The 92,447-nt window shown below is 35.8% G+C and carries 89 protein-coding genes, 5 tRNA genes, 1 other RNA gene, 1 pseudogene and 2 riboswitches; of the genes and pseudogenes, 71 read left to right on the top strand and 25 right to left on the bottom strand.

Annotated elements, in window-relative coordinates:
• Positions 1–109: 109 nt before the first annotated feature.
• The 7 genes from H9636_RS09805 to H9636_RS09835 all read left to right on the top strand — a co-directional run bounded on the left by H9636_RS09805 (position 110) and on the right by H9636_RS09835 (position 1,684).
• Positions 110–185 (top strand) — tRNA-Phe (locus H9636_RS09805).
• Positions 186–191: 6 nt separating this feature from the next.
• Positions 192–265 (top strand) — tRNA-Gly (locus tag H9636_RS09810).
• 5 nt (positions 266–270) lie between these two features.
• Positions 271–347, top strand: a tRNA-Ile gene (locus H9636_RS09815).
• 9 nt (positions 348–356) lie between these two features.
• Positions 357–431, top strand: a tRNA-Asn gene (locus H9636_RS09820).
• Position 432: 1 nt separating this feature from the next.
• Positions 433–504 (top strand) — tRNA-Glu (locus H9636_RS09825).
• Between the two features lie 126 nt (positions 505–630).
• A complete protein-coding gene (locus tag H9636_RS09830; protein WP_225230167.1) occupies positions 631–1,236 on the top strand; it encodes a class I SAM-dependent methyltransferase in 606 nt (201 codons plus the stop codon).
• Positions 1,237–1,453: 217 nt separating this feature from the next.
• Positions 1,454–1,684 (top strand): hypothetical protein, encoded by a 231-nt coding sequence (locus H9636_RS09835; protein WP_191707438.1) that lies wholly within the window; start codon positions 1,454–1,456, stop codon positions 1,682–1,684.
• An 89-nt stretch (positions 1,685–1,773) separates the two neighbouring features.
• Here H9636_RS09835 and ssrS read toward each other — a convergent pair.
• The 3 genes from ssrS to H9636_RS09850 form a co-directional block, all read right to left on the bottom strand.
• Positions 1,774–1,966, bottom strand: a non-coding RNA gene (gene ssrS, locus H9636_RS09840) — 6S RNA.
• 172 nt (positions 1,967–2,138) lie between these two features.
• Positions 2,139–2,780 carry a YfbR-like 5'-deoxynucleotidase gene (locus H9636_RS09845; RefSeq protein ID WP_191707439.1) on the bottom strand — a complete coding sequence of 214 codons (642 nt, stop codon included), beginning with the start codon at positions 2,778–2,780 and terminating at the stop codon, positions 2,139–2,141.
• A 237-nt stretch (positions 2,781–3,017) separates the two neighbouring features.
• Entirely contained in the window at positions 3,018–3,200 is a 183-nt protein-coding gene (locus tag H9636_RS09850) for a putative motility protein (protein WP_191707440.1), read from the bottom strand.
• 146 nt (positions 3,201–3,346) lie between these two features.
• On the opposite strand from H9636_RS09850, the gene H9636_RS09855 reads away from it, so the two are divergent.
• The 22 genes from H9636_RS09855 (at position 3,347) to H9636_RS09960 (ending at position 23,185) form a co-directional block, all read left to right on the top strand.
• Positions 3,347–3,904, top strand: a complete 558-nt coding sequence (locus H9636_RS09855; protein ID WP_191707441.1) for a superoxide dismutase family protein — start codon at positions 3,347–3,349, stop codon at positions 3,902–3,904.
• A 333-nt stretch (positions 3,905–4,237) separates the two neighbouring features.
• Positions 4,238–5,230: a TAXI family TRAP transporter solute-binding subunit gene (locus tag H9636_RS09860; RefSeq protein WP_225230168.1), complete on the top strand. Its 993-nt coding sequence runs from the start codon at positions 4,238–4,240 to the stop codon at positions 5,228–5,230.
• 68 nt (positions 5,231–5,298) lie between these two features.
• Positions 5,299–5,814, top strand: a complete 516-nt coding sequence (locus H9636_RS09865) for a DUF1850 domain-containing protein (RefSeq protein ID WP_191707442.1) — start codon at positions 5,299–5,301, stop codon at positions 5,812–5,814.
• Complete coding sequence (locus tag H9636_RS09870) at positions 5,804–7,867, top strand: TRAP transporter permease (RefSeq protein ID WP_191707443.1); 2,064 nt, start codon at positions 5,804–5,806, stop codon at positions 7,865–7,867. Before H9636_RS09865 ends, H9636_RS09870 begins: the two co-directional genes overlap by 11 nt.
• 144 nt (positions 7,868–8,011) lie before the next feature.
• The gene (locus tag H9636_RS09875; RefSeq protein ID WP_191707444.1) at positions 8,012–8,548 is read left to right on the top strand and encodes a 5' nucleotidase, NT5C type; all 537 of its coding nucleotides are present in this window, start codon (positions 8,012–8,014) and stop codon (positions 8,546–8,548) included.
• 72 nt (positions 8,549–8,620) lie between these two features.
• Positions 8,621–9,352, top strand: a complete 732-nt coding sequence (locus H9636_RS09880; protein WP_191707445.1) for a GntR family transcriptional regulator — start codon at positions 8,621–8,623, stop codon at positions 9,350–9,352.
• A gap of 98 nt (positions 9,353–9,450) precedes the next feature.
• A complete protein-coding gene (phnG, locus tag H9636_RS09885) occupies positions 9,451–9,873 on the top strand; it encodes a phosphonate C-P lyase system protein PhnG (RefSeq protein WP_191707446.1) in 423 nt (140 codons plus the stop codon).
• A gap of 12 nt (positions 9,874–9,885) precedes the next feature.
• Entirely contained in the window at positions 9,886–10,449 is a 564-nt protein-coding gene (phnH, locus tag H9636_RS09890) for a phosphonate C-P lyase system protein PhnH (RefSeq protein WP_191707447.1), read from the top strand.
• Positions 10,450–10,451: 2 nt separating this feature from the next.
• Positions 10,452–11,543, top strand: a complete 1,092-nt coding sequence (locus tag H9636_RS09895) for a carbon-phosphorus lyase complex subunit PhnI (protein ID WP_191707448.1) — start codon at positions 10,452–10,454, stop codon at positions 11,541–11,543.
• A complete protein-coding gene (locus H9636_RS09900; RefSeq protein WP_225230169.1) occupies positions 11,536–12,387 on the top strand; it encodes an alpha-D-ribose 1-methylphosphonate 5-phosphate C-P-lyase PhnJ in 852 nt (283 codons plus the stop codon). Before H9636_RS09895 ends, H9636_RS09900 begins: the two co-directional genes overlap by 8 nt.
• On the top strand, positions 12,377–13,213 hold the full coding sequence (locus H9636_RS09905; RefSeq protein WP_404817746.1) for an ATP-binding cassette domain-containing protein: 837 nt from the start codon (positions 12,377–12,379) through the stop codon (positions 13,211–13,213). The genes H9636_RS09900 and H9636_RS09905 overlap by 11 nt, the downstream gene beginning before the upstream one ends.
• Before the next feature lie 11 nt (positions 13,214–13,224).
• Positions 13,225–14,400 carry a phosphonate metabolism protein PhnM gene (phnM, locus tag H9636_RS09910; protein ID WP_191707450.1) on the top strand — a complete coding sequence of 392 codons (1,176 nt, stop codon included), beginning with the start codon at positions 13,225–13,227 and terminating at the stop codon, positions 14,398–14,400.
• A gap of 15 nt (positions 14,401–14,415) precedes the next feature.
• Complete coding sequence (gene phnL / locus H9636_RS09915; protein WP_191707451.1) at positions 14,416–15,114, top strand: phosphonate C-P lyase system protein PhnL; 699 nt, start codon at positions 14,416–14,418, stop codon at positions 15,112–15,114.
• Positions 15,104–15,916, top strand: a complete 813-nt coding sequence (locus H9636_RS09920) for a PHP domain-containing protein (RefSeq protein ID WP_191707452.1) — start codon at positions 15,104–15,106, stop codon at positions 15,914–15,916. The genes phnL and H9636_RS09920 overlap by 11 nt, the downstream gene beginning before the upstream one ends.
• A 113-nt stretch (positions 15,917–16,029) precedes the next feature.
• Entirely contained in the window at positions 16,030–17,136 is a 1,107-nt protein-coding gene (locus H9636_RS09925; RefSeq protein ID WP_191707453.1) for a PhnD/SsuA/transferrin family substrate-binding protein, read from the top strand.
• 102 nt (positions 17,137–17,238) lie between these two features.
• Positions 17,239–18,072, top strand: coding sequence for a phosphonate ABC transporter ATP-binding protein (phnC, locus tag H9636_RS09930; RefSeq protein WP_191707454.1), 834 nt, complete (start codon positions 17,239–17,241; stop codon positions 18,070–18,072).
• A gap of 15 nt (positions 18,073–18,087) precedes the next feature.
• Complete coding sequence (locus H9636_RS09935) at positions 18,088–18,879, top strand: PhnE/PtxC family ABC transporter permease (RefSeq protein WP_191707455.1); 792 nt, start codon at positions 18,088–18,090, stop codon at positions 18,877–18,879.
• Positions 18,879–19,730 (top strand): PhnE/PtxC family ABC transporter permease, encoded by an 852-nt coding sequence (locus H9636_RS09940; RefSeq protein WP_225230170.1) that lies wholly within the window; start codon positions 18,879–18,881, stop codon positions 19,728–19,730. Before H9636_RS09935 ends, H9636_RS09940 begins: the two co-directional genes overlap by 1 nt.
• A gap of 193 nt (positions 19,731–19,923) precedes the next feature.
• Entirely contained in the window at positions 19,924–20,067 is a 144-nt protein-coding gene (locus H9636_RS09945) for a hypothetical protein (protein ID WP_191707456.1), read from the top strand.
• Positions 20,068–20,229: 162 nt separating this feature from the next.
• On the top strand, positions 20,230–21,342 hold the full coding sequence (locus H9636_RS09950; protein ID WP_191707457.1) for an amidohydrolase: 1,113 nt from the start codon (positions 20,230–20,232) through the stop codon (positions 21,340–21,342).
• Positions 21,343–21,375: 33 nt separating this feature from the next.
• Positions 21,376–22,494 (top strand): mandelate racemase/muconate lactonizing enzyme family protein, encoded by a 1,119-nt coding sequence (locus H9636_RS09955; RefSeq protein ID WP_191707458.1) that lies wholly within the window; start codon positions 21,376–21,378, stop codon positions 22,492–22,494.
• Between the two features lies 1 nt (position 22,495).
• On the top strand, positions 22,496–23,185 hold the full coding sequence (locus H9636_RS09960; RefSeq protein ID WP_191707459.1) for an N-acetyltransferase: 690 nt from the start codon (positions 22,496–22,498) through the stop codon (positions 23,183–23,185).
• Positions 23,186–23,262: 77 nt separating this feature from the next.
• On the opposite strand, the gene H9636_RS09965 is transcribed toward H9636_RS09960, so the two are convergent.
• The 4 genes from H9636_RS09965 to H9636_RS09980 form a co-directional block, all read right to left on the bottom strand.
• The gene (locus tag H9636_RS09965) at positions 23,263–23,970 is read right to left on the bottom strand and encodes a Fe-S oxidoreductase (protein ID WP_191707460.1); all 708 of its coding nucleotides are present in this window, start codon (positions 23,968–23,970) and stop codon (positions 23,263–23,265) included.
• A gap of 375 nt (positions 23,971–24,345) precedes the next feature.
• Complete coding sequence (locus H9636_RS09970; RefSeq protein WP_191707461.1) at positions 24,346–25,317, bottom strand: DMT family transporter; 972 nt, start codon at positions 25,315–25,317, stop codon at positions 24,346–24,348.
• Between the two features lie 113 nt (positions 25,318–25,430).
• Positions 25,431–26,660, bottom strand: a complete 1,230-nt coding sequence (gene pepT / locus H9636_RS09975; RefSeq protein WP_191707462.1) for a peptidase T — start codon at positions 26,658–26,660, stop codon at positions 25,431–25,433.
• Positions 26,661–26,689: 29 nt separating this feature from the next.
• Entirely contained in the window at positions 26,690–27,352 is a 663-nt protein-coding gene (locus H9636_RS09980; RefSeq protein WP_318241015.1) for a lysoplasmalogenase, read from the bottom strand.
• Positions 27,353–27,426: 74 nt separating this feature from the next.
• Here H9636_RS09980 and H9636_RS09985 point away from each other — a divergent pair, with 74 nt between their 5' ends.
• Positions 27,427–29,112: a hypothetical protein gene (locus H9636_RS09985; RefSeq protein WP_191707463.1), complete on the top strand. Its 1,686-nt coding sequence runs from the start codon at positions 27,427–27,429 to the stop codon at positions 29,110–29,112.
• 106 nt (positions 29,113–29,218) lie between these two features.
• Here the strand turns inward: H9636_RS09985 and nfsA are convergent, their stop codons facing one another.
• Positions 29,219–29,953 carry an oxygen-insensitive NADPH nitroreductase gene (gene nfsA, locus H9636_RS09990; protein ID WP_191707464.1) on the bottom strand — a complete coding sequence of 245 codons (735 nt, stop codon included), beginning with the start codon at positions 29,951–29,953 and terminating at the stop codon, positions 29,219–29,221.
• Between the two features lie 139 nt (positions 29,954–30,092).
• Complete coding sequence (locus H9636_RS09995) at positions 30,093–30,722, bottom strand: glycerol-3-phosphate acyltransferase (RefSeq protein WP_191707465.1); 630 nt, start codon at positions 30,720–30,722, stop codon at positions 30,093–30,095.
• Between the two features lie 144 nt (positions 30,723–30,866).
• Positions 30,867–30,975, top strand: a riboswitch (SAM riboswitch).
• A 112-nt stretch (positions 30,976–31,087) separates the two neighbouring features.
• Here H9636_RS09995 and H9636_RS10000 point away from each other — a divergent pair.
• From H9636_RS10000 to H9636_RS10025, 6 genes are all read left to right on the top strand, one after another.
• Positions 31,088–32,395 (top strand): O-acetylhomoserine aminocarboxypropyltransferase/cysteine synthase family protein, encoded by a 1,308-nt coding sequence (locus H9636_RS10000; protein WP_191707466.1) that lies wholly within the window; start codon positions 31,088–31,090, stop codon positions 32,393–32,395.
• 218 nt (positions 32,396–32,613) lie between these two features.
• On the top strand, positions 32,614–33,003 hold the full coding sequence (locus H9636_RS10005) for a hypothetical protein (RefSeq protein WP_191707467.1): 390 nt from the start codon (positions 32,614–32,616) through the stop codon (positions 33,001–33,003).
• A 345-nt stretch (positions 33,004–33,348) separates the two neighbouring features.
• Positions 33,349–35,175 (top strand): methyl-accepting chemotaxis protein, encoded by a 1,827-nt coding sequence (locus tag H9636_RS10010; RefSeq protein WP_191707468.1) that lies wholly within the window; start codon positions 33,349–33,351, stop codon positions 35,173–35,175.
• 160 nt (positions 35,176–35,335) lie between these two features.
• A complete protein-coding gene (locus tag H9636_RS10015; protein WP_191707469.1) occupies positions 35,336–35,878 on the top strand; it encodes an RNA polymerase sigma factor in 543 nt (180 codons plus the stop codon).
• Positions 35,879–36,661 carry a hypothetical protein gene (locus H9636_RS10020; RefSeq protein WP_191707470.1) on the top strand — a complete coding sequence of 261 codons (783 nt, stop codon included), beginning with the start codon at positions 35,879–35,881 and terminating at the stop codon, positions 36,659–36,661.
• Between the two features lie 399 nt (positions 36,662–37,060).
• Entirely contained in the window at positions 37,061–38,047 is a 987-nt protein-coding gene (locus H9636_RS10025; RefSeq protein WP_191707471.1) for a homoserine dehydrogenase, read from the top strand.
• A gap of 107 nt (positions 38,048–38,154) precedes the next feature.
• Here the strand turns inward: H9636_RS10025 and H9636_RS10030 are convergent, their stop codons facing one another.
• The gene (locus H9636_RS10030; RefSeq protein ID WP_191707472.1) at positions 38,155–38,385 is read right to left on the bottom strand and encodes a DNA-binding protein; all 231 of its coding nucleotides are present in this window, start codon (positions 38,383–38,385) and stop codon (positions 38,155–38,157) included.
• 137 nt (positions 38,386–38,522) lie between these two features.
• Here H9636_RS10030 and H9636_RS10035 point away from each other — a divergent pair, with 137 nt between their 5' ends.
• Positions 38,523–39,425 carry a DMT family transporter gene (locus H9636_RS10035; protein ID WP_191707473.1) on the top strand — a complete coding sequence of 301 codons (903 nt, stop codon included), beginning with the start codon at positions 38,523–38,525 and terminating at the stop codon, positions 39,423–39,425.
• Between the two features lie 114 nt (positions 39,426–39,539).
• Here the strand turns inward: H9636_RS10035 and H9636_RS10040 are convergent, their stop codons facing one another.
• Entirely contained in the window at positions 39,540–40,028 is a 489-nt protein-coding gene (locus tag H9636_RS10040) for a DUF2798 domain-containing protein (protein WP_191707474.1), read from the bottom strand.
• A 404-nt stretch (positions 40,029–40,432) separates the two neighbouring features.
• Between H9636_RS10040 and hutP the strand changes: the two genes are divergently transcribed.
• From hutP to H9636_RS10095, 11 genes are all read left to right on the top strand, one after another.
• On the top strand, positions 40,433–40,876 hold the full coding sequence (gene hutP / locus H9636_RS10045) for a hut operon transcriptional regulator HutP (RefSeq protein ID WP_191707475.1): 444 nt from the start codon (positions 40,433–40,435) through the stop codon (positions 40,874–40,876).
• A 116-nt stretch (positions 40,877–40,992) separates the two neighbouring features.
• The gene (gene hutH, locus H9636_RS10050; protein ID WP_191707476.1) at positions 40,993–42,504 is read left to right on the top strand and encodes a histidine ammonia-lyase; all 1,512 of its coding nucleotides are present in this window, start codon (positions 40,993–40,995) and stop codon (positions 42,502–42,504) included.
• 85 nt (positions 42,505–42,589) lie between these two features.
• Complete coding sequence (gene hutU, locus H9636_RS10055; protein ID WP_191707477.1) at positions 42,590–44,266, top strand: urocanate hydratase; 1,677 nt, start codon at positions 42,590–42,592, stop codon at positions 44,264–44,266.
• Positions 44,266–45,522 carry an imidazolonepropionase gene (gene hutI, locus H9636_RS10060; protein ID WP_191707478.1) on the top strand — a complete coding sequence of 419 codons (1,257 nt, stop codon included), beginning with the start codon at positions 44,266–44,268 and terminating at the stop codon, positions 45,520–45,522. The genes hutU and hutI overlap by 1 nt, the downstream gene beginning before the upstream one ends.
• A 1-nt stretch (position 45,523) precedes the next feature.
• Positions 45,524–46,501 (top strand): agmatinase family protein, encoded by a 978-nt coding sequence (locus H9636_RS10065; protein ID WP_191707479.1) that lies wholly within the window; start codon positions 45,524–45,526, stop codon positions 46,499–46,501.
• A gap of 335 nt (positions 46,502–46,836) precedes the next feature.
• Positions 46,837–47,445: a rhomboid family intramembrane serine protease gene (locus H9636_RS10070; RefSeq protein WP_191707480.1), complete on the top strand. Its 609-nt coding sequence runs from the start codon at positions 46,837–46,839 to the stop codon at positions 47,443–47,445.
• Positions 47,446–48,344: 899 nt separating this feature from the next.
• A complete protein-coding gene (locus H9636_RS10075) occupies positions 48,345–49,043 on the top strand; it encodes a response regulator transcription factor (RefSeq protein WP_191707481.1) in 699 nt (232 codons plus the stop codon).
• Complete coding sequence (locus tag H9636_RS10080) at positions 49,027–49,170, top strand: hypothetical protein (protein WP_191707482.1); 144 nt, start codon at positions 49,027–49,029, stop codon at positions 49,168–49,170. Before H9636_RS10075 ends, H9636_RS10080 begins: the two co-directional genes overlap by 17 nt.
• A 14-nt stretch (positions 49,171–49,184) precedes the next feature.
• Positions 49,185–51,401, top strand: coding sequence for a sensor histidine kinase (locus tag H9636_RS10085; protein WP_191707483.1), 2,217 nt, complete (start codon positions 49,185–49,187; stop codon positions 51,399–51,401).
• Between the two features lie 118 nt (positions 51,402–51,519).
• On the top strand, positions 51,520–52,599 hold the full coding sequence (locus H9636_RS10090; protein WP_191707484.1) for a metallophosphoesterase: 1,080 nt from the start codon (positions 51,520–51,522) through the stop codon (positions 52,597–52,599).
• An 80-nt stretch (positions 52,600–52,679) separates the two neighbouring features.
• Complete coding sequence (locus H9636_RS10095) at positions 52,680–53,507, top strand: undecaprenyl-diphosphate phosphatase (protein WP_191707485.1); 828 nt, start codon at positions 52,680–52,682, stop codon at positions 53,505–53,507.
• A 27-nt stretch (positions 53,508–53,534) separates the two neighbouring features.
• Here the strand turns inward: H9636_RS10095 and H9636_RS10100 are convergent, their stop codons facing one another.
• Entirely contained in the window at positions 53,535–54,680 is a 1,146-nt protein-coding gene (locus H9636_RS10100) for a GerAB/ArcD/ProY family transporter (protein WP_191707486.1), read from the bottom strand.
• 379 nt (positions 54,681–55,059) lie between these two features.
• A complete protein-coding gene (locus H9636_RS10105; protein WP_191707487.1) occupies positions 55,060–55,854 on the bottom strand; it encodes a TIGR00266 family protein in 795 nt (264 codons plus the stop codon).
• Positions 55,855–56,034: 180 nt separating this feature from the next.
• Here H9636_RS10105 and H9636_RS10110 point away from each other — a divergent pair, with 180 nt between their 5' ends.
• From H9636_RS10110 to H9636_RS10130, 5 genes are all read left to right on the top strand, one after another.
• Complete coding sequence (locus tag H9636_RS10110) at positions 56,035–57,516, top strand: aldehyde dehydrogenase family protein (RefSeq protein WP_191707488.1); 1,482 nt, start codon at positions 56,035–56,037, stop codon at positions 57,514–57,516.
• A 23-nt stretch (positions 57,517–57,539) separates the two neighbouring features.
• Positions 57,540–58,709: a saccharopine dehydrogenase family protein gene (locus H9636_RS10115; protein ID WP_191707489.1), complete on the top strand. Its 1,170-nt coding sequence runs from the start codon at positions 57,540–57,542 to the stop codon at positions 58,707–58,709.
• Between the two features lie 147 nt (positions 58,710–58,856).
• A complete protein-coding gene (locus H9636_RS10120) occupies positions 58,857–61,022 on the top strand; it encodes a beta-propeller domain-containing protein (protein ID WP_191707490.1) in 2,166 nt (721 codons plus the stop codon).
• A gap of 274 nt (positions 61,023–61,296) precedes the next feature.
• A complete protein-coding gene (locus tag H9636_RS10125) occupies positions 61,297–62,046 on the top strand; it encodes a threonine/serine exporter family protein (RefSeq protein WP_191707491.1) in 750 nt (249 codons plus the stop codon).
• An 11-nt stretch (positions 62,047–62,057) separates the two neighbouring features.
• The gene (locus H9636_RS10130; RefSeq protein WP_191707492.1) at positions 62,058–62,546 is read left to right on the top strand and encodes a threonine/serine exporter family protein; all 489 of its coding nucleotides are present in this window, start codon (positions 62,058–62,060) and stop codon (positions 62,544–62,546) included.
• A gap of 98 nt (positions 62,547–62,644) precedes the next feature.
• Here the strand turns inward: H9636_RS10130 and H9636_RS10135 are convergent, their stop codons facing one another.
• A complete protein-coding gene (locus tag H9636_RS10135) occupies positions 62,645–64,669 on the bottom strand; it encodes a sensor domain-containing protein (protein WP_191707493.1) in 2,025 nt (674 codons plus the stop codon).
• 602 nt (positions 64,670–65,271) lie between these two features.
• Here H9636_RS10135 and H9636_RS10140 point away from each other — a divergent pair.
• The 6 genes from H9636_RS10140 to H9636_RS10165 all read left to right on the top strand — a co-directional run bounded on the left by H9636_RS10140 (position 65,272) and on the right by H9636_RS10165 (position 72,261).
• On the top strand, positions 65,272–67,002 hold the full coding sequence (locus tag H9636_RS10140) for an ABC transporter ATP-binding protein (RefSeq protein WP_191707494.1): 1,731 nt from the start codon (positions 65,272–65,274) through the stop codon (positions 67,000–67,002).
• Positions 67,002–68,828 (top strand): ABC transporter ATP-binding protein, encoded by a 1,827-nt coding sequence (locus H9636_RS10145; protein WP_191707495.1) that lies wholly within the window; start codon positions 67,002–67,004, stop codon positions 68,826–68,828. The genes H9636_RS10140 and H9636_RS10145 overlap by 1 nt, the downstream gene beginning before the upstream one ends.
• A gap of 97 nt (positions 68,829–68,925) precedes the next feature.
• On the top strand, positions 68,926–69,804 hold the full coding sequence (locus H9636_RS10150; RefSeq protein ID WP_191707496.1) for a GNAT family N-acetyltransferase: 879 nt from the start codon (positions 68,926–68,928) through the stop codon (positions 69,802–69,804).
• Between the two features lie 152 nt (positions 69,805–69,956).
• The gene (locus H9636_RS10155; RefSeq protein ID WP_191707523.1) at positions 69,957–70,868 is read left to right on the top strand and encodes a 1,4-dihydroxy-2-naphthoate polyprenyltransferase; all 912 of its coding nucleotides are present in this window, start codon (positions 69,957–69,959) and stop codon (positions 70,866–70,868) included.
• A gap of 146 nt (positions 70,869–71,014) precedes the next feature.
• Positions 71,015–71,956: a ring-cleaving dioxygenase gene (locus H9636_RS10160; protein ID WP_191707497.1), complete on the top strand. Its 942-nt coding sequence runs from the start codon at positions 71,015–71,017 to the stop codon at positions 71,954–71,956.
• Positions 71,957–72,081: 125 nt separating this feature from the next.
• Positions 72,082–72,261: a hypothetical protein gene (locus H9636_RS10165; protein ID WP_191707498.1), complete on the top strand. Its 180-nt coding sequence runs from the start codon at positions 72,082–72,084 to the stop codon at positions 72,259–72,261.
• Positions 72,262–72,328: 67 nt separating this feature from the next.
• On the opposite strand, the gene H9636_RS10170 is transcribed toward H9636_RS10165, so the two are convergent.
• Positions 72,329–72,697 (bottom strand): VOC family protein, encoded by a 369-nt coding sequence (locus tag H9636_RS10170; protein WP_191707499.1) that lies wholly within the window; start codon positions 72,695–72,697, stop codon positions 72,329–72,331.
• A 981-nt stretch (positions 72,698–73,678) separates the two neighbouring features.
• On the opposite strand from H9636_RS10170, the gene H9636_RS10175 reads away from it, so the two are divergent.
• Positions 73,679–74,677, top strand: coding sequence for an LLM class flavin-dependent oxidoreductase (locus H9636_RS10175; protein WP_191707500.1), 999 nt, complete (start codon positions 73,679–73,681; stop codon positions 74,675–74,677).
• 525 nt (positions 74,678–75,202) lie between these two features.
• On the opposite strand, the gene H9636_RS10180 is transcribed toward H9636_RS10175, so the two are convergent.
• Positions 75,203–76,012 carry a S1C family serine protease gene (locus tag H9636_RS10180; RefSeq protein WP_191707501.1) on the bottom strand — a complete coding sequence of 270 codons (810 nt, stop codon included), beginning with the start codon at positions 76,010–76,012 and terminating at the stop codon, positions 75,203–75,205.
• Positions 76,013–76,167: 155 nt separating this feature from the next.
• Here H9636_RS10180 and H9636_RS10185 point away from each other — a divergent pair, with 155 nt between their 5' ends.
• From H9636_RS10185 to H9636_RS10200, 4 genes are all read left to right on the top strand, one after another.
• Positions 76,168–76,521 (top strand): hypothetical protein, encoded by a 354-nt coding sequence (locus H9636_RS10185; protein WP_191707502.1) that lies wholly within the window; start codon positions 76,168–76,170, stop codon positions 76,519–76,521.
• A gap of 84 nt (positions 76,522–76,605) precedes the next feature.
• On the top strand, positions 76,606–76,788 hold the full coding sequence (locus H9636_RS10190) for a hypothetical protein (RefSeq protein ID WP_191707503.1): 183 nt from the start codon (positions 76,606–76,608) through the stop codon (positions 76,786–76,788).
• A gap of 160 nt (positions 76,789–76,948) precedes the next feature.
• A riboswitch (guanidine-I (ykkC/yxkD leader) is annotated at positions 76,949–77,047 on the top strand.
• A gap of 42 nt (positions 77,048–77,089) precedes the next feature.
• Positions 77,090–77,428 carry a DMT family transporter gene (locus H9636_RS10195; protein WP_225230171.1) on the top strand — a complete coding sequence of 113 codons (339 nt, stop codon included), beginning with the start codon at positions 77,090–77,092 and terminating at the stop codon, positions 77,426–77,428.
• Entirely contained in the window at positions 77,428–77,742 is a 315-nt protein-coding gene (locus H9636_RS10200) for a DMT family transporter (protein ID WP_191707505.1), read from the top strand. Before H9636_RS10195 ends, H9636_RS10200 begins: the two co-directional genes overlap by 1 nt.
• A gap of 119 nt (positions 77,743–77,861) precedes the next feature.
• Here H9636_RS10200 and H9636_RS10205 read toward each other — a convergent pair whose 3' ends face one another.
• Both H9636_RS10205 and H9636_RS10210 read right to left on the bottom strand, forming a co-directional pair.
• The gene (locus tag H9636_RS10205; protein WP_191707506.1) at positions 77,862–78,740 is read right to left on the bottom strand and encodes a GumC domain-containing protein; all 879 of its coding nucleotides are present in this window, start codon (positions 78,738–78,740) and stop codon (positions 77,862–77,864) included.
• A 149-nt stretch (positions 78,741–78,889) separates the two neighbouring features.
• On the bottom strand, positions 78,890–79,102 hold the full coding sequence (locus H9636_RS10210) for a hypothetical protein (RefSeq protein ID WP_191707507.1): 213 nt from the start codon (positions 79,100–79,102) through the stop codon (positions 78,890–78,892).
• 432 nt (positions 79,103–79,534) lie between these two features.
• Here H9636_RS10210 and thpR point away from each other — a divergent pair, with 432 nt between their 5' ends.
• From thpR to H9636_RS10225, 3 genes are all read left to right on the top strand, one after another.
• Positions 79,535–80,086, top strand: a complete 552-nt coding sequence (gene thpR / locus H9636_RS10215) for an RNA 2',3'-cyclic phosphodiesterase (protein WP_191707508.1) — start codon at positions 79,535–79,537, stop codon at positions 80,084–80,086.
• 206 nt (positions 80,087–80,292) lie between these two features.
• Positions 80,293–80,652, top strand: a complete 360-nt coding sequence (locus tag H9636_RS10220) for a rhodanese-like domain-containing protein (RefSeq protein WP_191707509.1) — start codon at positions 80,293–80,295, stop codon at positions 80,650–80,652.
• Between the two features lie 4 nt (positions 80,653–80,656).
• Positions 80,657–80,953, top strand: coding sequence for a rhodanese-like domain-containing protein (locus tag H9636_RS10225; protein ID WP_191707510.1), 297 nt, complete (start codon positions 80,657–80,659; stop codon positions 80,951–80,953).
• A 330-nt stretch (positions 80,954–81,283) separates the two neighbouring features.
• Here the strand turns inward: H9636_RS10225 and helD are convergent, their stop codons facing one another.
• The 3 genes from helD to H9636_RS10240 all read right to left on the bottom strand — a co-directional run bounded on the left by helD (position 81,284) and on the right by H9636_RS10240 (position 85,366).
• Complete coding sequence (gene helD / locus H9636_RS10230) at positions 81,284–83,560, bottom strand: RNA polymerase recycling motor HelD (protein ID WP_225230172.1); 2,277 nt, start codon at positions 83,558–83,560, stop codon at positions 81,284–81,286.
• Positions 83,561–83,719: 159 nt separating this feature from the next.
• Entirely contained in the window at positions 83,720–84,805 is a 1,086-nt protein-coding gene (locus tag H9636_RS10235; RefSeq protein ID WP_191707511.1) for a copper resistance D family protein, read from the bottom strand.
• 3 nt (positions 84,806–84,808) lie between these two features.
• Entirely contained in the window at positions 84,809–85,366 is a 558-nt protein-coding gene (locus H9636_RS10240) for a copper resistance CopC family protein (RefSeq protein WP_191707512.1), read from the bottom strand.
• Between the two features lie 200 nt (positions 85,367–85,566).
• Between H9636_RS10240 and H9636_RS10245 the strand changes: the two genes are divergently transcribed.
• From H9636_RS10245 to yyaC, 3 genes are all read left to right on the top strand, one after another.
• Complete coding sequence (locus tag H9636_RS10245; RefSeq protein WP_191707513.1) at positions 85,567–86,157, top strand: tetratricopeptide repeat protein; 591 nt, start codon at positions 85,567–85,569, stop codon at positions 86,155–86,157.
• A gap of 58 nt (positions 86,158–86,215) precedes the next feature.
• Positions 86,216–86,944 (top strand): glycerophosphodiester phosphodiesterase, encoded by a 729-nt coding sequence (locus H9636_RS10250; RefSeq protein ID WP_191707525.1) that lies wholly within the window; start codon positions 86,216–86,218, stop codon positions 86,942–86,944.
• A gap of 142 nt (positions 86,945–87,086) precedes the next feature.
• Entirely contained in the window at positions 87,087–87,653 is a 567-nt protein-coding gene (yyaC, locus tag H9636_RS10255) for a spore protease YyaC (protein ID WP_191707514.1), read from the top strand.
• Between the two features lie 55 nt (positions 87,654–87,708).
• Here the strand turns inward: yyaC and H9636_RS10260 are convergent, their stop codons facing one another.
• From H9636_RS10260 to H9636_RS10270, 3 genes are all read right to left on the bottom strand, one after another.
• Positions 87,709–88,011 carry a DUF3139 domain-containing protein gene (locus H9636_RS10260; protein WP_191707515.1) on the bottom strand — a complete coding sequence of 101 codons (303 nt, stop codon included), beginning with the start codon at positions 88,009–88,011 and terminating at the stop codon, positions 87,709–87,711.
• A 204-nt stretch (positions 88,012–88,215) separates the two neighbouring features.
• Positions 88,216–89,505: an SLC13 family permease gene (locus H9636_RS10265; protein WP_191707516.1), complete on the bottom strand. Its 1,290-nt coding sequence runs from the start codon at positions 89,503–89,505 to the stop codon at positions 88,216–88,218.
• 30 nt (positions 89,506–89,535) lie between these two features.
• On the bottom strand, positions 89,536–90,744 hold the full coding sequence (locus H9636_RS10270; protein ID WP_191707517.1) for a CaiB/BaiF CoA transferase family protein: 1,209 nt from the start codon (positions 90,742–90,744) through the stop codon (positions 89,536–89,538).
• 456 nt (positions 90,745–91,200) lie between these two features.
• Between H9636_RS10270 and H9636_RS10275 the strand changes: the two genes are divergently transcribed.
• Positions 91,201–91,851, top strand: coding sequence for a GntR family transcriptional regulator (locus H9636_RS10275; RefSeq protein WP_191707518.1), 651 nt, complete (start codon positions 91,201–91,203; stop codon positions 91,849–91,851).
• Positions 91,852–91,925: 74 nt separating this feature from the next.
• Here the strand turns inward: H9636_RS10275 and H9636_RS10280 are convergent.
• Positions 91,926–92,369, bottom strand: a pseudogene (locus H9636_RS10280) (malonate transporter subunit MadM); the annotation flags it as partial.
• Positions 92,370–92,447: the final 78 nt, after the last annotated feature.

Below are 92,447 nucleotides of genomic sequence, written 5' to 3' on the forward strand. Positions count from 1 at the left end.
GTCCCGTGGTGTAGCGGTTAACATGCCTGCCTGTCACGCAGGAGATCGCCGGTTCGATCCCGGTCGGGACCGCCATTATTTTTATTCGATAAGGTGAATATGATTTTATGGGTCGGTAGCTCAGTTGGTAGAGCATTAGATTGAAGCTCTAAGTGTCGGCGGTTCGATTCCGTCCCGACCCACCATATAATGCGGGTGTAGTTTAATGGTAAAACCTCAGCCTTCCAAGCTGATGTCGTGAGTTCGATTCTCATCACCCGCTCCAAATGGGGGCCTATAGCTCAGCTGGTTAGAGCGTACGCCTGATAAGCGTGAGGTCGATGGTTCAAGTCCATTTAGGCCCACCATAAAAATATTCCGAAGTAGCTCAGTGGTAGAGCAATCGGCTGTTAACCGATCGGTCGTAGGTTCGAGTCCTACCTTCGGAGCCACGGCCCGTTGGTCAAGTGGTTAAGACACCGCCCTTTCACGGCGGTAACACGGGTTCGAATCCCGTACGGGTCATAGTATGAGCTAAAAAGATAGGCTCAAATTAAAAATAGATGATAAAAACATTTCGTTTTTATCATCTATTTTTTTGTATATTTAAGAAATAAGGAGTGTTGATTTAACTGGGAAAGGAGTAAGGAAATGATTAATTACGGTAATGACTTATTTAAAGGTACTGCTTGGTACTATTCTCGTTATAGACCTTTATATCCAGCTTCAATGATTAGATATTTAATCGATAAGTTTTCATTTGATGGTAAAGGTCAAATGCTTGATTTAGGGTGTGGTACAGGACAATTAGCATTCAGATTGTCGGATTGGTTTGAAAAAATAATTGGGATTGATAATGAGCCAGAAATGATACAAGAAGCAATTCGTCTTGAAAAGGAATATTTATTAGAGAATTTGGAATGGTTTAATGGAGATCTAGAATCGTTTAGAAAGAAATTTAATAATCATCTTTTTCGATTTGTCACCATTGCTAAGGCGTTTCATTGGATGGATAGAGAAAAGACTCTTGATATGTTATATGAAATGATTGCACATGGTGGTGGTATTGCTATTATTGATAATTATTCTACCAATAAAGAACTTTTACCGTGGCAATTAAAGATACAGCAAGTAGTTGAACAATGGTATGGAAAGAAAAGAAGAGCGGGGAATACAACCTATTCTCACCCGACAGTTAGCTACGAAGAAATTATATTGAATTCTAAATTCAAATTAGAGATGTATAAACCCTTTTGAACACATATGGACATTAGACGCTATAATTGGAAACTTATATTCAACTTCCTACGGTTCAAGACGTTTTTTAGGGGAAAATAGTGCTTTATTTGAAAAGCATTTAAAAGAAGAATTATTGGTGCTTGATAAAAGTGGCATTTTTAAAGAAAAAAATCAACATATCGATAAAATTTGCTATAAAAAACTAATTCATATATTTCCAACTTAAGGAGGGTTTATGAAAATAGAAGTAAGGAATGGAGTAGTCATTGTTAATAACTTTGAAATTGTTGGGTTTGTGGATGAAGAAAATAACTGCATGATTTGCGAAATGAATTTAATTTATTATGAAGATTATGATGCTTATATTTGCCCAAAATGCAACAGATGGACTGAAACAAAATGTAGTGATTCGAATTGTAACTACTGTATTAATCGACCTGAAAAACCTTTACCGAACACTGAATAAGGTAATCCATTCTTTATAAGTCCATAAAAAATCTCTCATCAATTGGTGATGAGAGATTTTTCTAAGCCTTGCTATACATCATTATGTATGGCAAAGCCGCCTTGCCGTAATTATTAATAGAAAGTTTTAAAACCACGACTCCACCAGGTGGGTGCTCGCAGAATAGTTCCTGTATATCGTCATTCACCGGAGTGTGACGCCCGCCATTCCCTATTCGATTAAAACTCCCTTTTACAGTTCAAAGGTTAAAACTTAATATTTGTACGAACAACGCAGCTTTATTGTTATAATATACGATTATAAATTGTTGCGCAAGTAAGTATGAATGATGAAAAATGTCAAATATTTATCATTATAATATTGAAGAAATTTATGGTTTTTATAGTATGTAGGAGAATGGAGTTTATGTTTTTGGCAAATTAAAAAGCTTTCCATCATTGGAAAACTTTTGCTATCATTTTATTTTATTTAATACCTCATTTGTTAGGGTAACAAGATTAATTTGGGTATCTTCTTTCATGACATCCTTTAAGATTTCATTTCGGAAGTAATTTACACTTACTTCTAGTGGTATAGCCAATATTTTTTGTAATGCCTGTTGATACATGATAACAAATTCCTTATCCGTATTACCACGTTTTAATTCCGCAAAGGACTCGTAAAACTGGTCTAGCTTATCTGCAAATTCTAAAAGTCGACCTTCAATTGTTGCATCTTTTCCTTCTTTCATTCGATCAAAGAATACCGCTTGAAAATCTGGGGGTATTTCTTCCCTAATAAATTTTTCCATCATTTTTTCCTCGACATGGGCAAGCATTTGCTTTAGTTCTACGCTAGCATGTTTGACCGGTGTTTTAATGTCGCCGATAAAAACTTCAGCAAAGTCATGATTGATGGTTTTTTCATAAAGGGATTTCCAGTCTATTGTTGCTCCATTCATTTCTTCAAGAGTACCAAAAAACATGGCATATTGAGACACTTTCCAAGAATGGGCTGCAACGTTATGTTCTTCAAACTTAAAACGCCCAGGTGCACGGAAAATACGTTCTAAATCATTTAAACTTGTGAAAAACTTATGAATACCTATAAAAATCACTCCCGATTTAGATTGAGCATAATAGATGCCCTTAATTGCATCTTACATCTATTTATTTCCATAAAGGGTAGAGTTTCAAACATTTTACAAACACTTAAAGGTGCATTTACAAACTTTTAATCGTTTAGTGTTTAATTTATACAATATGCACAATTTTGGTATAAGAGAACAGTTTTTTAACTAATTAAACAAAAATACTTAAAAGACCTTTATGTATTATATAAAGGTCTTCGTTTTTTATAATAAAATGTCAATAACCGTACCCTTGTATGGATGGGTAGCGTTAGTTTGTTCTGTCATTTGTTCAAGCATTTCAACTGTACTTGCTGTCGCTAAGTTTAGAGATTTATCCATAATACTCATTTGGACAGTCTGTTGAAGTTGAGCAACTTGGGCAGACATGATTGAATTGATATCCAAGATTCCACCTCCTTAATCTACATATCGGTTTAATAAATAACGACTTTAATAAACAGTTAAAGAAAAGGAAAAATGACATCTTTCGACAATTACGGAATATTTCAAAACACATATGGCAATACTCCTTTCGAGGAGGGACAACTAAAATGTGGAAAAAATTATTGATTTTTAGTAGTTTAATGTTACTTTTAAGCGGGTGTAACTTGTTTGCTGAACAAGAAAAAATCACAGTTGCAGCCCCTGAAGCGTTAAAAGCAGATGCAAAAATAATAAATACTGAAGGAAAAGAAATTGGACATATGGAAATGACGGAGGGGACAGATGGTGTTCTTATCTCCCTAGGGCTTACAGAAATACCAGAAGGAGAGCATGGAATTCATATACATGAAGTCGGTAAATGTGAAAAACCATCGTTTGAATCTGCTGGAGCTCATTTTAATCCATTAGGCAAACATCACGGTATTAATAATCCAAAGGGGCCACATTTAGGAGATTTACCAAACATTACTGCTGAGCAGGATGGAACAGTACAAGTTGAATTGGTGGCGAAAAATATTACGTTAGAAAAGGGTATGGAAAATTCTTTATTTGATGCTGATGGTAGTGCTATTGTCATCCATGAAAAAGCAGATGATTATGTAACAGATCCTGCAGGTAACTCGGGTGCGAGAATTGCCTGTGGAGTTATTACATCCGAAAACTAAGAATGAAGCTGTGTAATAATTTTATTACACAGCTTTTTGTCTTTTAAATATCCATTAAATGTTTTATATATAACATTTTTCCATTTATAATAATTGGGATTATTAGTTTTGGGATACTAGAGAAGTGTATTTGAGTATTGTGTAGTATAACAATTTAAATAGTAATTTAAATTTTTTTATTATTCTAATATATATTATACCTTCTAAAAGAAAGCGTTTTTATACTTAAAATAAATCTATAAATCTATTAACAGAATATTAAAAGGATTGACACATATTAAGATTAATAGGTAAAATTGAACTGTAATGTAACAATTATTTGGAGGGGTTCAATTGAAAAAAAGTAAATTAATGTTTCTTTCACTATTAAGTGTTTTACTTTTAATGGTTTTAGCTGCTTGTGGTGGTGAAGAAAAAACAACTGACAAAGAAACATCAGGGGGATCTTCTGATGAAAAAGCATCTGATATTAAATTTTTAAGTTTAGCTACAGGTGGTACGCAAGGTACATACTACGCATTAGGTGGTACATTTGCTGATTTAATAACAGAAGAAACTGGTATTAAAACAACTGCTGAAGTTTCACAAGCTTCGACGGCAAACGTAAGCGCATTGAAAGATGGAAATGCTGAAATTGCTTTCATGCAAACGGATATCGCTTACTATGCCAAAAATGGTGAGTTAATGTTTGACGGTCAACCACTTGATGATTTAGTGGCAATTGGCGGTTTATATCCTGAAACAATTCACTTAGTAACAACTGCAAATTCAGGTATTAAATCATTTGAAGATTTAAAAGGTAAAAAAGTTTCAGTAGGTGCACCAGGATCGGGTACTTATGCGAACGCTGAACAATTGCTAGAAGTTCATGGTTTAACGATGGAAGACATCGAACCGCAAAATTTAGACTTTGGTGAATCAACAGACGGTTTAACTACGGGTCAAATCGATGCGGCATTTATCACTGCTGGTTATCCAACGGCTGCAGTTGAAGCATTAGGTGCTACAACAGACGTTGTCATCGTTCCTGTAGAAGCTGATAAAGCAGAAGCATTAATCGAGAAATATCCTTACTATGCAGTAGATACAATTCCTTCAGGTACTTACGGTTTAGAAACGGAAGTTCCTACTGTATCAGTATTAGCAATGTTGGCTGTAAAAGCTGATTTACCAGATGATGTTGCCTACGGAATTGCTAAAGCGATTTATGGAAACACAGATAAGATTAGCCATGCTAAAGGGGAATTTATTAGTCCTGAAACTGCTTTAACTGGTATTGGTATCGATGTTCATCCAGGTGCTCAAAAATTCTTTGATGAACAATAATTAAGAAGAAATGAAGTGAAGGGCTTGAAGGCATACTTCTTCAAGTCCTTTTCAATTGAGGCGATTAAATGAAACGGGCGCATCTATTCTTAATTGTATTAGTGGTAGGGATTATTTTTTTCTTTTCACCGCTTTACCCCGTGTTTTCCTTTGAAGAAACACGGACGAATAATCCAGAAGTGTATTACATAAATGTTTCCAAAGAACAAAAGTTTAATATTCGTTTTACTCATTCTATCCATTTAACGGATGTATTAGAATCTTATGAAATAACGGAGAACAATCAAATAAAACTTCATTCAATGGAATATGAAGATGTTGCCGTTGGGATGCCGGCTCATGCAGAGGAAGATCAAACGTTAAGTTATGAAAATGGTAAATACAAATTAGCATACAAAAATAAAATATTAGATAATTTCACGATTTATATTGGAGACATCGATATGGACTTAAATTTTGTTTACGACGGACAAACGTATAACATGAAAAAATCGCTGCATCGAGGGAGTTCTTATTTATTTGAAGTGAAGACAATATCTTTATTCGACAAGCTGAGAGGAGCTGTGATGGTATATGAAAAGTGATGTAAAACATCAAACAACTAGTGAATCAATCGACCCATTGAAAGATAAACAGCTTGCCACAGAGCATATCGATGTATTATCAGAGGAACAACAACAAGAGTTGATTGAGAAGTATGATACAGAAGCGAATATGCGAAAAATTGCCGGTATTATGAAATGGGTTATTTTTATTGGGCTTCTTGCCTTCTCCCTATTCCAGTTATATACGGCTATTTTCGGGCAATTTACTGCTTATATCCAACGTTCTATCCATTTAGGATTTGGTTTAACATTCGTATTTTTACTATTTCCTTCTCGTAAAAAGGGAAGAAAAGATACGATACCATTTTATGATTATATCTTGGCTATAGTAGCTGCTGTAACAGGAGCTTATTGGACAATTAATTATGACCGTTTAGTAACAAGCCTTGGAACAATTACGCAAATGGACTTTATCGTAGGTTTAATTGTAATTTTATTAGTATTAGAGGCTGCTAGACGTTCAGTTGGATTACCGATAGCGATTATTGCTGTTTTATTTTTGGCCTACGCAATTTATGGACAATATATGCCAGATATTTTTGCCCATCGAGGTCAATCATTAGACCAACTAGTTAATTTAATGTACTACTCAACGGATGGTATTTTAGGTACGCCGATTAGTGTTTCGGCAACATATATTTTTGCATTCTTACTTTTTGGTGCTTTCCTTGTAAAAACAGGGGTAGGGGAGTACTTTAATGATTTAGCGATTGCGGTAGCAGGGAAATTAATTGGTGGACCTGCAAAAGTAGCTATTTTCTCATCTGCCTTGCAAGGGACGATTTCAGGAAGTTCGGTAGCAAACGTTGTTACTTCAGGTGCTTATACGATTCCGCTAATGAAAAAACTAGGATATAAAAAAGATTTTGCTGGTGCCGTAGAAGCAGCTTCTTCTACAGGGGGGCAAATCATGCCTCCAATTATGGGTGCTGCTGCCTTTTTAATGGTTGAATTTATCGGACGCGGTATTACTTATTGGGATATCGCAAAAGCCGCAATTATTCCAGCGATACTTTATTTTGCAGGAATATGGATTATGACTCATTTCGAAGCTAAACGTCTTGGCTTACGTGGTCTTACAGATGATGAAATGCCAGATCGAAAAATGATTTGGAAAAAACTTTATTTATTAATTCCGATTGCATTAATTGTTGTCATTATGATGTTCGGTGTACCAGTAATCCATTCAGCGTTATATGGTATTATTGCGTGTATCATCGTCGGTTTCTTCAACAAAGATGTGAAGTTTGGCATTCGCGAAATTATCGATGCTTTAGTAGATGGAGCTCGCACAGCTTTATCGGTTGCCGCTGCAACAGCTTGTGCTGGTATTATTGTAGGGGTAGTTGTTAAAACAGGTTTAGGTTTAAGCTTAGCAAATAGTTTAGTAGATTTAGCAGGCGGACGTATTTTCTTAACATTGTTCTTTGTTATGATCGCATCCCTTATTTTGGGGATGGGTGCACCAACAACAGCGAACTATGTTATTACATCGACGATTGCAGCACCGGCAATTATTGCGCTTCTAGCACCTGACGTTTCTCAAGCATTAGTGCCGATTACAGTAGTATTAGCTGCTCATTTCTTTGTATTCTACTTTGGTATTATTGCAGACATTACTCCACCAGTTGCACTGGCAGCCTTTGCTGCATCGGGTATATCAGGTGGAGATCCAATTAAAACAGGGGTTCACTCTGCAAAACTAGCGATTGCGGCATTCATTATACCGTATATGATTGTTTACTCACCATCTCTTTTAATGATCGATGTGACGTTCTGGGAAGTTGCTTGGTTAGTCATTACAGCAATGCTTGGAATGATTGCAATAGGAGCGGGAGTTATCGGCTATTGGTACCGTCCTATTAATTTGTTAGAACGATTAATTATTATTGCCGCAGGACTAGCGATGGTTTATCCGGAATCATTGTCTGACATTATCGGATTAGTCGTATTCGGTATTATGTTCTTTATTCAATTAGCAACAAAAAATAAAGGAAATAAACCGGATCGATTAGGAACTGCGACAAATTAAGAAATAGAAGCTTGCACAATAATGTGCAAGCTTTTTTTATAGAATGTAAAAGAAATTAATTTTCTGTAAATAGATGGAGATTGCATTGTTTTTCACCATTGGCTTACTTTACACTAATATTAAAACGAACATTTGGAGGTATTTATGAAGAGTATTGCAGTTGATATGGATCAAGTAATAGCGGATTTTTTAGGTAAAGCAACGAAAGCTTTTCAAGAGCGTTTTAATATTTCGGTTTCTAAAGAAGACTTTGACGTAGCAAAAATTGAAGCCCAATATCCTGAATTGGCGCATCAGTTTTATTTAATGATTAATGAACCTGATTTTTTTAGAGATTTCGAATTGGAAGATCAGGATGCTGTCCCTGTATTAAAAGAATTGAGTGAGCACTATGAAATTTATATTGCGACAGCAGCAATGGATGTGCCGGGTTGCTTCAATGCTAAATATGAATGGTTATTGGAACATTTTCCATTTTTAAACCCCGCCTATTTTATATTCTGCGGAGATAAGAAGGTCGTAAAGGCAGATTATTTAATCGATGATAATGTAAAGCAACTTCAATCCTTTACAGGAGAAGGGATTTTATATTCCCAAAGTTATAATGAGTATTGCACGGAATTTAAACGTGTTCATAATTGGCAAGAAATTCGAACTTTATTTTTACCAGTAAAGCAATAAGTAGGATAACATTGTTCACCAAATTTTAACCCCATTCATTGTAGGTTAGAAGGAAGAGATTGAGGTGAAATTATGGATAACATCGATGTGCGAGACTATTTATTAGAAAAAATTCAAAATTGTCATTGCGAAGAAGGTCTTAAATTACCAAGTGAAAATAAATTAGCTGCAATGTTTTCTATTCCCCGTAAACGAATCCGAGACGTATATTTAGATTTAGAACAAATGGGGATGATTGAATCAAAACAAGGAATTGGTCATTTTGTAAAACCGAAACGTAAATTATTAGATATCGTTCTAACTGGGGATGTTAGTTTTAGTGAAAAAATGAAGCAGCAAACGAAGGATTATAAGTCTGTTTTAACAAGGCTGGAGCAAATCGAAATGTCTAATTTGGAATATCCCCATATAGAATTTGCTCATTGTAAGACCCTTTATATTATTGAAAGATTACGTTTTGTCGATGGTGAACCTGCTGCACTCCATCGTTCCTATGTAAATGCAGATCTTTTTCCTGAAATAAAAAAAGAGCGTAGTCAATTATCCTCCATCTACCAATTTTATAAAACCCACGGTATTGAAAACTTCGAAAGTTCATTTACAAGACTTTCAACTATTTTCCCAGGTAAGTATGAACGGATGATGCTTCACTGTGAAAATTTAGTCCCTATCATTTTAGTTGAATCGGACAACTGGAATAAAGATGATAATGTTCAATTAGAATATACGGAAATATTATATCGAAGCGACCGCTTCTCCTTCCAATTAACGAATACTCAAAAAGAAAAAGGATGTCTCTGTTAAAAGAGGCATCCTTTTTTCCTTTTTACAAAAACTTCACACTAGCTTAATGGTCTTCTACTTGGCGACAAGATACATTTGCATTGAAAGGGGTGCAAAAGATGAAAAGAGCTTTAAGAACAAAACTATTAATTGAAGTAGGAAGAAATGAAGCGATTCAATTTGCAAATGAAATTTCAACAAAGTATCAAGTGGAAGAAATTCAAGCACCAAAATTAGGCTTAACGATGATTAAGATGCGAGAGTCGGCACAGCAATCGTTATTTTATATAGGAGAAGTATTAGTTACAGAAACGAAAGTGAAAATTGTCGAAAGTTTTGGAATTGGCGTAGTGATGGAAGATGATGAAGGATTATCCCGTGCATTAGCGATAGTTGATGCGGCTTATAAAGAAAATTTACCAGAGACGCAAAATTGGCAAGGGGAGTTCGAAAAGCTAGAACAACGCTATCAACAACAATTACAGCAATTAAAATGTTCCATCGAGCGGACAAAAGTTAATTTCGAAACAATGAAAATTTAAGGAGGCGTACAAATGGATGAACATCGTACACAACGTACATTCCGAAAGATATTGGAGGCTATGACCTTTCCCGGGAAGATTGTTCAGTTGGAACAAAGTCCAAACGAACTATCTCCTTTATATTCGCAAACAGTACTTGTTTGCCAAACCCTTTTAGATGGCGAAGTAACGTTTGCGGTAATAGGTGAAAAGAAGGTTAGTCAATCAATTCAAGCATATACAGGAAGTCACGAAGCAAAAGTAGAAGAGGCAGATTTCATTATTATTCCGAATACGGTAGATTCCAATGAGATTGCTGATTTAAAAGTAGCGAAAAAGGGTGACCTTTTGAATCCGCAAAAGTCAGCAACGTTATTTTTTGAAGTCGACAATTTAATGGATGGAATACAGCTGGAATTAATGGGGCCCGGCATTAAAGATAAAACGGTCATTCATGCGGATATTTCTAAGGGTTTTCTAAAAATAAGAGATGAGTTAAATGCTGAATATCCCCTTGGCATTGATGTCCTATTTATCGACCGAAGTGGCTATGGGATGGCACTACCAAGAACGACAAAGGTAACGGAGGTGAAGTAAAGATGGGGTATGTAGCAGTAACAGGTGGACAGGAAGCGATCGAGGCTTCCCTTCAACATTTAACCTATGAACGTATTAAAGAAGGGAAATTCATTGATGTTGAATCGATTAAAGCAACAATGCGAGGTTTCTTAGATCAAGTGATGTCAGAAAGCAGTCTTTATAGTGAGCGTCTTGCCGCATTAGCTATGAAACAAAGTGAAGGTAATGTAGAAGAGGCAGTATTTTTGTTACGAGCCCACCGCTCCACTTTACCGAGACTATATTATTCTACTGTAACGGATGCTAGAGATATGTTCGTCATTCGTCGTATATCAGCGAGTTTTAAAGATATACCAGGAGGTCAAATTCTAGGGGCATCCCACGACTATTTGCATCGCTTACTAGATTTTTCTTTAGTAGAGGAAACAGAACAAGACGTCTTAAGAAAAAAAGCAGAATTCGAGGCAATCGAAGTACCTGAGGAAAGTTCGTTACCTTTAGAAAAACTACCTAAAGTAATGGATTATTTACGAAAAGAAGGTCTCATTAATGAATTTCCTTTAAATGATGAAGAACCCGATGATATTACGAAGGAAAGCTTAACTTTTCCAAGTAGTCGGAGCGAACGTCTTCAAATTTTAACCCGTGGCCAAACTGGGACGGTCACTTCCCTTGGTTATGCTGGTTTGCGCGGTTACGGATCTTCCCATCCGAACGTAGGGGAAGTGCGAGTAGGTTATCAACCAATCCATATTGCTTTAGATGAAGAAGGAGAAGAATATTACATTGGCTCCATTAAATTGACGGAAGTTGAGTCGTTTATTCCGGCTAATGTCAGTGAAGATGGTAAAGAAGTTTTAGAGTTTGATATCGGTTACGGTGCTTGCTTTGGTCAAAATGAAACGAAAGCAATTGCCATGTCGATATTAGATCATGCTTTAGAAAACCCGGAAAAAATACCCATTCATGATGAGGAATTTGTTCTCCTTCACGTAGATACGGTGGAATCAACTGGATTTATCTCTCATTTGAAGTTACCCCATTATGTAACATTCCAATCAAAATTGGAGCAAATTCGGAAAATTAAAAGGGAAGGTGTCACGAATGAGTAAATTTCCTTTCGCATTTTTAGATGAGCAATCGAAAAAAGAAATACGACGAGCGGTTTTAAAGGGAGTGGCTATCCCTGGTTATCAAGTTCCTTTTGCTTCAAGAGAAATGCCCATTGGTCGGGGATGGGGGACGGGAGGACTTCAAATAACCCTTGCCCTAGTTGGACAAAGGGATGTGTTAAAAGTCATTGACCAAGGTTCTGATGAGTCAGTGAATGCCGTTAATATAAAGAAATTAGTGCAAGGCACAACAGGGATTGAAACAACGATTCATACAAAGGAGGCGACTTTAATTCAGTCCCGTCACCGAATACCGGAAGTGCCATTAAGAAGTGATCAAATTATGATTTTGCAAGTTCCTGAGCCAGAGCCTCTTCGTTCAGTGGAGCGAAGTGAGTTCAAGACAAAACAGTTACATGCAGAGAGAGAATATAGCGGAGCATGGTTGTTACTGTTTGAACAGATTATGCGCTATAACCAAACGTCTCAAGGAGCGGATTATCCGGTGTTAGTACATGATCGTTATGTCATGAATCCGAGTCCAATTCCCCGATTCGATAATCCGAAAATTCATAATAGTGACGCCCTAATACTATTTGGAGCTGGACGAGAGAAGAAAATTTATGCAGTACCTCCTTATACAAAGGTAGAATCGTTAGCCTTTGATGATTATCCTTTTGAAATTGAAAAATTTGAAGGGAAGGCATGTAAAGTTACTGGATTAACCGATGTATTCCTAGATGAATTAACCGATGAGCAAACGGGAGAAACGTATTATTTATGTAATGATACGAGCTTTATGCAGGAATATTTAGAGAAGCGGGGGACTGTTCATGTTCGATAAACCAATTTTACAAATAAAAAATTTATCGAAGCAATACGGTGAAGGGTGTTCTTATTGCCAACATGAAAATGCAAAGTTAGAACGAAATTTCTGTCCAGTTTGTAAAACGGTCTATGCATGTAAAAATATTTCCCTCGATCTACACCGGGGTGAAATTTTAGGGATTGTTGGTGAAAGTGGTAGTGGTAAGTCAACATTAATGAAATGTTTATACTTCGATGAAGAAACGACAACAGGGGAAGGCTTTTTAACGGATTATTTTAATGGAAATGAAAATATTTTTACCCAGTCCGGACAGCAAAAAAGATTTATCCGCAACTCATTATTAGGAATGGTTTATCAAAATCCGATGCTAGGCTTAAAGATGGACTTTTCATCTATTAGTAATATTGCAGAAAAACAAATAGCAGCCGGTAATCGTAATGTGAAACAAATGGTAGATCGAAGTAATGCGTTATTAGACAAAGTAAATATTTCCATTAAACGAAGTAAAGAACCACCTAAAAATTTCTCTGGCGGTATGCAACAACGGGTCCAAATTGCAAAAGCATTATCTAGTAATCCACCAATTCTTTTGCTAGATGAAGTGACAACGGGATTGGATTTATCGGTTCAAGCAGCAGTGCTAGACTTGATTAAAACGATACAACGAGTTATGCAAATTTCAATGATAGTTGTGTCTCATGATTTAGCAGTCATTCGTATGCTAGCAGATCGAACAGTCGTTATGCTAAATGGACAAATCATTGAAGAAGGCTTAACAGATCAAATTTTAGAAGACCCACAACATGCTTATACACAGCAACTTGTTTACTCACTACTTTAGGAGGCGTCGTTATGTTCATATTAACAAATGGCACGATCGTTACAGAAAAAGAGATGTTAAAACATCATGCAATCGTTGTAGAAAATGATATCATCTCGAAAATTATTCATGAAAATGAAGTACAGCAATATGCCGATGCAGTTGTCATGGATGCCAACGGTGGATACATTTCTCCAGGCTTTGTGGATATTCATTCTGATTATATTGAAACAATTGTATCACCTCGCCCAAATTCGATGATGGATATGACGTTAGGTTTGCGGGAAAGTGAACGTATTTTAATGACCCATGGGATTACGACGATTTTCCACTCTTTATCCTATTACGGTGATGATAAATACTCTCATAAAGCGATTCGCAATCCGGAAAATGTTCAAAAATGTGTTAATGCCATCAATGACTCCCATCAAAGTCAGCATTTAATTCGCCACCGTTTACATGCCCGTTTTGAAATTGATTGTTTAGACCAATTGCCGGTGTTGATTGAAAACATTAAAGACGACAAAGTACACCTTTTATCTTTTATGGACCATACACCAGGGCAAGGACAATATCGCAATCTTGAAATTTATAAACAAATAATGCGCGGTTATCGAAATATGACAGAGCAAGAGGCGGATACGTTAATTGAAAGCCAAATTGAAAAAGAAAAAATAACCTTAGATCAAATAGAGGAAATTTGTAAGTTAGCGTTAGAAAGAAATATTGCGGTTGCTTCCCATGACGACGATGAAGTTGAAAAATTAAAACTTGTTAAATCCTATGGAACGACGATAAGTGAGTTTCCGATTACGTTAGATGTAGCAAAGGCTGCAAAGGCAATAGGACTTCAAACAATTGCTGGTGCGCCAAATATTTTACTTGGCGGTTCCCATTCAGGAAATCTAAGTGCGGCAGAGGCAATTCAAGCACGGGTAATCGATATTATTTGTAGCGATTACTATCCACCGGCAATGCTCCATGGCATTTTTGAAATGAACAATAAATACGAGGAAGATTTACATTATTTATTCCAATTAGTAACAATCAATCCAGCCCGTGCAGTTAATTTAGGGCATTTAATCGGGTCGATTGAAGAAAATAAAAAGGCAGATTTATTGATTATTGAGCAAATGGATGACGGTTACCCGACCATTACAACGACGATGGTTGATGGAAAAGTGATTATGCAAACAAATTATCGTTAGCAGGGAGGGTTGTTTATGATACAAGTCGAGAAATTACAAAAATATTTCACCATTCATCATTTAAATAAAAGGTTAAAGGCAATTGAGGATATTTCGTTTACTGTAAAGAAAGGCCATTTTCTTGGAATCGTTGGAAAAAGTGGAAGTGGAAAATCTACTATTCTGAAAAGTATATATGGGACGTATCAGCCTCAGGCAGGTGCGATTTATTATGAGTCGGAAGAATTCGGAAACATCAATATTTTGTCGGCTACCCCTCGGGAAATGATTCATTTACGAAAATATGAAATTGGCTACGTTTCACAATTTTTATCTGTCATGCCGAGAACAACGGCATTTGAACTGGTCGAGCAATCTGCGTTGGAAGCAGGGATGAACAGCGAACAGGCGGTAAAAGAGGCTAAGGAAACATTAAAACATTTCGATTTAGATGAGTCGTTATGGCATAATTATCCGAATTATTTTTCAGGTGGGGAAAAATTACGCTTAAATATTGCTAGAGCTGTCATAAAAAAACCTCGTTTATTATTGTTAGATGAACCGACAGCAAGTTTAGACGATGCTTCAAAGCTAAAGGTGAGGGAATCCATTGAAAAACTGAAGCAGCAAGGCACAACACTAATTGGAATTTTTCATGATTTAGAATTTATGGAAGGTTTATGTGATGAGGTATTTACTATGCAGAAAGCGGTGGTGAATGCAGTTGAAAGTTGACCTTCATATGCATAGTACCTATTCAGATGGGGCAGATACGATTGAGGAGTTATTTCAAAAAGCTAGCGCTAAAGGCTTAACGCACATGAGTATTGTGGATCATGATACAACTGATCATATTGAACCTGCCTTTAACTTATCAAAAGAATACGGGATTCAATTTATTCCGGGGATTGAAATTTCCGCATATGACTTCAAAAGAAATCGGAAGGTTCATATATTAGGCTACGATTTTAAACAAAATCATCATATTAAAGCATTATGTGATCCACTTTTACAAAAACGGCATAAGCATTCTTTATGGCAATTAAAGCAAATTATCTCTTCTGGAATTGATATTACGGAAGAACAAGTAATGTCTTTTGTAAAAGAGGGAGGCATTCTCTATAAGCAACATATTATGAATGCTCTGACAGAGAGCCCTTTCAATTCTGAAAAGTACCAGACGTTATATAAATCATTATTTAAAGGTAATGGGGTAGCTTCCGGAGATATTGACTATTTAGACGCCTTCGAAGCAGTTAAAGCAATTGTGGCTGATGGAGGATATGCGGTTTGTGCTCATCCGGGGCAACTTGATTCCTATGATATAGCAGAGGAGCTCGTTCCTTTTGGTTTAAAGGGGGTTGAGTCTACTCATCCTGATCATAGGGATGAACAAGTGGTTCGAATTGTAAAAATTGCACGGGAACATCAACTATTTTTAACAGGTGGATCCGACGATCATGGGCGTTACGGCGCGGTTCTAAATAGCGAAAATTATATAGTAGAGAATATGGAGCATGTCCCGTTTATTAAATAGATGTTAATAATTGTTAAGTGTTTTGGAGACTACTTTTTAACCGATAAATATATGTTTTAATAATTTGTGTAGAAGACAATCTACAAAAACTATGAAATTAAAGGGAGATTAAAATGAAGAAAAAGTTTGTTGCTATTATTTTCATGAGTATTTTAGCAGTTCTAGCCTTAGTTGGTTGTAACTCCGAGGCTGCAGATACTGGCAATGCCAATACGAGTGATGAAACATCAAGTAATCAAGAAAATGCAAGTAACGAAGACACTTCAAAAAATGACGAACCCTTAACGGTTGTTTGGTATCCAAATGAGTCGGGCAATGAATTAAAAGCAGCCCGTGATGCTTTAGGTTCATTAATTTCTGAAGCTACTGGCCGTGAAGTAGAACATAAATTAACAACAGATTATGCGATTGCAATTGAAACGATTGCAAATGGTAATGCGCAGGTTGCCTTTATGGGAGCGCAAGGTTATATAGAGGCTAATGAAAAAAGTTCAGATGTACAACCTTTAGTTGTTCCATCTGGTGCATCTGGAACGCTTGATGACGCTGTATATTATAGTTGGTTAGCAGTACCAAAAGATAAGGCCGAAGAATATAAAACAAATGGCGAATTCGATATTAATAAAATTGCTGGTAAACGTTTTTCGTTCGTATCCGCTTCATCAACATCGGGATTTAAAGTACCTTCCGAAGCGATCGTTAGCCACTTTGGCGAGCAAGAAGAGTACAAAGATTTAACAGCAGAAGATTTAGCAGAATCGAACGATTTATTCCCAGAAGTACTATTTGGTGACTCTCACCAAGGTTCCGCTGTAAACATGTTAATGGAACGTTCTGATGTTTCTGCTTTCTGTGATACATGTGTATCCAATTATGTGGAATTAGTTGAAGGTGAAGCGAATACACCAGGTGCTGTTTATAAAGTAAAGGATGATGCAGCAGCGCCATTCAATAACTTAACTGGTAAAGAGTTCACGTTAATTTCTGTAACACCGGTATTAAATGCTCCGTTCGTAGTAAATCAATCTGTACTTTCCCCAGAGGAAATTACGGCATTAGAAGAAGCATTTACTTCAGATGAAACAGCAAACAATGAGGAAATTTTCGTTCCAGAAGGATCTGAAACACCTGGTTTATTCGAAAAATCTGAAGGTGGAAATGAAAGATTCGTCACTGCTGAAGACGCTTGGTTCGATCCAATCCGTGAATTATCGAAATAATTTTTGAGAAGAAAAGAGAGAGCTTATAAAACTTTATAAGTTCTCTTTTTAAAAATCGTGTTTAAGTAGAAGAGGCTGAGTTATTAAAAAGGAGTTGTCATAATGCAACAGGTTTTGAATAAGGAGCCAATCAATTCGAGCGTCGAAATTTCAAAAAAGGTCCAAAAGGGAGAAGTGATTTTAAAAGTCCAAGATTTATATAAAAGTTATAATCGCGGCACGCCTGTTCTTCAAGATATTCAAATGGAATTAAAACAGGGAGAATTTATTTCGATCATTGGTCCATCAGGTGCTGGGAAATCAACTTTTCTAAGATGTATTAATCGAATGATTGACCCAACGAGCGGAAGTATTGTATTTGATAATACGGAGATGACCTCTTTAAAAAAGGCAGATTTACGAAAACAACGGTCAAAAATTGGCATGGTGTTCCAACACTACAATTTAGTTTCACGGTTATCCGTATTTGAGAACGTGTTACATGGCAGATTTGGTTATAAATCGACCTTACAAGGAGTGTTTAGTCTTTTTTCGGAAGAAGAAAAGGAGCTAGCGTTATCCATTTTGGACAAACTCGGTATGAAAGAGTTTGCCTATAAACGATGTGACCAATTAAGTGGTGGGCAAAAACAACGTGTTGGAATAGCACGCGCATTAGTACAACAGCCAAAACTTTTACTTTGTGATGAACCAATTGCTTCCCTCGATCCGAATGCTTCAAAGATCATTATGGATCATTTAAAGGATATTAGTGAAACGATGGGGATTACCGTATTAGTCAATCTTCATCAAGTAGATGTAGCGTTGAAATATTCTGATCGAGTAATTGGGTTAAATAAAGGAAGAATTGTTTATGACGGCGTACCTGAAAAGCTTTCTAACTCTGCTATACGAGATATTTACGGATCAGAAATTGAAGATTTGATTTTGGAATAGGACGGTGCAAAAGTAATGGACGATCGTCTTGATATTATTAAAAAAAAGAAAATCCAAATGACAGTAGTGTTACTTATTATGTTACTCATTACGATGGGTACCTCGAGGTTAACCGAGTTTAATTTTATTGAAGGATTTCAATCCATACCTGGAACGATTGGGTGGATGGCGGCGAACTTAATTCCAGGTGCAGAGGCGATGGAAAACTTCTCTAAAGTATTATCAAAACTTTGGGAAACGATTGTTTTATCCATTATTTCAACTACGACAGCTGGTTTGTTTGCACTGTTCTTCGCTTTATTTGGCTCGAAAACAACGAAAGTAAACGGACCCCTTGCAGCCTTTTCACGATTAATTGCATCTGTATTCCGTAACATACCGGTCGTAGCATGGGCGTTAGTGCTCGTTATTTCCTTTGGTCATAATGTTGTAACAGGCTATTTTGCTCTATTCTTCACTACTTTTGGTTTTTTAGTTCGTGCGTTTATCGAAACAATTGATGAAGCAAGTATGGAATCTGTTGAAGCTTTAAATGCAACAGGGGCTACATATTTCCAAATGGTTTTCCGAGGGGTACTTCCTGAAAGTTTACCGCAAATGGTCAGTTGGTTATTCTTTATGATTGATACCAATATAAGAAGTGCTACACTTGTTGGATTATTAACGGGTACTGGAATTGGTTATTTATTTGATTTGTATTATAAACGACTCGATTATGAGACAGTTGGTTTAATTACAATTTGTATCATTGTAGTCGTCATCGTCATTGAATTTATTTCAAATAAAGTTAGGAGGCTCATTTTGTAATGCAGGCTACCTCGTCCATGCAAAGTAATATAAAGATACGAAACGGAAAGATTCAAATAAAAACATTTAATCGTTCCAATTTTGTATTGCATTTTATTTTAAGTTTTCTCGTTCTTTTTACAATCGTGGCGCCGTTCTTTTTAGAATATGGCGCAATCGATATCCAAACGGCCATTTTCTACACTTTAGATAATTTGAAAATGATGTTTTTACAGCCTGCTTTGAGTCAAGTTACGTTAACTGCAGCGTTGTATCAAATTTTAATTACGTTAGCATTGGCTTTTTTATCAACATTAATCGGTGCTGTAATCTCCTTTTTCTTAGCGATACTTAGTGCGAAAAACTTAATGCCTTCTTATATTTCAAACGTCATTATCGCTTTTAATTCCTTTATTCGCGCGGTACCTACCGTATTATGGGTATTAATCTTTGCCATTGTAGCGGGTCTAGGTAGTGTGGCGGCAATATTAGGGATGACGTTACACACCATTGCATATTTAACAAAAGCCTACGCAGAATCCTTTGAAGAAATCGATAATGGAATGATCGAAGCATTGCGAGCGACTGGCGCAAAATGGTGGCACATTATCATACATGTTGTGTTACCCCAAACTTCGTCTTATATGGTATCCTGGACATTCCTTCGTTTTGAAACAAACTATGGTGTAGCAATTGCGATGGGGGCGGCAGCTGCAGCAGGTGGTATTGGGTTTGAATTATTTATGGCATCAAGCTTCTATTATGATTTGCATGAAGTCGGAATGATAACTTACTTCGCATTAATTATTGCCCTTATTTTAGAGTTCATCTCTATTCGTATTAAAAATAAGTTAATAGGCAGCAAATCATAAAAAAAGGAAAGTTAAAGTCCCTCTAAAATCGGGGGATTTTTTACGTTTAAAAAAGTTACATAAACGATTCATCGCAATTTGAGATTGTTTTAATACTTTTATTGCATATTTAACAGTATTTTGTTGTATTTCGAGGGTAAACTGTGTATGATATAAAATATCTGAAAATTCAAACTAAGGAGTGTTGCACAAGGTGAATAATTTATTATTATCTAAGTTTGAAACTTATTTATTGGATGAGAAATTAGAGATAGAATGTGAAGAAATGGAAGAATATATAAATGAGGAATCGAACAACTACGAAGAATATCCACCTGGATTCTTCTCTGATTTATAGAATATGTTGGCGGCGACAAATCCTTTAAGGAGTTTGTCGTTTTTTTATTTCATATATCATTCTTTCAACGTCTTAATTTTGATTGGTGGGCAGAAGCGGTTAATATTTACTGGATGGTTATGTATAATAGAATAAGTGAAATAAAAATCGAGGTGCGAAAACATGGGGCAGGTTAGAACATACGAGGAAGTTATCTATGGATGGTTTGAGCATTTTCATGAGAATCCAGAAGTTAGTTGGAAAGAAGTAGAGACGACTAAAAAAATTGCATCGATATTAGATGAAATGGGAGTAAATTACAAACTTTTTTCTGATTTAACGGGTCTTATTGCGGAAATTGGTCAAGGCAAAGAAGTGATTGCTATAAGAGCGGACATTGATGCATTATGGCAAGAAGTGGATGGGGAAATGCGTGCAAATCATTCTTGTGGTCATGACGCTAATATTTCCATGGTTTTAGGTGCCCTCCTTCAGTTAAAAGATCAACCTTTAAATAAACGTATTCGATTTATTTTTCAACCGGCCGAAGAGACTGGCGGTGGAGCGATTGAAATGGTTAAACGTGGAGTTGTAGATGATGTATCGCACTTGTTTGGAGTTCATTTACGTCCAATAGAGGAATTGCCTCTAGGAAAAATTACTCCAGCTATTCATCATGGGGCAGCTTTATTTTTAAACGGTTCTATTCATGGAATTGATGCCCATGGTGCTAGACCCCATCAAGGAAAAAATGCCATCGATGTTATTTTTGCAATTCAACAGCTGTTAAAGAATATTTATATAAATCCATTCGAAGTGTATAGTGCGAAATTGACAAAAATCGTTGCGGATGGGGGAAGCACAAACATAATTCCTGGAAATGCGACTTTCTCAATGGATGTCCGCGCCCAAAAAAATGCAGTCCTAGACGAAATCCAACAAAAAATCGAAGAAGGATTTAAGTCAATAGGTGAAATGTATGGAGTGAAGATTTGTTGGGATTGGGTCGATAAAACGCCAGGAGCAGAAGTTTCTGAAGAAGCGATGAAAATGGCAAAAGCTTCGATTGTAGAATCTTTAGGTGTTGAGTGTTTAGAAAAACCAATTTCCACACCAGGAAGCGATGATTTCCATTACTACACTGTTTTACGCCCCCATCTAAAAGCGACAATGATTGGTATCGGGGCTGATTTAGCACCTGGTTTACATCATCCTAAAATGACGTTCAATAAAGAGGCGTTAATTACAGGTGCAAAAGTATTAACAACCTTACTAAGCAATGCAGCAAAAAGATAACGACTATAGAGAGACAAAAGGAAGTTTAAGTTAATGAAAATTAAACAAATTGAAATTTTTGCAGTAAATTTACCTTTAATTAAACCGTTTATTATTAGTTACGCTACTTATCCTCATATCCAATCAATTATCGTAAAAATGACGACCGAGTGTGGTCTTGTAGGTTGGGGAGAGTGTGTTCCAGATGAACATATTACGGGGGAAACTCCCGAGTCTACTTATGCCATGTTGAAAAATACATTGGCTCCATCTATGATTGGACAAAATCCAATGGAATTTGAAAGAATCCACGAATTGATGGATAAAAAAGTACACAAAGCACCAGCTGCTAAAGCGGCCATCGATATTGCGTGCTTTGATGTTGTAGGAAAAAAAATAGGGGTTCCTGTTTATCAATTGTTAGGTGGACGCTATCATGAAAAGTTCCCAGTAACCCATGTATTAAGCATTGATGATTCAGAAAAAATGGCGGATGAAGCCGAGGAAAAGGTGAAAGAAGGTTATCAGTCATTTAAAATGAAAGTTGGCGTGGACGTTGCTGGTGATGTAAAGCGAATTAAAGCGGTTCGTAAACGCGTCGGAGAAGAAATCGCGATTCGCGTAGATGTGAACCAAGGTTGGGTAAATAGCGCCAATACCCTTCAAGCAATACGTCATTTAGAGTCGTTAGGAATTGATTGGTTAGAGCAACCTGTTTTACAGGACGACATCGATGCTATGGTTGAAATAAAAGCAAAATCTACCGTGCCTGTTATGATCGATGAAGGAATTCGCGATATGAATGACATGCGAGAAATTATTGCGAAGCGGGCAGCCGATAAAATTAATATTAAGTTAATGAAGTGCGGAGGTATCTATCCTGCAATGAAACTTGCCAATATGGCGGAGATGGCAGGGATAGAATGTCAAATTGGGTCAATGGTTGAATCTTCGATTGGCTCAGCAGCGGGATTCCATGTAGCCTTCTCAAAAAAAATTATAAAAAGTGTGGAGTTAACGGGTCCTGTTAAATTCTCTCAAGATTTAGGCGATTTAAAAGAAAGCTATATCATTCCATTTATCCAATTAAACGAACGTCCTGGTTTAGGTGTAGAGGTGAATGAAGCAGTACTTGCTCAACTTACCCAACATTCGGATAAAGTAGGTGAGTAGGGTGAATACAATTTATGAAGGCATATTGGACGAACAGTCTTACTATGTAAAAATACTAAATAAAAGCGATTTACCAAAAGTACTTGCTTTGCAAGAGGTTGTTTATGAAGCGTTACCTAATAAAGACATTTTACAACCATTATCTGAAGAGGAATTTTTAGTAATGCTAAAAGGTGATGGGTTACTCATCGGTACATTCGTTGGGGAGAAATTAATCGCATTTCGTGGAGTAGTAGCTCCGAAAATTGATGAAGAACATTTAGGATATGATATTGGACTAGTAAAAGAGTCCGATTTAAAACGTGTTCTTTATCAAGAAATATCCAATGTCCACCCAGATTACCGTGGGTATGGATTACAAAAAACATTAGCGAAAGTGATTATGAGACAAATTGATATGAATCAATATGATTATTTAGCAGCGACCGTTATGCCCTATAATATAGCAAGTTTAAAAGATAAATTTGCTCAAGGTTTTTATATTGTTTCTTTAAAATATATTTATGGTGGGAAATTGCGTTATGTTTTTGCGTTAGACTTACGTGAGGAACCAAACTATGAAGATGAACCGGTAACGATCTCGATGGGTGATGTAGAAAGTCAACAAAGGTTATTACAGGAAGGTTTTATAGGTGTTGAGATGAAACCTTTAGGGAATGATTGGGTAGTTATATATAAGAAGAAAAGATAGTAAAGGACAAGGGTCAATTTATATATAGAAAAGCGCATGTATGCTGAGAGGAACAGCACGCATGCGCTTTTTAATCGTTATTTCATTGGGCAAAACTCGCAACGTAATAAGCCAGGAACATCCTTTGAAAAACAACAGCTTTTTCGTAAAGGTCTATTTACTAATTGGGCCGGATTTTTCCCCTCTGTATATTGATAAAACCAAGATTTTGTTGAAAAACGTTGCCATACTTTTGTATCCTCTAAAATTTCTAGATCCTCAAAGGCACGATCAGCAAGTAACGGATTTTCTAGTAGTTCATAATAATTCCACAACATGTATCCAAAAATATTCTCCCATAAAGTTAACGGGGAAATCGAAGTCGTTTTCCGTAATTGCTGAATGACTTCATGGCATTGGTATAATAATTTTCCAATGACATATTCTCGCTCATCTTCCTCCACATATCGGAAATCATTAGGGGTGATGAAAGTTCCGAGCGTATTGACACCATACTCATTTATAAGGCTATATCGAATATCTTCCCTTTTTCCATCCCATATTTCATCATACATCGCTAGCATGTGAAATTGGGTAGCAATGAACATTCCAAATCGTCTTCCAAAGTGCGAAATGGCAGCAGCTTCCGTACTTGCTTGGGTAATGCCCATCATTAAATTTCTAAAATCGGTTAAATAAAAATCTCTATGTAAATTTTCTAATGTAAATAATGGCCGTTCAGGATCTTCGGTAAAAATACTAAAAGAGTTCAAAACACGTATTTGTTCATACGTAAGGGCAGGCATTTCTTTCACCTTCTTTTTACATTAACTATAACATTTTCATCACTGCTGATGAAATTATAAGTATGTTGAGAAACCCTTAGTAAGTAGATGGAACAGTAAAGCGCCTTTTTTCGTCTATTAAAGAAATCCAAGGAAATTATTTTCCTTAGTTATTTTAATATACTGACGAATTCCGTTAGGAAAAGGCTAATTATTGGGGATTGTTATAACAATTTTAAAAAAAATTGGTAAAAATGTTGACATTTTAATTGAAAATGATTATCATTATCGTATAAACAAAAACTTATTACTTAACTGTAATAAGCTTTTCTCCAGTAAACTATTCTAACGTTCTCCCCCCTAATTAGAACGTTGGGACAATTTATAAGGTCGGCTTCAACTTTGAAGCTCGGCCTCTTTTTCTTTTATTGTCGATTTTTTGGCAACGAGCATTGTGTGATAGCTATGTAGTAACATTCCGACGATAATAACGATGATTCCTATTAATGCAATTGGGGCTGGTAAAGGAATTCCTAATAAAAGCATTTCCCCCATAATAGCAAATAGAACTTCAGTTGATTGGGTTGCTTCAACAGCAGCTAATTTCCCTTGATCCTCTCGAGAACGGTCCGTTGCAATAAAGAACAAAGTTGTTGCGATTACTCCGGAACTAATTCCGACTATCAAAGATTGAAAAACTTGATTTCCAGAAGGGAGCCCGACCGTCATTAGGGCATAGATTGCAAGAAGAATCCATATCGGTAAAGAGGCAATGGTCATACCGAGAACACGTTGATACGTATCGAGTCGTCCTCCGCATACTTCCATCATCTTTCGATTCCCTAAAGGATAAGCAAAAGCAGCAATTACGACCGGTAAAATACCGAGTAAAAAGGTTTTAAATGATAAAGTTTGTGCTTGAGGTATTTGAATTAAGAATATCCCTATTAAAATTACAAAAGAAATAACTAAAGATAGAATCGGTATTCTTTGGCGTACACTCACTCCATCTATAATTGTAATAAATAGGGGAGCTAATAAAACACCCGCCACAATTGTAAATTGCCATGTTCCAGAAACGAGCCAGCCAGGTCCGAAGGAAGCCGCATAAGTAAGGGGGGCGTAAAATAATCCAAATCCTACGAAACTCCAAAGCAACCATTTAGATGGCTGAGACTTCATTTCTGATGTAAGTGGTTTCCATCCTTTTCGTGAAAGTACGATAACTAAAAGGAAGGGAAGCATGAAGAAGTAACGCAATGAAGAACTCCAAAGCCAGCTACCACCTTCTAATTCCATTGAGTGGTTTAAGACAAACGTAACGGCGAAGAATAGCGCAGCTAGTATGCCTAAAGCAATTTCTTTCAATTGAAAAACCTACTTCCTATTCAAGATTTGGTGAAGTATGTAAACTGAATTTTCCAACTATTATACGGATAAAAATACGAAGTAAGATACAAAATCTTACTTCGTCATACATATTATTTTCCTTGCGCTTCATATAGTCGGATAATTTCCAAAATCACTCTTGTTGCCTTTTCCATTGTTTCTGCGGATACAAATTCAAATTTACCATGCATATTCTCTCCACCTGCAAAGATGTTTGGAGTTGGGAGACCCATAAAGGATAATTGAGAACCATCTGTACCACCACGAACAGGTTCAATAATTGGTTCGATATTTAAATTTTCCATTGCTTTATAAGCGATGTCAACGATTTCTTTAACAGGCTCTATTTTTTCACGCATGTTATAGTATTGATCTTCAATTTCAACAGTGATAGCATCTTCGCCGTACTTGTTTTTTACCATTTGTTCAACTTCTAGGAAATGAGCCTTTTTCGCTTCGAACTTTTCACGGTCGTGATCACGAATAATATAAGAAAGTTTCGCTTCTTCAATATGACCGTTGAAGCTCATTAAATGAATAAAACCTTCATAGCCTTCTGTTTTTTCAGGAACGCTGTCTTTTGGCATAGAATTTTGGAATTGAATGGCTAATGTAATCGCATTTACCATTTTATTTTTTGCTGATCCTGGATGGACACTAGTGCCACGAGTTGTTACTTTAACGCCAGCCGCATTAAAGCTTTCATATTGAAGTTCGCCTAGAGGGCCACCATCCATTGTATAAGCATAATCTGCACCAAAGGCTTTTACATCAAATTTATGGGGTCCACGGCCGATTTCTTCATCAGGTGTAAAAGCAACACGTATTTTGCCGTGCTTAATTTCAGGATGTTGTACTAAGTACTCCATGGCTGTCATAATTTCAACAATACCAGCTTTGTCATCTGCTCCTAGAAGGGTCGTACCATCCGTTGTAATCAATGTTTGACCGACATAGTTTTTTAAATTTGGGAAGTAACTAGGAGACATTGTAAGTTCATCATTTAATCGAATATCTCCACCATCATAATTATCGATACGTTGAGGATTTACGTTTGTGCCTGAAAAATCGGGTGACGTATCAACGTGTGCCAAAAAACCGATTGTTGGAATGTCTTTGTCCGTATTAGCTGGTAAAGTGGCAAATAAATAACCGTTTTCGTCTAATGTGATTTCTGTTAGTCCGATTTCCGCTAGTTCATCTTTTAATAAATTCAATAAATCAAATTGTTTTTCTGTAGACGGTGTTGTAGCGCTTTCTGGATCTGATTGTGTATCAATTTTAGCGTAGCGAATTAAGCGTTCAATGACTGTTTCTTTCATGGATAAATCCCCCTCATTGTTTAGTGCTTCTATTGTATCACTTTGCTTCGAATTGCGGAATAATTTGGAATACTTAAAGCCATTAATAATTGTGCACTATAGTAAGTTAGCATAATTAGCTGATGGGAAAAATCTACGTTTATAACAAACTTGTTAATAGCCAAAATAGAATCAGAAATAATAAATAATACCGCTCCAGCTACAGCATATTTAGAGCCTGCTCTAAAGGATGTCCACCCCATCGTTAAAATGACGAACATATAAATTGCTACTGCGCACGCTAAAATTAGCTCATTCTTCTGAACTAAAGTTCCGCCAATCCAAATCAACATAACCACCCCATATACGATAAGGACGACTTTTGCCCATAAAGGAGTAGCCACTTCTTTCGTTGTAAGGAAAGCTCGAATATAAAAAACATGACCAATTAAAAAACTAATAAGACCAATAATAAACCATTGCAACGTATAATCCCCAATAGCACAAAAAATAAGGGCAATAACTATGAATGTTTTATAAGGGATGATATTTTCCCCTTTCAATAAGTACGCCAATCCAATGACTAAAACCATTGGTATTAATTTAAAAACCATTATAAAAGAGTCGCTAATGGTTTCTAATAAAAAGACGTAATAGAACCCGAAAACAACAAATAAACCGATGAACCAGTTATGTAATGCGATATAGATCACTCCCTTTTTAATTATTTATGAAACTATTTACAAGGCTATTCCGTAAAGGAGATATATAAGAAAGGGTGATTCTATTGACACAGACTCTCATTTTGGCGTTAATAGCTGCTTTGATTGCAACGATTCTCATTGTCCCGCTTTCCAAAAAGATTTATAAAGGACAATTAACGACTCAGCAATTAGTTAAAACGTTAATCAGTGTATTAATTGCAAGTTTTATAATCTGTTTAGCGATATTGTATATAACGAAAATTGATTTACACTGGACTATCTTTGTCTATATACTACCAATTTTAGCGTTAATAGGAAGTGTTTTATCGACTGGAGTTGAACAAACCTTTAAAGGATTTGTTTTTTTAGGAAGTTTAATCTTATTAGGCTATTTATTATCTGCTCCTCTTTGGAATGCAAATGAAAAATATGAATCTGCGAAAATGGAAGAACAGGTTGAAATTGAACCGTTCGATGAAACACAAACTCCTGCAAGTGTACCGCCAAAGTTTGCAGAAAATAAGATGAAAAAAGCCTTTGGGCAAGTTCCAAATACAAGTTACTACCAATTAGGAAATTTACAAATTCAAAAAGTAAACGGTGAATATGTCTATATTGCACCAGTTGAATTCTCTGGTTTTTTCAAATGGTATAACGGCAAAACAACACCAGGTTATTTCACGATGAGCGCAACGGATTCAACAGATAATCCGAAGTTTGTAAAATCGGAAATGACTTATGTACCATCTGCCTTTTTAAATCATAATTTAGAACGTCATATGCGCCTTGAAAATCCAACTTTAATTTTTTATGGAGAACCCCAACTGGAAGTGGATGATGATGGGAAACCATTCTATATTCGTTCCTATGGTGAGTTCGTCTCTGGCCGAAATGGATTTGATGTAAAGGGAATTGTCATGGTTGATGCAGAAACAGGGGATTCAGAAGTATTATCATTAGATGAAGTACCTGAATTCATCGATGGCGCAGTGTCTCCTGAATCGGTCAGTCTTCAAAATAGTTATTTTGGTAAATACATTCATGGTTTTTGGAATAGCGTCTTTGGTAAAAAGGACGTGAAAATACCTTCTGATGAAGGAACAGAAGCAAATGTAAGCCCAGTTTTCAATGAAAATGGAGAAATGTATTATTTCACTGACTTTACAAGCCCGAAAGAAGGGGTAGATTCGATGTTAGGTTATTCATTAACGAATGCCCGTACAGGTGAGTCTACTTACTTTACAGGTAATTTGGAAGAATCGTACATGGATTCCCAAGGGGCTTTAGATATTATTGAGAAAAAGTTTATTGAAAAAGAGTGGCAAGGTGAAATGCCAATCTTATATAACTTTTATGGTGAAGCAAGTTGGTTAGCACCGGTATTAGACTCGAATGGATTTTTACAAAACTACTTTATCGTATCAGCAGCGAATCCTGAAATTTCCGCATATGGTACGACACCGAATGATGCATTGAAGCAATATAAAAATGCCCTTAATCGTGGTGGAGGTACGGTAGATGGAACGTCTAATTCCGAAGAAGCGACAATATCTGGGCAAGTAGTTCGTGTTTATAAAGAACGTATCGGCGATTATACAGTCGTTTCGTTCTTACTAAATTCTGGCCAAAACTTTACAGTTAGTACGCAAAATGTTCCTTTAGTTATCTATTTACAAGAAGGGGATAAAGTTGCGATTACTTATTATGCAACGGGTGAATTATTCCTTCCTGTAAAAGAAATGGTCATTGAAGGAATCGCTGCACCATAGTCTTAACTTGACAGATTCCTTTTAATCTGTCAGGTTTTTTTATTCAAGATAGGGTAATAAAAAAGGGCCGACAGTGAACTGTCAGCCCTTTTGAAATAGGTTATGATTATTTCCAATTGAATCCTTTTGAAGCTAAAAATTCTTTAATGAACGGTCTTCTTTGTTCAACTAAGAAATCAGCCATTTGTTTTGTCCAGTTAGACATTTTTTGATTAGAGCTACGGCTTCCATAATAGTTTTCCATTGTTGTGTCGTACTCATCAAGTAACGTATCGTATTTTTCTACGTTATAATCATTTTCATGTAAAACTGCTTCAACCGGAAGACGTGGTTTTGTTTCGTTACGCTTCGTAGGTGTCCCAATCGTCATTGCAAACAATGGGAAAACAAATTCCGGTAAATTGAATAATTCACTAATTTCTTTTGGATTGTTTCTAGCACCACCAATATAACAAATGCCATAACCTGCATCTTCAGCAGCAATGACAAAGTTTTGGGCAAAAATGCCAACATCGGCTACACCGACTAATACGTTTTCAGCACTGTCTGCAATAATGTCGACTCCATGTTTTTGTCCAGCAACTTGTAGGCGTTTAAAATCTACGCAGAATAAAAATGCTGCCCCTGCCGTTTTAAATTGAAAATCATTTTTCGAAAGTTCGCCCAGCTTTTGTTTCTTGTCTGCATCTGTCACCCAGATGACGCTATATGCTTGTACAAAATGTGAGCTCGCGGCCATTTGTGCAGTTTGAATTAAGTCGATTACAGTCTCTTTCGGTATTTGTTCACCTGTATATTTTCGAACAGATGAGTGACTACGTAATAAATCTTTTGCTGACATTTCCTTTTCCTCCCCTTCCAATGTGTACTTCCTCATAAAAATAGCCTAAAGAGAAAATACTCTTTAGGGCTATATTAGTATATTTTGACATGATTTACAAAAGGGGAACCTTCGCTTATAAAGGTTCCTTTGTATTACTTTAGCTTTTCTTAAAGGCGGATGTAATTTTTGGTTCTGATCCTATGCGTAATCGCTTAACATTTTCCACATGGAGAGTTACGGCGATAAGGAATAGGGTTAGTGCTATTAAAAATGGCCAAATGGTCGGTTCAATTAATAGCGCAGTTACACCAAAAAAGATGTATAGAACAAATACACCTATAATTAAGTAGTTTGTAAGTAGGGAAGCAACTACAAGGGCAAGGACAGCGATTAAACCGAATTTCCAATCGAGTCCGATGAAAATACCGATAAGGGATGCTGTCCCTTTCCCACCTCGAAACTTCATATGAACTGGGAAGTTGTGACCGAGTATAACAGCAGCTCCGATTGTATAAAGTAAAATCGAAATTTGGTCACTCGAAAAATTTGTAAAATTTGATAGTATGACTCGAAGCAAAATGATTGCCAAGACGCCTTTTCCGATATCTATTAAAGCAACAAGAACTCCATATTTCCATCCTAGAGATAAAGTTGCGTTTGATGCTCCTGCATTGCCATGGCCAACTTCTTTTAAGTTCACACCCGATAAAAGTTTAGCCACGTTGGATCCGTGTAAACATCCAATTAAATAACCAAATATAAGGACAATAATGATGGGATATAACAAAAACAAAAGGCTCCTTTCAAATAAAAGATATATTTATAGTATACTCTATGATTCTATAAGAAGTTTCGAAAAATTAAAAAAGATTATTGACAAGTAAATCACTATGATTTATAGTAAATTCAACGATGGAACATGAATCAAATACCTTTATCCAGAGAGGCGGAGGGACTAGGCCCTACGATGCCCAGCAACCAGCGTGAATACGCAAAGGTGCTAATTCCTACAGATTTTGATTAGATCTGAAAGATAAGGGGAGGAAAAATTGCAGCTTGCAGCCCTCTTCTTTTGAAGAGGGCTTTTTGTTTTTCCAAAAGGTCCTCCTCATACTAAGATCGTCCATCGATACTATATTAGGAGGAAGAAACATGTCACAACAACGTCCGGAAACCCAATTGCTTCATGGTGGTCAAAAACCAGACCCTGTTACAGGAGCAATCGCAGTACCAATTTATCGAACTACGGCCTATGCTTTTGAAAATACGGAGCATGCCCGCCAATTGTTCGCACTAGAACAACCAGGCAACATTTATTCACGTATTATGAATCCTACAGTGGATGTTTTTGAGCAACGTGTTGCTCTACTTGAAGGGGGAACTGCAGCTGTTGCTTTATCATCCGGTGCTGCTGCCATTGCCTTTTCGATTTTAAACATAGCAGGTACAGGAGATGAAATCGTTTCAGCTGGTTCATTATACGGTGGCACGTACAATTTATTCGCCAATACTTTACCACGTTATGGAATTACAACAACTTTTGTTGACGAAAGAGACCCAGAAAATTTTGAGGCTGCTATTACAGATAAAACAAAGGCCATTTATGCAGAAACAGTTGGGAACCCTAGTTTAAACATTTTAGATATTGAGAGAATAGCGGAAATTGCTCATGCGCATGGTCTTCCGTTAATCATTGATAACACATTCCCATCCCCATACGGATGTAACCCAATTGAGTTTGGCGCGGATGTTGTTGTCCATTCAGCGACAAAATGGATTGGTGGTCATGGAACGACAATCGGAGGCGTTGTTGTTGATGCTGGTAAATTCGATTGGACACAAGGTCGATTCCCAGGATTCACAGAGCCAGATGAGTCTTACCATGGTTTACGTTATGGAATTGACACGGCTACGGCTGCATTTGCCACAAAGCTTCGTGTTCAATTATTACGTGACTTTGGTCCAACATTAAGTGCTGACAGTGCATTTAACTTCCTACAAGGTTTAGAAACGCTTCATTTGCGTTATACCAAACATGGAGAAAATGCATTAAAAGTTGCAGAATATCTTGAAAACCACTCATTCGTGGAGTATGTAAACTACCCTGGTAAAGAAAACTTCCCATCGCATTCATTAGCGAAGAAATATTTGAAAAACGGCTACGGATCAATGCTTACATTTGGCATTAAAGATGGACGAGAAGTAGGAAGTAAAGTGATTGATCATGTTCAACTCTTCTCCCATGTAGCAAACGTGGGGGATGCAAAATCATTAATTATTCACCCGGCTTCAACTACTCACCAACAATTGTCACCTGAAGAGTTGAAAGTTGCCGGCGTTTCAGAGGAGCTCATTCGCTTATCAGTCGGTTTAGAAGCTGTTGAAGATATTATTGCAGATTTAGATCAAGCTTTAACAAAAGCAGTTGAAGGTGTAACAGAAACAAACACCGCGTTTTAAAAGTTACAGTGAAAACGACAATTCGCATTCATTAGTGAAAGTCGTTTTCACTATTCATGTCATGCATTACGTTTGATTTTTAAAACCAAGTAACTTTATTTGTTTTATTGACATTGAGTGAATTACTTATTATACTTGGTTTAATAAGAATCGTTACAAGTTATTCCTTATGTTTTCACAACGTGAATCGTAATTTTCGATAAAAGGAGTGTTGTTAAATGGGAAATATTTATAGTGCTCAAAATGTTGCAGCTTATTTTATATATGAACTAAATGAACGAAAACAATTTGTTAATGCCGATGTATTGCAGTTTTTATTGGCAGAAGTAGAGTCAGTTTGGAATGAGCGATTCGGACATAGTGCATTTTCAGAGGAGAAGGCGAATTTTACTGAAAAACCATATATAATAAATGAAGTTTATAATACGTATAAAGAGTTTGGCCAACTACATTTAGATTTGCCTGCAAAAGAATGGTATTTAGAATACGGTCAATTTCAACTTGTATACCGTACAATTGGTGTACCGCCTCTTACAGCTGAAGAAAAGTTACTTATGAATCTCGTTATAAATAAGTATTATAAAAGCATTTTGAAAAAAGTATCTTAATCAATTCCCATTTAACAATAAAAAGTCAGCACATTTGTGCTGGCTTTTTTTATTAGGGGAAAACTAGGTGATAAGTAATTTTTTGATACTAATTGGAATTTTCCGATAATTGTCCAACTATTTACATTAATAGTAGATATAAAGTATCCTTTTATTATAATAAAAAAGTTCTATATTGATAGTATATTTGTACTGTTTGTGGGACGTTTAGTAAAGGATATGAGAACTAATGAAAAAAAGAAAAGGACATATTAAAGGTTTTACTGTTAAGAAACGTTTATTATTAGCCTTTGCGTTTATATTATTTGTTCCAAGTGTTTCCATTGGGATATTGTCTTAAGTGCATTGAGTAGTACTGCTCAAAGGGAAGCTGACTTACTTAATACATTAATTTCAAAGGAAATTCAACCGATTGTTGATCAAGCGGAATATTATAGTAATTTATTTACAATAGATTGGACAGAAGAAGAAATTCTACAAGAATTAAAACAGTATAATACGGTGGAACCGTCCATTGAATCGGTAGCAGTTGCACAACAAGGAAGAGAATTTATGCGTGAACCGTTTTTTGATTTTGATGACGATTTCGATCCATTTTCTCGTCCGTGGTATTTAGCTGCGGTGGATAAACCGGATCGTCCAGTAATTATTGATCCATATATTTCATCTTCTAGCGGAGCATTAATGATGTCTGTTTCTGCTACATTAAAAGATGGTTCAGGTGTAATTTCTATAGATATTAACTTAGGGGCGATTACAGAATTAATTAGCTCAGTACATATCGGTGATACAGGTTTTGCTTCCTTAATGGATGCAAAACAAAATTATTTAGCAGATCCAACGATTGAAAATGGAACTAAGGCGAGTGAACAATTTGTTAAAAAAATGTCCGGTACGAGTGGAAGTTTCACATTAAATGATAACGGTACATTAAAAACAATTTTTTATGAACAAAATCCATTAACAGGCTGGTATGTCGTCGGTACATTAATGATGGATGATATAGCTAAATCTACTCATGATATTTTAATCTTAAATATTATTGTATTAGTTGTAGCGATTATTGTTGGATTGGCAATTGGACTTCCAATTATTCGCTCCATTTTAACACCACTTCGATTATTAGGGGAAGCGGCTGAGAAAATTGGAGAAGGTGATTTACGCAATAAAATTCACATTAAAAATAAAGATGAATTTGGTGTTTTAGCTGCAGTCTTTAACAAGATGGTCGATTCATTACAATCGGTCATTCAAAAAGTGAGTGAGCAATCTAGTACGCTAGCAGCTTCTTCGGAAGAGTTGACGGCAAGTACGGAAGAAAATCAAAGAGCAACAGGGCAAATTGTCGAATCAATCCAGCAGTTTGCAAGTGGAGCTGAACAGCAATCCGTAGCAGTATCCGATAGTACTGAAGCAATTGTAGAAATGAAGCACAATATTCAAATGATTTCTACAAAGGCCGATAATGCCAATACTAAGGCGAAGCATGCATTAAATGAAGTAGAAGTTGGCGACGAAACGATAAATAAAGCAATTCAACAAATGCAAGTTATTAATGAAACGGTTCATACGATTGGGGCATCCGTAGAAAATTTAGGAAAACGTTCCGATGAAATAGGCCAAATTGTAGAAACAATTAATCAAATTGCCGATCAAACAAACTTATTAGCACTTAATGCTGCTATTGAGGCAGCTCGGGCAGGGGAAGCAGGAAAAGGGTTTGCTGTTGTTGCAGATGAAGTACGGAAATTAGCTGAACAATCAGCGAATGCAACGAATCAAATCGCGGATATTATTAATCAAATCCAAAAGGAAACGAATGAAGCAGTAAAAACAATGGCAACTGGTACAGAAGAAGTTGTAAAAGGAATTTCTGTGATGAATGAAGCTGGAGAGAAATTTAACACGATTCGTGATAATGTTGGAGAAGTAACGCATGAGATTGAAGAAGTTACGACAGCTACACATCGTATGTCCAATCAATCTAAACTTGTAGCAGCTTCTACAACAACCGTTCAAAACTTAACGAATGAAAATTTAGCTGGTGTACAAAATATCTCTGCTTCAACAGAAGAACAATTGGCGTCCATGCAAGAAATTTCTGCATCTGCCGATGAATTATCGATTATGGCGGAAGACTTACAAAAAGTCATTCAACAATTTAAATATTAATGGATTAAAACCTGTAACGATCTTGTTGCAGGTTTTTTTCATGCTAGCGGTAAAATTCTCATTAATAAAAAAGAAAAACAATTTTATAAGTGAAAACTATTTGAAAGTATTAAAGGTATTTAGAGTAAATGCAATGCAAGAAAGAGAAAGGGTGTGAAAAATGAAGGAAGCGGAAATTGTACATCAGTTTCAAAAGGGTGATGCTAGTGCCTTTCGAAGTATATATGATCTTTATTTTGATTATGCGATTCGAGCGGCAACAATTGTGATGAATAATAATCATTTTTATGCGAAGGATGCTGTACAAGAAACATTTATACGAGTGTACAAAAATATTCATTTATACGATTCCTCTAAACCTTTTAAACCATGGTTCTATAAAATTCTTTTGAATGAGTGCAATCGGATTTTAAAACGAAACGCCAATGTCATTAGCATAGGAGATCGGGTTGGAATAATGAATCAAGACAATCGTGTAAAGGATGAAATGAATCGTTATGTTGAATATGAAAATTTATATGATGCTATTCAGAAGTTGGAATACCATAATCGAATACCAATCATTTTGAAATATTTGAATGGATTTAAAGAACAAGAAATTGCTGAAATTATGAACGAAAATTTAAACACGATCAAATCACGATTATTAAAAGGTAAACAAAAACTTAAACGCTTCCTTAACTCGGAAAAGGGGGGGATGTAAATGGACGATAAAAAAATGGAACGGAATCTATATGAAACGTTAAAAGGACATACAGATGACGTAGTAAATGAAAAAGAAGAAATTTGGAAGTATATCGAATCCCAAATAAGTTTACAAGAAAACAACATTGTGCGTGCAACGAAGAATAAAGGGGAGAGAGAAGTGAAACAACGAGAGAAAAAATCAACAGGACGTTTAGTTGTTTTAGTTGCTACGGCAGCGATAGTAGCTTTCGTCTTTGGCATTTTCACAACAAATACAGGTCAGGCATTTGTGGAACAACTAAAACAATATTTCGAGCCAAAAAAAGAAGTGATAACTGAAATTGAAGGAGATCAGGAACAAAGTGAAGTCATTCTACAAGATAGGGTTGATTATATTATTTATATAGATGAAGAAAGGTATCAACTTATCCAAGAGCAAGACGTCGATAAAATTGTTCCGAAAGTACCGCTAGAAGATAAATATCCGGAAGTATCTATGACCATTTCTCAAATTGTAGACAAAACGCCAGAACAGCTAGTAAATGAATATGTAGAGCAACTTGGAACTTCCTTTGAAACGGTTAAAGAAATAGAAACAGTAACAGAACCGGTTAGTGGATTTTTAGTATCAGCCATTGACGGTAACGAATGGAATAGTAAAGTGAATAAAGTATATATAATATCAAATGGGCGGGAAGGAAGCTTTGTATTTGATTTAAAATATTTCCTCGAAGCTTCAGAGGGGCATGGGGCAAGATTTTATCATATGTTAGAAGAGTTCCAAATTGTCGAAGAATAATAAAACTATGTTATAATAATAAATAGGTATCTCTAATGAAAGAGATACCTATTTATTTATCTTTAGGAAATCCCTATACTTGGAAAATAGTTAAAGGCATATTTTATTATTTGACCTTCTTGGAAAAACAATTGTCCATCTTGGGGAGAATTCTCTTGAGTTCCTTTTCAATATAAGATAAAATTTTCTTATGTTAAATTTTTCGAATTGTTTGTTTTTAACAAAAGTAGAAACATTAGTTTAAAGAGTCAATAGAAAACTATCGAATTGCGTATCTAGGTGATAAGTCGGGGTAATTTTAAAGGATGGATAAGTTTTTTGAACATTTTTTCCGTAACCTTTAAGCTCGAAAAAACGCCAATGATTTAGATGTACAGTGAAGATGGAGGCGAGAATAGAATGGCAACAATAAAGGCTGCCATCTTAGGTTTTGGCACAGTAGGTCAAGGAATATTTCATGTTTTAAATGAAAAACGTGAAGAGCTTCGTGACAAATTAGGATTAGAATTAGAAGTAGCGAAAATATTAGTACGTGATCCATCAAAAGAACGGGTGCCAGGAACAGCCCACCTATTAACTGATAGTATCGACGATGTTCTTTCCGTTAAAGGAATTCAAGTCGTATTTGAAGCGATTGTGAATGAAGAACCTGCATTTACATATTTAAAAAAGGCTGTAGAAAACAAATGTCATGTCATTACGGCCAATAAAGTCATGTTTGCTAAGCGAGGCCTTGAATTGCAAGAATTAGCAAAACAGAACGGTGTATTTGTCGGTTATGAAGCGACAACGGCTGGCGGCGTACCAGTTATTAAAACGATGAAAAATATTTTATTAGTCAATGAAGTATCAAGTATACAAGGAATTTTAAATGGTACGACGAATTTTATTTTAACAAAAATGCGTTCTGAAGGTTTATCCTTTGACGACGCTTTAAGGGAAGCCCAAGCATTAGGCTATGCTGAGGCGGATCCATATAATGATATTTCAGGTCAAGATGCCTTTAAAAAGCTCATGATTTTAAGTTCTTTAGCCTTTGGGGAACAACCGAATTGGGCGGATGTAGAGGTAATCGGAATTGATTGTATTACTTCTAACCAAGTTGCAGAAGCCAGTGAACAAGGACTTCGTTACCGCCATGTTGCAGAAGTAGAAAAATACCCGGATGGTACGATATATGCGAAAGTTGCACCGATGTTAGTAGATAAAGAACATCCTCTCTATCCAATTGATGATGTTTTTAATGCAGTGACGATGGAAACGAACTATATTGGAACGTTGACTTTAATTGGACCAGGTGCAGGAATGTATCCGACGGCGAGCGTCATGGTAGAAGATTATGCCGAAATTATTGGCAAACGCGCAGGTTTTGTCGTATCGATTTAAAAAAACATCTTGGGGCGTTAAAAGAACTCCTCAAGATGTTTTTTTATTAAAAAGGAAACAATCGGATGAACAAAATTATGAAACTACTTTTTAAAGCGTTTTATCGATCAATCTTCATCTTTAATATCTGGATCTTCGGGTATTGGGGTATTACGCCAAATTTCGATTTCTTCTTTAATACGTTCTAATTGCTCATAATAAGTGTCGAACTGGGCGCTGTTTATGAGGAATTGTTCTCCGTCATGCACCGCTTTTATTCGGCCAGCATAGATGTAGCGAAGAACTTGTTCCTCTGGCATCGAGATGTCTTTCGCTGTCTCAGCAACAGTTTTATACATGTATGATGACCTCCTTCTAATCGTATTATATATAATTTTAAAGGAAAGCACTATTTACGGACAGTGTCTAATCATATTCCTAATAAAATCGAAAGAATAGTAAAGTTAAATAAATATGTATCAAAGGGGTGTAAGTTTTGAATGTTTTGCCATACATATTTGTCTTACTAGCTGCAATGCTTTGGGGGACGGTAGGGACAACTCAAACGTTCCTCGAAAATGGGGTATCTTCTATTGCGGTTGCGTCTGTACGGTCGGCGATTGGGGGAGGAATTCTGCTCATTATTCTCGTGTTCATGAGAAAAATAAAATTTCGAAACTGGTCGTGGAAATGGACCATACTAGCTGCTCTTACCATTGCATTATTCCAATCGTTATTTTTTACTTCTGTTCGATTTACTGGTGTTGCCCTTGGAACGGTTGTGACGATTGGTAGTTCGCCAGTATTTTCGGGAATAGTAGAATGGGTGATTTGGAAGAGAAAGCCGAATCGACTTTGGGGCATTGCCACATCCCTGGCAGTAGTAGGATGTATTTTATTATTTGTGAATAGAGGAGAAGCGACCGTACATCCAATCGGTATTTTACTTGCATTATGTGCCGGTCTAATGTTTGCCCTTTATACGAACTGTAGTAAGCAGTTAACAGAACGGGAAGAGACTCTCCCAGCCGTCGCTATGACTTTTACAATTTGTTCTTTAATGTTAGTGCCTTTTTCACAAGACGGTGTCAAATGGGTATTTTCCTCACAAAATTTAATACCGATGCTCTTTATGGGCTTAGCGGCAACGAGTATCGCTTATATTTTATTTTTAGCAGGATTAGAGAAAATAAGCTCTTCCTCTGCCGTAACGTTATCTTTAGCAGAACCTTTAACAGCAGCATTACTCGGTGTCTTCTTAGTAAATGAATATTTAAGTCCGACATCTTGGTTTGGGGTGGTGCTTTTACTAGGAGGTATTGTTGTATTAACAGTTGGAGGGCGGAAATCGAATAGTGGCGCACCTGTAAGTAAAGAGCTTGAGATTACAGAGAGTTAAAAGTGAGAAGTGCATAGCTTAGTAAATATAAAAGAAACCGGTTGTGACAATTTCACAACGGTTTCTTACTTATAATTTGGCATATAGAAAATTAATAAGTTTGTGCTTTGATATCTATACTAAATTATTTTGAATGGCTTTTGGTTGAATAAATTTCACAAATAGTAAACGTACGATTGGTCCCATGACAACGATTTGTAAAGGTAGCGCCATAATGAAGTTTTTACCAAATAAAGTGAAATACTCCGTTATAATTGAGTTGGACGTAAAGCCATTGTGGATATAGGTTGTGACTAATCCGTATATGGACATGAAAAATGCCATCCCGATTACCATACAAGTTGAAATGGCTAGGACAGTATAGATTTTTTTTGATGAATTGGCAGTTAGTCTTAAGGCGATTTTTTTAGCAAAGGGACCTACTAAATATAGATCAAGAATGAAGGCAATAGTAAACCCGATTAGAAAATCCGATATTCCTTCTAAAAACGTAATTTTTCCAAACATGCCATTAAGGTATAAATTATATATGGTCATTACGAGTACCATTCCAAAACACATAATCAACCCAAAATAAAGACTCTCTTTTTTAGTTGTTGGCATAAGTCAACACTCCTTTCTGTTTACTAGTAGTATTATAGTGATTTGAGTTTTCCCTCGTAAGTAAAAAATTAGGTCTATTTTGTGACGCTCAAAAAGTTTTTTTAGAATAAAAGACAACTTCGTAGTTGAAGGAGTTTCAATAGTCAATAAGCTAGGAGTAACTCATTTTTTAGAATGTTTAAATACTCAAGGCATTTTCCCAAGATGTATTCGTTACTCATTCTACAGAGGGAACTTATTGGGACCGCAAAATAAAAGCAGGCTGTACAACAATCCAACTTTTTAAATTTTCTAAAACTTATTTGACATTTTCTTATGAAGCGCTTACAATGAAACTAGTTATTAGACATTAGAACAATTAAAAGATTCTATCGTAACTTTGAAAAATGAAAAGAGTTGTTAATATGGCATTAAGTAAAGATCGCCGTATTGGTAAACACGCTATCTTACTTTTACTTTCTGAGGATTCAAATGAACATTTAGCAATGCTCAAGCAGTTGAATTGGAAGAGTTGTACGGGAAAAGTAGGAGCGATGGATACACATAAGGTAGTTGCTGCAATTGAAACAGCGGCTAAGAAAAATGGAGTTATAAATCCGGACCTTTATCGTGAATCACACGCATTATATCATGCGATTATTGAAGCGTTGAATGGGATAACGAGAGGTCAAGTGCAAATAGGTTCTGTACTAAGAACAGTCGGTTTATCCTTTGCTGTCTTACGTGGAAATCCATATGAAGATGAGCAAGAAGGAGACTGGGTTGCTGTTTCCTTATATGGAACAATTGGAGCACCGGTTAAAGGCTCTGAGCATGAAACAATTGGTTTAGGTATTAATCACATATAAATTGCCCATAGTATTTAGTTAATAGGGGGCTATATCTTGAAATCATTTTTAGTGATTTCTTTGATATAGCCCCCTTTTCTATTGAGCATTTATTTAAATTGAAGGGAGAAAAATTGATGGTTACATTAAATGGTCAAACACTTACTTTTTCAGACGTACGAAAGGTTTTATTCGAAGGAGAAAAAGTTGTTTATTCTGAGGAGAGCATGAGAAAAGTACAGGAAAGCCGAAAAGCAGTTGAGAAAATCGTTTCCGAAGAGCGAATAGTTTACGGTATTACTACTGGGTTTGGAAAATTTAGTGATGTACTGATAGCAAAGGAGGATGTTGAAGCGCTACAACTCAATTTAATTCGTTCCCACGCTTGTGGCGTTGGAGAGCCCTTTCCAGAGATTGTATCACGAGCGATGATTCTCCTTCGTGCAAATGCATTATTAAAAGGCTTTTCTGGTGTACGTCCAGTTGTTATTGAAAGATTACTAGAGTTATTAAATGCGGGGATTCATCCGGTCATTCCCCAACAAGGATCACTAGGTGCTAGTGGAGATTTAGCGCCACTTTCACATTTAGCATTAGTGTTAATTGGTGAAGGAGAAGTCTTTTATAAAGGAGAGCGAACACCTGCCATTCATGCATTAAAGAAAGAAGCGATTCTCCCAATTACTTTAACAGCCAAAGAAGGTTTAGCCCTTATCAATGGTACACAGGCAATGACAGCAATGGGTGTTGTCGCATACTTGGAAGCAGAAAAATTAGCTTACCAAACGGAACTAATTGCATCCATTACTATAGAAGGATTAAGAGGAATAATTGATGCATTTGACGAGGACATTCATTTAGCACGTGGTTATAGAGAGCAAGTAGAGGTTGCCGAGCGTATTCGTGGTTACTTGTCAAATAGTTCTTTAATAACAAAACAGGGTGAACTTCGTGTACAAGATGCCTATTCCATCCGTTGTATTCCACAAGTACATGGGGCTACATGGCAGACATTAAACTATGTGAAAGAAAAATTGGAAATCGAGATGAATGCTGCAACCGATAATCCGTTAATTTTTGATAACGGTGAAAAGGTATTATCTGGTGGTAATTTCCATGGTCAACCGATTGCATTTGCGATGGATTTTTTAGCAATTGCTATAGCAGAACTAGCCAATATATCAGAACGCCGTATAGAACGACTTGTAAATCCACAATTAAATGATTTACCACCGTTTTTAAGTCCTGAACCGGGCTTACAATCAGGGGCAATGATTATGCAATATGTTGCAGCATCACTAGTATCTGAAAATAAAACATTGGCACATCCGGCAAGTGTTGATTCTATCCCTTCTTCAGCGAATCAAGAGGATCATGTAAGTATGGGGACAATCGGAGCACGACATGCATATCAAGTTATTACAAATACACGTCGAGTATTAGCAATTGAAGCTATTTGCGGTTTGCAGGCTGCAGAATTCCGTGGGAAAGATAAGATGGCTTTTGCTACACGTGAATTTTTAGAGAATGCTAGAAAAATCGTTTCATATATTAATGAAGATCGAGTGTTTTCTAAGGATATCGAAGTGATGAATGACTGGTTAAAGAATGGAACCTTTCAATTTAAAAGAAGTGAAGCATTCATATAGGAAACAATTAACTAGCTTGATTGAGTGAAGGCTATAAATTCAATGCAAAGAAAAGTTACCAAGACCACTATTAGGAGGGAATAATATGAAAGAGACATTAAACAACAAAATAATTCGTTTTAGAGGTGAAAAGCTAAATACAAAAGGCTGGCAACAAGAGGCAGTGCTTCGTATGTTAATGAATAATTTAGATTCAGACGTGGCAGAACGACCAGAGGATTTAGTTGTGTATGGTGGAATCGGAAAGGCTGCGCGTAACTGGGAATCTTTTGATGCGATTGTGCAATCACTGAAAGAATTAGAAAATGATGAAACATTACTTGTACAATCTGGTAAACCTGTGGCGATTTTTAAAACGCATACGGATGCACCGCGTGTTCTTCTTGCGAACTCAAACATTGTACCAGCATATGCAAATTGGGAAACATTCCATGAGTTAGATAAAAAAGGCTTAATGATGTATGGTCAAATGACAGCAGGTAGTTGGATATATATTGGATCGCAAGGAATCGTCCAAGGAACGTATGAAACTTTTGCCGAGTTAGCGAAGCAGCATTTCAACAATACACTTAAAGGTACTATTACAGTTACTGCAGGTTTAGGTGGAATGGGTGGTGCACAGCCACTAGCGGTAACAATGAATGGCGGTGTATGTATAGCCATTGAAGTGGATGAAACAAGAATTGACCGCCGAATTGAAACACGCTATACAGATGTAAAAGCGTATAACTTAGATGAAGCGATTCAGTTGGCTGAACAAGCAAAAAAAGAGGGGAAAGCATTATCAATCGGTTTGTTAGGTAACGCTTCAGAAATCCTCCCTGAAATGATTGCGAGAAACTTTATCCCGGATGCATTAACAGATCAAACATCCGCTCATGACCCGCTAAACGGTTATGTTCCATCAGGAATGACGCTAGAGGAAGCGGCTGATTTACGAAGCTCGAACCCAGAAAAATATGTGAAACTATCGAAAGCTTCGATGGCAACCCATGTAAAAGCAATGCTTGAAATGATGGATAAAGGAGCAATCACCTTTGATTACGGTAACAATATTCGTCAAGTTGCGAAAGATGAAGGTGTAGAAAATGCATTTGATTTCCCAGGATTTGTTCCAGCCTATATTCGTCCGCAATTTTGTGAAGGTAAAGGACCATTCCGTTGGGTAGCGTTATCAGGAGATCCGGAAGATATTTATAAAACAGACCAAGCCATTTTACGTGAGTTTAGTGAGAACAAGCATTTATGTAATTGGATTCGTATGGCACAAGAAAAAATACAGTTCCAAGGCCTTCCTTCAAGAATTTGTTGGTTAGGTTATGGTGAACGTGCTCGCTTCGGAAAAATCATTAATGATATGGTTGCAAGTGGTGAACTAAAAGCGCCAGTTGTAATTGGTCGTGACCACTTAGATTCTGGTTCTGTTGCATCACCAAATCGTGAAACTGAAGCGATGAAAGACGGGTCAGATGTTGTGGCAGATTGGCCAATTTTAAATGCAATGCTAAATGCAGTAGGCGGTGCTACTTGGGTTTCCGTACATCACGGTGGTGGTGTAGGAATGGGCTACTCATTACATGCAGGTGTAGTTATTGTTGCAGATGGTACAAAAGAAGCTGAGAGACGTATTGAGCGAGTGTTGACTACAGATCCAGGTATGGGTGTTGTGCGTCATGCTGATGCCGGTTATGATCTTGCAAAGAAAACAGCACGTGAAAATGGAATCAAGATGCCGATGCTTGATAAAGGGGCTGATCAGTAATGACAAAACCTATCTGGATTAAGCATGCAGCTCAATTAGCGACACTTGCTTCAGATGTAAAGGGTCCGCGTACAAAAGAAGGGATGTCTGATCTAGGTGTAATCGAGGACGGTAGCTTGTGGATTGAGGATGGAATTATTCAAGCTGTAGGGACAACAGAAGAACTTGAAAAACGTTATTCCGAAAGGCTTCATGAAGCAGAAATTGTGAATGCGATGAACCATTTAGTCACTCCAGGATTAGTAGACCCCCATACACATGTTGTTTATGGGGGAAGTCGTGAACGTGAATTTGAAATGCGTCTTCAAGGTGCAACTTATATGGATATTATGAATGCTGGAGGGGGCATCCATGCAACAACACGCATGACAAGAGAGGCAACAGAAGATGAACTAATTGAGCAAACAACCCGCCGTCTCGACTCCTTTTTAGCCCATGGCGTAACTACCGTTGAAGGAAAAAGTGGTTACGGGATGAATTTAGAAACAGAGCTTAAACAATTACGAGTAATGAAAAGGCTGCAAGAACAGCATATGATTGATATCGTACCGACTTTTATGGGCGCCCATGCGGTACCACCTGAATATAAGGGACGGGAAGATGAATTTGTCGATTATTTGATTCATAACATGCTGCCTGTTGTAGCTGAGGAAAAACTGGCAGAATTTAATGATGTATTTTGTGAAAAAGGTGTTTATACACCAGAACAATCAGAGCGGATTTTAGAAGCAGGAAAACAGTTTGGGTTAATCCCAAAAATCCATGCAGATGAAATCGAGCCTTATGGAGGAGCAGAGTTAGCTGCAAAAGTAGGTGCTATTTCCGCTGAGCATTTGTTAAAAGCATCAGAAGAAGGTATAAAAGCAATGGCGAAGTCTGGAACAATCGCTTGTCTACTACCTGCGACAGCTTTGTATTTACGAGAAGAGGCAGCGTTAGGAAGAAAAATGATTGACGAGGGAGTGGCAGTGGCCATTTCTACTGACTGTAATCCAGGATCTTCACCAACAACATCAATGCCGCTTGTTATGAATTTAGCTTGCATTTCTATGCGTCTTACTCCTGCCGAAGCGTTAACAGCAGCAACTTATAATGCGGCTTGTGCGATTAATAGGCAAGAACAAGTTGGATCTCTTGAGGTTGGAAAGCAAGCGGATATCGTATTATGGAAAACGAAAAGTTATCAGGAACTTCAATATTTATTTGGTGTAAACCATGTGAAATCTGTATGGAAAAAAGGTGTGAAGGTGGTTTAATATGAGTGAGTATTGGCTTCAAGAACCTGAATGGTCATGGAATCATCCAGTGGAAAATCAACCAACTTATGTACATCACTGGGTTCAGCAGCTTAAAAACATAAAACAAACACCCAATATGATTCTCTACGGTGCACCCATTTCGAGATCTTCCATTAGTGTATCAGGGGCTTCGTTATACCCGTCAGAGTTCCGACGAGCATGGAAAGGATTTGCCACTTATAATTTGGACGAAAATGTGGATTTAACCGATTACCTGATAGCAGATGCTGGAGATGTAGCAATGCATATGACAAACATACCTGTGTCTCATCAACGGATTCAAGATGCAACTACATATTTAGCAAAGCATTATCCAAGCATAACAACGTGTATGATTGGCGGTGATCATTCAACAACGGCATGTGCGGTTCGTGGGATTAAGGAAGCTTTTAATGAAACAATAGGAATCTTGCAGCTTGATACCCACTTAGATGTGAGAGATCCGAAAGAATTAGGACCGGCAAACGGGACACCGATTAGGCAATTAATTGATGGGAATATTGTCAAGGGTGAGAATGTCATCAACATTGGTCTACATGGCTATTATAATGCAAAGCCGTTGATCGAATATGCAAACTTACACAATATTCAAATGGTGACATTAAAGCAAGCGCGGAAGCAAGGGCTTATCAATACAATCCAAGAAGCGCTAGAGAAATTATCAGCGAAAGTGGATCGTATCTACGTAACGGTCGATATGGACGTACTTGATATAGCCGTTGCGCCGGGTGTACCAGCATCCACCCCGGGTGGTATGACATCGATTGAATTGTTTGATAGTTTACTTGAAATTGGAAAGCATCCTGCTGTTAAACATATTGATTTTGTTTGTTTAGATCCGAGCAAGGATTCAATAGTTGCCGAAACGGTTAAGACCGGAGTATATGCATGGTTACAATTTGTTACAGGGCGTGTTTTACAGACGAAATCACTTTAGGCGTATTTTATTGACTACTAATGCAATTTTCCAAAAAATCATTGCTTTATTACCCTGCAATCGGATGCGTTTGTGAGGGAATAAAATGTCTTATCTTATATCTAAAAAATATTACTTTTACCCCGTTTTAAATTAGAACGGGGTTTTTTCTTGTTTAGAATAAAAAGCAAACACTCTTCTATCAAAAATGGTAATTTATGTTAAAATAAATGTATTATTATGGAATTTTGCTTCTTAACCTACGGGAGTTTAGTTCAACAATTTATCTATTGAAACGCATTAATATATCGTAAATAACGTGTGAAAATATGGGATTAAAAAGGGGCTGAGAGAATTTGTTTATTATTAAAGAGGATTTCAGTACATTTATTAAGAAGTATCCCTTAACAGTATTAATTGTTGGAGTTTGTTGTCTTTTAACCATTCTTATTACAATGAAGGGGGGCTATACAAAAACAAATGTTGTTCTTTTAGGATCATACGATAGAAATTTAATAAATAACGGACAATTTTGGCGGCTTCTTACATATTCTGTAGGTCATATGAGTTATTCCCACTTTCTACTTAATATAGTTTTCATTATACTATTATCACGGCCACTTGAACGAGTTTTAGGTAAATTGAAATTCATATTATGTTATCTATTTACCAGTATCTTAGCGGTAATTATCATACATTTTTTCTCGAATATTGATTATGTAGCAGGATCTTCCGGATTCGGTTATGGGTTATTAGGTATCTACATTTATTTATTTCTAAAGTTTAGAAATAAATTTTATAAAAGTGATAGAAATTTTATTTTTATGTTTGTTGCTTTTGGTTTTACTATAACCTTATTAATTCCATCAGTAAGTTTCTCGGGTCATCTAGGGGGATTTATTGGAGGAATTATTTTCGCTGCTTTAGTGTTTAAAAAGGAACATCAAGTTTTATTCGTTACTTAATTAATGGAAAACCGTAACGGCTAGGGAACCATAAAAAATTATTAACACCTTTAAAATTATAACTGGGGTATAATTTTTCTAACCACTTTAGTAAATGTATTATTAATTATGAATCCAGGATTTAAAAACCTGGATTTTCTTATTGAAAGGATTGGAACGAACGCTCTTTATTCAGTGTGAAATGAAAACGAATTGTTCCGTTAGAAGAGTGGTACTAACGGAAATACAGTTATTAAAAGTAATACAACGAGGCCAGTTAGTAGAATTATCATGTACATCGCTAAAAATGCCCAATCTCTAAAAGAAGTATTATATAAAGTTCAAGCAGAAATTTGAATTGATAAAGATATCACCGAGTATGGAATGGATTGAACTAATAATAGGTACAATAACATTTCCTTAAAAAAGGGTAGATAATGTGATAAAGTCTCTTTATAAATGTATAATAAAAAGCTATTCTTTAGACAACTAAAGATGGTTGTCTATTAAAAGTAATGCCCACTGTTTTTATCATGGTATTAATATAAAAAATGCTTATGTTTAGATGATACAAATTCAAATGAAGGAATGATTTGTATGGAAATTTGAATACCTGCAATATCACGTTATACATAAGATAATTGAACATCTTCTGATAACTACTTTTATGTACCCCATTGTACCCCAGTTTAAAAAGTTCGGTACCCCAATTTACCCACCATAGATAAAGTCTATTATCTATCCTAAAATAAAGTTAAAATATGGTAAGATACTGACAATAGGCGTTTTTACCGCTATCCTTGATGATAAAATACACCAAAATACAAGAGTTTCTTAAGAATTTCTTCAGAATTATACTTACTGCTTTTTAAGAAACGATGGCTAATATAAAACTATAAGAAAAAGATGAGGTGAGAGCAGTGGAGAAATTAACCGTGCTCGTTACAGATGATGATAAAGACATTCGAGATGGAATTGAAATTTATTTAAGAAATGAAGGCTACAATGTTTTAAAAGCGGCGGATGGAGTCGAAGCATTAAATCTATTAGAAGAACAAGAAGTACATTTAATTATCCTTGATATTATGATGCCGAATATGGATGGGATATCTGCTACATTTAAAATTCGAGCCGAGCGAAACATACCGATTATTATGCTAAGTGCAAAAGCTGAAGATACCGATAAGATTCATGGGTTATCAGTAGGGGCAGATGATTACATTACAAAACCATTCCATCCAATGGAGCTCCTCGCCCGAGTAAAATCTCAATTAAGACGGTATGTTCAACTAGGAACGTACAATGCCCAATCTACAAAATACGAATCAAACGGATTAGCCCTTGATGTAGATGCAAAAGAAGTCCGATTAGATGGAGAGCTTGTTAAACTGACACCAATCGAATATAAAATAACGGAACTTTTATTGAAAAATGCTGGACGAGTATTTTCGATTCGAGAAATTTATGAACTTGTTTGGAATGAAGAAGCTTATAATGCTGAAAATGTCGTGGCAGTACACATTCGAAAAATTCGAGAGAAAATTGAAGCAGATCCAAAAAATCCAAGGTTTTTAAAGGTTGTGTGGGGAATTGGATATAAAATTGAAAAACAAAATTGAAAAGAGCGTGACGACAATTAGTTTCATCGCAAGTATTATTGGCATGTTTATTATCGGAATGAAGACTTTCCAGTTCATTAATGAACATATCGATGAGACGATTCAGTTTTTTGAAAGATTATTTTAGAGGAGGATTCATTGATGAAAAATAAAAGGAAATTACTCCTCACTCTTTTTCTTATTACATGGGCAGTATTTTCTGTAGTGCAATTTGTAAAGCAAGCCCCCAATTATTTAGTAAAATCTTATTTTCAATCGGATACCTTCCAATCTACAAAGGAAAATTTTATTGACCAATTAGGTAACTACGTTTTAATGCCCTTTGATGCTGATAAGGCAAAGGAAACGATAAAAGTCACTCAAGGAGAAATCGAAGAGTATCGGTATCTTTATGGCACTTTAACGGAACAAGTTGAAAGTATTCAATCTCAATATAGAGGCCGCATCATGGAGGCAGAGGAAAGTAATGATGCGACATTAAAAGAGCTACTAGTAGAAGAGCGGGATAAAAAAATTGACGATATAAAAAAGAACTTTGAAAGCGATGATTATGTTAAAGAAAAAATCCGAAAACAAAAAGAACAGCTAATCGATGAATATGCAACAGAGCAAGAAGAAGGTAAAAAAGCATTTTTAAACGAATTTAGCTATTTTTCTTATCATTTTGTAAATGTGGATACTGGGGAAACCTTTGATTCAAAAACATCGCAAAAATCAAATCTATTTACTGAAAACTATGGGGAAAAAGATCCTTTAATAGTCAATAACTCAGTTCATTTAAATTCCTACGATGATAACCCTTATTCAGAAGTACAAAATACTATACCAGAATTTCAAATCGATGGAGCATCAGGAAGATTTGAAGGGTCCATTAGCGTACCGAAATCTATGCTTAGTAATTCAATTTTTGGTACCGAGTATCAATATTTTACGATAGCGAAAACAACTTATATCATCATATGGCTTACAGGTATTTTAGCGATTGTCGGACTGTTTACTTTTGCTAGACCAAAAATGAGTATGTTCAGAGAATCATCCCACATAAAAGAGGCTTTTTTACGCCTTCCAATTGATGTTCGGATCATTTTAATCCTAGTTGTTAGTTTTATGTCCTTTGGATTAATCGAGTATATTGGCAATTCAGTAATCAATCATATACTTTACTTTAACCCAATAAATTTAATTACATTTAGTTTTGAACAACTCGTTTTTCTTTTCGTAACGTTCATAAGTATAGCTGCAATATTGTTTGGAACAATATGGACTTGGGATTCGATTAAGAATGAGCCTAAAATAGAAAATCAATTACAAAATGCGATGTTATATCGACTTGCAGATGGGCTAAAAGATTTATTTTTAAATCGTTCTATCGGTGTACAATCCGTTGCCGTCTTAATCATTGTCTTTCTTGCGGGAATTGGTTTCGTAGGAGCAATGTATAGCGGGGAGCTATTGATAATTTATATTCTTTTAGTATTCTTTATTGGACTACCAGCTTCTATCCTCTTACTTCGCAGAATTGGGTACCTTAATCGAATTATGCAGCAGACAGAGGATATGGCAAGAGGCCGTCTAACAAATGATATTAAGGTAAAAGGGAAGTCACCATTAGCCAAACATGCAGCAAATTTAAATGCATTGCGTGAAGGTGTAAAAAAATCAATGTCAGAACAGGCGAAAAGCGAACGGTTAAAAACAGAGCTTATTACCAATGTTAGCCATGATTTACGAACACCGTTAACGTCGATTATCACCTATACGGATTTATTAAAGAACCCGGATCTAACAGATGAACAGCGAAAACAATATATCGATGTTTTGGATAAAAAATCCGCTCGCCTTAAAACGTTAATAGAAGATCTATTCGAAGTGTCAAAAATGGCTAGTGGCAATATTGAAATAACAAAACAAAAATTAGATTTAACCCAATTGGTTCAACAAGCCATTGGAGAACATGAAGAAGCATTTTCCCTTTCAAATTTGGAATTGCGTATTATGATGCCAGATAGTCCGCTTTATGCCTATGTAGATGGTCAAAAAATGTGGCGTGTGATTGATAATTTAATTGTCAACACATTGAAATACTCGTTAGAAGGAACAAGAGTATATGTTACCTTAAAACAACTGGGCTCCAATATTGAATTTTCAGTTAAAAATGTTTCAAAGTATGAATTAAATGAAAACGTACAAGAATTAACAGAACGTTTTAAACGAGCAGATGCTTCCCGACATACAGATGGATCTGGATTAGGATTAGCAATTGCTCAATCGATTGTTGATTTACACAATGGCCGCCTAGCAGTTGAGGTGGATGGAGATTTATTTAAAGTAACAGTAACCATTTTAGGTATTAGCTAATTTAAAAATAGAGGACGTCCCAAAATTTTATTTTCGGGCGTCCTTTTTACTACTTGAATATGACCATTTCCCTTCAACATGGTATACTTTGGGTATTACAAATAATGGAGGAATAAGAATGGGGAAAATCGTTGGTATATCGATTGTCTTCATCATTTATAGTGCACTTACAACCTATTTAGGGTTAAATTTTAAAAAGTGGCTCGAAGCAATTCATCTTTTTCGTTGGCCAGTTGTTTTTTGGCTAATTTTCTTGCTTATTGCGTTTAGTTTTCTCATTGGAAGATTCCATGAAAGTTTAAGACCATTATCGGTAATCGGCAACTATTGGATGTTCTTTTTTGAGTATGGACTCATATTATGTATCATCGCGAATCTCCTAGTAACGTTTACACCGTTAAAAAATATTGCCATTGTTGGTTCTGTTGTCATTGGACTTTTAGTCATTTTGTTTGCTTGGGGTAGCTATAACGCATACTCTCCTGTAGTGCGCAATTTAGAAATCTCTGTTAACAAAAGCGGCGAACCAATTAGATTAGTTGTAGCTTCTGACTTTCATTTAGGCATCCTTTCGAACAAAAACCACCTTCAAAAATTCGTGGACCTTTCAAATGAAGCAAACCCGGATGTCGTTTTATTAGTCGGTGATTTAGTAGATGATGATCCGATTTGGTTTTTAGAAGAGGGAATGGATAAGGTGATGTTACAACTTAAAGCAACATATGGTGTATATGGAGTGCTTGGAAATCACGAATATTACGGTGGGAAAATCCCTCAATTTGTAGAAGAAATGAAAAATGCCAATGTTCAAATTTTAATGGATGAAACTATTTTAGTTGGAAATCGTTTGTATTTAACAGGTCAGGAAGATGTAACAAATAAAAACCGATTGGCGATTGCCGAGCTTAAACCTGAAAGAGAACAGTTACCATGGATTGTGATGAATCATACCCCTCACGATTTACATATTCCTCAAAAGGCTGGGGTAGACCTTCATCTATCAGGACATACCCATCTTGGACAACTATGGCCGAACAATTTTATAACCGATAAACTATTTGAACTTGATTATGGTCATATGAAAAAAGGGGATATGCATGCTTTAGTATCTTCTGGATTTGGCTTTTGGGGTCCACCTACAAGAATCGGTAGCCGTTCGGAGCTATGGGTAGTAGACATCACATTTTCAGGCAAATAAACCGAGCTATTTTTAATAGCATTGATGGATATTCTGCCGAAAATTAAGTAAAAGAAAAAAATGAGGAGACTATTATTTTTATGGAATTATTTGAACTTATTAAAGCGGTCATCCTTGGTTTTGTTGAAGGGATGACAGAATTTGCTCCTGTATCTTCAACGGGACATATGATTATCGTAGATGATTTATGGTTAAAGACAAAAGAGTTTTTAGAACCAGGTTCTGCTAACACATTTAAAATTGTCATTCAACTTGGTTCGATATTGGCAGTAGTAGTTGTAATGTGGAAGCGTATGTTAAGTTTAGTAGGATTATATAAAATTGAAGGACAAACGGCTTCTCGTAAATTTAATTTAGAACATGTCATCGTAGGGATTATTCCTGCTGGTGTGTTTGGTGTATTGTTCGAAGATTATATTGACGAGAACTTATTTTTCACATCAACGGTTATTATTGGGCTAATTGTTGGGGCGATTTGGATGATTATTGCTGATAAATTTGGTCCAAAACGTCCTAAAATTACATCGTTAGACGATCTATCTTATGGTAAAGCATTTAAAATTGGGTTAATCCAATGTTTATCTTTATGGCCAGGATTCTCTCGTTCAGGAGCTACGATTTCAGGTGGAGTTATGTTAGGACTTGACCATAAGACGGCTTCGGACTTCACGTTCATTATGGCGGTACCGATTATGGCGGGAGCTAGTGGTTTATCCCTTGTGAAAAACTGGAGCGAAATTAATCCTTCTGACTTTGGATTTTATGCCCTTGGATTTATTAGTGCCTTTATATTCGCATTAATTTCTATTAAATTCTTCTTAAAGTTAATTTCACGTATTAAATTAGTACCGTTTGCCATTTATCGATTAGTTTTAGCGGCTATTTTAATTGTCGTATTATATTTATAAAATAAAACGCCTCAAAGAGGCGTTTTTTTATTCGGTACTTTCACTTTCACCTTCGCGATTTTTCACTTTTTTCTTCTTTTGTTTAGAGAACAGCCGTTTTATACTCGCAAAAAAATATATGATAAACGGATAGATAAAGATTGTAACGAATGATATTTTACCAAACAAGTCATTCATTGTTTTAATTTGTGATCGTGATTCAATGAATAAAGTTCCAATATAAATAAGTATTGAGAAAGAGTAAACAAATTTCCTTTCGCTTATTTTGAATATTCGCATGAAAGCACGATAGGCTGACCAAATATATAAACAAAGGTTTGGTAAAATGATAATCATCCAGTAACAAATCGTTAAAAGTTCAATTCTTTCGAAGAAGGGAAGACGGATAATACTAAACATCGATAATGTTGCCCAAAGGTACTTCTCAAGCTGTTCTCCACTAAAATAAGTTAAAGTCACTAACATAACGAATAAATAAATAGCTAATGTGGAAAGTAATCCTAAATGTACATATTTTTTTTCCTTATCTTTCTCCTTTACGAAGGGATAAAGTGCATTGAACACTTTAAAACCTACGATTGTAAACGACATGGAATAAGCACCCTTTAATATACTGATCAAATCATTATCGAAAACCGGGAAAAGATGACTAATATTAGCGTATTCTAGTGGATACAATAGGACAACTAGAATCCATAGAGGTAAAATATAACTGAAGAAACAAACTCCAATAATTACCCGTAGTCCTCCGGAAAAAGTATAGATAACAAGAAGTAATATCGTAATGGTGATAAAGGATTGACTTAAATCCGGGAATACCCATACATTAATGACCTCGGTGTAAGTTCTAATAATGACAAAAAAGGCTAATCCACAATAAATAACTAATATTAGATTCATAAAATTTCCGAAATACTTACCATATACATCAATATGGATTCCGAAAATGTCGTTGGATTCATACATTTCTAATGTTTTAAACATTACATAGACTACAAGATGGGCAGCAAGAAAACTGACGATAATGGAGATCCATGCATCTTGTTTCGCTTCTTTATAGATTACACTTTGAAATCCATAGATTCCGACGCCGATTTGAACTGCAGTCGTTGTAAATAAGAGAAGATAAGCGTTAAATTGTTGACTTGGGTCGACTTGTAATTGTTTTTTCACTAATACCCCTTTCTCTTCCCTGTAAGGAATGCAAGGCTCTCTCTAGATTTAGTATTTTCAAATAATAATATTGGTTTTAAAACTTCTTTTCTAACTTTGTAATGATCTTGTTTAATACGCAATTTAAAATGGAATTATAAATTCATAATTACCGTAATTTCTAAATTTATTCTTACAATGTGTGATTTTGAAAGTTGCGAAAAGAAACGAAGAAATGGGAATGGGAAAAGGAGAATGGATTTTCTTATAATGTAATTAAAAATAATAATTTGGACAGTTATTCATATAAAAAATGCTTGTGCCATTTAAGTAAAGGACACAAGCATTTTATTTTTACGTTTATGATTGCTTCATTTTTAGAATAGATAAAGGGGGATACTTAATCGTTAAACAGATTAAAAATTCCACCGATTCCGCCTTCACCAGCATTATTACCGCCTCCGCCTTTTGTAACAGGAGCAGCAGCAAATACACGGCTTGCTAAACGGCTAAATGGCAATGATTGAATCCAGACTGTACCAGGACCGCGTAAAGAAGCAAGGAAGATGCCTTCACCGCCGAATAAAGCGGTTTTAACACCACTTACAGGTTGAATATCATAATCAACAGAGGAAGTCATCGCCACTAAACATCCGGTATCGACGAGTAATTTTTGCCCAGCTTGTAACTCAATCTTTTCAATGGCTCCACCTGCATGGATGAATGCTAATCCATCACCTTCAAGTTTTTGCATAATGAACCCTTCTCCACCAAAGAAACCAACGCCAATTTTACGTTGGAATTCAACTCCAACAGAAACGCCTTTTGCAGCAGCTAAAAAGGAATCTTTTTGACAAATAATTTTACCGTTATATTGACTTAAATCCATTGGAATGATTTTTCCTGGATATGGAGCAGCGAAGTAAACATGCTTTTTCCCTTCTCCAACATTAGTAAATGTCGTCATAAATAAACTTTCACCTGTTATTAAACGTTTTCCAGCTCCCATTAATTTCCCCATAATACCGCCGCTATTTTTAGAGCCATCACCGAAAACCGTTTCCATTTTAATTGCTTCGTCCATCATCATTAAACTGCCTGCTTCGGCAATGGCTGTTTCGTTAGGATCTAGCTCAACTTCAACAAACTGCATATCATCCCCGTGCAATTTGTAGTCAATTTCATGGTTGTTCATTATTCATATCCTCCTAAGTTTAATAATACATATATACCATTTAAGGTTACGTTTTACCTCTCGGAAAGGTTTCATTCAAAAATTCATAAAATCTAAATCACAAGAATAGAGGAATTAGGATGGAAAAAGTCGAATAAAAGACAATATAAGCGGAAATTCGAGCGAAAATAGGAGGGTGTTATGGAAATTAGAAACTTTATCGATGGTAAATGGATGATAGATGATGGTTTATCGACAGTACCCGTTGTAAACCCAGCTAATGGTGAACAGCTTGCAAATGTGCCCCTTTCAACAAAAGCTCAAGTTGATGAGGCCGTCGCTGCAGCTAAAAAAGCACAAAAAGCTTGGGCATTAGTTCCTGCCCCTAAACGAGCAGATTTTTTATATGAAATTGGTTTTAAATTAAAAGAGAAGAAGGAATATTTAGCCCAAATTTTGACGAAGGAAATGGGTAAAGTAATTGAAGAAGCCCGTGGAGAAGTACAAGAAGGAATTGATATGGCCTTTTATATGGCAGGGGAAGGAAGACGTCTATTTGGGGAGACGACTCCGTCTGAGCTAGCAGATAAATTTGCGATGAGTGTTAGGGCGCCGATTGGTGTAGTGGGGCTTATTACGCCTTGGAATTTCCCGATTGCGATTGCAACTTGGAAGGCGTTTCCGGCAATCGTTTCAGGGAATACAGTAGTATGGAAGCCTGCAACTGAAACGCCTCTAATGGCCTATGAAATGGCGAAAATATTTGAAGAAGTAGGTTTACCAGAAGGTGTTGCCAATGTTGTGTTTGGTGCTGGCTCGACAGTTGGGACAGCAATGATTGAACATCCAGATGTCAAAGTGATTTCCTTTACAGGTTCTACGGAAACGGGGAGTAAAGTTGCCGAACTGGGAGGGAAACATTTAAAAAAGGTATCTCTTGAAATGGGTGGTAAAAACGCCGTTATTGTGATGGATGATGCCAATTTACAGTTAGCGGTGGAAGCGATTATTTGGAGTGCATTTGGTACAGCTGGTCAACGCTGTACGGCATGTAGTCGCGTGATTGTCCACAAAGACGTCAAAACTGAATTGGAGTCTATGCTTGTTAAATCCATTGGTCAGTTAACAATTGGGGATGGCCTTGATCCAACAGTAAAAGTGGGTCCTGTTATTAATCAAGGTGCTCTCGAAAAAATTAATCGTTACGTGGAAATTGGTAAAAAGGAAGGGGCGAATCTCCTAGTTGGAGGTAGAGCGTTAACAGCACCACCATTTGATAAAGGGTATTATTTTGAACCAACTATTTTTACAGATGTGCAAAATGATATGGTGATCGCCCAAGAAGAAATTTTCGGACCAGTCGTAAGTATAATTGAAGTTTCTAGTCTAGAAGAAGCGATTGAAGTAAACAACAGTGTGAAATTTGGCTTGTCGAGTTCTATATTCTCACAAGATATTAATAAAATATTTAAAGCACAAAGAGATTTAGATACAGGAATTGTTTACGTAAATGCAGGAACAACTGGTGCAGAAATTCATCTTCCTTTTGGGGGGACAAAAGGAACTGGAAATGGTCACCGGGATTCCGGTCAAGCAGCTTTAGATGTGTATACAGAATGGAAAAGTATTTACGTTGACTATAGTGGGAAACTTCAACGAGCGCAAATTGATACTGAAAACTAAAGCAGAAAAAGGGGATGGGTTTAATGAAAGTTGTAGTTTTAGGCGCTGGCTTAATGGGGAAAGAAGTAGCGAGGGATTTAAACTCTATCGAAAATGTAGAAAAAATATATTTAGCCGATATCGATACGGATGCAGCTCAACAATTCGTTGACTCTCTTTCAACGTCGAAAATCGAAGTAGTATCTTTAAATGCGAAAAATGAAGATGAGTTACGCACCGTCATGGCAAAAGGAGACGTTTCTGTTAACGCATTATTCTATGAATTTAATGAAAGAGTTGCAAAAACGGCCATTGAAGTTGGTGTCCACTCTGTCGATTTAGGGGGACACATCGGGGAAGTAACGGAGCATATTTTGACATTACATGAAGAGGCGAAGGCGAAAAATGTCACATTAATCCCTGATTTAGGTGTAGCTCCTGGGATGATCAATATATTAGCGGGATATGGTGCTTCTAAATTAGATACGATTGAATCGATAAAGCTATATGTAGGTGGTATTCCGACTAATCCTGAACCGCCACTAAATTATACACAAGTGTTTTCTTTAGAAGGGGTTATTGACCATTATACAGAACCAGCAAAAGTAATTAAGGAAGGGAAATTAACAGAGGTAAAATCTCTTTCAGGAATTGAGCCAATTTATTTTGATCAATTTGGCGTTCTGGAAGCCTTTTATACTTCTGGTGGTACGTCCACGTTAACGAATACTTTCCCTCATGTCAAAAACCTTGAATATAAAACAATTCGTTATAAAGGGCATGCAGAAAAGTTTCAATTACTTGCTGATTTAGGGTTTTTAGATAAAGGCAATAAAGTAGAAATCGACGGTAAAGAAGTTGCTGTCCGGGATGTTGTTCGCGAAGCTTTAAAGAAGAAGCTTGCCCTTGGAGATAAAGAAGATGCTGTTTTATTACGAGTTATTGTATCAGGTGAAAAATCCGGTGAACAATTAACTTATGAATATGAATTAACGATTAAGAGGGACGAAAAAACGACGATGACTGCGATGGCCCGTGCAACAGCATGTACGATTGCAGCAGTTGCCGTAATGGTGGGCAGCGGTGTGATTACTGAACGTGGTGTTTACCCGCCTGAATCGATTGTTCCGGGTGACGAATATATTGAAAAGATGGCTAAACGTGGCGTCATAATTAAAGAAACTTCCCATCGCTCAACAATTGTAAAATGGTAGTTAAACGTCAAATTATATAATTTAAAGTGTGGAGAAATCAAACTTTCTCCACACTTTTTTATTTGGAAAAAATTATTTAAAAAGTTGTAACGAAACGAACAAATAAAAGTCTAATGGGTTAAATAAACTCATAAGGGGAGGAAACAGATGAAAAAACGATTATATATTAGTGGAATCCTTTTGATGGCCATCGCTTTTATTGCCATCGTAAGTGTATGGATACTAGGGAAAAAAGTTGAGGTCAGCGCTTCTTCAACTGTTTTTATAAATCAACCATACCATGTCCATTTTTCCCATAAAATGCATGCCAATAGTATTCAAGAAGAATTCATTTATATTACAAATGCAGCTGGGGAGAAGGTAAAGGGCGATATTACTTTGGAACAAAATAAACAGTCCATTTCAATTGAAAATTTACAGCCGGGTCAATACGTCCTTCATATTGAAGAAGAGGCATTTAAAGAAAAACCTTTCAATACAAAGAAACAAGAAGTGGAATTTAACGTTATAGAGAAACTTGAAAAAATTACATCCATTCAAGAGTTAGAAGACTTTTTCCAAAACGCCATTAATACAGATGTGAAAAACCATTCGATGTTTGAAACAACAGTAGAGGAAAGTTCTGACATGAAATCTTCGAGTGAAATGTCAGGGGCAACGAGTGACGGGAGTACTGATTCCTTCTCTACGACAAACAATCAAATAGAGAACATTGAAGAAGGCGATATCGTCGTAACGGATGGAAAGTATATTTATTCTACTGTTGATAATCAAATAATTATAACAGATGGGACAAATCCAAAATCTTTAAAAATAGCTAGTAAAATCCCATTAGATGGAAACAGTTATCCATCTCAACTAATGATTCATCAAAATATGTTAATCGTCGTTATGGATGATTATGTAGAGACAAAAAAAGATGGAAATGTTAGTGGGAATAGTATGACTAAAGTAGCTTTTTATAGTATGAAAAATCCATCTAAACCTAAGTTAATAAGAGAATTTGCACAGGATGGATCAATAAACGGGGTTCGGAAATATAATAATATCCTGTATATTGTGTCTAATAAGGCGCCAGAATATTGGTTATTATCAGAGGGTAAAGAAGTTGAATTGCGACCATACGTTTATGACAGTGCCCAAGATAAAGAAGTAAAACCGGTGGAAATGGAACAATTGACGATTTTGCCAGGATCCAATGAACCAAATTATACGATTATTTCATCTATAGATTTGGACAATTTTGAGGAGAAAAAAATCGAAACAAAAGGTTTTTTAGGCGGTAGTTCATCGTTATACATGTCGGAAAATGCCCTTTATTTAACAGCGGTTAATTATTTACCTAGAACTTTAGAAAAAGAAACGAAATCAGAAGTTTCAACGGATATAGCTATTTTACCTGCTGGACCATCCGATACGGATATTTTTAAATTTAAGATTGATGGAATGAAAGTGGAGTTTTTAGCATCAACTTCCATTAAGGGAAGTCTTTTAAATCAATTTTCAATGGATGAATTTAACGGTTACTTCCGGGTAGCAATTACAGAAGGAGATGCTTGGGGCGGTGCGAATGAATCTACTAAAAATCATCTGTTTATTTACAATGACAAACTTGAAAAAGTAGGGGAAGTAACAGACTTAGCAAAAGGGGAACGAATATACTCTGCCCGATTTATGGGGGATAAAGCCTATATTGTGACCTTTAAACAAGTAGATCCACTTTTTGTTATTGATTTACAAAATCCGAAACAACCAAAAGTGTTAGGAGAATTGAAAATCCCTGGATACAGTAATTATCTTCATCCGTTAGATGATCATCATTTAATCGGGATAGGATACGATACAGAATCAAAGGTAGATAGTGTTTCTAAACAGCCTATTATAACAACAAAGGGGATTAAAATATCCTTATTTGATATTACAGACTACTCCAATCCAAAGGAACAAGACTCCGTTGTAATTGGTGGACGTGGTACCCATTCGGAAATGGAATATAACCATAAGGCGTTATTTAGAAATGAAGAATATAACTACTTTGGCTTCCCTGTGACGGTTTATGAAGGGAAAGGGGAATACGAAGTCGAATATAAAGGTACAGGGGCTGTTATATATGAAATTACGGCCGATAATGGTATCGAACTAAAAGGAAATTTAATCACTCCGGCGAAACAAGGGGAAGAGTATGAAAACTGGGATGCCTTAATTACGCGTATGCTATACATTGGAGACGCTTTATATACAGTTTCAAGGGATGAAGTGAAAAGTTATCATTTACAAAATTTCGATGCCCTGAGTAGTGTGAAACTAAAATAACAACAAAAAAATTTCTAGTTTAGGGAAATGGTACAATTCAGAGCATAAACTGAATTGTACTTTTTTCCATGTACACCTAAGATTGACCATTTAATTAAAGAAGGGGTACTGTTACAGGGAGGTGTCATTCCCTTTGTAAGAATGTCATGCCCCTATTGTTTATAAAATGGACAAAATTACCACAATTAAAATAAAAATAAATAATGTTTGTATTGAGATAATCCTTACTGTTCGATAATATGAGCATGGAGAAAAAGGAGATTGACTCAAGAATATGAACAATGAACAAAATTTTGAATTGGCACTAAACTGTTTTTTATTAGCTGGCCAAATTATGATGGAAAGCGGCGCGGAAACTTACCGAGTAGAAGATACAATGCTTCGAATGGCTCGCTCCCAAAATATTGAGGATGCTCAAAGTTATGTAACTCCAACAGGAATCATATTATCCTTAGGAAAAAAACAAGTTACGAAAATTACGTCCATAGCTGCAAGAATTACGGACTTGCACAAAATTGCGAAGGTCAATAATGTCTCGCGGAAGCTTGCTAGCCAAACGATTACTTTGGAAGAGGCTTATGATGAGTTAAAAAAAATACAAAAGACGAATTACTTTTTACCAGTGCATCTACAAATATTAGCTGCTTCTGTTGCCAGTAGTTGCTTTTTAGTTTTATCAAATGGTTACTGGTCAGATATGCCTGCTGCTTTCGTGGCTGGAGGGGTAGGATTTTTCGTCGTGACTATTATACAAGAGATGACAAAGGTAAAGTTTTTCTCGGAATTTTTAGCTGCATTAGTTGTCGGACTAATTGCCTCTTTAGCGGTACAGTTTGGGTTAGGTAAAGAAATGGACAAAATTATTGTTGGTGGTGTCATGCCCCTTGTTCCAGGTTTAATCATCACGAATGCTGTACGTGATTTAATGGCAGGGCATTTTACAGCCGGCATTGCTAAAGGGGCAGAAGCCTTTTTAACAGCCTTTGCAATTGGAGCAGGTATTGCACTTATTGTGGCTTCTTAAGGAGAATGAATATGGAGTTTATTATACAAGCATTATTTAGTTTTATATTTACAGCTTGCTTTGGTGTCATTTTTAACGCACCTACAAAAGCAATCCCATATTGCGGTTTGGTTGGTTCGATTGGGTGGATGGTATACTATATCCTTTACGAAATTAATGTGACTGAAGTACAAGCCTCATTTTTAGGGGCATTCGTTGTTGCGCTTGTAGCCCAAATTTTTGCCCGTCGCTTTAAAATGCCGATGATTATTTTTAATGTTTCGGGCATTATTCCGTTGGTACCTGGTGGAATTGCCTATAATACGATGCGAAATATTGTCGAGCTAGACTATAATATGGGGATTCAAAATGGCATGCGTGTATTTATGATTTCCGGTGCTATTGCGATGGGGCTTGTTTTTGCAGAGGTAATTGTACAAATGGTTATGAGAATGTTTCATAAAGGTAGAACTTCCATGCAATCCTACGCAAGGGCAAAACGAAGGCAAAAAATTAAATAGCCAAATAAAACTGCAAGCGCTCGAATGAATTTGAGGCCTGCAGTTTTTTTAATATTTTAAAAAGAAGAGGAACCTATAATTTTAGGCTCCTCAAAAATTTACTTCATAGGTAATTTAATTAGTTTTCTAATCGCGTCATGGGTAACAGGTTTACTAATTAAGTATCCTTGGATGGCATCGCAACCGTATTCTTTTAATATTTGTTGTTGCTGTTTTGTTTCAACACCTTCTGCAAGTACAGTTAAGTTCATGGACTTACCAAATTGCACCATACCATTAATGAGGCGTTGGGTTTTTTCGGACTTCAATAGAGAACTAATAAACATTTGGTCAATTTTTAATATTTTAATAGGTAATAGCTGCATATAACGGAATGAAGCATAGCCAGTTCCAAAGTCATCAAGAATAAAGACGATTCCTTCATTTTCGAGTTTTAACATTTGTTTAATAATCGATGTTTCTGCTTCTGCTTCTAGGGCAAACTTTTCTGTAATTTCAATTTGAATTAAGTTTGCTGGACAGCGAGTAGTTTCTAACGTTTCTAAAATGGTTTTGGCCATGTTTTTGTCCCGGAATTCGCGTACAGATAAGTTAATACTAATCTTTAAATCTAATCCTTCATTATGCCATTTAGCTGCTTGCTTACAAGCTTCTTCAATGACAAAGGAACCAATGTTATTAATTAAACCCGTTTCTTCTGCTATTGGAATTAACTCATCAGGTGAGACAACGCCGATTTCATCATCTTCCCACCGAACAAGTGCCTCTACTGCATCAATCTTCCCAGAATGGATATTCACTTGCGGTTGATAAAGTACTTTTAAATGTTGTTGATCAAGGGCGAATAAAAGTCTTTTTTCAATAATTGATTTTCGGTTAATTGCTTTATGTGTTGCATTTGATAATGAAACAATGCTATCTCCACCAGCTTCACGAACGGTAGAAATGGTAGCAAGGGAAGCTTTCATTAAATGGGAAAAAGTTGACTGATCTTGAGGTGAACGGGTAATCCCACCACTTATTGAAATGGGCACTGCTATATTTCCATCATAAATAGGGTTTTGCTTTAAATAAGTTAAAAAGCCTTGTATAAACCACTCGCCAAGAGGCGTAATGACAACAAATTCATTTTCATTAATTCGTGCCATATGGCTGTCTTGGAAATATATTTTCATTCGTTTTGTAAATTCGATAATTAAGTTGGTTTCCATTTGATGATTGTGTAACTCTTTTAACGTGTAAAACTTATCAATACTTAAATAAACGAACGAGAAATGACGATTTTCATTTATCATTTCATTCACGATAATTTCCAGACGGTGAGTATTCATTAATCCTGTTTCAGGATCAATGTAAGCAATTTTCTCAAGCTTATGTTGTATATTCTTTTGACTCGTAATATCTTTTTCGATTAATACATATTGGTACTGTTTATCCATCTCTGAATAAGTTGGGATAGCAGTTAAATCAACCCAATATGGTAAACCATCTTTCGTTATTTTTTCTACTTCGCCTTGCCATATTTGGCCAGAAGATATTGTTCTCCAAATTGTTTCAACTACTTTTTTGCTTTTCTCATCTTCGGGGAAAAGCTGCCAAAAAGTTTTTCCTAATACACGTTTTGGTGTCCAGTGACTCGTATTAAGAAAAGATTGGTTACAATGAATAATCAGTCCTTCTTCATCAATCGTTACCATCATGAATGACGAGTATAAGCCGTTTTGTAAATCTTTTAAAGCTTGGGTAGAATCATTGAGTTTAGTAAATAATGAATCTAAAAGACAAGTAACTAGAATGGAAGGTTCACCTTTAATGAAAACCGGAGAGGCAATCAATGTAGCGTCGATGAATGAATCCTCAGTCGTTAAAAGTTGAACTTGTTCAAAGCGTATCGACTCATTCCCTATTAGTAATCTATTGTAGGCTTCTTCAGATAGGGCAGATAGTAAGTTATCTTTTAATGATGAATTTTTATTTACAAAGTCATCTATAGAGTAGCCAAAATATATTTCGCTTAAATCGTTCCAAAGGACAACACTACCATGTCGATTCAGTGCAAAAGATGGAAAAGGAGATGTATTTACTAAATTTTCATCAATAATATTCGTTTTTTCTTCGCGCATCAGCATCCGACTCCTCGAGTATCCTATATTTATACTATTATTATAGAGATTTTACAGTAAATAGTCATTCCTAAACTAATAGTAAGATTTTGATATTGGAAATTTACGCGACTTTAGTACTATTTGATAGGATAGACAATGATAATTTTAAACTAGTATAAATACAAGGATGCATGATAGAAATAATGAACGGGAATATGGTAGAGTGAATTTAAATACTAGTTTCGGTGCCTAAAGATTCAATATTGGATAACAAATTAGATAGTACTAGGGTAGTGGTTGAAGTTTTCGAAATAACTAGTAGTGTAGGTATTTAAACGTTTACAAATAATGAAATATTAACCAATTGGGAAAACAGTCATTAAAAATTTTATTTCTATTAATGAATACTCCTAATACTAGGAATTTTTATCCTTTTACAACTTTAGGCGGTTGGCAAAAATTTAAGATTTGCATTATGCTTATTTATACGAATAGGTATCAAAAATAGGTAGTAAAGTCAGAAAAATACAATATACAACGAAAATGTGAAAAAATTGTAAACTTTTGGATATTTTAATATTTATGCCATCTATAATAGAGGGGTTTGTTAGGGGTGTATCATGAAAACGGTTTTTAGTTATGTGAAGCCATATAAATGGCCCGCAATGATAGCGTTTTGTTTAATGCTCATTGAATTATCGGTAGAGCTTATTCAACCATTAATAATTGCTAAGATTATTGATCGCGGTATAATCGCACAGGATTTAGGAACAATCGGTTATTGGGGCTTTATATTAATTATGTTCGCTATTGCTGCATTTTTAAGTGGCATTATTAATTCCTATTTTGCCTCCCATACAGCCCAAAGTTTTGGTTTTGATTTACGAAACGCTTTATTTAGTAAAATTCAGTCCTTTACAATGGCAACCTATTTACGGTTTCCAACTTCGGTACTGATTACGAGACTAACGAGCGATGTCCAACAAGTACAATCCGTATTATTCATGAGTTTACGCATTATGCTTCGTGCTCCGTTAGCAGCAGTGGGAAGTTTAATAATGGCTTTTGTTGTTAATCCAAAAATGGCCCTTTTTTTATTAATCGGGACTCCACTTCTTATGATTTTCTTGTATATCATCGTTAAAAAGGGCGTTCATTTTTTCGGGGAAGTCCAACGTCGATTAGATCGGGTAAACCGAGTCCTTCAAGAAAACCTCCAAGGGATACGTTTAGTAAAGGCCTATATGCGTGGTAACTATGAATCATCACGTTTTCAAGATGTCTCGAACCATTTAAAAATAGATACGATAAAAGCTCTTCGAATGATGGAGCTAATCCAACCAGTGTTGTTGTTTGTCATGAATGTCAGCTTACTTGCAGCTTTATGGTTCGGTTCGATTGATGTGCGTAACGGAAGTGCACAAGTAGGGGAATTAGTGGCGGTTGTTAACTACGCGTTGCGGATGACCGGTTCCTTTTCAATGTTTGCTTTTATCATTAATGCGGTTTCTCGGGCGAAGGCTTCTTCTGAACGGATGGAAGAAATATTGTTAATTGAAAGCGGGATTGAAGAATATAAAGATGTAAACAGTCTTTCTCCCGATATACAACATTCTGAGTCCCTTCGTTTCGAACATGTATCGTTTCAATATCCAAATACAAAAAAATCAATATTAAAGGATGTTTCCTTTACAGTTTCTCCTGGAGAAACAATTGCTATTATGGGGGCGACGGGAGCAGGGAAATCCACTCTACTAAACTTAATTCTTAGATTTTATGAACCCACTTCAGGGGAAATTTATATTAATGGACAACAAATATCCAAATGGCCATTAGAGAAATTAAGATCCATCATTGGTTATGTTCCACAGCAGTCTATGCTATTTACAGGTTCCATTTATGAAAATGTTAGTTGGGGCAAACAAGGGGCTAAGATGGAAGAAGTAAGAGCGGCAACAACTCAAGCTCAAATTCATCAGACCGTGGAAAATTTCCCTGAGCAATATAAAACACGTGTCGGTCAAAAAGGGGTTAACCTTTCGGGCGGGCAGAAACAACGGCTTTCGATTGCCCGTGCTTTAATACGGAAGTCGGAAATATTACTTTTAGATGATAGCACTAGCGCTTTAGATGTAAAGACCGAAACGGCTTTTTGGGAAGCGTTAAAAAGGGAGCGGGCAACGATGCTCGTAGTAACGCAGAAAATTCGCACAGCAAAAGAAGCGGATAAAATATTATTGCTCGATGAAGGACAGGTCATCGCCTATGGCACTCACGAACAATTATATGAAACGAGTGAAGTTTATAAACTAATTGTACTATCCCAACAAGAGCGGGAGGTGGATGCGTAGTGAACTTTATTCGTAAACCATTTGGCTACGAACCAGTATTAACAAAGGAAGATGTAAAAAATTCTGTTCAAAAAAAGAAGGGACCTCGTCCAAACAATTGGAAGAACACATTGCTTCGCATTTGGAAAATTGTTGACGAGCAAAGGGCACTACTCATTGCTGTTTTACTGCTAGTAGTCTTAAGCTCTGTCATGTCTCTATTAGGGCCGTATTTAATCGGTCATATGATTGATGAATACGTTATGAAAGAGAAATTTAGTGGGATGCCATTATTAATCGTTGGATTAATTATTATCTATTTTGTTTTAGCATTATCGTTATTTTTCCAAAATTATTGGATGATTGGCATCGCACAACAGACGATTTATCGAATGCGTACAGGTCTTTTCCACCACCTTTTACATTTACCTATTGCCTTTTTCGATAAAAGGCAACATGGTGAATTGATGAGCCGTGCAACTAACGATATGGAAACGGTAAGTGCTACTTTAAATAGTTCTTTTATTCAAGTATTTTCAAGCATTCTAACGTTAACAGGTACCTTCATTGTCATGCTAAGCTTAAGCCCATTGTTAACGCTATTAACGATGATCATTATTCCAGCCATGTTTATAGCTACTCGATGGATCACTCGAAGAACTGGGAAGTTATTTAAAGAACAGCAGGCAGCTTTAGGTGCTTTGAATGGAATGATAGAAGAAACGATATCAGGTCAACAAGTTGTAAAAGCATTTTCCCAGGAAGAACGGGTAAAAAAAGAATTTTGCGAAAAGAATAGTCGGTTAAGAAGAACGGGCTTTTGGGCTTTGACATACTCCGGTTATATTCCAAAGGTAATGAACTTTTTAAATAATATAAGTTTTGCAATCATAGCTGGAATTGGCGGATTACTTGCTTTTAAAGGGCATGTCACAATTGGAACAATTGTTGTATTCACAGAATATGCCCGCCAATTTACTCGCCCATTAAATGATTTGGCAAACCAAATGAATACAGTATTATCTGCAATTGCAGGGGCGGAACGTGTCTTCTCCATAATGGATGAAACAGTAGAAAAAGATGGGGGAGAAGTGGATGAGCGACATAAACTTCTAGGGGATGTTGAATTTCGTCATGTTTCCTTTAAATATGAGTTAGCTGAACAAGCCCACACTTTAAAAGATGTTAGTTTCCATGTGAAGCCAGGTCAAACTGCTGCTTTAGTCGGTGCAACAGGGGCTGGCAAAACGACAATTATGCAATTGATTGCTAGATTTTATGATGTGGAGCAAGGAACAATCTTATTTGATGGTATCGATGTACAAAAGTTAAAACGTGAGACGTTACGTAGCCAAATGGCATTCGTGCTACAAGATTCTTTTCTTTTTGAAGCAAGTATTTATGAGAATATTCGATACGGTCGACTCGATGCAACGAATGAAGAAATTGAAGAGGCTGCCAAAAAAGCAAATGCCCATGATTTCATTGTAAAGCTTCCGAATGGGTACAATACCATTTTAACTTCCGATGGTAGTGAAATTTCGCAAGGTCAAAAACAGTTATTATCCATTGCGAGGGCTTTTGTAGCAGATCCAGTTATTTTATTACTCGATGAAGCGACAAGTAGTATTGATACGGTGACAGAAGTGAAAATTCAACAGGCATTAGATGTATTAATGGAGGGGAGAACAAGCTTTGTCATTGCGCATCGACTTAATACAGTTCGTAATGCTGATATCGTATTTGTTATGCAAGAAGGGCAAATGGTTGAAGCGGGTACACAACAGGAATTAATGGAGACGAATGGTATATATGCTAATATGCTTAAACAAGCTGGTATATTATGAATCGGAGGTAATTCCATGTAATTCGTCGAATGCCCTTGCACTTATAACGTGAGTTCCTCTAAAATGAAGGCAAGTTAAAAGAACAGGGAGCAATTTAATGAACTTTTCAATTATTACCGCATCATTTCCAATTGATATAGAAACCTATAACGAAATTAAAACATTATGTGAGACTGCCTTCGAGGTAGATAAATATAGTTATAGCTCTGTTTTAAATTTATTAGAGTCCAGACAATATAATGTGAGAGGCTTTTTTGTTCTTGCTTACGATGATGAACAAGATCAACTCGTTGGTGTAGCAAGTAGTATAGATCATATGGGTTTAAATACGTATGAATGGTCTATTTTAATAGCGCCGATGTATCGTGAAATCGGATTGGATGAAGCGATTTTAAAAGTACTTGGTGATGGGTTACATCAACGAGGAGCTGAAGGTGAACTTGCCCTCGTTATCGAAAGTGATAAAGCGAGAAGGAAGTTTGTTGAAAAATACGGCTATTCCTATAGTTTCTCAGAAGCCACTTTTGAAGCAAAACCTGAAGCAATGGAACCTTCCAATACGATTTCTATTCGTCCCTACATAGATTCAACGGATAAGGAAGCTTTAATTACAATTTTTAGTGATGCCTTTGGTGATTTACGGGAAGAATCGATCGAACTAATCACTTATAATACGGTGACTGCTGGAAGAATTTTATGGGTTGCCGTAGTGGAAGACGAAATTGTTGGAACGGTTACTTCCTCAAAGGAAGGGGAAGTGCAATGGGTGACAGCTTTGGCAGTACATCCCGAAAAACAAGGAATAGGTATAGGAACCGCCTTGCTAAATTGGGTGAAACATTTCGCTAAGCGCAATGGAGAAAAACTCGTTATGCTGGAAGTGGAAGTTGACAATGACAGAGCCCTTGCCCTATATGAGAAAGCAGGTTTTTTAAAGTCAATGCAAGTAGATTATTTCATTTATACAGGTGCATAAAGAAAAGGAACCTACAAGTCAATTGTAGGTTCTTTTTAGAACCTTTTTTTGTGTACAATTCTGCCTAGCAGAAAACGGATTTGAGCAAACTATTATATTTGATATAATTATGAATGTGAAAACTATAAAAGAGAGGTAAGTTGAAACGATTCATGGAAAATGAAAATCAAATGAGTCCCGCAAAATTAATGTGGAAAATGACTCGCCCACATACATTAACAGCCACTTTTGCTCCGGTTATTTTAGGAACGGTTATTGCGTTGTTTGATGCTAACATTAACTGGTTCATGTTTATTGCAATGATGGTAGCTTGCTTAGCTTTGCAAATTGCAACGAATTTATTTAATGAGTATTACGACTTTAAGCGTGGCTTAGATACAGCTGACTCCGTAGGTATTGGTGGAGGAATTGTTCGACACGGTTTAAAACCAAAAAATGTGTTAACAGTAGCATTATTGTTATATGTTATTGCTGCTTTAATCGGTATTTATATTTGTATGAATAGTAGCTGGTGGTTAGTTGTCATAGGTTTATTTGGTATGGCGGTCGGCTATTTATATACTGGCGGCCCGATCCCGATTGCTTATACACCTTTTGGGGAATTATTCTCTGGTGCATTAATGGGGACAGGTTTTGTGCTAATTTCGTACTTTATTCAAGCAGATACTGTTACTTTAAGTTCTGTTTTAATCTCGATTCCGATTGGTATATTAGTAGGGGCAATTAATATGTCCAATAACATTCGAGATATTGAAGAAGATACAAAGGGCGGTAGAAAAACGTTAGCGATTCTTCTTGGTAGAGAAAAAGGGGTAAAGGCGTTAGCGGTTGCTTTCGGTATATCCTATTTGTGGATTATTGTTCTTGTGTTGATGGGACAAGTTAGTCCGTGGGCATTAGTTGTTTTATTCAGTATTAAAAAACCAATTTCTGCTATTCAAGGCTTCAAAAAGGGTGCAACGGAACCCCAATTTATGAGAGTAGCCATGAAGTCAACGGCTATAACGAACACATTATTTTCCCTTTTATTATCATTAGGTTTAGTATTAAGTTATATTTTTTAAGTATGGGCGTTCCTATGAAGGAACGCTTTTTCTTTTGGAAAACATATTTAAAAAATACAATATTAATTCATTGAAATTATCTCGAATTCGAGATAAAATGAGGTGGAATAAGTGGAAAAATATAAAAGGTCGGAGGAGACGGGATTATGGCAACGATTTTAGGGCACCATCATATATCAATGATTACGAAAAATGCTAAAAAGAATGATGAGTTTTATAAAAATATACTAGGGTTGCGTCGAGTGAAGAAATCGGTGAATCAGGATGACCCATCTATGTATCATTTATTCTTTGGAGATTTGATTGGAAGCCCTGGGACGGGGTTAACTTTCTTTGAAATCCCGATGGTAGGGAGAACGCATCGTGGAACAAATGCTATTACACAAATTGGTCTACTTGTAAATTCAGAGGTAAGTTTACATTATTGGAAACAACGTTTTGAACAACTTCATGTAAAGCATGAAGAAATCACGCGTTACGCAGGGAAAATGGCATTGCCATTTGAAGATCCGGAAGGGTTGCGGTTAATATTAATAAACAACGATGGTGAACGGATACCAGAACAGTGGACGAATTGGGAAAAGTCAAATGTACCGAAAGAACATCAAATATTAGGTATGGGCGCTATTGAAATCACAGTAAAAAACAGAAACAAACTGGAACGTACGTTAACTGAACTTTTCGGGTATGTAGTAAAGGAAAGTTCAGAAGAAGAGATACTTCTTCAATCCATTGAAGGAGAAAGCTTTGGTGAAATTGTAGTAAAACAATTAGACGGGGCAAATGAAAAACCTGGGAAAGGTAGCATACACCATTTGGCTATACGGGCTAAAGATGACGAAGAATTAGCTTATTGGGAAGAACAGGTGAAAGCTCGTGGTTTTTCTTCATCGGGAATCGTGGATCGATACTATTTTAAAAGTCTATACTTCCGTGAATCCAACGGAATATTATTTGAAATCGCTACAGATGGACCAGGATTTATAGTGGATGCCGATATCGAAACTTTAGGAGAAAAATTAGACTTACCCCCATTTTTAGAAGATCGAAGAGAAGAAATCGAAAGTCAATTGGAGTCTTTAGATTAAGAAATAATGGGGTTGTTCGTTTACCTTTGAAAAGAGTTTTAAAAATTTTCCTACGTTAGTCTTTTTACTCACACCGTTTTAACTCTATAGTCATAGAGTAGGACAGGGGGAGGTGGAAAGACGTCATGTTAATAAATCTTTTAATCCTTTCGATTACATTATTAACCCTTGGTTTTGTATTTTATATTGTAGGTAAACTAGCAGAGAGAAAGTGGCTAAAATATCTTTCGTTAGTACCAGCAATCGCTGGTGTTATTATCCTCATTGTCGTTGCTGTAGAATACTTCTTCCCGGGCATTATATAACAATATATAAAAAGGAGTGCTCTTAAATGAACACTCCTTTTGTTTATAGTATTAACAAAAAGTAGATTTAGGGATTTAAAGATTGAATCATTTCGACTCGATTACCAAATGGATCTCTAAATTCAAAACGATCAAAGTTTGGTATAGGGATGCCATCTAATAATTTTATATTTTCTTGTGTCAGCTTTGTTTTCCAATAGGCAAGATTATCTACCTCGTAAGCAATATGTGCCTTTGTTTTCGTCCGATCAAAACCATCCTCTGTGCCAATATGGACGTCTTTATCACCAATAGTTAACCAAAATCCTCCGCGACCTTTAAGCGAATCAGGTTTTTCAATTTCTTGTAGACCTAATACATCACAATAAAACTTTTTCGCCTCATCTTCCATTCCCTGTGGAATTGTTATTTGAACGTGATGCAAACCTTTAATCATCGTATGCCCCCTAAAATCAGAATTTTTTAATAACTATTTCCCATTCATCATATCACATATTTATATAAGTAAATTTTATGTTTATTTATGTAAGTTTATAATTTTTACTTATGATATGTGTTGTTGTATTGCTGTTAAAACATGTTCTTTGAATACAATTATCAATGATAGATGTCGTTTTATAGAAAATGGTGATAGGAAAAATATTAAGGTCAGTTTCCTATTCTAGGTACACTACAGCATTTCATTTAATTGGAGGAAGAGGAAAGTGGGTGAAAATTTTTGTCAACCTAGTTTACATATAATAGATATTTAATTGAAAAAATGTCGAAGGGTGGATAAAAATTAATGATTTTCTAAGAAACTTTAAAAATCCAACTTTGTTCAGGAAAAGACAAGTTTTGCACCTTTTTAAAAAGAAAAAGCGAGGATTTATTTGTCAACTTAGTTTACGATAAATCTATTTCGAGAAAATACCTTTGTCGATTAAAGAAGGTGTATTCACTATTTTATTAGTAAAATAGTTTGGAATAAAACTTTTTAAAAGGATGTTTACAAATAAGCTTTATTAAAGTAATGGTTACTATAATAATTGTCATCTTAGTTTACAATTTAAATATTTTAAGAAATTAAAGTGTCGAGAAAACTAGAAGAATCATCATATTCTTAACATAACAAAAATAAATTGGTTAAAAATAAAGTAATAATGAGAAAGGATTAACATAAAGATAGTAGGAGAAGAATTTTCGTCAACTAAATTGACGAAATAGTTATCGTAAAAGTGTTTGTCTGTCATATTAAGTCGTCAAAATAAAAGGAAAAGACATAAAATATAAAATGGTAGAGGCTATTCGACAAATGTTCAAGTCGAGTAGTTAGCATTTTTCACTCGAAATTTTTACAATGAAATTAAATCCAATCATTTAGATAAGTTTTCTTTTTTACTTCTCTAAATATGAAAAATGGAGGGGGTAAAACAAGATGAAATTAAGTGTGTTAGATCAAGCGCCTGTGACAAAAGGGAATACCGCCCCGGACGCATTAATAAAAGCTGTAGAATTAGCGGAAGTGACTGAACAATTAGGGTATGAACGGATTTGGTTGGCTGAACATCATAATACGAGAGGTTTTGCAAGTTCAGCGCCTGAAATAACAGCTGCTTATATAGCAGCAAAAACAAAACGAATCCGTGTTGGAACAGGTGGCACAATGATTATGCATTACTCACCTTATAAAATGGCAGAAGTATTCAAATCATTAAGTGCTTTAGCACCTGGAAGAATTGACTTCGGGGCAGGCCGTGCACCTGGTGGAGATCATTATGCTATGTATGCCTTGGCGGAGGGAAGACAGCCCCAAGTAAATAATTTATACGAAAAACTTCAATGGACATTACAATTTTTAAATGATGAGGCACCAAATAATCCTTATTATCAAAAGGTTGTAGCTTCTCCAACAAATGTAGTTTTGCCGCAAAGTTGGTTGCTAGGCTCTAGTGGAAATAGTGCGATACAAGCAGGTCGTATGGGGCTAGGGTATTCATATGCTCAATTCTTTAATGGCTATATGAACAAACAAATTTTCGATGCTTACAGAGAAAATTTTGTTCCATCCGCTTTTATGGAAAAGCCAGAAATTATAGTTTCTTATTTTGTAACTGTTGCAGAAACAAGGGAAGAAGCAGAATACCAAGCAAAGCCTGCCGATATAGCTCGTCTACTGTTTATGCGAGGTCAAGTGGATCAATTGCGGATGACACCAGAGGAAGCTAAAGACTATCCGTTAACTGAAATGGACCGTATGTGGATTGAGGATTCAAGAAATCAACATTTTGTTGGGACGGCAAAAGAAGTCGCAGACCTATTACGACAAGAGCAACAAACATATGGTTTTGACGAGGCGATGATTTGTACGATTCCCCATTCGCAAGAAGTACGCTTGAATGTTTATCGTTTGTTAGCAAAAGAATTATTTGATTGATGCGTTGGAGATATCTAAATGAGATATCTCCTTCTTTTTATTAAACGATAAAGAGGAAAGGTGAAAATATTAGTTTCATAATATAGTAAATGAATGAATAAACTAGGAAGAATGCTTGTACTTACTGCAAAAATTCTAATTTAAATGTTAGGAGTTGGAAAGTTGAGATTTTTACAAGCAATCTTTTTGTTCGTATGCATTTTTCTCGTATCGTATTTATTTCTATTTGAACGGTCAATTTTTGAAACCCTCCAATACACATTCGTAATGTGGATACTCGCTGTTATGATTAAAAGATAACTAAATTGATCGGATTCTGTTGGATGGCAGGATCGTTTATATTTCTTTACAACGCTACTAGAGCTTAGTAAGAAAACGTCACATATTATATAACCAAACCATTTATGTAAACTAGGTTGACAAAGATTTTAAAAGGCCAATTTTAAATAAGCAGACAAGAAGGTTCTAACCAAAAAGAATCAAGTGAAATTTTAGTTTCGTTATATAATAGTGATACTTTTTGAATTAAAGTATTTTTAACTGCTCTTGAAGTAAATCAACTGGAATAAAAAGTCCAACATGGCCATATTTTTTATCTTTTAATGTAGCAAAGACTATGCCAATTACCTTACCTTCTTTATTTATAACCGGACTGCCGCTGTTTCCTTTATATACAGGTGCATCTAGCATAAGGACTTCTTCATCCCAATCAGAAAGAAGGGTATAGTCAATTACTTTTCCTTCATTGGCAATCCCAGTAAAGTATAGTGGATTTCCAATAAAATAAATGCTTTCATTTGTTGTTGGTGTATACGTATCGGCCAATGTTAAATAAGGTAAATCGTCATCATCCACTTTTAAAATAGCTAAATCGATTTCTGGATATGTCTCAACTACTTCGCCTTCATAAAGGTGATCATTTGGAAAAATGACTGTAATGGTGAGAGCGTCATCAATAACATGATCATTTGTAACAATGTACCCATCCTCTGATATAGCAAATCCAGTACCCTTACCGTCATTCGTTTTAATTTCCACTACGGCTTGTTTATAAGTTTGAATATCTTCTTGACTAGAAAGTCTTGAAGATACTTTTAAAAATTCAATGGCAGGTATAGAGAAAATCTCAAAAATAACAGCGAATGTACTAAAGGTTAGCATAATAGCCATTATCCAAGCAAAAAGGCGTACCGGCTTTGATTTTTTTGTTGGATTATTCACACCGTCTAACCGTTCTTCTCGCTCTTTTTCCAACGCCTTTTGTTGTTCTTCGAGAACTAGTTCGATTAATTCTTCCTCGCTAATTGGTTCAAATCCATTTTCATCCTTCGCCATGCCATCCCTCCTATAAAACTACTTAATGTTATCATATCTGATAAAGTAAACCTTTGGAAAGGGAACGATATATGGTAATAAAAGAAGCACTAATAGGAGTTACCAATATTTCACATGAATTGTTAAAATAGAATAAGAAGAGAAGGGGAGTGATGATGAATACTTATAAGCAAATAGTAAAGAAGAATATATTTTTAATACTAATTATGTTAGTACTAATGTTTTTTACATATGGATGGTGGCTTATAATGCCATTTTTTATTTTCCCTAGTTTATATTTAGATGTAGGAATTCCTCTATTTCTTATTTTTATAATTATTTTTTTAAGTATAGGAGTTTTATTTTCTTTATTTTTTGTTCCCCTTCATTGGTCTTTTGCTAAGGAATATGCACGAATAAAAGATAAAAGGCGAGTATCGATATTTTTCCTTGCTCAAGGGGTTGTGTTATTAGGTGGAAGTATTTTAGCGGCTATAGCCTTTCTTCTTTTATTTTACTTTCTTAATTAAACGAAGTTTTTTCTGAGACAATGATAAATTAATGAAATAAGTTTATATAATCACCTTTAACGGTAGATTAGCGGAGGGAATATGATGTTTAAACTGTTCTTTATGTTTCTAAAATACTTTGTCTGTTTTTTTATAGGTTGTATTTTATTTAATTTAATTGTAAAAGGTGAGTGGCTTATTTTGACTGCCTTTTCATGTTCTTTAGGTGTAGCGTTAGGGATTAGCTTATTTCAATATTATTTAACTAAGGAAGTAAGTCAGAGCTAACTAATGGTCGTTTTTTAACTCGCGCTTAATCGTTCGTTCCCTTTTAAACTATAACGTTGTTAATACTAAAAACGTTGCTATATCTAGAGTTACGCGTTATTTTATGTGACATTCCTTGAACCGAAAATAAAAATGTGACATAATTAAGTTAATTGGATAATTAAATGTTTTCTAGGGTTCCGCATGATTTCATGGTCTGGTCCGAGAGAAAACTCACAGTTTGTTTACTGTGTCACGGAAGGATAAAAGCCTGGGAGATATGAACAATATCTCTAAGGCTTTTTTGTTTGGAGGGAAAAAAATGAAATCTTGGTTAAAAGTTTTTCTAGCTGCATTTCTAGAAGTTTTTTGGGTAATTGGATTAGCCCATGCAGATGAATTGTGGGAATGGATTGGTACGATCGTTGCTATCCTTATATGTAATTATTTATTAATCAAAGCAACACAGGAACTACCAGCAGGTACGGTCTATGCAGTATTTGTAGGATTGGGTACAGCTGGGGCAGTTCTATCGGAAATAATATTTTTTGAAGAACCTTTTAATATTATTAAAATACTATTAATCGGTTTGTTACTAGTAGGGGTCATTGGGTTAAAGTTAGTGACAGATGATCAAGAGCAGAAGGAGGATGAGGAATAATGGCATGGTTATCGTTAATTGTTGCTGGGGTATTTGAAACCTTTGGTGTCGCAATGTTGAATCAATATAGCGTAAGTAGAAGTTGGAAACCACTTGTTTTTCTATTCCTTGGATTCTTTATCAGCTTAACGTTACTCAACTTCTCAATGAATACGATTCCGATGGGGACGGCCTACGCAATTTGGACGGGTATTGGTGTTGTAGGGGGAACGATTATCGGAATGCTTTTTTATGGTGAATCAAAAGATTGGAAACGAATTTTATTTATCTTCATTATTTTAAGCGCCAGCATCGGATTAAAGTTAGTTTCATAAATAAAAAAGCTTTGGGATTATATGTCCCAAAGCTTTTATTTGTTTCGCTTAAAAACCATAAAAAAACACATCCATTGTGGAGGCAGTGTTGGTAAAGTAGAGTGAGATGTTTTAAATATTTAAACTTTACTAATCGTTAACCCTTTTTTGTTAGAAATACTTAGACTCATTGTGGCAGTATTTACCCAAATAACTTCATTTTCTGTCGTTTCAATAAAGACACCCGAAAACGTATTTCCATTTCTATCTATGAGAGTGATACGGTCTCCTAGGCGGAGATAAAAATAAGGGCTCTGATTTAAAAGCTCTCTTAGTTGAACAATATTTTCTAATAACTGATTGTATTGTTCTTCATTTTGTAGTTGATGTTCAATGTGTAATTTATTTTCAGAAGCTAATTCTTGCTGCAGATTTGATCCCATGTTTTGCAAATCTCTGATGATTGTTTGCAAGTTCGACTGTAGTGTGTTGTTTAAATTACGGAAAAGTTCATTCATATTTGTTTGTAAGAGATTTTGACCATTTAACAATTTTTCTTGAGTTTGTTTTAATTGACCTGACAAAGGTCGCATTTCTTGGAGTATTTGTTGATTATTCATTAAAAGATTGCGTTGCTGAAGAAGCATTTGTCTTAGTTCATTGTTTAATCTGTTTGCTGTTTGTTCCTGATTATCGGATAGAGTATCTACTACCCCATTTAAATTTTGTATCTCATTTATCACAGTTTTCTTGAAGGATTGATAACCATTCGAAAGTTCTGCCAATGTATTGTTTAAACTGCCTTGTTGTATTTTATATTGGATGGAATTTTGGCAAATGTATTGATTCATACATTGAAGTTGTTCCAAAATCATTTCATGCTGTTGTTGTGCCGCCAACATAAACTCACTGAATGTATCCGTTACATAAGTCCGTTGGTTATTGGATTCTACATTAGAATCATCGTTTAACTTATATAAATTGTTCATGGTAGGTGAATAATAAATGGGGGTTTCCATGTGAATTCTCCTGTCTTTGTGCACATAGTTATTATTACTATATGGAAAGTTTAGGTGTACGTTATAGGACAGTAGCCTATATGTTTTATTGTTTATTAGTAATAAAAAAACCAGACTAAGAAGTTCTTAGTCTGGCGCACTGTTAGTAATTAAGTTAGTTTTTCGATTGTTACACCTTGAATATTTGTAAGAAGAACTGTTGGAGCAGCACTTGTAGGTCCAAGACCAATCCATGTAAGTGTATCACCTGTCAAGCTAACGAAAACCCCTAAAAGTGTAGCAGCACCAGGTGCAGTAACTGAGATTCTATCACCGAATTCTAAAGCTAAGTTAGTTAAATTAGTTAAATTATTTAACATCAATATCACCTCCTTATTCCTCTCTAGTTACATTAAATGCAAGGAGAAAAAAATTGAAAAGGCAAATGTAATAGGTTGAAAAAAATATTATTTTCTTAAATCGTTATCTACTACCCCTTTAAAAAGCATGATAGATTCCCAATTTATTAGTCTTTGAATGCACTTCAAAGAAAGGAACAGTCTGTTAGTGTGGAACTTATGGTAGAAGTGGAACAATAATAAATGGTTTGAATTGTAGGGAAGAGCAGGGATTGATAGGCAAAAACATATAGATACTGTTTAATACGTGAAAATAAAGGAAGTAAAGTGAAAGGTTTTTTTGGAATAGTAAACAGTTATATAGGTAAATTAATGATAATCAGGAATTGGATAAAAAATTTTTGGTTAATTTGTGTAGTGAACTAAGTTGGCAATATCGAAGGAGTGGTAAATGAATTGAGCAAGCATCATTATTTTTTTGCAATTAAATTACCGAAGGAAGCTAAAGATTTTTTAAACGAATGGATGGAAGCAAAAAAACACGAATTTCCCTTTGCAAAGTGGGTACACCCTGAGGATTACCATATTACGTTAGCGTTTTTAGGTTTTGCTCCAGAGGATATGAAAAGCGCAGCCATTCAAACTATGCCACAAGTGTTGATAGGTGTACCTCCATTTTCACTAACACTTCATCAAATAGGGACATTTGGACCTCAAAAAAAACCTCGTATTTTTTGGGCTGACGTGAAACATTCAGAAGAGCTCATTCAGTTACAGAAGAAAGTGTATGGTCAAGCTTTAAAAGTAGGCTTTGACTTGGATAAAAAACCATTTCGGCCACATATTACGATAGCAAGGAAATGGAATAGTGCTGAAGAATTCGATCCAAATTTATTAACGGATATAGACGGTGATTTTTCTTTTACAGTAAATGAAATTATTTTATATGAAACCCATTTAGATAAAACACCAAAATACCATGAATTTGCCCGATTTTCACTTAAGTAAAAGGGAAGGCGAGATGTGATGTGCATACTATCATAACTCGCTTTTTTATATGTCTATGTATTAAGAATGTTGCCAAATGGAATGGGACTATCAGTTGACTTTATACCTATAGGGGTATATATTTGGTTATAACATCACACGTGTTATAAATGGTATTATTGATTAAATAAATATCTAGTGTATATAGGTGGGAGTGAAAGAAGTAAATGATAGAATGGATTTTAATCATAATTGTTGTAGCTCTGTTAGTGTATCGGTTAACACCAACAAAAGGAATTAACAACATTACAACGCAAGAATTAAAAACGGTACTTCATGATCCAGATAAAGTGTTTATTGACGTTCGATCGCCGCTGGAATATAAAGCTCAAAATATTAAACAGTTTCAAAATATTCCACTAAAATCAAATTTCAAAAATTTACCGAGAGACAAAGAAATTGTTGTTATTTGCCAAACTGGAATCCGAAGTAATCAAGCTTGTAAAAAGTTAAAGAGACTAGGTTATGAACGAATTACAAATGTTCGTGGTGGTATGGGGCAATGGAATATGGAAAATAGGGGGTAATGACATGAAAGAAGTGACTGCAAAGGAAGTGCAGGAACGATTAGAAAAGGGAGAAAACCTCCATTTAATCGATGTGCGTGAAGTAGATGAGGTGGAAGCAGGACATATACCAGGTATCCTTCATATCCCACTAGGTCTACTAGAATTTCGCATGAATGAGCTTTCGAAAGATACTTCTTATATAATGGTTTGTCGTTCAGGCAAACGAAGTGGAAAAGCTACTGAATTTTTACAAAGCCAAGGTTTTGACGTTACGAATATGAACGGCGGTATGCTTGCTTGGGAAGGCAAAGTAGAATAGCGTTTATTTTTCATAAATTATAATGATAGGATTGCAACCAGAAACTAGGTCTCAATCCTATTTTTTTATTTTTAATATAAAAACTATCATGTAAACAGAATAATATAGAGCTTTTTTTAATATATTAACTATAAAGGAGTGATCACATGAGAATTCCCGCATTGCCCCAACAAAAGGATATTGGAAACAAAAAAGGGAAATGGATTTTTAAAAGAGTTCGTAACTTTTTTTCGAAAAGAATTTTCAAAAAGAGACCTTTTGTCCGTGTTCCGCCTAGAAAATAAAGCTGTTTCTAATCCTTAAGGAATAGAACAGCTTTTTCTAATCTTTCTACGCTTCGTTTACAATTCCGATTGTACCGTCGAGCAAAAACATCTCTTCCCTTGGACCGACTAAATATAATTCATGCATTGCACGAGTGAGCGCAACGTATAACAATTTACGGTCTATTGTTGTCGGAAAGTATGGTGTTTCAAAAACAGCAATTATGACCGCATCAAATTCTAGTCCTTTTGCTAAATGACTCGGTACTACGAGCAGTTTGGACCCACCAAGTTCGGATTGTTCACTTAATAATTCAACGGGTACGCCAGCATTCTCCAATTGCTTTGTATAATGAATCGCCTCTTGATAGGTTTTACAAATAAGGGCTATGGATTGGTGACCATGTTGCTTTATTCTTTCGTACAACTCATCTATTTTACTTGGATCTAATTCCTCCATTTGTACAAAGGTAGGCTCATTGCCATGGCGGACAACAGGCTCTACTAACGGTAAATCTTCATCCATTTTGGCTAGAATCGTATTGGCCACTTCCATTATTTCGATGGTCGTACGATAACTTTTTTGTAGCGTAAAATAGTTCGCGCGGGGGAACAGTTCTAAAACGGAATTCCATTCTGTTAAAGAGCGATAACTATGAATACCTTGTGCTAAATCTCCAACCATCGTAAACATGTCTGTTTCTAGACCACTTTTTAATGCTTCTAATTGAAATAAACTATAATCTTGTACTTCATCGATAAAGACAACACGCATTTTCCAGTTATCCGCAATTCCTTTAATTTTCGCATGTAAATAGTACAGGGCAGCTAAATCCTCCAATGCCCATTTTTCTTTTGTATGGGCTTGGATAAACCTTTCTTGCTGATCGAAAGTCCATTCTGGAGCAAGTTCTCTTATTAGTAATCGATCGGTTAAAAGTTTACGGTACATTTGTTTTATTTTCACTTTTTCAAATCGCTTCATATAGGTACTTGCAGTAGTTTTCGATAATGCTTTAATTTTTGGTATCCGTGCATCCCGTTCGTCAATAAACTTCGTTACAGTTTTTCTCCGCTTTTCCGGATCACGAAGCCCACTTAAAGCTTTGCCAATCATCTCTTCATAGCGTGTGTTTAATGTTGAGAGAACTGCTTTAGACTTCCTTTTGACCTCTGTTTGTACGACCTTCTTAATACGTTCAATCCGCTTTTCAATAGGCATGTATGCAAATTCTTCTAAAAATAGCTTCTTTAAATGACTGCCCCGCATGATACGATACTTTTCAATAAACACATCTTCATCAAATAATTTTGCTAATGTTCGTTCATGAAGTTTAACATAACGATCGAGTATATCACGGTAAAATAAAGACCCTTTTATTTGAGCTATGTTAAAGGAGGGTAGGGCGTCAATTCCTTCTTCGACAATTTTTTCCAATTGTTCGTTTGGATTTTGTAATTTCAATTTAATACCCGTTGCATTTTGAACGTATTCTGCATACGTTGTTTGGCAAATGCGTTCGACCCCAAGTTCAGGTAGAACATCCCCAATATATTCAATAAATAATTTATTTGGAGCTAATATCATCAGTTGTTCGGGGTTGAAATGCTCTCCCATTGTATATAAAAAGTAAGAGATTCGGTGAAGGGCAATCGTTGTTTTTCCACTACCAGCTGCGCCTTGTACTAAGATTGGCTGTTTTAGATGGGCGCGAATAATTTCATTTTGTTCTTTTTGAATCGTTGCTACAATTTCCGTTAGACGTACATCGGCTTTTCCGGAAAGGGCGTCCTGCAACAATTCATCATTTGTTGTTAAATCTACATCTTGAAAGCTTAAGAGTTCGCCATTTTCAATTTTATATTGGCGTTTTGAAAATAAATGTCCTGTATAAATTTCATCGCGTACTGGATACGTAATATCTCCTAATCTTCCGTCGTAGTATACATTGGCAACAGGGGAGCGCCAATCGACGATAATAGGTTCGAAGGTTTCATTATGAAATAGAGAGGTTTTTCCGATATACAAAAGCTCTTCCGGTTCTCCTGTTCGCTGGAAATGAATTCTGGCGAAATAGGGCTTTTTCTTTACCGCTTCAAGACTTTCCTTTTGGTTTAAAGCCATTTCAAAAAAGCGAGAGTTCATCAAAAGATTAATGTAACTATCACTGGAATCGATATATTCAAGGTTTGCCATCGATTCTTTTATTTTATCTTGAACGGCTTGTATATCACGTTGTGAGGCTTCTAAAATTTCATCCATATACTGTTTTGTATACTGTAATCGTTCTACCTCTTTTGGAAAATCTGGATGCATTGTCGTCGAATTATTTGATTCGGCCATTTCTATCTCCTCCAATCGTAAAGTTTGGCGGTTACGTACATATTTTAAAGTTAGATAATAATCTTACTAAATTTTCCTTATGAAGGGAAGTCTTGTCCTTCTATTTTTTTATGAGGGGTTAGAAAGGGAAAAAAGCTGTTTCCCCATGGAAAACAGCTTTTATTGAATACTTAAGATTAATGATAAATATAAAGAGAAAACAAGTAATACACCCATCATAAAGGACATGATAGCGGGCATTTTTTTGAAAAAGGCAACGACCATTAACAAGAAGAATACTATTGCAACGGCAAGTAACAACATGCTTGTCATATTCATAACAAGGTTGGTAGTCATATTGGGCTGGAACTGTCCTTGGTAAAATAACGAAAACAACGTTGAAACAGTTTCATTGGAAACGTTCGTATTCCTTGGTGGTGATTGTTGACCTAGTAATGCCGTTGCTGAAAAGATGATTAATAAAAATACACTTTCCATTTTCACCCATGGTAGGGGATCAAACCCATTATCTTTTTTCACTTTCCCTCGAATGAAAACACTATTAATGAGCGCAAAAACAATCAAAGGAATAATGAAAAGATGTTTTATCAATAACGATTGTCCGTAGGGAATTAACCATGAATTGGTATAGTCTTCAACAACAATATTCATAAGAAGAAGGCCTGAAACAAATGTCATGACAAAACATGCGATGGCAACTGGAGTAAACCATTTTAAAAAGTTTAACCAGTTGTTATGATTTGTTGCAAACCAACTAACGACGATTAATGTACCAACCCATACGGTAACAGCTGTAAAGTGGACAGTATCGCCGATAAAACCCCACAAAGGCTCGTAGGAACTAGGGTGACTTGACCAACCTAACGCTAAAATTAAAAGGAATGATAGAAATATCCCGACATATCCATAAAATGCTTTTATTCGATAATCAAATAAAGTGATGTATAGAAGTAAAATAACCGAAATGATAAATGTAAAAACCCATGCTTTTCCTGCTTCAAAGGTCAACAGTACAGATTGCAATGTGTCCGAAAGACCTTGATTTGGTATTAAGTACAAAAGGATTTGCAGTACGGGGAAGAACGAAAAAATCATGATCCCTATAACGGCTAACACTAAAATATACTTCGGTACTTGAATTGGAGGAAGATAGTTTTTCGGAATTAACGAAAGGATTAAGCTACCCACGAGTAGGGAAAAGCATAAATATAATAATGCTTGGCTAATCATTCCTAAAACAATCATTGATTATTTCTTCCTTTTCATCATGAAGAAACTTCCTACAATAATAAGAATTAAGACAACGATAATTGTAGGTACGACATAAGATGGTGAACTTTGTTCTGGTTCTTCCTCTGTAACCGCATCTTCATTAGTAGTTTGTGTTTCGATATCGTCTACTTTAGTTGTGTCAGTTTCCGTTTTTTCAACTTCAGTTGTATTTTCTGTATTTGGCACCTCTACTGAAAAAGGAATTTCTCCATTAATAAGATGACCGTCTGCACCGATAATGTTCCATTTAATGAAATATTCTCCATTGTCTAATGAAGTGGAAAGTGTTCCGCTTAAAATATTTTCTTGCACTGTAATATCCTCTACCGGAATTGACTCCCCTGCAGAACTTTCTAGCGTAAAGGTACTGCTTTGTTCAATTTTCCCTTCAAAGGTTAACGTAACTTCCTTTAACTCGGAATCAATTACTTCACCGTTTTGTGGAGAAGAACTTTCTAATCCAGTATGAGCAAAAGCGTTACCGACAAAAGTAAATAAAAAAATACTTGTAATAAGTGATAATTTTTTCAACATAAAAAGGACCTCCAAACTTTTGAAATCTGCTAAATTGTAGCATAGAAAGAGGGGATTGTTGATTATAACGGTCTGCGAATTAAATACATATGAACGTTTTTTATACTTTTTGTGAATAGAAAGTCATAATTCCCTTTGAGCGAAGGGTTAAGAGAAAGAAGCTAGAATACTTTAGATATCCGATGATAGGGAGAGTGACGATGATTCAACAAATAAAAGATGAGTTGAATGAATTACAATCGTATATCTATTTTGATGAACGACAGTTTCTACGGGAACAGACGAATCATCCAGAACAATGTTGGGCGTTCATTCACAAGGTAAAACCTTTACTGGAAAAAGAGTGGTCGAAAGAAGATTTGTACTTTCTTTACAGTTCTTTAGGGTATGTGTATCGGGTATTGAATAGGTCAGGGGAGGCTATTGCTTTTTTTGAAAAAGCGCTAAGGTTACAATGGAATCACAAACAGGAAATTGTTACGCTTATTCGATTAAGTGAAGCATATAAATACGCAAATGAACATCAAAAATCTCTACAGTTACTTAGAGAAGCAATGAACCAATCGTCAGTAAATAACATCCCTTATTATGAGGATTTTATTTTACAACATAGAGGGAAATGCTTAATGGAAATCGGAGCGTTGGATGAGGCACTAGAGGATTTCTCCCAATCCCTAGCCATTCGAAAAAGTCAAGGAAACAAAGCATTAATTTGTTCTACACAAAAAGCATTAGATTTCTGTCTGAAATGTTTAAAAGAGAGGCAAAGGACGAAGGAAGATTTCTGTTAAACATTTACTAGGTGCAAAAATTGCCATGATTTTATTAATAGGAGGAAGTACATTAAATATGAAAATCTTCGCCCATCGAGGTTATTCAGCAAAGTATCCAGAAAATACGTTGGCTGCCTTTCGAGCAGCTGCACAGTTGCCGATTCATGGTGTTGAGTTGGATGTTCATTTAACAAAGGATAGACAAATTGTTGTTATTCATGATGAATCGGTTAAACGAACGTCAAATGGAAAGGGCTATGTTAAAGATTTAACCCTTGAACAACTTCGAGAATATGACTTTGGATCATGGTTTAGTGAAGAGTTTGCAGGGGAGAAAATCCCAACTCTTCATGAAGTGTTAACTATTTTCAAGGATACCCATCATCGAATTAATATTGAATTGAAATCGGATATTTTTATTTATCCGTTGCTGGAAGAAATGGTCTTAAAGGAAGTTGAATCATTCCAATTCGAAGATCGGGTTATCCTTTCATCCTTTGATCATGAAGCCGTGGCAAAAATTGCGCGGCTAGCGCCAAACATAGAAAATGCCCCTATTTTTTCTACAATGATACTTCATGTAGCGGATTATCAAAAAACGATTCCTGCTAAAGCGCTACATGTCCCGTTAACATCGGCAGTACGACGCCCAGTTTTAGATGCTATTCAGAGGGGTTCCGTTGTCCGAGTTTGGACCGTCAATAAAGTAGAGAAGTTGGATGTTTTAAAGGAAATCGGGGTTGATGGAATTTTTACTGATGAACCAGAGAAGATGATGGAGTATATGTCGAGTTGGGATGAATAAGTAGTATAGAAAGGTGCATGTTTATTTACATGCACCTTTCATGATATATAAAAATCTTTTTCTCCTTAAAGTTTATTTTAATAAGTGACTGGAAAAAATAAGCATATGTAAATTTTTTCATTATGAAACTGGAGAAAATATAATGATTACAAAAGAGAATTTGAGATTGAAGGTGATTCCTTCTATTCATCAACTAGATAAAGAAACATTTATACAAGAAATCACGTATAAGTTGGAATGTTTTTTCGAGCAAAAGAGAAAAATTGTCATTTTATGTATCGGTACTGATTGTTCAACAGGCGATGCTTTTGGACCGATTGTCGGAAGTTTGCTTAAAAAGAACCACTTTCATTTTCCCGTTTATGGAACGATTGAAAATCCGGTAGATGCATTAAACTTAAACGAAACGATTTTATTCATCCAACAAAAATATAATAATCCCTTTATTCTAACGATAGATGCCAGTTTAGGTAAAAAAGCGCAAATCGGTTCATTGTATTTTAAAATGGGCAGTATGATACCGGGTAAAGCGGCAAGTAAAAAACTTCCTAAAGTGGGGGATGCCCAACTATGCGCCGTTGTTAATGAATTAGATTCAAGCTTTTTTCCTAAAAAAATTCATGAAACAAGACTTTATCATGTGTATCTCCTCGCAAGCGAAACTGTAAAAATACTAATGGAATCCTGTCAGCGTCTAAATCGAAATTAACATAAAAAGAGTAGCCATTTGCTACTCTTTCCTTTTTTACTTTTAAAATGCTTTTCTATTGCACATGTTCTTCTCCGTTTTCTATATAGGATTCTAAAATGACATCACCTTTGTGTTTGTAATAGTAATATGTTTTAGGATCATTTTTTAATTTGATACAAACCATCCAATTTTTATCGCCCCTTAAATTCGCAATAAATGGTTCACTATAAAGGATGTCATCCTTTGGAATTTTTTCTTCATTAATTAAATAATCCATTACACTATGTTCAACAGCGGATTTTTTATATTGAACATAGCCAAAGCCAGCTCCAACTAAAAGGACTACAAGTAATAATACTTTTCCTATTCTTTTCATTACTAAAACCTCATTTTCAATAAACATTATTTAACAACTCTACTATATTAATACTTATCGTTATTAGTTGGAAGTCACTTTTGGTAATTTTAATAAAAAGGAGGGGAAATAAGTTTAAATGTTAATAAAATTAAAAAGATGAGAACATGAATTGAATCCACGTTCTCAAATTTAATGAATCAATGTTTTTTTGTTTTTTAAGAATCACCAAGGCGTTCCAATGACAACAAATAATAGCCAAGCAAGTAAAGGACCAGCAACTACAAATAAGGCTGCCATTACTAGAAGTTGACGGAAATAGGAACGTTCATCTTCAGGTCTCGCATTTGATAAAAGTAGGGCGCCGTTTGTAGAAAAAGGACTTAAATCTACGATACTGGAAGAAATGGAGATAGCGGCGAGAACACCAGTTGTAGAAACTGTTGGATCTTGTAATATCGGTGTTGCCAATGGAATAATTGCTGCTAAAAACCCAGTTGTTGAAGCGAAGGATGAAATAATACCACCAGTATATGAAGCAACAAGGGATGCAATATACGAATTATCTAAACTAGCAATAATTTCGGTCATATAGTCTAATGCACCGATTTCCTCCAATACACCAACATACGTAACAATTCCCGTAACCATTAATATTGCTGGCCAAGGCATTGATTTGATCACTTCGCTTTGGATTTTTGGTGTGATAAAAGCAAGGATTAAACCGATGAAGAAGGCTGAGAAGCCCATATTGTAATCAAATCCGAGTGCAATAACGATTAATGCTATAACACCGAGTAAAGTGACAAATCGTTGCCAGTTTAATGTCACATTTTCAATCGAACTTTCCTCGGAAGCACCTTCAGTCGTAGTAGCAGCCATTCGTAATTGTACTTCAGTTGAGTTAACTCGGATAAGCTTAAGGCCACCCATCGCTACATAAGTAATCACCCCGACTAATAAGCAGAAGAGGAAAGTATCTAAAAATAAAATTAACGCCTCGTGGTCAATAGCGCGAGTTTCCATGATACCGCTTACAATAATTCCGAATAAATTTAATGGAGAAAAGGCACCAGCCGTTATACCAACAATTAACATGACACCCATCATTAAAGCGTTAATATGATACTTATAAGCTAGTCTTAATACGATAGGTGCTAAAATGGAAGCTAAAGCAATGACGGATGTACCGATGGAAGATAATAAAGTTCCAAGGAAGAATACGACCCATGGAATTAATCCTAAATTACCCCTAACTAGTTTTAATCCCCAGTTAGCAATTAAATCAATCGTACCTGTTTTTTGTACAATGGCAAACATAAACGTAATTCCTGCTAATAAAACAAATAGATCCGCTGGGAAACCTGCAAAAACTGTATCAATTTCAATACCACTCACTAAAGTACCTATAATGAAAGCAGCAACAAAACCTAAAACGCCAATGTTAATTGGAAAGACAGCACCAATAATAAACATTAATAAAAGAATAATAATGGCGATTAATTCTACTGACATTTTTATTTCCTCCCCGTCGAAAGTGTGTTGTTAACGAGCTGATATGGATTCAGCCGAATACGATATACCATTTTTATATAATTCGGAAATTTCAGATAAAGAATAACCTAAGTTTTGCAATATCGTAGTTGAATGTTCCCCTAATAATGGTGGGGGAGAAGATATTTCACCGGGAGTATCAGATAGTTTCACGGGAGTAGTTGTTAGCTTTAACTCACCGATTGTTGGATGTGTTATTGTTTCAACCAATCTACGGTCATAAATATGAGTGTCATGATATAGTTCGCTAAATGTATAGACTGGACCAGCAGGAATACCATGTTGTTTAAATAAATTGATCCAATGATCTGCGGTGTTTTGAATAAAAATCTCTTCTAGTAAAGGAATGAGTTGATGACGGTTTTTAACGCGCATGGCATTCGACTCGAATAATGGATTTTCTTTAATATGTTGAATATTAAGGAAGTCACACATTTTTCTCCATAGTTCCTCGTTACCAACACCAATGTTAAAGTAATTGTCTGATCCTTTGAAAACTTGATAAGGTACGATAGATGGATGCGCATTACCTAAAGGTTTTGGATTCTCTCCTGTAGCTAAAAATCCAGTAGCTAAATACGTTTGCCAGCCAACGATTGTATCTAGTAGGGAAGCATCAATGTGCTGGCCCTTATTCGTTTGGTTTCGCACAATTAATGCAGTTAAAATACCAATAATCGCCCACATACCTGCCCCTAAATCGCCTATGGAAAAACCAACCTTCACTGGAGGTCTTCCTTCCTCTCCAGTAACAGACATTAACCCTCCCATTCCTTGAGCTATGACATCATAGCCAGGTTCCTTGGAATATTTTCCAAACTGTCCGAAGCCTGAAATAGATGCTAAAATGATTCGTGGATTAATGTCTGATAAAATATCGTAGCCTAAACCTAGTTTATCCATTTGACCAGGGCGAAAGTTTTCTACAACTATATCAGCTGTTTTAACTAGATTAAGAAATATCTTTTTCCCTTCTTCCGTTTTCAAGTTTAAAACGAGGCTTTTTTTATTGCGATTAACACTTAAATAATAGGCACTTTCATTTTCCAAAAAAGGGGGGCCCCATTTTCGTGTATCATCCCCACCTGGAGGTTCGATTTTAATGCAATCAGCTCCCATATCGGCTAAAAACATCGTGCAGTATGGGCCACTTAAAATTCGGGTCAAATCTAAAATTTTGATTCCATCCAAAGCTTTCAATTTAACACCCCCAAAAGATTCTTATTCTGCTAAAATTTTTTGTACAGAATAATTTGAAGCAATTGTAGAATAAGCGAAATTTTCTGTCAAATGTATATTTTCTTCTGTTTTAGTCATTTTGTTTGTTTTTTCGAATTTTATCTGTCGAAATAATATTTTTATATTATAATTACGATTGTATTCAGTCGACTGTGCACAGTAAATACATGTTTGTCAGAAATGTGAACACTATTGTGAGATACTAACAAAAAAATTAAAAAAATTTTTATTTTTTAAATGAAAAATTGGAAAGGTATGCCAAACTAAACGTAATAGAATATAATTGTAGACTGTGTACTAGTTAATGGTTTATTAAGTAAATTTTTGAACTTTCGATTGAATTGCGGATTTTTTTAAGCTAATATTATGAAAATGTGATTAACCAAATATTCTGTGTGTTATAAGGGTGTGAAATTAATGGATTATTTTAAAGATACGTTCGATAACGCATTATCCAAAAGCGTAGCGGAGAAAATTATGGAACAAATATTGAATGGTGAACTAAAACCTGGAGATAGAATTGTAGAAAGTGTATATGCTGAATTGTTTAATACAAGCCGTTCACCAATACGTGAGGCAATCTACTTATTAGCAACAGAAGGCTTAATTGAAAGAGTTCCTCGAAAAGGGGCATTTATTAAAGGATATACTTTTAACGAAGTACAAGATCTTCTAGATATACGAAATCATTTAGAAATTTTGGCAGCTCAAAGGATTAAAGAACCAAACAAGAAGAAAGATTTATTAGAGGATATGAAACGTATTTTAGAGAAAATGGATCAATGTAATAATCAAAAAGATTATACCCATTTAAACTATGAATTTCATTTTACTCTAATAAAATTCAGTGATAGTACAGTAATTGAGAGCGTCTATAGTAAGATTGTTTTACCATTAATAAGAGTTCAATCCATCCATTTTAAATCAGGGGAAACAATTAATAAATCGAGGGATGATCATCATAAAATATATGAATTCCTTAAAAACAATGAAGTGGACGAGCTCGTGTCGTTATTACGTAAACATACGGAGGACGTAATTTTAAATATACGTCGCCAAGTATTTTAGACAAACAAAAAAGCCGATTTGTCCCACATTGTGTGTCCAATCGACTTTAAGATCCCATCTAATTGAAGTTTTTATTAAAAAATTGCATTTGTAATAAGGAATAAAACGGTTGGGGCTAATAAACAACCTAAACCTGTATAGAAGGTTGCAGTGACGGCCCCATAAGGGACTAATTTCGGATCAGTTGCTGCTAGGCCACCTGCAACACCAGAAGTAGTTCCCATTAAACCACCATAAACCATTGCAGACATCGGATTATTTAAACCGATATACTTCGCCACAAATGGTGTCCCAACCATAACTAATACAGATTTGATTAATCCTGCTGCAATGCTTATGGCAATCACTTCCGAACTTGCGCTTAGAGCAGCTCCAGTGACCGGCCCTACAATATATGTAACTGTGCCAGCACCAATTGTTGTAATACTTACCGCGTCTCTATAACCAAAAAGGAAAGCAAAAATTACACCGACAACAAAGGAAAGTAGTACTCCGATGAAAAGGGAGATGACACCTCTATAAAGTGTACCCTTTGTAAAGGACATTTTTAAAAAAGGCTTTTAAGCAACTTGAAGAAGATGGTGACTGTATTGTGC

Origin of the sequence: Ureibacillus galli (genome assembly GCF_014836845.1) — a bacterium.
Taxonomy (GTDB): Bacteria; Bacillota; Bacilli; order Bacillales_A; family Planococcaceae; genus Ureibacillus; species Ureibacillus galli.

Excerpts from the sequence above, each read along its gene's own strand:
- H9636_RS10235 (WP_191707511.1), bottom strand. The coding sequence starts at position 84,805 with ATGATTGTTTTAGGAATGATTAGCCAAGCATTATTATATTTATGCTTT.
- phnG (WP_191707446.1), top strand. The coding sequence starts at position 9,451 with ATGAAAAGAGCTTTAAGAACAAAACTATTAATTGAAGTAGGAAGAAAT.
- H9636_RS10000 (WP_191707466.1), top strand. The coding sequence starts at position 31,088 with ATGTCACAACAACGTCCGGAAACCCAATTGCTTCATGGTGGTCAAAAA.
- H9636_RS10125 (WP_191707491.1), top strand. The coding sequence starts at position 61,297 with ATGAACAATGAACAAAATTTTGAATTGGCACTAAACTGTTTTTTATTA.
- phnM (WP_191707450.1), top strand. The coding sequence starts at position 13,225 with ATGTTCATATTAACAAATGGCACGATCGTTACAGAAAAAGAGATGTTA.
- H9636_RS10110 (WP_191707488.1), top strand. The coding sequence starts at position 56,035 with ATGGAAATTAGAAACTTTATCGATGGTAAATGGATGATAGATGATGGT.
- H9636_RS09855 (WP_191707441.1), top strand. The coding sequence starts at position 3,347 with ATGTGGAAAAAATTATTGATTTTTAGTAGTTTAATGTTACTTTTAAGC.
- H9636_RS10180 (WP_191707501.1), bottom strand. The coding sequence starts at position 76,012 with ATGGCGAAGGATGAAAATGGATTTGAACCAATTAGCGAGGAAGAATTA.
- H9636_RS10260 (WP_191707515.1), bottom strand. The coding sequence starts at position 88,011 with ATGAAAAGAATAGGAAAAGTATTATTACTTGTAGTCCTTTTAGTTGGA.
- H9636_RS10030 (WP_191707472.1), bottom strand. The coding sequence starts at position 38,385 with ATGTATAAAACTGTTGCTGAGACAGCGAAAGACATCTCGATGCCAGAG.
- H9636_RS09900 (WP_225230169.1), top strand. The coding sequence starts at position 11,536 with ATGAGTAAATTTCCTTTCGCATTTTTAGATGAGCAATCGAAAAAAGAA.
- H9636_RS10275 (WP_191707518.1), top strand. The coding sequence starts at position 91,201 with ATGGATTATTTTAAAGATACGTTCGATAACGCATTATCCAAAAGCGTA.
- H9636_RS10090 (WP_191707484.1), top strand. The coding sequence starts at position 51,520 with ATGGGGAAAATCGTTGGTATATCGATTGTCTTCATCATTTATAGTGCA.
- H9636_RS10160 (WP_191707497.1), top strand. The coding sequence starts at position 71,015 with ATGGCAACGATTTTAGGGCACCATCATATATCAATGATTACGAAAAAT.
- hutH (WP_191707476.1), top strand. The coding sequence starts at position 40,993 with ATGGTTACATTAAATGGTCAAACACTTACTTTTTCAGACGTACGAAAG.
- phnH (WP_191707447.1), top strand. The coding sequence starts at position 9,886 with ATGGATGAACATCGTACACAACGTACATTCCGAAAGATATTGGAGGCT.
- H9636_RS10020 (WP_191707470.1), top strand. The coding sequence starts at position 35,879 with ATGGACGATAAAAAAATGGAACGGAATCTATATGAAACGTTAAAAGGA.
- H9636_RS10205 (WP_191707506.1), bottom strand. The coding sequence starts at position 78,740 with ATGGAAACCCCCATTTATTATTCACCTACCATGAACAATTTATATAAG.
- H9636_RS10245 (WP_191707513.1), top strand. The coding sequence starts at position 85,567 with ATGATTCAACAAATAAAAGATGAGTTGAATGAATTACAATCGTATATC.
- H9636_RS10115 (WP_191707489.1), top strand. The coding sequence starts at position 57,540 with ATGAAAGTTGTAGTTTTAGGCGCTGGCTTAATGGGGAAAGAAGTAGCG.
- H9636_RS09880 (WP_191707445.1), top strand. The coding sequence starts at position 8,621 with ATGGATAACATCGATGTGCGAGACTATTTATTAGAAAAAATTCAAAAT.
- H9636_RS10185 (WP_191707502.1), top strand. The coding sequence starts at position 76,168 with ATGAATACTTATAAGCAAATAGTAAAGAAGAATATATTTTTAATACTA.
- H9636_RS09940 (WP_225230170.1), top strand. The coding sequence starts at position 18,879 with ATGCAGGCTACCTCGTCCATGCAAAGTAATATAAAGATACGAAACGGA.
- H9636_RS10265 (WP_191707516.1), bottom strand. The coding sequence starts at position 89,505 with ATGTCAGTAGAATTAATCGCCATTATTATTCTTTTATTAATGTTTATT.
- H9636_RS09905 (WP_404817746.1), top strand. The coding sequence starts at position 12,377 with ATGTTCGATAAACCAATTTTACAAATAAAAAATTTATCGAAGCAATAC.
- H9636_RS09830 (WP_225230167.1), top strand. The coding sequence starts at position 631 with ATGATTAATTACGGTAATGACTTATTTAAAGGTACTGCTTGGTACTAT.
- H9636_RS10170 (WP_191707499.1), bottom strand. The coding sequence starts at position 72,697 with ATGATTAAAGGTTTGCATCACGTTCAAATAACAATTCCACAGGGAATG.
- hutU (WP_191707477.1), top strand. The coding sequence starts at position 42,590 with ATGAAAGAGACATTAAACAACAAAATAATTCGTTTTAGAGGTGAAAAG.
- phnC (WP_191707454.1), top strand. The coding sequence starts at position 17,239 with ATGCAACAGGTTTTGAATAAGGAGCCAATCAATTCGAGCGTCGAAATT.
- H9636_RS10105 (WP_191707487.1), bottom strand. The coding sequence starts at position 55,854 with ATGAACAACCATGAAATTGACTACAAATTGCACGGGGATGATATGCAG.
- H9636_RS09835 (WP_191707438.1), top strand. The coding sequence starts at position 1,454 with ATGAAAATAGAAGTAAGGAATGGAGTAGTCATTGTTAATAACTTTGAA.
- H9636_RS09865 (WP_191707442.1), top strand. The coding sequence starts at position 5,299 with ATGAAACGGGCGCATCTATTCTTAATTGTATTAGTGGTAGGGATTATT.
- H9636_RS10130 (WP_191707492.1), top strand. The coding sequence starts at position 62,058 with ATGGAGTTTATTATACAAGCATTATTTAGTTTTATATTTACAGCTTGC.
- H9636_RS10005 (WP_191707467.1), top strand. The coding sequence starts at position 32,614 with ATGGGAAATATTTATAGTGCTCAAAATGTTGCAGCTTATTTTATATAT.
- pepT (WP_191707462.1), bottom strand. The coding sequence starts at position 26,660 with ATGAAAGAAACAGTCATTGAACGCTTAATTCGCTACGCTAAAATTGAT.
- H9636_RS10065 (WP_191707479.1), top strand. The coding sequence starts at position 45,524 with ATGAGTGAGTATTGGCTTCAAGAACCTGAATGGTCATGGAATCATCCA.
- phnL (WP_191707451.1), top strand. The coding sequence starts at position 14,416 with ATGATACAAGTCGAGAAATTACAAAAATATTTCACCATTCATCATTTA.
- H9636_RS10175 (WP_191707500.1), top strand. The coding sequence starts at position 73,679 with ATGAAATTAAGTGTGTTAGATCAAGCGCCTGTGACAAAAGGGAATACC.
- H9636_RS10025 (WP_191707471.1), top strand. The coding sequence starts at position 37,061 with ATGGCAACAATAAAGGCTGCCATCTTAGGTTTTGGCACAGTAGGTCAA.
- H9636_RS10190 (WP_191707503.1), top strand. The coding sequence starts at position 76,606 with ATGTTTAAACTGTTCTTTATGTTTCTAAAATACTTTGTCTGTTTTTTT.
- H9636_RS10135 (WP_191707493.1), bottom strand. The coding sequence starts at position 64,669 with ATGCGCGAAGAAAAAACGAATATTATTGATGAAAATTTAGTAAATACA.
- H9636_RS09870 (WP_191707443.1), top strand. The coding sequence starts at position 5,804 with ATGAAAAGTGATGTAAAACATCAAACAACTAGTGAATCAATCGACCCA.
- H9636_RS10225 (WP_191707510.1), top strand. The coding sequence starts at position 80,657 with ATGAAAGAAGTGACTGCAAAGGAAGTGCAGGAACGATTAGAAAAGGGA.
- H9636_RS09935 (WP_191707455.1), top strand. The coding sequence starts at position 18,088 with ATGGACGATCGTCTTGATATTATTAAAAAAAAGAAAATCCAAATGACA.
- nfsA (WP_191707464.1), bottom strand. The coding sequence starts at position 29,953 with ATGTCAGCAAAAGATTTATTACGTAGTCACTCATCTGTTCGAAAATAT.
- H9636_RS10015 (WP_191707469.1), top strand. The coding sequence starts at position 35,336 with ATGAAGGAAGCGGAAATTGTACATCAGTTTCAAAAGGGTGATGCTAGT.
- H9636_RS10240 (WP_191707512.1), bottom strand. The coding sequence starts at position 85,366 with ATGTTGAAAAAATTATCACTTATTACAAGTATTTTTTTATTTACTTTT.
- H9636_RS09895 (WP_191707448.1), top strand. The coding sequence starts at position 10,452 with ATGGGGTATGTAGCAGTAACAGGTGGACAGGAAGCGATCGAGGCTTCC.
- H9636_RS10155 (WP_191707523.1), top strand. The coding sequence starts at position 69,957 with ATGGAAAATGAAAATCAAATGAGTCCCGCAAAATTAATGTGGAAAATG.
- H9636_RS10085 (WP_191707483.1), top strand. The coding sequence starts at position 49,185 with ATGAAAAATAAAAGGAAATTACTCCTCACTCTTTTTCTTATTACATGG.
- H9636_RS10120 (WP_191707490.1), top strand. The coding sequence starts at position 58,857 with ATGAAAAAACGATTATATATTAGTGGAATCCTTTTGATGGCCATCGCT.
- hutP (WP_191707475.1), top strand. The coding sequence starts at position 40,433 with ATGGCATTAAGTAAAGATCGCCGTATTGGTAAACACGCTATCTTACTT.
- helD (WP_225230172.1), bottom strand. The coding sequence starts at position 83,560 with ATGGCCGAATCAAATAATTCGACGACAATGCATCCAGATTTTCCAAAA.
- H9636_RS10220 (WP_191707509.1), top strand. The coding sequence starts at position 80,293 with ATGATAGAATGGATTTTAATCATAATTGTTGTAGCTCTGTTAGTGTAT.
- H9636_RS09950 (WP_191707457.1), top strand. The coding sequence starts at position 20,230 with ATGGGGCAGGTTAGAACATACGAGGAAGTTATCTATGGATGGTTTGAG.
- yyaC (WP_191707514.1), top strand. The coding sequence starts at position 87,087 with ATGATTACAAAAGAGAATTTGAGATTGAAGGTGATTCCTTCTATTCAT.
- H9636_RS10195 (WP_225230171.1), top strand. The coding sequence starts at position 77,090 with ATGAAATCTTGGTTAAAAGTTTTTCTAGCTGCATTTCTAGAAGTTTTT.
- H9636_RS09925 (WP_191707453.1), top strand. The coding sequence starts at position 16,030 with ATGAAGAAAAAGTTTGTTGCTATTATTTTCATGAGTATTTTAGCAGTT.
- H9636_RS10200 (WP_191707505.1), top strand. The coding sequence starts at position 77,428 with ATGGCATGGTTATCGTTAATTGTTGCTGGGGTATTTGAAACCTTTGGT.
- H9636_RS09875 (WP_191707444.1), top strand. The coding sequence starts at position 8,012 with ATGAAGAGTATTGCAGTTGATATGGATCAAGTAATAGCGGATTTTTTA.
- H9636_RS10140 (WP_191707494.1), top strand. The coding sequence starts at position 65,272 with ATGAAAACGGTTTTTAGTTATGTGAAGCCATATAAATGGCCCGCAATG.
- H9636_RS10250 (WP_191707525.1), top strand. The coding sequence starts at position 86,216 with ATGAAAATCTTCGCCCATCGAGGTTATTCAGCAAAGTATCCAGAAAAT.
- hutI (WP_191707478.1), top strand. The coding sequence starts at position 44,266 with ATGACAAAACCTATCTGGATTAAGCATGCAGCTCAATTAGCGACACTT.
- H9636_RS10040 (WP_191707474.1), bottom strand. The coding sequence starts at position 40,028 with ATGCCAACAACTAAAAAAGAGAGTCTTTATTTTGGGTTGATTATGTGT.
- H9636_RS10165 (WP_191707498.1), top strand. The coding sequence starts at position 72,082 with ATGTTAATAAATCTTTTAATCCTTTCGATTACATTATTAACCCTTGGT.
- H9636_RS09955 (WP_191707458.1), top strand. The coding sequence starts at position 21,376 with ATGAAAATTAAACAAATTGAAATTTTTGCAGTAAATTTACCTTTAATT.
- H9636_RS09965 (WP_191707460.1), bottom strand. The coding sequence starts at position 23,970 with ATGCCTGCCCTTACGTATGAACAAATACGTGTTTTGAACTCTTTTAGT.
- H9636_RS10095 (WP_191707485.1), top strand. The coding sequence starts at position 52,680 with ATGGAATTATTTGAACTTATTAAAGCGGTCATCCTTGGTTTTGTTGAA.
- H9636_RS10150 (WP_191707496.1), top strand. The coding sequence starts at position 68,926 with ATGAACTTTTCAATTATTACCGCATCATTTCCAATTGATATAGAAACC.